The organism is Salinivibrio sp. IB868 (assembly GCF_001995655.1).
GTDB lineage: Bacteria > Pseudomonadota > Gammaproteobacteria > Enterobacterales > Vibrionaceae > Salinivibrio > Salinivibrio siamensis.
Genome location: NZ_MUEW01000004.1, coordinates 57,672 through 173,014, shown reverse-complemented (window position 1 = coordinate 173,014; position 115,343 = coordinate 57,672). Strand labels below are relative to the sequence as shown.

100 protein-coding genes and 1 CRISPR repeat array (2 of these 101 cut by a window edge) are annotated in these 115,343 nt (G+C 50.0%); of the genes, 54 read left to right on the top strand and 46 right to left on the bottom strand.

Annotated features, from left to right (window positions below; translation table 11 throughout):
* On the bottom strand, positions 1-913 hold the beginning of the coding sequence (locus BZG20_RS06290) for a TonB-dependent receptor (RefSeq protein ID WP_077578466.1). Its footprint begins 1,262 nt before the window's first position; only the first 913 of its 2,175 coding nucleotides appear in the window; the start codon lies at positions 911-913; its stop codon lies off the left edge, out of view.
* 150 nt (positions 914-1,063) lie between these two features.
* Between BZG20_RS06290 and BZG20_RS06285 the strand changes: the two genes are divergently transcribed.
* The 4 genes from BZG20_RS06285 (at position 1,064) to glpD (ending at position 6,407) form a co-directional block, all read left to right on the top strand.
* Positions 1,064-1,762: a riboflavin synthase subunit alpha gene (locus tag BZG20_RS06285; RefSeq protein WP_077578465.1), complete on the top strand. Its 699-nt coding sequence runs from the start codon at positions 1,064-1,066 to the stop codon at positions 1,760-1,762.
* 281 nt (positions 1,763-2,043) lie between these two features.
* Positions 2,044-2,907: an MIP/aquaporin family protein gene (locus tag BZG20_RS06280; RefSeq protein ID WP_077578464.1), complete on the top strand. Its 864-nt coding sequence runs from the start codon at positions 2,044-2,046 to the stop codon at positions 2,905-2,907.
* Between the two features lie 129 nt (positions 2,908-3,036).
* Positions 3,037-4,560 carry a glycerol kinase GlpK gene (gene glpK, locus BZG20_RS06275; protein ID WP_077578463.1) on the top strand — a complete coding sequence of 508 codons (1,524 nt, stop codon included), beginning with the start codon at positions 3,037-3,039 and terminating at the stop codon, positions 4,558-4,560.
* Positions 4,561-4,865: 305 nt separating this feature from the next.
* A complete protein-coding gene (glpD, locus tag BZG20_RS06270; protein WP_077578462.1) occupies positions 4,866-6,407 on the top strand; it encodes a glycerol-3-phosphate dehydrogenase in 1,542 nt (513 codons plus the stop codon).
* Positions 6,408-6,491: 84 nt separating this feature from the next.
* Here the strand turns inward: glpD and BZG20_RS06265 are convergent, their stop codons facing one another.
* The 3 genes from BZG20_RS06265 to BZG20_RS06255 form a co-directional block, all read right to left on the bottom strand.
* Positions 6,492-7,343, bottom strand: a complete 852-nt coding sequence (locus tag BZG20_RS06265) for a DMT family transporter (protein WP_077578461.1) — start codon at positions 7,341-7,343, stop codon at positions 6,492-6,494.
* Between the two features lie 115 nt (positions 7,344-7,458).
* The gene (locus tag BZG20_RS06260; RefSeq protein ID WP_077578460.1) at positions 7,459-7,740 is read right to left on the bottom strand and encodes a hypothetical protein; all 282 of its coding nucleotides are present in this window, start codon (positions 7,738-7,740) and stop codon (positions 7,459-7,461) included.
* 81 nt (positions 7,741-7,821) lie between these two features.
* Complete coding sequence (locus BZG20_RS06255) at positions 7,822-8,400, bottom strand: BON domain-containing protein (RefSeq protein ID WP_046075680.1); 579 nt, start codon at positions 8,398-8,400, stop codon at positions 7,822-7,824.
* Positions 8,401-8,636: 236 nt separating this feature from the next.
* Between BZG20_RS06255 and BZG20_RS06250 the strand changes: the two genes are divergently transcribed.
* Positions 8,637-10,031 carry a sigma-54 dependent transcriptional regulator gene (locus BZG20_RS06250; RefSeq protein WP_198531459.1) on the top strand — a complete coding sequence of 465 codons (1,395 nt, stop codon included), beginning with the start codon at positions 8,637-8,639 and terminating at the stop codon, positions 10,029-10,031.
* On the opposite strand, the gene BZG20_RS06245 is transcribed toward BZG20_RS06250, so the two are convergent.
* Both BZG20_RS06245 and BZG20_RS06240 read right to left on the bottom strand, forming a co-directional pair.
* A complete protein-coding gene (locus BZG20_RS06245; protein WP_158010022.1) occupies positions 10,010-11,662 on the bottom strand; it encodes a diacylglycerol kinase family protein in 1,653 nt (550 codons plus the stop codon). The genes BZG20_RS06250 and BZG20_RS06245 overlap by 22 nt on opposite strands.
* Before the next feature lie 121 nt (positions 11,663-11,783).
* Positions 11,784-12,764 (bottom strand): rhodanese-related sulfurtransferase, encoded by a 981-nt coding sequence (locus BZG20_RS06240; RefSeq protein WP_046075682.1) that lies wholly within the window; start codon positions 12,762-12,764, stop codon positions 11,784-11,786.
* A gap of 405 nt (positions 12,765-13,169) precedes the next feature.
* On the opposite strand from BZG20_RS06240, the gene BZG20_RS06235 reads away from it, so the two are divergent.
* Entirely contained in the window at positions 13,170-14,552 is a 1,383-nt protein-coding gene (locus BZG20_RS06235; RefSeq protein WP_198531458.1) for an amino acid carrier protein, read from the top strand.
* A gap of 110 nt (positions 14,553-14,662) precedes the next feature.
* Here BZG20_RS06235 and BZG20_RS06230 read toward each other — a convergent pair whose 3' ends face one another.
* From BZG20_RS06230 to BZG20_RS06215, 4 genes are all read right to left on the bottom strand, one after another.
* Positions 14,663-15,658 carry a chemotaxis protein gene (locus tag BZG20_RS06230; RefSeq protein WP_077578456.1) on the bottom strand — a complete coding sequence of 332 codons (996 nt, stop codon included), beginning with the start codon at positions 15,656-15,658 and terminating at the stop codon, positions 14,663-14,665.
* 227 nt (positions 15,659-15,885) lie between these two features.
* Entirely contained in the window at positions 15,886-17,142 is a 1,257-nt protein-coding gene (locus tag BZG20_RS06225; RefSeq protein WP_077578455.1) for an FAD-dependent oxidoreductase, read from the bottom strand.
* Positions 17,139-18,518: an FAD/NAD(P)-binding oxidoreductase gene (locus tag BZG20_RS06220; RefSeq protein WP_077578454.1), complete on the bottom strand. Its 1,380-nt coding sequence runs from the start codon at positions 18,516-18,518 to the stop codon at positions 17,139-17,141. Before BZG20_RS06220 ends, BZG20_RS06225 begins: the two co-directional genes overlap by 4 nt.
* Positions 18,511-18,852 carry a (2Fe-2S)-binding protein gene (locus tag BZG20_RS06215; RefSeq protein WP_077578453.1) on the bottom strand — a complete coding sequence of 114 codons (342 nt, stop codon included), beginning with the start codon at positions 18,850-18,852 and terminating at the stop codon, positions 18,511-18,513. The genes BZG20_RS06220 and BZG20_RS06215 overlap by 8 nt, the downstream gene beginning before the upstream one ends.
* Before the next feature lie 266 nt (positions 18,853-19,118).
* Here BZG20_RS06215 and BZG20_RS06210 point away from each other — a divergent pair, with 266 nt between their 5' ends.
* The 5 genes from BZG20_RS06210 (at position 19,119) to BZG20_RS06190 (ending at position 24,997) form a co-directional block, all read left to right on the top strand.
* Positions 19,119-20,630 carry a coniferyl aldehyde dehydrogenase gene (locus tag BZG20_RS06210; RefSeq protein ID WP_241829522.1) on the top strand — a complete coding sequence of 504 codons (1,512 nt, stop codon included), beginning with the start codon at positions 19,119-19,121 and terminating at the stop codon, positions 20,628-20,630.
* A 109-nt stretch (positions 20,631-20,739) separates the two neighbouring features.
* Positions 20,740-22,059 (top strand): FAD/NAD(P)-binding oxidoreductase, encoded by a 1,320-nt coding sequence (locus tag BZG20_RS06205; protein WP_077578451.1) that lies wholly within the window; start codon positions 20,740-20,742, stop codon positions 22,057-22,059.
* A gap of 11 nt (positions 22,060-22,070) precedes the next feature.
* Positions 22,071-22,409 carry a hypothetical protein gene (locus tag BZG20_RS06200; protein ID WP_131825346.1) on the top strand — a complete coding sequence of 113 codons (339 nt, stop codon included), beginning with the start codon at positions 22,071-22,073 and terminating at the stop codon, positions 22,407-22,409.
* A 129-nt stretch (positions 22,410-22,538) separates the two neighbouring features.
* Positions 22,539-23,042 carry a hypothetical protein gene (locus BZG20_RS06195; protein ID WP_077578449.1) on the top strand — a complete coding sequence of 168 codons (504 nt, stop codon included), beginning with the start codon at positions 22,539-22,541 and terminating at the stop codon, positions 23,040-23,042.
* A 371-nt stretch (positions 23,043-23,413) separates the two neighbouring features.
* Entirely contained in the window at positions 23,414-24,997 is a 1,584-nt protein-coding gene (locus tag BZG20_RS06190) for a S8 family peptidase (protein WP_077578448.1), read from the top strand.
* Between the two features lie 86 nt (positions 24,998-25,083).
* Here BZG20_RS06190 and rihA read toward each other — a convergent pair whose 3' ends face one another.
* Complete coding sequence (gene rihA, locus BZG20_RS06185; protein WP_077578506.1) at positions 25,084-26,019, bottom strand: pyrimidine-specific ribonucleoside hydrolase RihA; 936 nt, start codon at positions 26,017-26,019, stop codon at positions 25,084-25,086.
* A 425-nt stretch (positions 26,020-26,444) separates the two neighbouring features.
* On the opposite strand from rihA, the gene BZG20_RS06180 reads away from it, so the two are divergent.
* Positions 26,445-27,692 (top strand): aromatic amino acid transport family protein, encoded by a 1,248-nt coding sequence (locus tag BZG20_RS06180; RefSeq protein ID WP_046075692.1) that lies wholly within the window; start codon positions 26,445-26,447, stop codon positions 27,690-27,692.
* 73 nt (positions 27,693-27,765) lie between these two features.
* On the opposite strand, the gene BZG20_RS06175 is transcribed toward BZG20_RS06180, so the two are convergent.
* The 4 genes from BZG20_RS06175 to BZG20_RS06160 all read right to left on the bottom strand — a co-directional run bounded on the left by BZG20_RS06175 (position 27,766) and on the right by BZG20_RS06160 (position 33,502).
* Positions 27,766-29,196, bottom strand: coding sequence for a sensor domain-containing diguanylate cyclase (locus BZG20_RS06175; protein WP_077578447.1), 1,431 nt, complete (start codon positions 29,194-29,196; stop codon positions 27,766-27,768).
* A gap of 225 nt (positions 29,197-29,421) precedes the next feature.
* Positions 29,422-31,347, bottom strand: a complete 1,926-nt coding sequence (locus tag BZG20_RS06170; protein WP_077578446.1) for a RecQ family ATP-dependent DNA helicase — start codon at positions 31,345-31,347, stop codon at positions 29,422-29,424.
* A gap of 156 nt (positions 31,348-31,503) precedes the next feature.
* Positions 31,504-32,112: a bifunctional 4-hydroxy-2-oxoglutarate aldolase/2-dehydro-3-deoxy-phosphogluconate aldolase gene (locus tag BZG20_RS06165; protein ID WP_077578445.1), complete on the bottom strand. Its 609-nt coding sequence runs from the start codon at positions 32,110-32,112 to the stop codon at positions 31,504-31,506.
* A gap of 10 nt (positions 32,113-32,122) precedes the next feature.
* Complete coding sequence (locus tag BZG20_RS06160; protein ID WP_077578444.1) at positions 32,123-33,502, bottom strand: GntP family permease; 1,380 nt, start codon at positions 33,500-33,502, stop codon at positions 32,123-32,125.
* Positions 33,503-33,655: 153 nt separating this feature from the next.
* Here BZG20_RS06160 and BZG20_RS06155 point away from each other — a divergent pair, with 153 nt between their 5' ends.
* Positions 33,656-34,177, top strand: a complete 522-nt coding sequence (locus BZG20_RS06155; RefSeq protein WP_046075696.1) for a gluconokinase — start codon at positions 33,656-33,658, stop codon at positions 34,175-34,177.
* Complete coding sequence (gene edd / locus BZG20_RS06150) at positions 34,177-35,982, top strand: phosphogluconate dehydratase (RefSeq protein WP_077578443.1); 1,806 nt, start codon at positions 34,177-34,179, stop codon at positions 35,980-35,982. Before BZG20_RS06155 ends, edd begins: the two co-directional genes overlap by 1 nt.
* Positions 35,983-36,143: 161 nt before the next feature.
* Here the strand turns inward: edd and arfB are convergent, their stop codons facing one another.
* The 5 genes from arfB to hmpA form a co-directional block, all read right to left on the bottom strand.
* Positions 36,144-36,557, bottom strand: coding sequence for an alternative ribosome rescue aminoacyl-tRNA hydrolase ArfB (gene arfB / locus BZG20_RS06145; RefSeq protein ID WP_077520596.1), 414 nt, complete (start codon positions 36,555-36,557; stop codon positions 36,144-36,146).
* Between the two features lie 94 nt (positions 36,558-36,651).
* Positions 36,652-37,347 (bottom strand): pirin family protein, encoded by a 696-nt coding sequence (locus tag BZG20_RS06140; RefSeq protein ID WP_077578442.1) that lies wholly within the window; start codon positions 37,345-37,347, stop codon positions 36,652-36,654.
* 152 nt (positions 37,348-37,499) lie between these two features.
* Complete coding sequence (locus BZG20_RS06135) at positions 37,500-39,368, bottom strand: DUF4105 domain-containing protein (protein WP_077578441.1); 1,869 nt, start codon at positions 39,366-39,368, stop codon at positions 37,500-37,502.
* A gap of 104 nt (positions 39,369-39,472) precedes the next feature.
* Positions 39,473-39,955 carry a DUF3015 domain-containing protein gene (locus tag BZG20_RS06130; protein ID WP_077578440.1) on the bottom strand — a complete coding sequence of 161 codons (483 nt, stop codon included), beginning with the start codon at positions 39,953-39,955 and terminating at the stop codon, positions 39,473-39,475.
* A 183-nt stretch (positions 39,956-40,138) separates the two neighbouring features.
* Positions 40,139-41,323, bottom strand: a complete 1,185-nt coding sequence (gene hmpA, locus BZG20_RS06125; protein ID WP_077578439.1) for an NO-inducible flavohemoprotein — start codon at positions 41,321-41,323, stop codon at positions 40,139-40,141.
* A 108-nt stretch (positions 41,324-41,431) separates the two neighbouring features.
* Between hmpA and nsrR the strand changes: the two genes are divergently transcribed.
* Both nsrR and BZG20_RS06115 read left to right on the top strand, forming a co-directional pair.
* Entirely contained in the window at positions 41,432-41,857 is a 426-nt protein-coding gene (gene nsrR / locus BZG20_RS06120) for a nitric oxide-sensing transcriptional repressor NsrR (RefSeq protein WP_069360987.1), read from the top strand.
* 29 nt (positions 41,858-41,886) lie between these two features.
* Positions 41,887-43,698, top strand: coding sequence for an ABC transporter transmembrane domain-containing protein (locus BZG20_RS06115; protein WP_077578438.1), 1,812 nt, complete (start codon positions 41,887-41,889; stop codon positions 43,696-43,698).
* On the opposite strand, the gene BZG20_RS15910 is transcribed toward BZG20_RS06115, so the two are convergent.
* The 6 genes from BZG20_RS15910 to BZG20_RS06090 all read right to left on the bottom strand — a co-directional run bounded on the left by BZG20_RS15910 (position 43,695) and on the right by BZG20_RS06090 (position 51,120).
* Positions 43,695-43,868 carry a DUF6435 family protein gene (locus tag BZG20_RS15910; protein WP_106406577.1) on the bottom strand — a complete coding sequence of 58 codons (174 nt, stop codon included), beginning with the start codon at positions 43,866-43,868 and terminating at the stop codon, positions 43,695-43,697. The genes BZG20_RS06115 and BZG20_RS15910 overlap by 4 nt on opposite strands.
* 126 nt (positions 43,869-43,994) lie before the next feature.
* On the bottom strand, positions 43,995-44,771 hold the full coding sequence (locus tag BZG20_RS06110) for a transporter substrate-binding domain-containing protein (protein WP_131825345.1): 777 nt from the start codon (positions 44,769-44,771) through the stop codon (positions 43,995-43,997).
* A gap of 199 nt (positions 44,772-44,970) precedes the next feature.
* A complete protein-coding gene (gene gcvP / locus BZG20_RS06105; protein ID WP_077578436.1) occupies positions 44,971-47,835 on the bottom strand; it encodes an aminomethyl-transferring glycine dehydrogenase in 2,865 nt (954 codons plus the stop codon).
* Positions 47,836-47,850: 15 nt separating this feature from the next.
* Positions 47,851-48,228 carry a glycine cleavage system protein GcvH gene (gene gcvH, locus BZG20_RS06100; protein ID WP_074214574.1) on the bottom strand — a complete coding sequence of 126 codons (378 nt, stop codon included), beginning with the start codon at positions 48,226-48,228 and terminating at the stop codon, positions 47,851-47,853.
* 166 nt (positions 48,229-48,394) lie between these two features.
* The gene (locus BZG20_RS06095; RefSeq protein ID WP_077578435.1) at positions 48,395-49,693 is read right to left on the bottom strand and encodes a serine hydroxymethyltransferase; all 1,299 of its coding nucleotides are present in this window, start codon (positions 49,691-49,693) and stop codon (positions 48,395-48,397) included.
* Positions 49,694-49,719: 26 nt separating this feature from the next.
* Positions 49,720-51,120, bottom strand: coding sequence for an L-serine ammonia-lyase (locus tag BZG20_RS06090; RefSeq protein ID WP_077578434.1), 1,401 nt, complete (start codon positions 51,118-51,120; stop codon positions 49,720-49,722).
* Between the two features lie 579 nt (positions 51,121-51,699).
* Between BZG20_RS06090 and BZG20_RS06085 the strand changes: the two genes are divergently transcribed.
* The 10 genes from BZG20_RS06085 to cas2e all read left to right on the top strand — a co-directional run bounded on the left by BZG20_RS06085 (position 51,700) and on the right by cas2e (position 62,274).
* Positions 51,700-52,302 carry an XRE family transcriptional regulator gene (locus BZG20_RS06085; RefSeq protein WP_074214577.1) on the top strand — a complete coding sequence of 201 codons (603 nt, stop codon included), beginning with the start codon at positions 51,700-51,702 and terminating at the stop codon, positions 52,300-52,302.
* Positions 52,303-52,366: 64 nt separating this feature from the next.
* Complete coding sequence (gene gcvT, locus BZG20_RS06080) at positions 52,367-53,482, top strand: glycine cleavage system aminomethyltransferase GcvT (protein WP_077578433.1); 1,116 nt, start codon at positions 52,367-52,369, stop codon at positions 53,480-53,482.
* A 197-nt stretch (positions 53,483-53,679) separates the two neighbouring features.
* Entirely contained in the window at positions 53,680-56,409 is a 2,730-nt protein-coding gene (locus BZG20_RS06075; protein ID WP_077578432.1) for a CRISPR-associated helicase/endonuclease Cas3, read from the top strand.
* The gene (casA, locus tag BZG20_RS06070) at positions 56,406-58,001 is read left to right on the top strand and encodes a type I-E CRISPR-associated protein Cse1/CasA (protein ID WP_077578431.1); all 1,596 of its coding nucleotides are present in this window, start codon (positions 56,406-56,408) and stop codon (positions 57,999-58,001) included. Before BZG20_RS06075 ends, casA begins: the two co-directional genes overlap by 4 nt.
* Positions 58,001-58,558: a type I-E CRISPR-associated protein Cse2/CasB gene (gene casB / locus BZG20_RS06065; RefSeq protein ID WP_077578430.1), complete on the top strand. Its 558-nt coding sequence runs from the start codon at positions 58,001-58,003 to the stop codon at positions 58,556-58,558. The genes casA and casB overlap by 1 nt, the downstream gene beginning before the upstream one ends.
* 16 nt (positions 58,559-58,574) lie before the next feature.
* Positions 58,575-59,609 carry a type I-E CRISPR-associated protein Cas7/Cse4/CasC gene (cas7e, locus tag BZG20_RS06060; RefSeq protein WP_077578429.1) on the top strand — a complete coding sequence of 345 codons (1,035 nt, stop codon included), beginning with the start codon at positions 58,575-58,577 and terminating at the stop codon, positions 59,607-59,609.
* Between the two features lie 12 nt (positions 59,610-59,621).
* Positions 59,622-60,371 (top strand): type I-E CRISPR-associated protein Cas5/CasD, encoded by a 750-nt coding sequence (gene cas5e / locus BZG20_RS06055; RefSeq protein ID WP_069361016.1) that lies wholly within the window; start codon positions 59,622-59,624, stop codon positions 60,369-60,371.
* A complete protein-coding gene (cas6e, locus tag BZG20_RS06050) occupies positions 60,358-61,026 on the top strand; it encodes a type I-E CRISPR-associated protein Cas6/Cse3/CasE (protein ID WP_077578428.1) in 669 nt (222 codons plus the stop codon). The genes cas5e and cas6e overlap by 14 nt, the downstream gene beginning before the upstream one ends.
* Before the next feature lie 27 nt (positions 61,027-61,053).
* Positions 61,054-61,974 carry a type I-E CRISPR-associated endonuclease Cas1e gene (gene cas1e / locus BZG20_RS06045; RefSeq protein WP_077578427.1) on the top strand — a complete coding sequence of 307 codons (921 nt, stop codon included), beginning with the start codon at positions 61,054-61,056 and terminating at the stop codon, positions 61,972-61,974.
* 3 nt (positions 61,975-61,977) lie between these two features.
* The gene (gene cas2e, locus BZG20_RS06040) at positions 61,978-62,274 is read left to right on the top strand and encodes a type I-E CRISPR-associated endoribonuclease Cas2e (protein WP_069589326.1); all 297 of its coding nucleotides are present in this window, start codon (positions 61,978-61,980) and stop codon (positions 62,272-62,274) included.
* A 76-nt stretch (positions 62,275-62,350) separates the two neighbouring features.
* A CRISPR array of direct repeats spans positions 62,351-63,844; the repeat unit is 29 nt; unit sequence GTGTTCCCCGTGCCCACGGGGATGAACCG.
* 200 nt (positions 63,845-64,044) lie between these two features.
* Here cas2e and BZG20_RS06035 read toward each other — a convergent pair.
* Positions 64,045-64,392, bottom strand: coding sequence for a carboxymuconolactone decarboxylase family protein (locus BZG20_RS06035; protein WP_046075710.1), 348 nt, complete (start codon positions 64,390-64,392; stop codon positions 64,045-64,047).
* Between the two features lie 241 nt (positions 64,393-64,633).
* Here BZG20_RS06035 and BZG20_RS06030 point away from each other — a divergent pair, with 241 nt between their 5' ends.
* Positions 64,634-66,589: a methyl-accepting chemotaxis protein gene (locus tag BZG20_RS06030; RefSeq protein WP_077578426.1), complete on the top strand. Its 1,956-nt coding sequence runs from the start codon at positions 64,634-64,636 to the stop codon at positions 66,587-66,589.
* A 79-nt stretch (positions 66,590-66,668) separates the two neighbouring features.
* On the opposite strand, the gene BZG20_RS06025 is transcribed toward BZG20_RS06030, so the two are convergent.
* Together BZG20_RS06025 and BZG20_RS06020 are read right to left on the bottom strand one after the other, a co-directional pair.
* Positions 66,669-68,069: a multicopper oxidase family protein gene (locus tag BZG20_RS06025; protein ID WP_077578425.1), complete on the bottom strand. Its 1,401-nt coding sequence runs from the start codon at positions 68,067-68,069 to the stop codon at positions 66,669-66,671.
* A gap of 128 nt (positions 68,070-68,197) precedes the next feature.
* Positions 68,198-68,971 carry an EAL domain-containing protein gene (locus BZG20_RS06020; protein WP_077578424.1) on the bottom strand — a complete coding sequence of 258 codons (774 nt, stop codon included), beginning with the start codon at positions 68,969-68,971 and terminating at the stop codon, positions 68,198-68,200.
* Between the two features lie 397 nt (positions 68,972-69,368).
* On the opposite strand from BZG20_RS06020, the gene BZG20_RS06015 reads away from it, so the two are divergent.
* Complete coding sequence (locus BZG20_RS06015) at positions 69,369-69,983, top strand: DNA-J related domain-containing protein (RefSeq protein ID WP_046075714.1); 615 nt, start codon at positions 69,369-69,371, stop codon at positions 69,981-69,983.
* A gap of 84 nt (positions 69,984-70,067) precedes the next feature.
* Here BZG20_RS06015 and BZG20_RS06010 read toward each other — a convergent pair whose 3' ends face one another.
* Together BZG20_RS06010 and BZG20_RS06005 are read right to left on the bottom strand one after the other, a co-directional pair.
* Complete coding sequence (locus BZG20_RS06010) at positions 70,068-70,364, bottom strand: DUF406 family protein (protein ID WP_077578423.1); 297 nt, start codon at positions 70,362-70,364, stop codon at positions 70,068-70,070.
* 232 nt (positions 70,365-70,596) lie between these two features.
* A complete protein-coding gene (locus BZG20_RS06005; RefSeq protein WP_077578422.1) occupies positions 70,597-72,252 on the bottom strand; it encodes an AMP-binding protein in 1,656 nt (551 codons plus the stop codon).
* Positions 72,253-72,615: 363 nt separating this feature from the next.
* On the opposite strand from BZG20_RS06005, the gene BZG20_RS06000 reads away from it, so the two are divergent.
* From BZG20_RS06000 to BZG20_RS05990, 3 genes are all read left to right on the top strand, one after another.
* Positions 72,616-73,098 carry a TetR/AcrR family transcriptional regulator gene (locus BZG20_RS06000; RefSeq protein ID WP_046075717.1) on the top strand — a complete coding sequence of 161 codons (483 nt, stop codon included), beginning with the start codon at positions 72,616-72,618 and terminating at the stop codon, positions 73,096-73,098.
* A gap of 323 nt (positions 73,099-73,421) precedes the next feature.
* Positions 73,422-73,802 carry a hypothetical protein gene (locus BZG20_RS05995; RefSeq protein ID WP_077578420.1) on the top strand — a complete coding sequence of 127 codons (381 nt, stop codon included), beginning with the start codon at positions 73,422-73,424 and terminating at the stop codon, positions 73,800-73,802.
* Between the two features lie 146 nt (positions 73,803-73,948).
* A complete protein-coding gene (locus BZG20_RS05990) occupies positions 73,949-75,136 on the top strand; it encodes an acetate kinase (protein WP_077578419.1) in 1,188 nt (395 codons plus the stop codon).
* 77 nt (positions 75,137-75,213) lie between these two features.
* Here the strand turns inward: BZG20_RS05990 and BZG20_RS05985 are convergent, their stop codons facing one another.
* The gene (locus BZG20_RS05985) at positions 75,214-77,154 is read right to left on the bottom strand and encodes an LTA synthase family protein (protein ID WP_077578418.1); all 1,941 of its coding nucleotides are present in this window, start codon (positions 77,152-77,154) and stop codon (positions 75,214-75,216) included.
* An 11-nt stretch (positions 77,155-77,165) separates the two neighbouring features.
* Positions 77,166-77,675 (bottom strand): cytochrome b/b6 domain-containing protein, encoded by a 510-nt coding sequence (locus tag BZG20_RS05980; protein ID WP_077578417.1) that lies wholly within the window; start codon positions 77,673-77,675, stop codon positions 77,166-77,168.
* A gap of 209 nt (positions 77,676-77,884) precedes the next feature.
* Here BZG20_RS05980 and BZG20_RS05975 point away from each other — a divergent pair, with 209 nt between their 5' ends.
* The 7 genes from BZG20_RS05975 to BZG20_RS05945 all read left to right on the top strand — a co-directional run bounded on the left by BZG20_RS05975 (position 77,885) and on the right by BZG20_RS05945 (position 84,230).
* Positions 77,885-78,502, top strand: a complete 618-nt coding sequence (locus BZG20_RS05975; protein WP_077578416.1) for a thermostable hemolysin — start codon at positions 77,885-77,887, stop codon at positions 78,500-78,502.
* Positions 78,486-79,991 (top strand): AMP-binding protein, encoded by a 1,506-nt coding sequence (locus BZG20_RS05970; protein ID WP_077578415.1) that lies wholly within the window; start codon positions 78,486-78,488, stop codon positions 79,989-79,991. The genes BZG20_RS05975 and BZG20_RS05970 overlap by 17 nt, the downstream gene beginning before the upstream one ends.
* Before the next feature lie 8 nt (positions 79,992-79,999).
* Positions 80,000-80,692, top strand: a complete 693-nt coding sequence (locus BZG20_RS05965) for an iron-containing redox enzyme family protein (RefSeq protein ID WP_077578414.1) — start codon at positions 80,000-80,002, stop codon at positions 80,690-80,692.
* Positions 80,693-80,701: 9 nt separating this feature from the next.
* The gene (locus BZG20_RS05960; RefSeq protein ID WP_077578413.1) at positions 80,702-81,538 is read left to right on the top strand and encodes an SDR family oxidoreductase; all 837 of its coding nucleotides are present in this window, start codon (positions 80,702-80,704) and stop codon (positions 81,536-81,538) included.
* A complete protein-coding gene (locus tag BZG20_RS05955) occupies positions 81,525-82,169 on the top strand; it encodes a tetratricopeptide repeat protein (protein WP_321166654.1) in 645 nt (214 codons plus the stop codon). The genes BZG20_RS05960 and BZG20_RS05955 overlap by 14 nt, the downstream gene beginning before the upstream one ends.
* Positions 82,166-82,822: a response regulator gene (locus BZG20_RS05950; RefSeq protein WP_077578412.1), complete on the top strand. Its 657-nt coding sequence runs from the start codon at positions 82,166-82,168 to the stop codon at positions 82,820-82,822. The genes BZG20_RS05955 and BZG20_RS05950 overlap by 4 nt, the downstream gene beginning before the upstream one ends.
* 64 nt (positions 82,823-82,886) lie before the next feature.
* Positions 82,887-84,230 (top strand): ATP-binding protein, encoded by a 1,344-nt coding sequence (locus BZG20_RS05945; RefSeq protein WP_241829521.1) that lies wholly within the window; start codon positions 82,887-82,889, stop codon positions 84,228-84,230.
* A 20-nt stretch (positions 84,231-84,250) separates the two neighbouring features.
* Here the strand turns inward: BZG20_RS05945 and BZG20_RS05940 are convergent, their stop codons facing one another.
* Positions 84,251-85,135, bottom strand: coding sequence for a LysR family transcriptional regulator (locus BZG20_RS05940; RefSeq protein ID WP_077578505.1), 885 nt, complete (start codon positions 85,133-85,135; stop codon positions 84,251-84,253).
* A gap of 118 nt (positions 85,136-85,253) precedes the next feature.
* On the opposite strand from BZG20_RS05940, the gene BZG20_RS05935 reads away from it, so the two are divergent.
* Both BZG20_RS05935 and BZG20_RS05930 read left to right on the top strand, forming a co-directional pair.
* Positions 85,254-86,360, top strand: a complete 1,107-nt coding sequence (locus BZG20_RS05935) for an alkene reductase (RefSeq protein WP_077578410.1) — start codon at positions 85,254-85,256, stop codon at positions 86,358-86,360.
* Positions 86,361-86,397: 37 nt separating this feature from the next.
* The gene (locus BZG20_RS05930) at positions 86,398-87,402 is read left to right on the top strand and encodes a zinc-binding alcohol dehydrogenase family protein (protein WP_077578504.1); all 1,005 of its coding nucleotides are present in this window, start codon (positions 86,398-86,400) and stop codon (positions 87,400-87,402) included.
* 247 nt (positions 87,403-87,649) lie between these two features.
* Here BZG20_RS05930 and BZG20_RS05925 read toward each other — a convergent pair whose 3' ends face one another.
* From BZG20_RS05925 to BZG20_RS05910, 4 genes are all read right to left on the bottom strand, one after another.
* Positions 87,650-88,180 carry an MltR family transcriptional regulator gene (locus BZG20_RS05925; protein ID WP_046075720.1) on the bottom strand — a complete coding sequence of 177 codons (531 nt, stop codon included), beginning with the start codon at positions 88,178-88,180 and terminating at the stop codon, positions 87,650-87,652.
* A gap of 61 nt (positions 88,181-88,241) precedes the next feature.
* Positions 88,242-89,390, bottom strand: a complete 1,149-nt coding sequence (locus BZG20_RS05920) for a mannitol-1-phosphate 5-dehydrogenase (RefSeq protein ID WP_046075721.1) — start codon at positions 89,388-89,390, stop codon at positions 88,242-88,244.
* 67 nt (positions 89,391-89,457) lie between these two features.
* Positions 89,458-91,428: a PTS mannitol transporter subunit IICBA gene (locus BZG20_RS05915; RefSeq protein WP_077578409.1), complete on the bottom strand. Its 1,971-nt coding sequence runs from the start codon at positions 91,426-91,428 to the stop codon at positions 89,458-89,460.
* A gap of 508 nt (positions 91,429-91,936) precedes the next feature.
* Positions 91,937-92,437, bottom strand: coding sequence for a lactoylglutathione lyase family protein (locus BZG20_RS05910; RefSeq protein ID WP_074214596.1), 501 nt, complete (start codon positions 92,435-92,437; stop codon positions 91,937-91,939).
* A 102-nt stretch (positions 92,438-92,539) separates the two neighbouring features.
* Here BZG20_RS05910 and BZG20_RS05905 point away from each other — a divergent pair, with 102 nt between their 5' ends.
* Positions 92,540-93,439 carry a LysR family transcriptional regulator gene (locus tag BZG20_RS05905; RefSeq protein WP_077578408.1) on the top strand — a complete coding sequence of 300 codons (900 nt, stop codon included), beginning with the start codon at positions 92,540-92,542 and terminating at the stop codon, positions 93,437-93,439.
* 133 nt (positions 93,440-93,572) lie between these two features.
* A complete protein-coding gene (locus BZG20_RS05900; RefSeq protein WP_046075725.1) occupies positions 93,573-94,238 on the top strand; it encodes a transporter substrate-binding domain-containing protein in 666 nt (221 codons plus the stop codon).
* On the opposite strand, the gene clcA is transcribed toward BZG20_RS05900, so the two are convergent.
* Together clcA and BZG20_RS05890 are read right to left on the bottom strand one after the other, a co-directional pair.
* On the bottom strand, positions 94,232-95,626 hold the full coding sequence (clcA, locus tag BZG20_RS05895; protein WP_077578407.1) for a H(+)/Cl(-) exchange transporter ClcA: 1,395 nt from the start codon (positions 95,624-95,626) through the stop codon (positions 94,232-94,234). The genes BZG20_RS05900 and clcA overlap by 7 nt on opposite strands.
* A gap of 414 nt (positions 95,627-96,040) precedes the next feature.
* Positions 96,041-97,333, bottom strand: a complete 1,293-nt coding sequence (locus tag BZG20_RS05890) for an alpha/beta fold hydrolase (RefSeq protein ID WP_077578406.1) — start codon at positions 97,331-97,333, stop codon at positions 96,041-96,043.
* A 203-nt stretch (positions 97,334-97,536) separates the two neighbouring features.
* Between BZG20_RS05890 and BZG20_RS05885 the strand changes: the two genes are divergently transcribed.
* The 4 genes from BZG20_RS05885 (at position 97,537) to BZG20_RS05870 (ending at position 101,915) form a co-directional block, all read left to right on the top strand.
* A complete protein-coding gene (locus BZG20_RS05885) occupies positions 97,537-98,013 on the top strand; it encodes a MarR family transcriptional regulator (protein WP_046075728.1) in 477 nt (158 codons plus the stop codon).
* Positions 98,014-98,035: 22 nt separating this feature from the next.
* Positions 98,036-99,094, top strand: a complete 1,059-nt coding sequence (locus tag BZG20_RS05880) for an HlyD family secretion protein (RefSeq protein ID WP_077578405.1) — start codon at positions 98,036-98,038, stop codon at positions 99,092-99,094.
* 12 nt (positions 99,095-99,106) lie between these two features.
* Complete coding sequence (locus BZG20_RS05875) at positions 99,107-100,144, top strand: DUF2955 domain-containing protein (RefSeq protein ID WP_046076038.1); 1,038 nt, start codon at positions 99,107-99,109, stop codon at positions 100,142-100,144.
* 166 nt (positions 100,145-100,310) lie between these two features.
* Entirely contained in the window at positions 100,311-101,915 is a 1,605-nt protein-coding gene (locus BZG20_RS05870; protein ID WP_077578404.1) for a methyl-accepting chemotaxis protein, read from the top strand.
* Positions 101,916-101,997: 82 nt separating this feature from the next.
* Here BZG20_RS05870 and BZG20_RS05865 read toward each other — a convergent pair whose 3' ends face one another.
* Complete coding sequence (locus BZG20_RS05865; protein WP_077578403.1) at positions 101,998-102,894, bottom strand: LysR family transcriptional regulator; 897 nt, start codon at positions 102,892-102,894, stop codon at positions 101,998-102,000.
* A 142-nt stretch (positions 102,895-103,036) separates the two neighbouring features.
* Here BZG20_RS05865 and BZG20_RS05860 point away from each other — a divergent pair, with 142 nt between their 5' ends.
* From BZG20_RS05860 to BZG20_RS05835, 6 genes are all read left to right on the top strand, one after another.
* A complete protein-coding gene (locus BZG20_RS05860; protein WP_077578402.1) occupies positions 103,037-104,185 on the top strand; it encodes an S-(hydroxymethyl)glutathione dehydrogenase/class III alcohol dehydrogenase in 1,149 nt (382 codons plus the stop codon).
* A gap of 38 nt (positions 104,186-104,223) precedes the next feature.
* Positions 104,224-105,060: an S-formylglutathione hydrolase gene (fghA, locus tag BZG20_RS05855; protein ID WP_077578401.1), complete on the top strand. Its 837-nt coding sequence runs from the start codon at positions 104,224-104,226 to the stop codon at positions 105,058-105,060.
* Positions 105,061-105,477: 417 nt separating this feature from the next.
* The gene (locus BZG20_RS05850) at positions 105,478-105,681 is read left to right on the top strand and encodes a hypothetical protein (protein WP_077578400.1); all 204 of its coding nucleotides are present in this window, start codon (positions 105,478-105,480) and stop codon (positions 105,679-105,681) included.
* Complete coding sequence (locus tag BZG20_RS05845; RefSeq protein WP_077578399.1) at positions 105,678-106,610, top strand: hypothetical protein; 933 nt, start codon at positions 105,678-105,680, stop codon at positions 106,608-106,610. The genes BZG20_RS05850 and BZG20_RS05845 overlap by 4 nt, the downstream gene beginning before the upstream one ends.
* 5 nt (positions 106,611-106,615) lie before the next feature.
* Entirely contained in the window at positions 106,616-107,341 is a 726-nt protein-coding gene (locus BZG20_RS05840) for a hypothetical protein (protein ID WP_077578398.1), read from the top strand.
* A 31-nt stretch (positions 107,342-107,372) separates the two neighbouring features.
* Complete coding sequence (locus BZG20_RS05835; protein ID WP_077578397.1) at positions 107,373-107,966, top strand: hypothetical protein; 594 nt, start codon at positions 107,373-107,375, stop codon at positions 107,964-107,966.
* A 705-nt stretch (positions 107,967-108,671) separates the two neighbouring features.
* On the opposite strand, the gene BZG20_RS05830 is transcribed toward BZG20_RS05835, so the two are convergent.
* Positions 108,672-109,700, bottom strand: coding sequence for an IS110 family transposase (locus BZG20_RS05830; RefSeq protein WP_077578396.1), 1,029 nt, complete (start codon positions 109,698-109,700; stop codon positions 108,672-108,674).
* 615 nt (positions 109,701-110,315) lie between these two features.
* On the opposite strand from BZG20_RS05830, the gene BZG20_RS15960 reads away from it, so the two are divergent.
* Complete coding sequence (locus BZG20_RS15960; RefSeq protein WP_131825343.1) at positions 110,316-111,104, top strand: hypothetical protein; 789 nt, start codon at positions 110,316-110,318, stop codon at positions 111,102-111,104.
* 216 nt (positions 111,105-111,320) lie between these two features.
* Positions 111,321-111,917, top strand: coding sequence for a hypothetical protein (locus tag BZG20_RS05820; RefSeq protein WP_077578394.1), 597 nt, complete (start codon positions 111,321-111,323; stop codon positions 111,915-111,917).
* Between the two features lie 403 nt (positions 111,918-112,320).
* Here BZG20_RS05820 and BZG20_RS05815 read toward each other — a convergent pair whose 3' ends face one another.
* The 4 genes in view from BZG20_RS05815 to BZG20_RS05800 are tightly spaced (each overlapping or abutting the next) and all read right to left on the bottom strand, a layout consistent with a single transcriptional unit that may run on beyond the window.
* Positions 112,321-113,400 carry an ABC transporter permease gene (locus BZG20_RS05815; protein WP_077578393.1) on the bottom strand — a complete coding sequence of 360 codons (1,080 nt, stop codon included), beginning with the start codon at positions 113,398-113,400 and terminating at the stop codon, positions 112,321-112,323.
* On the bottom strand, positions 113,390-114,346 hold the full coding sequence (locus BZG20_RS05810; RefSeq protein ID WP_198531457.1) for an ABC transporter ATP-binding protein: 957 nt from the start codon (positions 114,344-114,346) through the stop codon (positions 113,390-113,392). Before BZG20_RS05810 ends, BZG20_RS05815 begins: the two co-directional genes overlap by 11 nt.
* A complete protein-coding gene (locus tag BZG20_RS05805) occupies positions 114,339-115,319 on the bottom strand; it encodes a biotin/lipoyl-binding protein (RefSeq protein ID WP_077578392.1) in 981 nt (326 codons plus the stop codon). The genes BZG20_RS05810 and BZG20_RS05805 overlap by 8 nt, the downstream gene beginning before the upstream one ends.
* Positions 115,316-115,343, bottom strand: partial view of a TetR/AcrR family transcriptional regulator gene (locus BZG20_RS05800; protein ID WP_077520691.1) — the 3' portion only. It continues 629 nt past the right edge of the window; 28 of the gene's 657 nt are visible here — the last part of the coding sequence; its start codon lies off the right edge, out of view; the stop codon is at positions 115,316-115,318. Before BZG20_RS05800 ends, BZG20_RS05805 begins: the two co-directional genes overlap by 4 nt.

Below are 115,343 nucleotides of genomic sequence, written 5' to 3'. Positions count from 1 at the left end.
GTTGATAGTGATAATTCAACGTACTGGTATATTCGCGATAGTGATTATCTACTGAGGTGGCGAATAATGCGGCTTCGTAGCTACCATATTTATTGATTTTGTAATCACTAATTGAAGGCATGGTGCCGCGACGATTCGCCCACGGCTTTCTCCCTTGGTCGTCATAGCGGGTGTGGCTGAGCATCATATTGTGCGCGTTTGACTGGTAGCGAATCTTACCCAGCAAACTGTGTTGACGGTAGCCAGAGAACGTAAAGACATCACCGTTGCCCAGTTCGATATCATCGGCATCACGTCGAGAGCCGTGCAACAGCACTGACCAACCAGCGTCAGAAGCACCATAAGTGGTCACACTGCGCTTCCATTGTTGGTTCACACTGTTGAAGCCGGCTTGAGCCATCGCGCCAATCGACGAATCAGGGTCAAGAAAGTCAGCCGCTTCTTTGGTTTCCATGATAAAGCTGCCACCAAAAGCCCCCACACTGGCACGCACATTATGATCGCCTCTTACTACGCGCACGGATCGTAGTAACTGAGGATCGATGAAAAAGCTACCATAGCGATACTGTTGAAAGCCGACGGGGGCACCATCGACCCGAACAGACAGTGCCGAGGGATGCGAAAAGCCCCACACATTGATACGTTCACTGCCTGGACGTGCGCCAGCGTCGAGTGAGACGCCAGGCATCTTCATTACCAATTCTCCGATATTATGCGCCTGTTCGCGTTGGATATCGTCTAGCTCTAACGTCGACTTTCCGGGTGAGGTGAGGGTGATAGGGTGGTTTAATTGCTCACCTTGTATCTCGATAGTTTCAATGTGGCTAGAAGAGGAGTTTGTGGTCGCACTGGCGGTTTGGGCACTAACGGCAAAGGCTGCCAAAATGGAAAAACGTAGAGAGCGATATGGCATATTGATACTACTTCACTGACGTATAAAAGCGCGCACTATACGCCAGCTCTGGGTAACTAGCAATGCTAATGAGATTGATTATCAGTTATGCATTGGTTATTTTTGTTGCCAAGTAGTATGATACTGGGAAATGCTCAATAGGATATGCCCATGTTTACCGGAATTATTCAAGCGGTGGCACATATTGAAGTTTGCCGCGATCATCAAGGTATTCGAACATTCGATATTCGTTTCCCGGATGGTTTTTGTGAGGGGTTAGCGGTGGGAGCCAGTGTCGCCATCGATGGCGTGTGCTTGACAGTGACTGAGCAGCTTGAGCAGACGCTGGTTCGCTTCGATGTGATGGTACAAAGTCTCGCGATTACGACGCTAAACAGCATCAAAGCTGGGGATACGGTGAATGCTGAACGTGCCGCGAAAGATGGCGCTGAAATTGGCGGACATCCGTTATCGGGACACGTCGATTGCCGTGCGACCTTATCCGATGTGCTGGTACAAGAAGAAAATTATCGTTTGCGCTTTTCGGTACAGCCTGAATGGATGCGCTATGTTTTTTCCAAAGGCTATATTGCCATCAATGGTGCGAGTTTGACCATCGCAGAGGTGAACAAAGACCAAGGCTGGTTTGATGTTTGGCTTATTCCTGAAACACGTCGAATGACAACGTTCGAGCGAAAGGCAGAAGGGGATCAAGTGAATATCGAAATCGAGCGCCAGACGCAAGTCATGGTCGACACGGTGCGCGAGACGCTCAATGAGCAATTGGGTCCTTTACTTCCCGTACTCGAATCGCTTGCGAAAGAGCAGGGGATTGATCTAGATACCATCGGTATCGCTAAGCAACCATGAATTAACAAATAGCAAACATTCTCTCCAGCCGGCTAATGCCGCAACAGGCGGGGCGAGCGACGCGCCGCCTGCCTTCCAAGCTGCCCAAGCTCCACTTGTTCACTTTGTGCGCGAACTTGCTCAAATGATGATGTGGTTAACAAAAATGTCAGTATTGAGACATAAAATTATGCTCGAACGCTCATTTTTGTTGTGAGTTTGTTTTCGAGATGCTGTGATTATGCAAAATGATAGTGTGGTTTTGAACGTGTAACCCTACTAACAGTGACAAGGATAATCATATGAAAAAGGCATCGTCGACTCTATTAGGAGAGTGCGTGTCCGAGTTTATCGGCACGGGCTTACTCATTTTTTTTGGTGTGGGCTGCGTGGCCGCTTTAGTGCTCACCGGCGCTGACTTTGGTCAGTGGGAAATCAGTATTGTATGGGGCTTTGGTGTCGCCATCGCCATTTACTGTACCGCAGGGGTGTCCGGCGCGCACATTAACCCCGCGGTCACCATTGCACTCGCCGCGTTCCACGGCTTTGATAAGAGTAAAGTTGTTCCATACATCATTTCACAAATGCTTGGCGCGTTTGCCTCGGCTGCGCTCGTCTATAGCCTTTATAGTAACCTTTTTGTCGAGTTTGAGCTGGCAAATAACATGGTGCGCAGTAGCCCTGAGGCCTTGTCGACGGCGGGGATCTTCTCGACCTATGCGCATCCTGCCTTGTCATTTACGGGCGCCATGGCGGTAGAGTTTGTGATCACTGCGGTACTGATGTTCGGTATTCTCGCACTGGGTGATGAAAACAATGGTGCGGCTCGTGGTCCAATGAATCCGCTGCTAATCGGTATTCTTATTGCCGTCATTGGTGGCTCTTTGGGTCCATTGACCGGGTTTGCGATGAACCCAGCGCGTGACTTTGGTCCGAAGCTGTTTGCTTACCTCGCTGGATGGGACTATGCCCTGACGGGCGCGCGTGATATCCCGTATTTCATTGTCCCTATTGTTGCCCCTATTTTGGGTGCCTGCTTTGGCGGTTGGTTGTATCCGAAAGCGATTGCCCCATATCTCCCCCAAGCAGGACATGGCTGTACGATCCCTAACCAATGTGACGACGATGAGCTGGCTGAAACGGAGACGCGAGAAGTCAACGCCTAACCTAGCACTGTGTCCAATGGCGCTCAGCATGAAATAAAGCAATGCGCGACATTGAGCAATGTGCAATGACACATGGCGCGAAATGTCGCAATACAGACTAAAATAAGAGAGATAGAAGGAAACCCTATTATGTCAGCGAACAAGTATATTGTTGCTCTCGACCAAGGCACCACCAGCTCACGTGCAGTGGTTATGGATCACGATGCCAATATCGTCGGTGTATCTCAGCGCGAGTTTACGCAAATTTATCCGCAAGCAGGTTGGGTTGAGCACGATCCAATGGAAATTTATGCCACCCAAAGCTCAACGCTGGTGGAAGTGCTGGGCAAAACCGGCATTCGTAGCGATGAGATTGCTGGGATCGGGATTACTAACCAACGTGAAACCACGGTTGTGTGGAACAAAGAAACCGGTAAACCGGTTTACAATGCCATCGTGTGGCAATGCCGCCGTACTGCTGACATCTGTCATGACTTGCGCGAGCGTGGATTGGCGTCTTATGTGCGTGATAATACTGGGTTAGTCCTTGACCCTTACTTCTCTGGCACCAAGGTGAAATGGATCTTGGACAACGTAGAAGGTGCGCGCGAAGACGCAGAAGCCGGTAAACTGCTATTCGGTACTGTGGATACCTGGTTGGTATGGAAGATGACTCAAGGGCGTGTGCATGTGACTGATTATACTAACGCATCACGCACCATGCTGTTTAATATCAATGATATGTGCTGGGATCAAAAAATGCTCGATGAGCTTGGGATCCCTGCTTCAATGCTCCCTGAAGTGCGCCGCTCTTCCGAAGTCTATGGACAAACGAACATCGGTGGTAAAGGCGGTACGCGTATTCCTATCGCGGGGATTGCGGGTGACCAACAAGCAGCCCTATTCGGACAAATGTGTGTTGAAGCCGGCCAAGCGAAAAACACCTATGGAACGGGCTGCTTTTTGCTAATGAACACCGGGCAAGAGAAGGTGACATCGAGCCATGGCCTGTTGACTACCATTGGTTGTGGCCCGCAGGGCGAACCATCCTATGCGCTTGAGGGCGCGGTCTTTATGGGTGGTGCCTCAATTCAATGGCTCCGTGACGAGCTAAAAGTGGTGGAAGACGCCCATGACTCTGAATACTTTGCCACCAAAGTTGATACATCGAATGGCGTGTATGTTGTCCCGGCGTTTACCGGTTTGGGAGCACCCTATTGGGATGCCTACGCTCGCGGTACCATTGTGGGGCTGACCCGTGGTGTGAACTCTAACCATATCATTCGCGCAACCCTAGAAAGCATTGCCTATCAAACGCGTGATGTATTGGATGCCATGCAGGCAGATTCAGGTATTAAGCTTGAAGCGTTACGTGTTGATGGCGGCGCCGTTGCCAATAACTTCTTGATGCAGTTCCAAGCCGATGTGCTCGACACCGACGTGCATCGTCCGGAAGTGACAGAAGTCACCGCGTTAGGCGCGGCGTACCTTGCGGGTATGGCGGTCGGTTTCTGGGATGGCCTGGATGAGCTAAAAGATAAAGCCAAACTGGACCGAAGCTTTGAACCACATCGAGACGAAGAAAAACGCAATCGCCGCTATCGTGGTTGGAAGCGAGCAGTAAAATGCGCACAAGCGTGGGCTGAGCTGCATAATGAAGAAGAAGATGTGTAAGCCTGATATCACTCTTTATAATGAAAGGCGCGTTTTCGCGCCTTTTTTCATATTGCCCTGTCGCCGGCCGATTGATCGTGTTCCTCTCTTTTACTGCGTTTTTTCTCCGCCTATAAAGGCATAGGGCTACTCGCCAGACGGTTTTTTAGTTCACATGAACGCCTTTTTCTTAACACTTCTTCTACACTTGTCACAGTCAATAATAATTTTTCGAACATATATAGTGACCGAAAACGAAAGTTGATATACAGTTATACTCATCAGTTAATGTTCGTTCGCTCATATTTGAACAAGGTCGGCTAAAAATGACTACGCATAATTCTCATCAAGACGCACTTCTCGACATCCTCGTGGTTGGGGGCGGGATTAATGGTGCCGGTATCGCTGCTGATGCGGCGGGTCGTGGACTCAATGTGGGTCTGTACGATGCCAAAGATTTCGCATCGGCCACTTCATCCGCGAGCTCGAAGCTTATTCATGGTGGATTGCGCTATCTCGAGCATTATGAGTTCCGTTTGGTCTCGGAAGCACTGGCCGAACGTGAGGTACTGATCAACAAGGCGCCCCATATTGCGTTTCCGATGCGTTTCCGTTTGCCGCATCGCTCGTATCTGCGCCCAGCCTGGATGATCCGTTGTGGATTATTTTTATATGACCACCTTGGTAAGCGCTCAACATTACCGAGCAGCCACAAGGTTGATTTGCGTAAAACTGGCTACATGAACAAGGACATGAAAGTCGGATTTGAGTACTCAGATGCTTGGGTGGATGATGCGCGCTTAACCTTACTCAATGCGCAATATACGCGTGAAAAAGGGGGAGAGGTGCGCAATTACTGCCAAGTGGTCGCGGCAGAGCGTGAAAACACGATTTGGCGAGTGACGCTAGAGGACGCACATACCGGTGAGCGCTTTGAGCGCAAAGCCAAGGCATTGGTGAACGCGACTGGCCCTTGGGTGAAGCAATTCTACGATGACAGTCTCCACGAAAAATCGCCGCGTGGGATCAAAATGATCAAAGGCTCTCATATTGTTGTGCCACGTATTCATCAAGACCCACAAGCGTATATTCTGCAGAATAATGATGGCCGTATCGTCTTCGTGATCCCATATCTCGACAAGTTCTCATTGATTGGTACCACGGATGTGGAGCATAAAGCCGATCCCCGAGAAGCAAAAATTGACGAGGCTGAGATTGATTACTTAGTTGATGTCGTCAATCAGCACTTTACTCACCAAATTCAGCCACAGGATGTCGTTTGGAGCTACAGTGGCGTGCGACCATTGTGTGATGATGAATCGGACTCGCCACAGGCGATGACACGCGACTACACCATAGAGTTGGAACAAAAAGGCAATCAAGCGCCGTTGGTTTCCATCTTTGGCGGTAAGCTCACGACTTATCGTAAGCTGGCGGAGTCTGCGATGCGCAAACTCGAGCCATTCTTTGACAAGATGGGTCAGCCTTGGACGGCTAACGGTGCGCTTCCCGGTGGTGATTTCAGCTGCACACGGGATGAGCTCGCCCTGTCGATTAAACAACGTTATCCGTGGTTAAGCCATCATACGGCGCAGCGATTTGTCGATACCTACGGTACCCGCACACATCAACTGATGAGAGGTTGTCACAGTGAAGCGGATATGGGTCATCGGTTTGCTGATGGGGTTTACCAGGTGGAAATTAACTATCTGGTGCAATATGAGTTTGTTCAGCATGCGGAAGATGCCTTATGGCGTCGCACCAAATTAGGCTTGTATCTGACTGAAGAACAGGCTGATGCGATTAGCCAATACATCGAGCAGCAGCGCGTTAAAGTACACGCACTGCCATTAAGCGAGGCAAGCTAGCACTCAAGTGAGTCCGTGTTGCTAACACGATGGGATGACAAAAAAGAGCGCCGATGGTCGGCGCTCTTTTCGGTCGACTGTCTTTTAACGCCGTTTGGCCGATAACGTGCTGCCTAGTGATGCGCTGATCACCATGCCAATCGCGAGCCATTGACGCAGGGCCAGTTGTTCATCGAGCACGAGTAGCCCAGCCATGGCGGCAACAGCAGGCTCTAAACTCATCATCACACTGAAGGTTTGTTTGGGCATGTTGCGTAACGCTATCATCTCCAGAGAATAAGGAATAGCACTGGAGACAAGGGCGACAGCGATCCCCAAGGGTATCAATTGCCATTGAAAAATCGCACCGTCAGTCGCAATGTAGCCCGCTGGTACGAGATAAAGGGCAGCAATGCTCATCCCCAGAGCAACCGTCCCGCCGCCTGGCGCTAAATTTCCTGCCTTTTGCCCAAATAGGATATAGCCCGCCCAGCAGCCGCCCGCCGCTAATGCGTAAGCCACCCCTTTTGGATCCAAGGCATCCACGCCTGACAAATCGGGTAGGAGGGTAATAACACCGCCAACGGCGAGCACGATCCAAAGACTGTCTCTGGCGCGACGAATAGAGATTAAAGCCACTAATAAAGGACCGGTAAACTCAAGTGCGACGGCAATCCCCAACGGAATAGTCTCGATAGACAAATAAAGCAGCATCATCATGCCACCAAGACAGCCACCATATACCGTTATCGCTCGCCAATGTCGCGCGCGTGGCCACTGACGCCAAGGGCGAAAGACGAGCCACAAAATGAGGGCAGAAAAGCCGACACGCAGGGCAGTGGTCCCAATAGGGCCCACCAGAGGGAAAAGCTGTTTGGCAAAGGATGCGCCAAATTGAATGGCGCACATGGCACCAAAAACACTCAATATCGCAACAAAAAGCGCACGAGCCTGCATAATCCCTCCTTTTCAGTAAAATAGAGCTATTACCTTAACATAGAGACAAAAAAAAGCCGCTCCGATGAGAGCGGCAAAGATTTTGGAGCGAATTGTCTCAATCCTATCGTATTCGCTAGAATTTTTGTCTAGCTGAGTCGTAGGCATCTTTGAGAGACGTCAGTGCCTGTTCGGCGCCTTGTTTAATGTCGTCCCACGCATCGTCACTGGCATGCTGCAGCTCATTAATGCGTGTTTTCGCTTGCTCTTTTCTTGCGCGCAAATGCTCAATTGACTCTCGGTACTCTGCTTTTGCATTCGCCGAAGCAACATTCGCTTTTTCTTCAAGTTTATCAATTTCTTGATTCCAGTCTTGCAAGCGATTATGTAACTTATCTATCATCTCTTGGCGTTGCATAATACCTCCTATTAAAAGGGCCTAAGTCTACGTACAGGCGATTAATCAGTGGCAAAACGCAGTGGCGAAACGCCTTATTATTTAGGCATTGCCTTCGACGTCGAGTTCATCAATGACTCGTTCAACGTCCTGCGCGTTCTCTGCCATTAATACGGCAAGATCGCGCGCGGCATCACTTTTCACTTCGCCTGATAGGGTTGCGACGCCATCGTTAACGGATACATCAATATTGGTTCCACTAATATCGGGATTCAGCAACAAGCTTGTTTTAAGCGCCGCGCTGACTTTGGTGTCAACGACGGCTTGGCCTAGGTCGGCTGACTGGCTCGCAGGTTGCGACACAGTGAGCTCGTTTTTTATCTCACTCACGCCATCAATCTGACGAACTAAGCCACTGGCCAAGCTTTTATCAAGCTCGGTATCGACTTTCCCGGTTAGAATGACCACGCCTTGCTCAACATCTGTGTTGATATCAAAGTTATTGAGGTTAGTGTTCACCATCAGCATGGACTCGGCTTTGCCATCAATCCAAGCGTCTTTGGCTTCATCTTGCCAGTCATTGGCGCTGCTCGCCGCAGAGACAGAAGAAGCGCCAAGCGCAAGCGCTAACCCTAATGATACAAATAAAGGATGAAATCGACCTTGCGGAGTCGTCTTCATTAAATCCTCCTTTTTCAATGAGTGTGAGCAACGTTGTGGCGCTGCTAGGCTTCCAAAAGCGAAATCTATGCCAATTTTAAAAAAATCTAAATATCAACAGCTTATCTAGTGGTTGATGATTTGATGGTTTTTCCTTTTAGGTAATTATTTCCTATGTGTTTGCAATTATTACTTAATAACTGGGGTTGGATATGGCAGTCTAGAACAAGAAAACGCTTGGAAGGAATGCGATGTATATGTCTTGCTTGTTCGCCTATTTACCTCAGTCGACAGATGTCTCTTTGCGTCAGATGTTAAAGGTGGCGCTTAACGCGCGAGCGACGAACGTGGTGTGGTTTGATACGTTAGCCGCACTGTTAGAAGCGTGTCAGGTTGATGACCCTGACTGGGTCGTAATAGATGTTGACACCAAGGATGGCGATATCGATGAGCTGCTCGCCATCATGACGCGTATTACCCACACGCAATGGGTGTTATTGACTGATGGCGCGCCCTTTCCTGCTTGGAATCACCACGCCCAAGACATGGCTGCGACGGTATTTCGTCGTCCTATCGATAAGCAGGCCTTCCAGCATCTCGTTATTGATCAGATGCGCGGTGAGGATCGTGGGCAATCACAGGGTACCCCCGTTATTACTAGTCAGGCAGATCAATACGGCTATTTATTGGGCTCATCAAGCCCGATGCTGGCCCTGTACCGCCAGCTTCAACGACTAGGTCCAACGAAAGCGAATGTGTTTATCATCGGTGAGAGTGGGGTGGGCAAGGAGCATGTCGCAAAAACACTCCATGGCTTGGGTCGACCGACTGGTATAGGCGGGATGGAGAGGCGAAGCCAAGGGGGGGATGCCCCTTTTATGGCGGTCAACTGTGGGGCGCTGAGCCCAGAACTGATCGAAAGTGAGTTGTTTGGTCATGTCAAAGGGGCGTTCACTGGCGCGCATCAGGATCACCAAGGGATTTTTTACCAAGCCGAAGGGGGAACGGTGTTTCTCGATGAAATAACGGAAATGCCCCAGTCGCTGCAAGTGAAATTATTGAGGGTGCTGGAGTCAGGGGAATACCGCCCAGTTGGTTCGACACGCAATCAAAAAGCGAATGTGCGTCTTTTGGCCGCCACCAATCGCGACGCGCAAGAGGCGATTCAGCAAGGCAAGCTTCGTGAGGATATTTATTATCGCTTGGCACAATTTGTGGTGACGGTGCCGCCATTAAGGGCACGAGGAGATGACATTCATGCACTGACCACGCATTTCCTCGCTGAATTGAATTTTAATCATCAGACAACCGTGAGCATTAGCGATAACGCGCTCGAGCACGTCCAGCACTACCACTGGCCAGGGAATGTACGTGAACTCAAACATGCTATTGAGCATGGCTTTCTATTGAGTAATGGGTGCATTGAAGTCACGGACCTACCCACTAACGTGATGGCTGATGATCCGTCAACAGCGGTTGAGGCGCTTTCGCTGCCAGAGGGAATCAGACTTGATGAACTCGAAAAAGCAGCGATTTTACAAACACTCGCGCGCTGTCAAGGAAACCGTCAGCGTACGGCTAAGGCGCTTGGGATCAGCCCTAAAACCTTATACAACAAACTCCAGCAATATCATGCATTATCGTCTGATTGAGCGGTATCAGGAAGAGGCGGAGACAGGATCGCGAGTGATTGAGGCTGCGCGTCAATCGTTAGTTTTCGGTCGCGATAAAGCTCGCCGTCAATGACATAGTCAATGACTGATGTAGCACGTATCGAGACGCGTGTGACTTGTTGATAGTGAGTAAAGCGGCCTAATCGTGTTTCAAACAGACTCGCGAATGCTAATTCCATGAGGGACAACGCGGTATCTGTTTTGGTAGAACTCGCGGTGAGCCAAGTGACATCGAGTTTGCCGTCGGCATAATTTGGTTGGCCTTGCCCTTGGGCTAATAAGGTTGTCATTGGTGCGGCATTGGCGACCACCATACTGGTTGTGCGGATCAACTGAGGCGCTTGGTGATCGAATTGAACGGTGAGATCGATGGCTTGATTTTGACTGGCAGCCCCGAGTAGACCCTGCAAATACGCCCACTGGCCTAATTGATTTTTCTGCTCCCGAGCGGCGTGGCGAATCATTTGTTGTTCAAAGCCAACGCCCACGACTAACAACGCCACTTTGCCGTTACAGCGTGCGGTGTCGATGGTTCGTGGCGTCCCATCTAAAATGACATCGCAAGCGGCATCAATATTTAAAAATTTGGTCTTTATCCCCCACAATGCATGGCATAAGGCGTTTGCGGTGCCAAGCGGTAATACGCCTAAAGGGATTGCGGTGTTAATCAGTGCTCGCGCAACGGCGTTCACAGTGCCGTCCCCACCGGCGGCGATCACCACATCAGCCTGTTGTGACACAGCGCGGCAAGCGAGTTGATAACTACGACGATTATGGCGTGTCTGATGGACGACTAACCGATACCCGTCACCTAAATAGGCCTGAATATAGTCGCGGTGCTTACGCCATTTCTTTCCACCTGCAGCAGGGTTAGCAATGATCCAGGCAATGGGACGCGCCAACCGCAACGCACCGCTTTGCTGAAAACGCACTAAAGCGCGGCGCTGGCGCTGATTCAAGTGTGCTTTGGGGCGTACCATTTTGATGTCACCAAGCACATCCTCGAGCGAATGGTGGGGAGAAAGTGCCCAAAGATAGGCGGCAACAACCATCACGGACCGTCCGCGTCCTAGTGCACAATGCACCACCACCTTGTGTCCGGCTTGTCGCTGTTGATGCAGCCATTGTAACGCGCGCATCAGTTGGCTACGCGAGGGATAGGCATGATCCAATACGGGCACCGAGAGATAGGCGACAGCCTGTGATTGTGTGAAACGGTCGACGCTCTCGAATTCAGCGGTAACATCTAATATTCCATCAATACCTTGCGCTTGCAGATCGGGGATGTCTTTGTAGGTCAGACGAGCACCGACATAGAGCCCAGGGGCGACTTGCTGGACGGGCGGTGCAACATCGCGTTTTCTTGCCCAACGATTGTACAGGTGGGTAAAGGTGAAAAATGGCGCAAACACCCACTGGCTGATGCGAGGCAACTGCCCGGACTGGCGTTTGCGAAAAAGGCGAGGCTGATTGCGCCAATAAGCGATACTAACGGCGAAAAATGCTGCCGCACACCATGACAAAAGCAAGGTAAGAAGGACGTTAGGTATCCACCAGCTGATCGTGAATAAACACGCGGCGACCAAGCTATAAAAGGGACCTATAAACACGCTTATTCACTCCTTTTTATTCAGCACAGACGCCATCGGTAAAACAATCCAGCTTTTACTATACGTTAGCCCTGCCCAATATCATAAAAAACGGCACGTCTAGCGTGCCGTTTTTGTATTATTATTTATCTTGATTTTGATGTTGGCGCCGGAATTTTTTCATTGCGCGACGTTGTTCAATGATCTTTCTCGCCTCACCGCCGACGTGCTGTTCACCGCGTTCTCGTGCAAGACGGACTTGGTACTCTCGCTCTCGAAACGCTGCCTTTTGGGCGTCGGTGTGTTTGTCGATGCATTTAGGGCAAGAGACGCCTTGCTCATAGTGTTCGCTTTCCATGTCCGCTTGCGTGATGGGAAGGCGACAGGCATTACACATTGCGTAAGACCCTCGCTCCAAATCGTGATTAACGGCAACACGGCTGTCGAAGACATAACACTCTCCGTTCCACAAGCTTTCACTCTCAGGCACTTCTTCGAGGTACTTAAGGATCCCGCCTTCTAGGTGATACACCTCATCAAAGCCTTTTTCTTTCAAAAAAGCGGTCGATTTTTCACAGCGGATCCCGCCGGTACAAAACATGGCGACTTTTTTGTGCGTGCTAGGGTCAAGCTGCTGTTCAACATAGTCTGGGAATTCACGGAAGCTATCTGTATGCGGATTAACGGCTCGTTCAAAGGTACCAATCTCGATTTCGTAATCATTACGCGTATCGATCACTAACACATCTGGATCGCTGATTAATTGATTCCACTCTGTTGGTTTGACATAAGTGCCCACGCTTTGGCGCGGATCGATGCCTTCAACCCCCATGGTCACAATTTCTTTTTTGAGTTTTACCTTGGTGCGACTAAATGGCTGGCTGTCTTCGAACGACTCTTTATAGTCAATATCCGCTAGGCGTGGGTCATTTCTAAACCACGCAAACAGCGCATCCATATTTTCTCTTGTCGCTGCTACTGTGCCATTTATGCCTTCCTGGGCGAGAAGGAGCGTGCCGCCTATTTGGTTGGCTTCCATTACTTCAAGCAATGGTGCTTGCAAAGACTGGTAGTCGTCGAGTGTGACAAATTTATATAAGGCACAAATGACATATTTAGACATGTTGTTTCCTCTTGCTGGCTGGAGCGTAAATCCAGTGCATGGGTGGTGTATGTATACGTGAGCGCGGAGTATAGCGAATGCTACTGACGCAAAACACCGGATAAAAGTAAGGTTAAATATCGAGCGCTCTGATAGCGACGAAGGCGATGCACTCTACTTTGTGTTCAAATCAAATTGTATTGTTAGTTATTCAATAACGTCTGGTTTTTATGAGATCAACATCACGTATGAACGGAGTTTCTATCGCCTGAAAGCGTGTTTGGACTTAGTTTGAATGGGTTTTTAGTCACGCCAGAATGGTTTTATTGCTTTATGGTCTAATTATTTTGTTGGTTGGCGTGCATCGGCTAGACAGTGGTCTAGTAAGCAAAGTAATTAGCCAAGCATCAAGAAAGGATGCAAAACATGATTGAAGAATGGATTAACGCATTTGTCGGGTTTATCTGGGGTAAGCCGATGCTGATCTTATTGGTTGGTGGCGGGGTTTTCTTTACCCTTTATGGCAAACTCACGCCGTTTCGGTATATGGCACACAGTATCAAGCTGTTAACCGGTAAGGTGGACGATGGCAGTGGCCATGGTGATTTATCTCATCGCAAGGCGCTCGCCGCCGCTCTCTCCGGCACTTTGGGCCTTGGTAATATTGCCGGCGTGGCACTGGCGCTCAGCGCAGGTGGACCCGGTGCGGTGTTTTGGATGTGGTTAACGGCATTACTAGGAGTCTCAACCAAGTTTTATACCTGTACATTGGGGGTCATGTATCGTCACGAAGATGCGAACGGCAATGTCCACGGTGGCCCCATGTATACGGTTCGGCACGGTTTAGGGCCAAAATTTAAATGGTTAGCGGTGATGTTTGCCATTGCCGGCTTGATGGGATTTGTGCCGTCTTTCCAAATTAACCAGCTTGGTGCCGTGGTGCAAACTCAGCTATTTCCGGGGATCGCTTGGCTAGAGAGTAGTGCGTTCTCTTGGGCACTGGGCATTGTACTGGCGGTCTTCGTCGGTATGGTGATCTGGGGTGGCTTGCAGCGTGTGGCTGATGTTGCTGGTGCGCTAGTGCCTTTGATGGCGGGCAGCTATATGGTGATGGCGATCGCCGCTTTGGCACTTAATGCCGAGCGCGTGCCTGGCGTGTTTCAGTCGATTTTCGCCAGTGCTTTTTCACCGGATGCGATGTTCGGTGGCCTGATCAGTGTGATTATTGTGGGGGTGAGTCGTGGTGCTTTCTCTAATGAAGCCGGGATTGGCACCGAGGTCATGGCACACAGCGCGGCAAAAACCAATGAGCCAGTCCGAGAAGGATTGGTCGCTAGCCTAGGTCCTATCATTGATACCTTAATTGTCTGTAGTTGCACTGCGCTAGTGATCTTGGTGACCGGTGTGCTTGATCAAGCCGAGGGCATGCAAGGTGTTAGTCTGACCATGGCGGCATTTAAAGCGGCCTTTGGCGCGCCAGGGGCGTGGTTATTGGCGGCACAGGTGTTAGTTTTGTCTTTCACCACGGTATTTACATTTTGGTATTACGGCTATAAATGCTTTGTGTATCTATTTGGCGAGCAGGCGGGTCAGTATTATAAGTACCTATACTTATCGCTTGTGGTGCTGGGAGCGGTATTATCGCTGGATGTGGTGTTCTTATTCCTCATTGGGGCGTATGGGCTGATGGCAGTGCCCACCATGGTCTCCGCGTTGCTGTTGGCGCCTAAGGTAAACCAAGCTGCTAAACGTTATTTTGCCAGTCACCGTTACCGTGAAAGTCACCGCTCACAGGTAACCAACAGTTAATGAGCCGATAGTTAATGGCTTGACTGACAACTTTGTTGTCACGCTAAAACGAACAAAGGCTGCCAATGTGCAGCCTTTGTTTTGTTCACTATGTTGGCCTTTATCGTTGATTAATCATCAAGTGGTGCGCCAAATACATAGGTATCAGCCAGGCTAACCATGCGACCGATTTCGGGTTTGGTGATGGTATCATTGGCGCCCAATTGCAGAGCCTTAGCGCGGTTATCTTCGCTCATGATCGACGAGAACATGATAATAGGCATGGTTTTATAGGTATCCATCTCTCTGAGGCGTTTGACTAAGTGCATACCGTCCATTCGTGGCATCTCTACGTCTGACACAATCGCATCCACAAACTCATTGATCGACACACCTTCTTCTTTGGAAATGCGTTCGAATTCGGTGAGTTTGTCAAAGGCCTCGCCACCATCTTTGGCCGATATAATGTTAAAGCCAGCTGAGCGTAGCGTGTTCTCAATCAAGCTACGGATGAAGGCGGAATCGTCCACCACTAAAATCGTTTTTGCTTCGCGTTTTTTCGCGCTGGATTCGGAAATGTTGACGTTTCTGTCCTGAGTGACATCGTATTTTTCCATACTCAACTCAGGGTTAATATCGGCAATGATTTTCTCAAAATCCAGGATCATAATCAGGTTGTTGTCTTTGCGGACAACGGCGACCACACAATCTTGCTCGCCTGCTTCTAAAAATTGGCTTGGGGACTCAACCGCTTCCCAGGAAATACGATGGATACGACTAATACTGTCAATCAAAAACCCATTAGTCATGTTGTTAAAGTCGGTGACAATCACAAACTTATTGTCTTTCTCTGGACGCGTCGGGACGCCTAACCAGCCTGCGAGATCAATCAGTGGCGTTAGCTTGTCGCGTGACGAAAACACCCCAATCATGTGCGCTTGGGCGTTTGGATAGTCAGTGGTTTCCGGAACTTGGATAACTTCGCGAACCTTGGCAACGTTGATACCGTAATAGCAGGTTTTGGTACTGCCGTCAGGAAGTTGCTTGATTAAGTGAAACTCAATGATTTCTAGCTCATTCGTACCACTTTCCGTCAGTATTTCGTTTTTTGATGGCTCGTCGTTCATGCCTACCACATTTCCTTTCGATATCAGCGAATAAAGCTGGCGTTAAACTGAGTTTGTTCCAGTATAAGCCTGAGATCAATAAAGCGACAATCTTTGCTCGATAATCGTGCTGCTTTTCTGTGGGCTATCGCGCTAAATTGATCGCGAAAGTCATCGATAAGTTACAGCTTAATAACAAAAAAGCCTGCGGCGAGCAGGCTTTGAAGACCGTTAGGGCCGTTTGGCAGTTAAGGTAAGGCCACGTCTAAGTGGTAATTCCCGATCATTTTTCCTTGGCTGTCCAAAAAGCGTGTATAGGAGAACGGCGCGAGATCAATGGTGGTTGGCAGACCACGTACCACTTCATTCATCACCTTTCCGGTGATGGCAGAGGTCAACATACCGGTACGGAAATGCCCACATGCATTGAGGTAACCGTCAATACCCGGCACTGCACCAAGAATCGGCAGCTCATCCGGTGAGCCCGGACGCAAGCCTGCCCAGCAGCGCTTGATATTCATCTTCTTCAGCTCGGGGATAGACTTCATGGCGCCTTGTGCCAGCTGTTTGATGTACTTCATGTCTGTGGTGGTGTCAAAACCACGCTCTTCGGTGGTTGAGCCAATCAAGACTTCGCCGTTATCTTTTTGGGCGATATAACAATCACTGGTGGTTAAACAGCCATTTAAAAGCTTAGGTAGCTTCTCGGAGACGATCACTTGGCCTTTGACTGGGAAGACAGGCATTGGCATCCCCGTTGCCCACAAGCTGAGTTTTTCCGCCCATGCGCCACCCGCATTGATCATGGTGCCACAACCTAGCTTGCCGTTTTCTGTTTCAACCGCGACAACGCGGTTACCTTGTCTCACCACACCCGTGACTTTGGTATTGAGGTATAGCTCGACACCGTTCTGCCGTGCTGCTTCCAAATAGGCCTCGTTAAGGCGATAGGGATTGATTTGGTGATCACCCTCAAACTCCATCGCACCAATTGCCGCACGCGACACGTTAGGCTCTTGTGCGTGAAGATCTTCTTGAGACACCCAACGGACATGCTCTTGGCGATCAGGAATGGCGGCCGCAATATGTTCGGCATAGAGTTTGTCGTACTTATCAAACATGACAAACTTCAAACCAGTACGCTCAAACTTAAAGTCCACACCGTGATGCGTCAGCAAATCATCATACAATGCCGGATAGAGCTGGTTAGACAGCATCGCCATATCGAAGAACGGCTTGGGCATAATGTGCGGTTTGATCTCTGGTGATCCACCTTCGCCGCTTTCTTGCATCTGCTTAGAAAGGGTCTTAAACAGGATAACGCCGCAGCCAAGGCCGGTTGACTCGCCCATCGCCCATAGACCACCGGCTGACGCACGCGAGGCGTTTCCGGGGTATTTATAGTCCACAACGGCGATGGATAAGTCGCGCTCGCGGCTTAAATGATAAGCCACCGATGCGCCGATCACGCCGCCGCCACAAATTACGATGTCGTACTGTTTCATGCGTCATCCTCCAACGCAGCAAAAGGAATAGGGTCGAGTGGGAATCGAGGGCGAATCAAAGGCTGAGGCGACGTCGTGCTCTCATTGAGTCGGTCGTAGCAGTAGTGCGCACAGGTTTTTCCTTGGCAGTCACCCATGGTAACGCGGGTACGCATTTTCAACGTAATCACATCCTTGACGCCTTGATTGATGGCGTTATCAATGTCCGCCTTTTTCACTTGCTCGCAGCGACAGATCACTGTGTCTTTTCCCGGCAAACTGAGCAGGCCTGGACGACGGTAGCCTGCCGTATCAAAGCCTTTACGGAAACGGTAGCTCTTTTCGAGCTGATGACGCAGAGCCTTAAACTCATTGTCAAGATTAGGCATTGAAATATTGCGTGCCTTCAGTGCGGAGTACGCCGCAATCTTTCCTTCCAACATGGCGGCTTCTGCGCCGGCAAATTTCACGGTATCACCGGCGCAGTAAACATTGTCGACACTGGCTCGTTGCCACTCGTCCACCACGGGGATCGCCCCGCTCATGTGATCGTACTGCATATCTAGTCCCATTAGTTGCGCAAGCTGAGAGCGTGCCGCAAAGCCGTAACCCACACCAAGCAAATCAGCATTTATGGTTTCGGCACGGCTAACATCTGGGTGCCAGTCTTCACTGTAGGGGGCTACCGTGACGTGCTCGACTTGAGGGTCACCTGAGGCTTTGACTACGCCCCAACCGTAATGCATCGGGATATGGTGGCGTTTGAGATACATCATCATGGAGAGGCCATCTAGCGCGAGCTGTGGACGGTTGAGGAGGGCGAGCGTTTCACGTGCCAAGTCTTTAAACGGCGCCGCTTCATAGATACCGGCGATATCACAACCGGCTTTGTGAAGCTGACAAGCAACCAGTACAAGCAAAGGCCCTGTGCCGGTGATCACGCAGCGGTGCCCGGGACGAACCAAGCCGCTTTTTATTTGCAGTTGGATCCCCCCAAGAAGCATCACCCCTGGCAGATCCCAGCCAGGAAAGGGAATGCTGCGCTCTTGGCAACCGGTGGCGAGGATCAACTGCTCATAGTCAATCGTTGATAGCGTATCTTCATGAGCAGTGAGGAGATGTTGATCCGCCATTGGCCCCAGTACCCGCGTCAAACTGCGTAGGTCAATCAAATCCTGATGCTGGTGATATTGTTCGCGCAGGGTTTGTGAGGTGGCCTTCCATTTGTCATCCAAATGGGGCAGCGCGTTAGTCTCTCGCCACGGGCCACGATAGACGACGCCACCGGGTTTGGGGGCTTCATCAACAATAATACTGGCGACCTTGTGCTTGGCCAGTGTGACCGCTGCAGAGAGACCAGCAGGTCCAGCACCAACAATAACAACAGGCTTAGACATGGGTTTCTCCTTGCTCGACGGTGTGGCTTTCAAGATCCGTGTTCTCAACCACAATGTTGGCTTCAGTGCGGACATCCATATCCGGCTGAACGGCGACTTGGCACGCACGTTGTTTATGGCGGGCGTTGATTTCCAGCGTGCAGCAATGACACACGCCCATGCCGCAATAGGCACTCGCTAATCGGCCATAATCATTTTTAGATAGCGCACGGATATTGCTTGCGAGCAAAGTGCTTAGCACGCTTTCTCCAGCGATGGCGGGAACCGTCTCGCCATTGACATGGATCGAGAAGGTTTCGCCAACGGCATCGGTAATGTCTTGATTTCGTCTCATCGTTTTAATTTGCTCATTGGTATGTTGTTGGCACAGTGATGACGCCCACTCAGCCTGTTTAAGTGAGCGGAGTGTGTTGTCTTATTTATTAGGCGAGGAGTATACTAAACTTGCTTTGTGAATATGACGTTACTTTTTGTTTCGTATTTGTTATTCCTCGCAAAATGTATGGAAATAATGATGATGTTGTGAGCTTTATCATGATAACGATCAGGTTTGCGCGGAGAGGGGCCTGTGAACAGTGACGCTATATCGGTCAAGCGCTGTTGCGTAAACAAGGTGGCTATGTCATCAATGAAGAAGTGGTGTATCGCGATCTTGTATCGGCAGAGGAGGCAAGGATGACAGAGTCAGGCTCACAGTGGTTGGAAACGGTTAAAGAGATGCGAGAGACATTCGACGCGCAAAAAGAACAGGTGTCTCAGTGTCCTTTTTTAGAGTACAGCCATCGTCGCGACGCACTTCTGCGCTTGCGTCAGGCCATCAAGCAAAAATCGTCTGCGTTACAACAAGCCCTTAGCGACGATTACGGCTACCGTGCGCCCGTTGATACTGAAATTGCCGACATCTTGCCTTTGCTGCACCAAATTGATTACACCCGTCATCGATTAAAGCGATGGATGAAGCCGCAAAAACGGCGTCCTGGTATTACTTTGCTAGGCACCAAATTGGTCGTGCACTCCCAGCCAAAAGGCGTGGTTGGGATCATTGTGCCTTGGAACTTTCCGGTTATGCTGGCAGTGAGTCCGCTGATTTGCGCGTTGGCCGCGGGCAATCGGGTAATGCTTAAGCTTTCGGAGTTCACGCCCAACACCAACCAGGTATTACGCGCGTTAATCGCTGAGGTGTTTAGCCCAAACGAAGTGGCCGTGGTTGAAGGTGAAGTTGAAGTGTCGCGCCGCTTTACCGAGTTAGAGTTCGACCATCTCTTTTTCACCGGCTCAACCCAGGTCGGACGTCAAGTCATGCTGGCGGCGGCCGATAATTTGACCCCGGTGACCCTCGAACTTGGGGGTAAATCGCCGGTGATCATTGATGATCAAATTGATATGGACGTGGCTGTCTCACGGCTCATTTACGGGAAGTGCTTAAATGCTGGGCAGATATGTGTTGCCCCCGACTATGTGCTTTGCCCTGAACATCGGCAAGAAGCCTTTATACACGCCTATCAACGTGCATTTCGTGCTATGTATCCTGACTTTGAGGCCAATCAAGATTACAGCCAGATCGTTAATCAACCCCAAGCGACGCGGCTAGAAGAAACACTCCAAGATGCGCTCGATAAGGGTGCGCGTCGCTGGTGTGCACTCGACCAGCAAACCATGCCAACTGCGGCAAAACGACGCTGGCCAACTCAGCTACTGACCCAAGTCACCGATGATATGCGGGTGATGCAAGAAGAGATTTTTGGCCCGCTCCTGCCTGTGGTTACCTATCAAGATATCTCTGAGGCATTGCGTTATATTCAGGCGCGCCCGCGACCGCTCGCTTTGTATTTGATGAGCAATGACGCTGAGATACGCGCGCAGGTCACCACGCAGCTTCACGCTGGCGGTATGGGGATTAATGAAACCTTGTTCCATGTCGCTGCCGAAGATGCGCCTTTTGGCGGCATTGGTGACTCTGGCATGGGGCATTACCACGGTATTGAAGGCTTTTATACCTTTAGCCACCGTAAAACCGTCCTCACCCGTGATAAATGGGACACCAGCTTTTTAGTCAAACCCCCGTACAACCGCTGGTACAAACGCTTAATGCGCTGGTGGTTAATGCGGTAATGACTCTTGATTGAATTGTGAATAAAGCCACAAAAGCTATCTAATGATGTTGCGCTTATTTTGATTCGAAACTACTAATTAAGTGATATCTTAATTAGCGAGGGTGGTCATGTCGTATCAAAATTCGAATCTAGAACGACGCCGATTTTTAAAACTACTGGCAGGCGCAGGCGCGATAAGCTTGATGCCGGCAAGCTTACCCTCACGCGCTCAGACGCGCGCCAAGGTCGTTATTGTCGGGAATGGCGCTGCCGGTATCTCGTTGGCTAATCGCCTTGTGCAACACCTTTCCGCTGATCAGATAGTATTAGTGGGTGCACGTAAGCGTCACCTGTATCAGCCTGGACAAACTTTGGTGGCATCTGGGTTATGGAAAGCATCTCAAGTCTTATCAACTACAGAGCAATGGCTGCCTCCCGGCATAACCTGGCATGAACAAAATGCCAGTGCGTTTTTACCTGAACAACAAAAAGTTGTACTTGAGAATGGAACGACGCTCAGCTATGACGTACTCGTTGTTGCCATGGGCACCCAACTTAATTACACCCACATTGAGGGAATGGATGAACGTCTTATCGGTCAGCATGGTATTGGTAGTGTTTATCCGGGGCCAGAAGGTGCACTGGCAACGGATACGGCGTTTAAACAGTTTATGAATAAAGGCGAGGGCAAAGCTATATTTACTCTTGCTGAAACTCCCATCAAGTGCGCAGGTGCGCCACTTAAAATGACCTTTACCTCTCTCGCCCGTCTTGAGCAAACTGGCCGGCGTCATGCATTTGATGTGAGCTTCGCCACGCCGTTTAAAGATCGATTGTTTTCGATTCCCGTTTATAACGACTTTGTCATGGCGCGCTTTGGTGACCAAGGGGTAGACATTGCTGATCAGAAAACGTTGATTGGCATCGATCCGACCAACAAAAAAGCACGCTTCTCACTCACCGCAACGGGAAAGACACTAGTCGAAGCGTATGATTATATCCACGTCGTGCCTCCAATGAGTGCGCCCGATGTGATCAAGCATAGTGATCTGGTTTGGAATCAAGGTCCTCATAAGGGCGAATGGATGGCGGCAGACCAATATACGCTACAACATCCCAATTTCCCCAATGTATTTGGCATTGGTGATGTGACCGGTATTCCGCTATCGAAAACGGCTGCAAGTGTAAAAAAACAAGTTCCCATCGTTGAGGCAAACCTCTTAAGTTATCTGAACGACAAGCCTTTAGAGGCTGAGTTCAATGGATATACCTCTTGCCCATTGATCACTGGGTTCGGCAAAGCGATTCTGGCTGAGTTCGGTTACGGTGGCAAATTACTCCCTTCTTTCCCGTTTATTAGTCCAACAGAAGAAACTTGGATGGCTTGGGTAATGAAAGAACAAATGTTGTTACCAGCCTATCAAGCGATGTTGGATGGAAAAATTTAATGGAGGCGGACATGACTCTTGACGCAATTTTTACCGTACTACTGTACTCAGCCGCTCCTTACTGGGGATGGTTATTATTTTTAGTGGGTTTGCCTGTAGTGTCGTTAGTGATTTTTCGTCGCTTTTCTTTGCGCAGCGCCAAGCGCGCTTTTGTGTTCAGTATTGTAGTCGGCCTTGTCTGTGCTCTATCAGCGCCACCGTTAACGGGCTCCTCACTTGCGATGCTTAATGGTGCCGCAGACTGGGTGATGTTAATCATGGTTGCGATAGGTACGACACTCTACACTATGCTCGTGGCTGCGATCGTTTTGAAGCCACAATCAACGTCGTTGTTCGACCAACGGGCATGATGATCGTATCGAGCGGTTCATCAACATATTGTGCAATTAAATCACTAAACTTTTCCGAAAAATTGATCTATATCTTTGGTTGTTACATAACTGTTAAAAGTGGTGCGAAGCAACCAAAGGAGCGACACAATGGCGTTTTCAGTACAACCCGATTCCATGTTGCCAGACATTGGCGATCATGAGCGCGCGATGGTTGAGCAAGAGGTAAAGCTCGCGGTCACCGATGCCAATGGCAAATCACTGGGGTATTTAGCGATGGTGCCAGATGCACAGCGCTTTATTACCTTAACCCAAGATAACGCAGAGGCGTTGAGTTTTATCAAAACCCCTTGCAGCGTCAATGCGGGTTATTATCAGTGGTCGTTTTTTTATGACGACATTGAGTATGGCCTGGACTGTTTAATTGAACCTGACAGAAACAAGTGTCGGCTATATGCCAATGATCATTCGGCAGCCGCGCCATCGTGGAAGCTTGTTGATGAAGGGGAGCGTGGCTCTTTGATGATGGCAGCCCCTATCTCAGCGATTGGGCCGGGCACGCGTATTGCTGTTACCTCTGATGAAGCCGACGTTCCGAATGTATTAGTTGGGGCGCTTGAAGGCGGCGTGTTGGTGCATGAGCAGCCAAGTTAATAGGTTGAACACCGAGTATCTTACCGGCCAGTGCTCTGTCACTGGCTTTTTTATGCCAATCAATCTCACTCTCTAACTGCATGTGTTAATTCACTTTCATTTTAGCTGTGAGCAGCATCAAAGAACTGTTCATCAATCATTTTTAGTAAAAAAGTGTTAAGTGCTCACAGATGGCCTACATAAACACTTTGTAAACAAAAAGTTAAAATTGATGCTGCTGATGCAATAGTAAATAATGCTGGTAGGTTGGATAAATAAAGCGATTTTCTCTGCGGAAAAAACTGCTGTTGATGCATAGCTTTATAAACGTGCTTGTTGTTATTTGTAGGCAATTAATTTTTGATACGTTTAACCATTGTAAGGAATACAATATGTTAAAGCATGTACTTAGCTGCTGTATTGCATCAGCATTAGTCGCTGCATCGCCTGCAGCGCTCGCAAAACAGGAAGAGGGTAAACAAGCGATCTCTCAGCAGCAAACGCTAGCGCCACTCGTTGTCGCGTCAGACAAGCAGGGGATTGAAGACCAATACATTGTGGTATTCAAACAACCGATGACGCTCAGCGACGATCCACAAGCGCTACAAACCTTCACTCTGCAGACCGTTTCAAGCATGGTCAACCAACACGCGGTTAAAGTTGAGAAAGTGTTTGATCGCTCGCTGAGTGGCTTTGTAGCCAAATTGACGCCAGAGCAACTGCGCGCGTTGCGTATGGACGAGCAAGTGGACTTTATCGAGCAAGATAAGACGATTTCCTTGGACCCGGTAATCACCCCAAACGCCAACCAGAGTAATCCAGTTTGGGGGTTGGATCGCATTGACCAACGTAACCTGCCTTTGGATAACAATTACAGTACCAGTTTTGATGGCACAGGTGTGACGGCGTACGTCATTGATACAGGTGTGACAACGTCACACGTAGAGTTTGGTGGTCGTGCTCGCTCTGGCTATGACTTTGTTGATAACGATAATGACGCGTCAGACTGTAACGGTCACGGCACCCATGTGGCCGGCACTATCGGTGGTAGCCAATATGGCGTCGCTAAAAATGTCGACATTGTTGGGGTGAGAGTGCTGAGCTGTAGTGGTTCGGGCTCAACGTCCGGTGTGATTGGCGGGGTTGATTGGGTGGCTGCCAATGCCAGTGGACCATCGGTGGCAAACATGAGCTTAGGTGGTGGTGTGTCTACAGCACTGGATCGTGCGGTTGCCAGTGCGGTGCAATCGGGTGTGAGCTTTATGCTGGCGGCTGGCAATTCCAATGCCGATGCGTGTAACAGCTCGCCGGCCCGTGAGCCAAGTGGCGTCACCGTGGGTTCAACAACAAGCAGCGATAGCCGCTCAAGTTTCTCCAACTGGGGCAGCTGTCTTGATGTATTTGCACCAGGCTCGCAAATCAAATCTGCCTGGTATGACGGTGGTTATCGCACCATCAGTGGCACGTCAATGGCGACACCTCATGTTGCCGGTGTTGCGGCCTTGTATTTACAAGAAAACAATAGCCTATCGCCAGCACAAGTCGAGAGCTTAATTAGCAACCGTGCTAGCGTAAATAAAATCAGTGATCCTCGTGGTTCGGTTAACAAACTGCTCTATAGCCAAGCGGATAGCAGTTGTGAGCCTGATTGTGACCCAACGCCAGGGCCAAAAAATGAGCTCAAAAATGGCCAGCCAGTCACGGGTATTGCTGGGGCACAAGGTACGCAGCGCTTCTTTTACGTTGATGTTGACGCGGGGCAGCGTCTAACGGTCAATATCAGCGGGGGCTCAGGCGATGCAGATTTGTACCTACGTTATGGGGCGAAACCAACTTTAAATAGCTGGGAATGCCGTCCATACAACTACGGCAATAGTGAAGTGTGTACGGTACAAAGCACACAAAACGGTCGCTATCACGTGATGCTTAATGGTTACACTGTTTTTAACGGTGTCAGCGTGACAGCGCGATACTAATGCACTGTCGCTAAGGCGGTCGCGTTATGACCGAAACCGTTTTATGACCCAAGATGACGATAAAGCGCGGCACAAAGCCGCGCTTTTTAGTGGTATTGGCGCAAGCAATCGTATAGCAAGTTGATAAAGCCCTTTCGATCGACGGCCATTGCCACCTCGGTATTGGTGAGATTGCCCGTGACGTGATAGCGGTCGACGACCGTCATTCCAGTGGTTAACGTCCCTTGTGTCTCGACACCCACCCATAGTGATTCACACTCGAAGAGCTCGGGCATCACCAGCCACGCGATGGTGCAGGGATCGTGCAGCGGTGAGCCGTCTAAGCGCCACTTGGGATCGCGGTGATAGCGCATAAAGAAATCAAGCCAACCCGCAACTGTCTGTGCCACGGGATTATCGATGCCACGGATGGAAGCCACATCTTCATCTTTGACTAACGCTTGGTGGGTAACATCTAATCCAAACATGGTGATTGGGATCCCAGCGCGAAACACGCGATCAGCGGCTTCTGGGTCGACATAAATATTAAACTCGGCTGCTGGTGTCCAATTGCCCAAGGTCACACCGCCTCCCATCAGCACAATCTGCTTAATCCGGTTGGTTAAATCCGGGTAGGCGGCCAGGAGTAAAGCCACGTTGGTTAAAGGGCCAGTCGCGACCAAGGTAATAGGCTGGTCAGCGTCTTGAAGTACACTGGCCATTAGGTTAACGGCATTATCAGGATGGGCGTCCATCGTGGGCTCTGGCAGCGCAGGACCATCCAAGCCCGACTCACCGTGAACATTATCAGCAATAATGAGCTCACGGGTGAGTGGTTTATGTGCGCCACCCGCGATAGGGATGTGTGTTTGTTGCAACAAAGTCAAAATGCGTCTGGCGTTGTAAAGGGTTTTATCTGGGGTTTGATTTCCGGCACTGGTGGTGACTGCTTTGATATCAAGCTGGGGGAGTGCACAAGCCATCACCAGTGCAATGGCATCGTCATGGCCGGGATCGCAGTCGATAATAATGGGTTCACGCATAAGCTGGCCTATCGCGGAGTTGGAGAACACGTCGGTCAGCACAGGATAAACGCCTTGCCACTTGCAGCGTGTGATCGTCCTCGCTAATTGCTCACGCGAGCGAAATGTAACAGGTGAATAATTTATCATCAAAAACTGAGAGATGAGTTGTTACACATTGTCAACATGTTGCGAACGAAAATGTGGTTGTTGCATTATTTTGCAAACAATTCAATCAATCTGTCTTTGCTTGATAATTTGGAGGTTTATGTTGTCAATTTAGGGTATTAATAGAGTTATAAACTGCTTTTTAGATTTTAACCTAGATTATGTGACAAGTATTTAACAAAACAATTAGGACATATATCTATTACATTTATGTGATACTTTAAGTTGAACTCGCTACTATGCAACCGCACAAAATATTATAACTAAGAGAGTTTGACGTGAACCAGACTATAGATATCTCCTCAAAAAGTGTATCGCACCGCTGGACCCAACATGATACCCATTGGGCACTCAGCTTGTTCGGTACAGCGGTGGGGGCCGGGATCCTGTTCCTTCCCATTAATCTCGGGATGGGGGGCTTTTGGCCACTCATGATTATGGCCGTACTGGCGTTTCCGATGACGTTTATGGCTCACCGAGGCTTAGCGCGCTTTGTGTTGTCGTCTCGCCACAAAGATGCCGATTTCACCGATGTGGTTGCCGAACACTTCGGCAGCCATGCAGGCCGTTTGATCTCCGTGCTGTATTTTCTTTCTATTTTCCCCATTTTGTTGATATATGGCGTTGGGCTGACTAATACAGTTGATAGCTTTTTGGTTAATCAACTCGGGTGGGCGTCGCCAAACCGTGTCATGCTGTCTGGTGTGCTAGTCGCAGGTATGATTGCGATCATGATGGGGGGCGAGCGCCTGATGCTGCGTGCATTTGCGGCGATGGTTTATCCGCTGGTTGCTATCTTGGCGTTTTTGTCTTTTTACCTAATACCATCATGGCAAGCACCGAACCTCGCTATGCCCGGGATGGGAGAACTGGGCATGAATCTATGGCTCGCCGTGCCAGTAGTGATTTTCTCGTTCAGCCATGCGGCGGCGATTTCTAGCTTTGCCAACATTCAGCGCCGTCACTATGGTGATGATGCCCAAGGCAAGTCAGAGCAAATTCTTAAACGCGCGGGCGTGATGTTAGTTGCCTTTGTACTCCTGTTTGTTTTCTCGTGCGTGTTGACGCTCACCCCGGCACAAATGGCGGAAGCGAAGGCGCAAAATGTGTCTGTGCTCTCATACCTTGCTAATGTCACCCAAAATCCATTTATTGGCACCTTAGGGCCTTTGGTCGCCTTTATTGCTATCACATCATCGTTCTTGGGGCATTTCCTCGGTGCACGCGAAAGTCTGAACGGCCTGGTCACCAAACATAGCAAACTCACTTATAAAAAGGCCGATAAGCTCGGCGTGGTGGTGATGTTTTTTGCTATTTGGTGGTGTGCGGTGATTAACCCCAGCATCCTCGATATGATGGGCGCATTGTCTGGGCCTGTGATTGCGATGATCTTATTTATTATGCCAACGGTTGCGGCCTACAAAGTCAAAGCGCTGTCGCAGTATCGCGGCAAAGCGGGTACTTACTTTATCTTTGTGACAGGTATGCTGGCGATTTCAGCGTTGCTTTATAACCTGATGGGTTAAGTAAACAATATCATCTTGCATGAAAGCGCCCTCGCGGCGCTTTTTTGTATGTTGCAATGTCGTAAGCCCGCTCTCACTGGCTTATCTCGTGCAAAACGGCGCAGTTCTTACCCTGCTTTTTAGCTTGATACATGGCTTTATCGGCATCAACAATTTCACTGTGAGGCATACCATTTGGGTAGTAAGCCACGCCCAAACTCACTGTGACGGGCATAGATGGATGATTAAATAGTGCAAGGCTTTGTCTTGATATCTCGTTGCACAGCAGTTTGCCTTGCGCCACGGCACGCTCAGCGGTAGAAAAATACTGCAGCACGGCAAACTCCTCTCCCCCGATCCTTGCCACCACGGCGTCATTGGGTAATAGACTCCGCGCTGTTTGAGCGACAAAGCAAAGCACTTCGTCGCCATGTGCGTGGCCGAACCCATCGTTAAAGGCTTTGAAGTCATCAATATCGAACACCATCAGGGTTATTCCCTTGACTTCGCGCATTTGGCTATATAGGCACTGATAGAAATAACGTCGGTTGTGAAGATGAGTGAGAGAGTCAGTAATCGCTTGCGCTTGCAGTAAGTCATTGGCTGCTTGCAGCGCATGCGTCTTCTGTTTAACCGTTCTTTTCAGTAAAAAGATATAGCTGATGCCCACTATCACACCAAAGGCGATTAGCGTTGGTAACAAATACGCGGGATAGACGGTCTCGACATCGTAATATACCCAGCGATTTAATAGCCGCCGCTTGGTTTCATCGTCGAGCCAAGCAAATTTATTATCAACTTGATTGAGTAATGCCGTCTTCCCTTTCGCAAAACCGGCATATAACATTTCTGTATAGAGGTGCCTGACGGGTATAAACAAATTTTGGTTAGTGGTGGTATAAAGGTGATAATTGGCGACTTGCAGATCGGCGACGAATGCTTGGATGTCTGCAGATAACGCTGCATCAAGCATGGCTTGGTTATTCGGGAAGAGCTGTAGCGTTACGTCTGGAAATTCGGTTCTCATAAACTCTTCTTCGTACCCGCCTTGCACAACACCGACTGCGTGGTCGGTGTCGCCCGCTAACACATAATCTGCCGATACGCCCGTGAGAGTTTGGCTGAAGAACACTTGCGTATCGATGCTAAAAAGTGGGGTGCCGAAATCCATAAACGCTAACCGTTCTGGTGAGCGAAGTAAGCCTGCGTGAACATCGGCTTGACCGCTTCGCACAGCATCAATCGATTGTTGCCAATCAGTTAGCACAAATTCAATTTGATAGCCGTTACGTTTGCCAAATTCTTTCCAAAAATCAATTAGGATCCCTTTTGGCTCTTGATTGCGGTCAAGATAGGAAAATGGTCGCCAAGCATGCGAGTTCGCCACTTTTAAAACAGGGCTTTGTGGCTTGGACTGTTGGTTTTGCTCAGCGTCAACACTCAGCGTGATGGTCAAGAGGACGCCAATGCTCAGAACCACAACGATGATACGAGTCACCACATATAACACCCCAGAATGCCGCATAAACAACCCTTGAATCTGGCAATGGCTAGAAATGATGGCGCGCAATGCATGCGACCATTACTACCAGTATATGAACAAAACATTGGCAGCTGGGGATAAATGTCACTTTTTCCGCAAAACTGAGAGGGTAGTGCGTTCGTGATGATACACCCGATTGTGGCAATGCCAGCGGCATGAGGTGGCGCTCCGAGCGTTGCTAAGCTGGATGCGCCACATTGTTATCCGTTATTGTTTGGCACCGTGCTCAGCGAGCACGCGAGCGTTGACCGTTTGAAACGGATACGACGCAAGTGCGCCAAAACCGGGTATTGTCTTCGCCTTGATTTTGGTATGAAGCGGTGAAGACAGCCCGAGTAAAAAACGTGTCGTTGCCGCGTGACTTGGCGTTGCATCGCAAGCGGCGGCGAAGTGCTGGCACCATGATGATAATGCCTGCACATCGATCGCGGGTAATTCAGGGCGTGGGGGTAGCTGAGCAATATGTCCTTGGCATACCGAACAATGGCCACAAGTGGTTGGGGCCGCGTGATCGCCAAAGTAGTCGGCAAGGCGCTGGCTAATACAGGTTGAAGAGGCCAATAAAGCCAGTAATTGGTTGATGCGGGCCAGTTCGCTCTCTTCCTTTTTAGCAAAAAGGTTATGTAATTGTTCAGCCTGCACTTGAACATCAATCTCATGGGGACTGACCGAAAAGACTTGCGTGGCCTGTTGGGTGGCAAGTGATATCCAACCTTGCTCGTGAAAATAGTCCAGTGCCGCTAACGCGCGCTTTCTCTCTGCCCCAAAGCGTTGCCACAGTTGTTGGAAATCCATCTTGTACCAGGTTTTAGCTTTGACCGCGCACGTAAATAGTTGGGCGACAAATTCGCGCCGCTCACCCTGAAATTTAGCCGTAATGGTTTCTGGTGACTCAACGCATTGGAACTTCACATCGGCAAAATAACTGTATTGGCTGGTGATTACACCGGCCATTTCTAAATAAACCAGCAAGGTTTTAAGCGGCAAAAGCCGTATATTATACGTCCGTGACAGACTGTTTAGCATGACTTCCCATTGTTGACCGGCTTGTTTTATTTCTTCCAGTAGCCCCTGGATCGCCGTTTTGTCTGGCGTATCGCCGTAGATAAAATTTTCCAGTACATTCAGGCTCGATTGGTTGGCGAGCACAGTGCACGTTGCCTGGTGGCCATCTCGTCCCGCGCGGCCAATCTCTTGGCTATAGTTCTCGATCGATTTAGGCAAATCAAAATGGATGACACGCCGGATATCAGCCTTGTCGACCCCCATACCAAAGGCGATGGTCGCGACAATACATGGTGATCGGCCCGCCATAAAGGCTTCTTGTATTGATACACGCGTATCGTGACTCATACCGGCATGGTAAGCCGTCGCGGGGATATGCTGGGTTTGTAGCCACTGGGCGACATCCTCGGCGGTTTGCTGCTGGGTGACATAAATGACAGTTGGTAAGTGGGGAGCAGGCTGCAACTGCTCAACCAGCGCTTGCCGTTTTTGATCCTCTTCCACGGCGACCACATTCAGGTAAAGGTTGGAGCGATAAAACCCGGTTAATGTCGTGTTACTTGCTGGGATCGCGAATTTTTTTTGCATGTCCTCGACAACCGCGGGTGTTGCAGTAGCGGTGAGAAGCAATACCTGAGGAATATTTAATTGCTGTCGATAAGCGGGGAGTTTGAGGTAATCGGGGCGAAAATTATGTCCCCACTCAGAGATACAATGTGCTTCATCTATGACCAATAAAGAGATGGGGATAGGGGCAATAAATTGGCGAAAGCGTTCGTTGTTTAACCGCTCGACCGAAATCATCAGGACTTTGATATCACCGCAGCGGATTTGCTCCATCACTTGTTTAGTTTGCTCGGGAGTCTGTGTGGAATCAATGGTAGCGGCGGCAATACCTTTACGGCGCATAAATGCGATTTGATCATGCATTAATGCTAGCAAAGGTGAAATCACTAGGGTTAAGTGGGGCAGTTGCGTGGCTGGTAGTTGATAGCACAATGACTTACCCGCACCGGTAGGAAAAATCGCACAGGCCGACTCCCCTTGCATTATCTGAGAAATCACCGACTCTTGTCCTGCACGAAATGATGAAAACCCAAAAACGTGCTCAAGTGCCTTGGTCAACATACCGCCTCTCCCCGTTTTTAACCCAGCGTCTTTTATAAATCGAGAAGAGACGGTATCGGTGACGCGTTGACGTTGCAAGCACAAGCGATGACGAGTGCGAGCGACTCCAGCATCTTTTTCAAGCGGAAAAGATGTCCTTGCTTGAGGTGACAACCATTACAACGCCTTAACTAATGCTGCGATGTGATCCCAGTTGCGCGCGTCAATCAACTTGGCAGGGACCATCCAAGTGCCACCACATGCAAGCACCGAAGGCAATGCGAGATAATCGCTTACGTTCGCCTCACTCACGCCGCCGGTTGGCATGAAACTCACGGGATACACGGCAGATAATGCTTTTAACATCGCAATGCCGCCTGAAGCTTCGGCAGGAAAAAACTTCAATGTATCCAGCCCCAGTTCCATGGCTTGTTCGACTAAGCTGGGGTTGTTGATCCCGGGGATGATAGGAATGCCGCATTGCTGGCAATGTTTCACTGTGGTTGGGTTAAGCCCAGGGCTGACAATAAAATCGGCGCCTGCGTCAATCGCAGCGTCGACTTGGGTTGCAGTGAGTACCGTGCCGGCACCAATCAGCATATCGGGATAGGCATCGCGCATGAGACGAATAGCACGGGCGGCCGCGTCAGTGCGAAAGGTAATTTCAGCGCACGGTAGGCCGTTATCGACCAAGGTTTTTGCTAGCGGCACAGCATCATCCGCATTATTAATCGCAATCACTGGCACGATGCGAATTGCCTTAAGGCGTTGATTCAGTTCAGTCATGGGGGTTCCCTTACAGTAAAACGCTTAATAGCGCTACGATAACAAACGCAATGGTCCCGAGCAGGGTTTCCATCACAGTCCAAGTTTTAAGTGTGGTTTTTTCATCCATTTCGAGTAGGCGCGATACCAACCAAAAGCCCGAGTCGTTGAAATGCGATAAAACGGTCGCCCCACCAGCAATCGCGATGACAATAAAGCATACATCCAGTTGGGATAAACCCACAGTATGCGATACGGTGGGCGCGATAAGTGCGGCCGTGGTGGTGAGAGCAACGGTGGCAGAGCCTTGTGCAACGCGCAAGCAGGTAGCAATAACAAATGCGGCCAATATTATCGGCATGCCCGTGTCTGACAGCATGGTGGCGAGTGCTTGACCGATACCGCTCGCGCGCAAGACGCCACCAAACATGCCGCCCGCGCCAGTGACCAAAATCACTGCACAAATTGGCGCTAACGAATCGGTACACAGTTTTTCCATTTTACTTTTGCCCAGTTTTTGGCCAAAGACCAACAAGCAAGTTAATAGGGTGATCAGCAGTGCGACCGGGGTTTTACCTAGCATACGCAAGAAGCCGACCCATTGATGTTCGCCATTGACCATGCCAGCCACACTGAGTGCGTTCAGACCCGTATCGAGGAAAATGAGCAGTACAGGGAGCAGTAAAATCATCAACACAGTTGAAAAGGCAGGGTAATCCTTTTTGTTTTTAAACATGACTTCAGTGTTTAAAAAAGCCTTTGCGAGCGGAATGTTGAATCTCTTGCCTGCATACAGTCCGAATAAGTAGCTACCCAAATACCAAGTAGGAAACGAAACCAGAAGCCCAACGACTAAGAGCAAGCCCATGTCTGCGCCGAGTAAATCTGAGGCTGCAACGGGACCGGGATGAGGGGGGACAAAGGTATGCATAACTGCAAACGCCCCCGCGACCGGCAAGGCGTATTTTATCGGTGAGCCACCCAAGCGTTTTGCGACGCTAAACATGATGGGCATCATTACAATCAGCCCCGCGTCGAAAAAGATAGGAAAGCCAAAGAGCAAAGAAGCAATACCGAGTGCTAACGGGGCACGCGCTTCGCCAAACCGAGCGATCAGCGTATCGGCCAAGACATTCGCTCCGCCGGTGACTTCGAGAATTTTGCCTATCATGGCACCCAGCCCGACGAGTAAGGCAACTGATGCGAGGGTATTGCCAAACCCTGTCATCATGGTTGGCACCACGTTATCGATCGGGATTCCGGTGGTGAGTGCAGTGGCCAAGCTGACCAACGTCAGCGATGCAAAAGCATGTACCTTAAGCTTCATTATTAGTAGTAATAACAACGCGATAGCGCCCAGTGCTATCAAGAGCAGGGTCGTTGGCTCAGGGCTTTGTGCGAGTAGTTCCATGGCTCACCTCTTCCGACTAAGATGTTTTGTGTCAAACGTCACAAAGTTAAAAGTTACCGGTAACATGTTACCGGTAACCACACTAAGATAAAGACAATTATTAAATGCATGACCAAAAATGAGATCTGGTTAAAATCTCGCTAAGGAGTTGGTATGGCAATTGGTAGTGTGATTGTGATGGGCGTGAGTGGTTCTGGAAAAAGTACGCTAGGCGTGAAATTGGCACAGCGCTTAGACGCCAAGTTTATCGATGGTGATGATTTACACCCACGCGCAAATATCGAGAAAATGGCATTGGGACAGCCTCTCAATGATAGAGATCGAGAGCCTTGGCTCGAACGGCTCCGTGATGTCGCGTTTAGTTTGGAGCAAAAAAACGAATTCGGTGTCATCGTTTGCTCTGCGCTTCGACGTCAATATCGAGATAGGCTTCGTGAGGGAAATAAGAGCGTCACTTTTCTTTTTCTAGATGGTAGCTATGAGTTAATTCTTGAACGTATGCGAGCGCGTAAAGGCCACTTCATGAGAACCGAAATGCTTGACAGTCAATTTGCCGCTTTAGAAAAACCGACGGGGATTGAATCAGACGTGATTTCTGTTGATATCAACCGAGACATCGAATCCTTAACAAAATACGCAGCGTGTCTCATTACTCGTCAGCAAGAGGTGGCTTGATGGTGCACTCTAACGTTGAAGCGGTGACTAAAGAGCTACGCCAACGCAGCAAGTCTGCGCGCACCGCGTTTTTACGCCAAAATCAGAGACAAGCCGATATGGGAAAGACGCGTGCAAGCTTGTCTTGTGGCAATATCGCACATGCGGTGGCCGCATCGTGCCAGCAAGATAAACAGCACATGCTGGATATGACCACCGCCAATGTGGCAATTATCAGCGCTTATAACGATATGCTTAGCGCGCATGCGCCCTATGCTGACTATCCCGATCAGATCAAAGCTGCTCTGCAGCCTTTGGGCCATACGGCGCAAGTGGCAGGCTGTGTGCCCGCGATGTGTGATGGGGTGACGCAAGGTCAGCCGGGGATGGAGATGTCGTTGTTTTCACGTGATGTGATTGCGCAGGCGACTGCGATATCGTTAAGCCATAATGTCTACGATGCCACACTGTTGCTTGGCGTATGCGATAAAATTGCACCGGGGCAACTGATGGGCGCGCTTGCCTATGCGCACTTACCGACTTTATTTGTGCCCTCTGGCCCGATGTCCACAGGTACAACCAACGAGGAAAAAGTGGCGGTACGTCAAGCGTATGCAGCCGGTGACGTCGGTAAAGAGGCATTATTTGCGATGGAATGTCAGGCCTATCACAGTCCGGGGACCTGCACCTTCTACGGCACGGCTAACACCAATCAACTGGTGCTTGAAGCTATGGGGTTAATCCTCCCCGGCGCCGCGTTTGTCGCTCCGAACTCGGCGTTGCGCCACGCGTTGACTTGTTATGCGGCGACAGCGTTAGCATCCCAGTGTGCGGGAAGTGCGACTTACCGACCACTCTGCGATGTGGTGACGGAAAAAAGCGTCATCAATGGTGTGGTCGCGTTGCTGGCTTCAGGCGGCAGCACCAACCATACCATCCATTTGGTGGCCATGGCGCGAGCAGCAGGGATCATCCTGACGTGGGAAGATATTGATACATTGTCCCATGTGGTTCCGTTATTGACTCGAATGTATCCTAACGGCCCGGCTGATATTAATGCTTTTGAAGCCGCTGGAGGCGTCCCAACGTTGATGGTGCACTTACATGCGCTTGGGTTATTACATGACGATACCTTACCTGCCGTCGGCCAATTTAGCGATCAATTGACCACACCACGATTAGACCAGGGGCAGCTTGTTTGGGAACCTGCCGCACCATCAACTGACACAGGGGTTATAGCGGCTTCCGGCTCGCATTTCAGCTCAACCAGTGGATTACGCATGCTCTCTGGCAATATGGGCAACGCGGTGATCAAAGTCTCCGCGGTGGCTCCCGCACATCGCGTGGTTTGCGCGCCTGCGCGAGTGTTTGACTGTCAGCACCAGGTTGAGCAGGCCTATCAAGGAGGGGAGTTCAACCAAGACGTGGTTGTGGTGGTACGTTTCAATGGCCCAGCCGCTAATGGCATGCCAGAGCTTCATAAACTCATGCCTATTCTTGGTAATGTGCAAAAGATGGGATATCAGGTTGCTCTAGTGACAGATGGACGGTTATCGGGGGCGTCAGGTAAGGTTCCTGCCGCTTTGCACGTCTGTCCAGAAGCCATGCATGGCGGTGCGCTGGCCGTTATTAAAGATGGCGATCTGATCACATTGGATGCCAATGCTGGCGTATTGACCTGTCATGCTGACTTATCCCTGCGTCCTGTGACAGAACCGCCCCAAGCGACCAATACATGGGGACGTGATTTGTTTGCTGCGGCGCGTCAGCAGGTGTCACGCGCTGATGAGGGGGCGACGTATTTATTTCCTTCACCGCGTGCATAAGCCATAGTGTGTCATCGCACGGTGTATTTCGTTGATGCGTTATGTCACATAAATGGGCTAATACTTGGCGAGATCATGAGGGCAGCACACTACCGGTTGTGATACAGCAAGCGAGATGATGGTTTCGTAAACGCCTGGACTTAGCCGTGGAATGTGAGGCGCTAAGGGGCGACCTTTCCACGCAGGGCTTTAGTTTGGCTCTTACGTTTTTTAGCATCCACGCGGCGTCGTTGTGAGGCCTTGGTAGGTTTGGTGGGTTTACGTTTTTTCTGCTCTACCATCGCGCCTTTGATCAACGCCTGTAAGCGCTCTAGCGCGTCTTCTCGGTTTAGCTCTTGGGTGCGGTAGTTTTGCGCTTTTATGACTACGACGCCCTCTTTGGAGATGCGCGAATCAGACAGAGCCATTAATCGGGCTTTGTACGCATCAGGCAGTGACGAGGCTTGGATGTCAAAGCGCAGATGAATGGCGCTCGATACTTTGTTGACGTTTTGCCCGCCTTTCCCTGCGGCGCGGATGGCCGTGAGCTCAATCTCATTGTCGGGAATTGCCACCTTATTCGATAGAGTGAGCATTCAACCTCTCATGCATGAAGAAAGGGCGCAGTGTACACAGACTAAGGCCTGCGGCGCAAATAGACCGGCAGGCCAGAGTGGCTGAATCTGCGCGTTAGGGGAGATCAAACACCAGTGCTTGGCTGGTTTCGTTGCCCTTATTGCTAAAGGTTACGTGATGGATATCTTCAATCTTTGCGCCATCGCCTGGAGCCAGAGATGTCGTTTCAACGTCGAGCGGGCCCGCGACTTGATGTACATAGGCATGGCGTCCTGCCTCCAAAGGCAAGGTAACCGATTCACTGGGCGGTAGAATCAGCTGTAGCAAACGCGCATCTTGTTTGATGCGTAAGGTGCCATTTTCTCCGGTTGGGGTCGCGATGACGGTAAAGCCAGCCTGCTTACCAAAATCTTTTTGCTGATAACCCGGCTCCCCGCCTTGCTCATTGGGCTCAATCCAAATTTGTAGAAAGCGCAAGGCTTGGGTTGATGAGGCATTATACTCGCTATGATAAATACCGCGCCCAGCCGACATCAGTTGGAACTCGCCAGCCGGTAGGGTTTGTCGGTTGCCTTGACTGTCTTTGTGCTCTATTTCCCCTTCCAGCACCAGACTGATGATTTCCATATCACGGTGTCCGTGGGTATCAAAGCCTGCGGCGGGCGAGACGATATCATCATTGATCACACGCAGTGCAGAGAAACCCATATGATGAGGATCGTAATAGCTACCAAATGAAAAAGTATGGCGGCTTTGTAGCCAGCCAAAGTTGGCCTGACCGCGATCGCTGGCATGACGGACGGTAATCATAATGCTTCTCCTCACTGATTCGATGTTGAACAGCGGTGACGCTGAACAATAGCTGCAGTGTAGAAACAAAAACGCCGTGCGAACACGGCGTATGATTGAGCATCTTGTTCTAAAAAATAGAACGACAATGAGGACAATGGTAAGCGATGAAGCTAGAAATAAAAGTAGTTAGTAATATGGCCACTCATCTCTTCGCTCTCCCAATGCTGATAGCGTGCTTTACTGCGGATAGACCAATCCGAAGTAACACGCCAGTTCCATGTCATATCCACTTGTGAATGTGACAGCGAATCACGATTAAGTAGGGGGAGAGATTGGGCTTGTAAACCGAGGCGGTGGTCATCAGCAAGCTGCCAAAGCAAGCCAGATTCAATCCCTGTTGCAATATTTAGCTGGTCATCACTGGCATCGCCATGTGAGAGTGCCGTGGACCACAGAGCGTAAGCATGGAGACCATCGGCCTCGCCCCAAGACTGACCGATGCCGCCTTGCGCAAACCAACGACTGGATGGCTCTCGCGCAGTAGGTAGGCGATCAAAGCCCGCGCGGATATTCCACGACAGGCTAGAAAAAACCGGCTTTTTCGGGGCGATTGTCATGGCATCGATCAGATAGAGCTTATCTATCTGTGTCTTGCCGTCTTCATCATGACTCATTGCCACATCGACAAAACTGATTTGTGCGCCGGGGACAAAGCCATCTTGAGGATCCAGTAAATCATGATAAGCCGCGCGCCATTCGAGTGTTAACGCATCTGGGCGATGCTTTGATGCCCTTGCGCCAATTCCTACGCGTGTAGAGCCGTGTCCTTTGTCCGGTGCGACACTGGTATTAGCGACGGGTTCAAATGGAGAGACGGCGCTAACTTGGCTCCGTAATGCAAGTAGCTTAGTGAGACGCTGTGCATAAGGGTCTCTAGGCAGCCCTTGATCATAGAAATCAAAATTGAGCCATTCGTACGCAAATTCATAAATAGCTGCCAGCTGCTCCGCACTATATTGTTTGTGGTCAGGAAAATCGCCATTTTTGGCTTTTTGTGCTGCTTCAAACACGATTGGAGACGTCTGCTGCGACATGTTTAACAACCGGGTGCCAAATGACGCCCGGAAGTTGGGCGTTTCAATCAAATCATTATTGGCGAGCGTTTTAACCGTATCTGAAGGAATCGCTTGAAAAGGAAAGTCACTGACTAATCGCAGCTCTTCGCGGGCCAGCTGTAGCAAGGCAAGTAGTTGGTATGAGCAGTTTTCATCGAGAAAGTAGTAATCGAATGTTGCGCGCTGCATTTCCCATAAGTGCAGGAGTACCCGGTTAACCTCTTGTTCGGAGAGGTTAAGGGCATACTCCCAAATATCGCGAGACTCAATGTCATTGTACTCTCGTACCTTACGGTAATAAGGCATGACGGTAAACTGTCCCGGATAGGCGCCAAACAGGCCTTTTGCGGCATACAAAGCAGCGTTATCACTTTCGTTTGGCTCGGCAGCAAAGTTGACGGCGAAGGCGACTAATTCTTTGTTTCTGGTCTGATCCTTGGCATCAATGCGTAGCAGGGTATGGCCGAACATGGATGACGGGTTATTCATAAATGCTGTCGGGAACACCAGCGTCATGGCTTCAGGATCAAGCACCTTTTTCCAGCGTTCAAGTTCGGGACAATCGAGTGTGGCAGTGCGCCCTGCTTGAGATTCGAGCCACGTATATCGTGCAGGATAACGGCACCGTGTAGCTTGTGCCACAGCAGTGTCGGCATGATAAAGCGCGTCAATGGTCGCCTTGAGCTCTTGTTTTGGCTCCGTTTTTCCGTGAGGAGAAAGGAAGAAGGTTTGAGAATCGATCGTACTCTCATAACCAGAAAATGTTTGAGGTAAATAGTGGCCAAGTTTAAGCCAATACGCGTGCTTAGCTAAATTAGGAATATCAAAGTCACTTTTCTCGGCAAAAGTAGGCGCGCTAAACAAACAGAGAATAATGAGACTAATAGGGGACGATAGAGAGGAGAAAGCGTTGAGAAGTCTCATATCAGTACAACGAGTTATATATGAAAACATGAAAGTGCCCGAGTAGGGCACTTTCGTACTCTATCCTAACCAAGCTGGAGAGGATGTTATTAGCGTTACATCACTTAGATTTTATACGCTGCAAGCTGCTCATTTTGAGCCACAACCGTGTTTAGGTTGGTAAGTACTTCCTGTGAAGTTACTTGCTCTGAGGTCACGATTGACGCAAAGTTTTGCTTTGCAACATCGTTAAATGCGGCTTTGTCTGCATCTTTGATGCCCCATACTTCAGAAAGCGTTGCCAAGGTTTCACCTTCACCACGTGCGATATCACGAGCTAGATTGTCCATATTTCCGTCGATGAACATAGCCAGTTTCTGCTGTGAATCAATGGTGCCTGTACCGTCACAGCCCAGAGTACCAAAGGTGATACCAAAGGTTTGGTTACCTGAAGTACCGTTAGTGGTGGCGCCGAGAACTTTGTAAACTTTGCCTTGTTGGCCATCAAATACCATTGTACCCAGACCACAACCGATATCAGAGTCTGCCATTGCAGCGCCTGATAGAGGAAGAGTTGCAAGAGCAGCGATTGCAATTAGTTTTTTCATGGTAATCCTTTTGATTAAAAATGTTGGCATTCGGCGTTTCTTCCCCATCTTTTTCTCAACTGTGAGAATATTAGACAGAGCGATGCCAAAAACTTGGTCTGACGATTCTATTGACTGTTTTGTATAATTTCAACTACACCCTATTAAACTTGGGGTTAGTCACCCAAAAACAGAAAATGAAAGCTACAAGGCCTTGTGTGGCCCAAAGCACTCATAGTGGAACTGTTCGTCAGGAACGCCAAGTTCGCGAAGTTGCGCTTGGATATGGCGCATAAAGCCAACTGGGCCGCAGAGATATACCTGCACCGTGGCGGGACTGAACGTATCGCTAACCGCAGTGAGATCCATCCATCCAGTATGATCAAAGTCTTGTCCAAGCGTATCTGCGGGTTGAGGTTGGTTATACCAAACGTGCGTCTGAATATGCGCGTGCTGACACGCAAGAGTGCGAACAGGATGATTGAAAGCATGCAGTTTGCTGTTCTCGGTAGCATGCAGCCAAGTGACGGGCGCGTCATGTTCAGTCAGGCTTTCTAGCATCGCCAACATTGGCGTTATGCCCACCCCGCCAGAAATTAATACCACGGGCGTATTCGGATCCACGTTCAGTTTGAGATCGCCCGCCGGTGGGGTGAGCATCACAGTACCACCAACGGCTAACTCATCATGTAAGTAATTAGAGACCTGACCTTGTGGCTCCCGTTTCACCGAGATCTGATAATGCTGGCCGTTCGGCGCGTGTGACAAACTGTATTGGCGAATTTCTTGGTGTTCAAAGCCAGAATGATTGACCACGATGCCAATGTATTGCCCGGCCGTAAAAGGCGCGACGGGCTGACCGTCTTGAGGGGCAAATACAAAACTGGTGACCTGCTCACTTTCAGGACGTTTTTCAATCAAAGTAAATGCTCGCTGCCCTTGCCAGCCACCAATTTGGGCGTGGCTATCTTCATAAAGCTGCCGCTCTTTGGCGATAAATACATCCGCGAGCACTTGATAGGCCTCAGCCCATGCATCAAGCACGGCTTGTCCCGGTGAAAGTAGTTCATCAATGGTAGCCAATAAATGCTGACCGACAATTGGATAGTGCTCGGCTTGGACTAGCAAGCTAGTATGTTTGTGAGCAATTTTCTCTACCGCACCCAGTAAAGCGGGCAAGTTGTCGATGTTCTGTGCATAGGCACAGATTGCGTTAAACAGTGCTTCCCGCTGATCGCCATTTTGCTGGTGGCGCAGATTAAAAATGTCTTTTAGTTCAGGGTGATGGTGGAATAGCCTTTGGTAAAAGTGGCTTGTCAGCTTCGGGCCAGTTTCGGCGAGTACAGGAGCAGTTGATTTCACAATATCAATGGTTTGTTGGCTTAACATCAGCGTTTCTCTAAACATGTATATTTAATGCATGTTTTAAGTTGTATCTCAAATATATCTTTTGATCAATAGAAGACTTACAATTTGGCGGGGCAGCAAGAGGCGCACATGCAACTAACCAGCTTTACAGATTACGGACTTCGCACCTTGATTTTTCTGGCGTCCTTGCCAGAGGGTGAGCTCACCAACATTACCGAGGTGACACGCTTGTTTGGTGTGTCGCGCAATCATATGGTGAAAGTCATCAACCGTTTAGGGCAGTTGGGGTATATTCAAACGGTGCGCGGGAAGAACGGGGGGATTCGTCTACTGCAAGCGCCGACCGCGATTACGGTGGGGCAAGTGGTGCGCGATCTTGAACCGTTGGAGCTCGTCAATTGCTCGGTTGAGTTTTGTCATATCACCCCAGCGTGCCGTTTAAAAGAGCGTTTAGCGAAAGCCAAGCAAGCCTTTTTAGAGGAGTTAGATGCATGCACCATCGATGCGCTTATCAACGACAATCGCGAGTTAATGATACTGCTCACTCGCCCCTAAATGTGCAAGGACAGCACTAAGTAGAGCTTATGGCTAATTCCGCTTTAACGCGCGCCGCCTCGACGCCATCTGCTTCAAGTCGCAACAGTAAAAATCTGACGGTTCTGTGGGAGCTGATTGCGTTTATTCGCCCTTACCGCTGGCAAGTGAGCGCGGCATTGCTGGCCTTAGTGTTTACCGCGTCATTGACGCTCTCGGTCGGACACGGCGTTCGCCTTTTGATCGACCAAGGCTTTGCACAGCAATCACTGGTTGAGCTGGGGAATGCGGTAAAGTTTATTTTGCTGATCACGGTATTGATCGCGATCGGTACCTTTTTCCGGTTCTATCTGGTGTCATCGGTGGGTGAACGGGTCAGTGCCGATATTCGCCAAGCGGTGTTTGATCATGTGATTAGCCTACATCCGAGCTATTTTGAAACCCACGGCAGTGGCGAAATCATGTCGCGGATCACCACAGATACCAGCTTGCTGCAAAACATCATCGGCTCCTCCTTCTCCATGGCGATGCGCAGTGCACTGATGTGTGTGGGCGCCATCATCATGCTGTTTGCCACCAATATTAAACTGACCTTGATTGTGCTCGCCTCCGTACCTTTTATTTTGGTGCCAATACTTATCTATGGTCGTCGTGTGCGGGCGTTATCGCGGCAAAGCCAAGATTCGATGGCGGATGTAGGCAGCTATGCCGGTGAAGCCATCACAAACATTAAAACCGTGCAAAGCTTCGCGGTAGAAGATCACGCCAAAGCCGCATTTGGTCAAGAGGTGGAGCGTGCCTATCAGATCGGACGCGAACGCGTCAAACAACGAGCCATTCTTATTTCCGGCGTGATCGTGATTGTGTTCAGCGCCATTACTGGCATGTTGTGGGTTGGCGGTCGCGATGTGATTCAAGGTACCATGTCAGCAGGGGACCTGGGCGCGTTTGTGTTTTTCGCCATCATGGTTGCCTCTTCGATGGCTACCTTGTCGGAAGTGATGGGGGAGTTGCAGCGCGCGGCAGGCGCGACGGAGCGCTTGGTGGAACTGTTGCACGTGCAAAGCCATATTCGAACTCCCGCCACCTCGCCGAGTGTCGATGCCCAATCATTAAGCAATGATATTCGCTTTGAAGCGGTACATTTTCATTATCCCACGCGTCCCCATCAAGCAGCGATTGATGCGTTGAACCTTGTGATTCGGCCCGGTGAAGTCGTCGCCTTAGTCGGACCGTCGGGGGCGGGAAAAACCACCGTATTTGAATTACTGCAACGCTTTTATGATCCGCAGTCAGGTGCGATTAGGCTGGGCGGGCAAGATATTCGTCGCTTATCCCCGCAAGCGTTGCGCCAACAAATGGCACTGGTGCCACAACAACCCGCTCTGTTTAGTGATGATGTAATAGGCAATATTCGCTACGGCAGGCCAGGCGCCAGTGAGCACGCCGTCAAAGAGGCGGCAATTCAAGCGCACGCCGATGAGTTTATTCAGCAATTACCGGACGGCTACAACAGCTTTTTGGGTGAGCGAGGCGTGCGGCTTTCGGGTGGGCAACGGCAGCGAGTCGCGATTGCCCGTGCGATTCTCAAGGACCCACGAATTTTATTGCTCGATGAAGCCACCAGCGCCCTTGATAGCGAAAGTGAGCATGCGGTTCAGCGAGGCTTGGCGGCTTTAATGCGGGATCGCACTACCTTGATTATCGCTCACCGCTTATCGACCATTCAGCATGCTGACCGCATTGTCGTGATGGATCAAGGCAAGCTTATTGATGTAGGCAGCCATACCGACCTGCTGGCGCGCTGCCCTCTGTATCAACGCTTGGTAAAACGGCAGTTTAGCCATGTCTCAAATAGCTAAGCGTTGTTTTCCAATTCTTTGATTTGTTGGTCAATCTTTTCTGCTTCTTCGGTGAGCAGTGAATAACCACGGATGTCGCCGTTGCGCTGCGCCTGAAAGGCTTGTTGCTGCTTAGCTTCGTACTGCTTTTTAAGCTTTTTAACCGGATTCGGCTTTAAAAATGAGAGCATGTCGTGTCCTTTGTTGATAACTGACATGCTCCATTACGGTGTAAGGGTGGGCTTGGATGATAAGCGGCCTTTGTTTAGCGGCTCAAAGTGAGTGCGCGATAAAACCTTGTGCAGGAATGTCAGCGATTAATCATTAAAAAAGTCATCAATGATCGCTTGGTACTCTCCGGTGGCTTTCATGTCTGCTAACGCTTGATCAAATTGGTCACGTAGGGCTGATAATTCTTGCGCTTTAGAAAAGGCAATGTAACTAGGGGTGTCTTCGATAGGATGGGGATTGATCTCGACAACATCCTTCATATCGAGCTGGTTAACCAGGGCGCGTGCGCCAAAATGGTTGCTGAGCCACAAGCGTGCTCGGCCACTTTCCAACATCCGAAGGCACTGTGGTGCGCGAGTCAGGCGGAAAACCTGATCGAATTGATTTTGCGCCAAGGCAGCATCCATCCGGCTGCCGTAACTGACTTGGTTGATCACACAGACGGAGTAAGCGCCAAAATTGAACGATTGAATCGCATCTTCAGAGAGACTGACATCGGGGCGATGAACAAAGCGGATCCCTTGTTGAAATAAAACCTGCTGAGAGTAATCGAGAAACGCTTCGCGCTCAGGTGTTTTGAAAATAGTGAATATGCCATCTGCTAAGCCAGTTCGGACTTGATAGAGTGCTCGCGCCCATGGCAGTACTTCAATTTCTACCTCATAACCGAGCTTGGCAAAAGTTTGGCGGACAACTCGTACCGCCACACCGTCGAGGGCACCATCGGCGGTTTGAATGTAAGGCGGGTATTCGAGCGTGACTAAACGCACAGTTGGCGCAGCCGCATGGACCAAGCCGGTCATTCCCAACAGCAGTATCAACAACAGCACGCGTACAACAGGGCGTCGACATGAACTCAGCAAGGCTTAATCACTCTCAGTGAAAAGGTTTATTGCCTTAAGTTTAGCCAGCAAGCAGTAAGACGGGAGAAAATTTCGCTAAGACTGGCTGTTGCGAAGAACGACATTAGCCGACAAAACGGGGCAATAAAAAAGGCGAACCGAGCGGCTCGCCTTTCGTTTATCAAGTTAGTTTTTAACTTGGTTATCTGTGACTAGTGGATTACTCATCCATATAGTTTTCAATGCTAGGGCAAGAACAAATCAAGTTACGGTCGCCGTAGACATTATCGACACGGTTGACTGATGGCCAGTATTTGCTTGCCTTGTTATGGGCGGATGGGAAGCAAGCCAGCTCACGGGAATAGGCGTGAGACCACTCGTCTGCCATCAGATCCGCTTGGGTGTGAGGCGCATTGACCAATGGGTTGTCTTCCAGCGTCCACTCACCGTCTTGCACCTTGGCAATTTCCTCGCGGATGGCAATCATGGCATCACAGAAGCGATCCAACTCTTCTTGGCTTTCACTTTCGGTCGGTTCAACCATCAGAGTACCCGCGACCGGGAATGACATGGTCGGCGCGTGGAAGCCATAATCCATCAAGCGTTTGGCGATGTCTTCTTCGCTGATGCCGGATGCCTCTTTGAGTGGGCGAATGTCGATAATACATTCGTGCGCAATGCGTCCGTTTTTACCGCGATAAAGCACGGGGTAGTAGGGACGCAAACGCTCCATCACATAGTTGGCACTGAGAATCGCTAACTCGGTCGCGCGCGTTAGGCCTTGTTCACCCATCATGGCAATGTACGCCCATGAAATAGGAAGAATCGAGGCACTGCCCATTGGTGCGGCCGACACGGCAAATTCATCACCTTGCTCCACATGACCGGGAAGGAAAGGCGCAAGGTGCGATTTTACCCCAATTGGCCCCATGCCCGGTCCGCCACCACCGTGGGGAATACAGAAGGTTTTGTGCAGGTTGAGGTGCGAAACGTCTGAGCCAATGTAGCCCGGTGTGGTCAGCCCCACTTGCGCATTCATGTTGGCGCCATCCAAGTAAACTTGGCCGCCAGCCTCGTGTACCAGCTCGCACACTTGCTGCACGGTTTCTTCGTACACACCATGTGTCGATGGATAGGTGATCATAATGCATGAGAGCGCATCGCGGTGTTTATCGATCTTGGCTTTCAGATCGTCAATGTCGATGTTGCCGTCATCATCACAGCCAACTACGACCACTTTCATCGAAACCATGGCCGCGGAGGCAGGGTTAGTGCCGTGCGCGGAGCTTGGGATCAAGCACACGTTGCGGTGACTGTCGCCACGGCTTTCATGGTAGCGCTGAATCGCGATTAAGCCCGCATACTCCCCTTGCGCACCTGAGTTCGGCTGCATGGAGATCTCATCGTAGCCGGTGATTTCACACAGCATGTCACGCAGTGATTTACCCAGTGTTTGATAGCCTTTGGCTTGCGCCAGCGGCACAAACGGGTGCAGGGCACCAAACTCTGGCCAGGTGACGGGGATCATCTCGGCCGCGGCATTCAGCTTCATGGTACAGCTGCCCAATGGGATCATACCGTGGGTAAGGGAGAAGTCTTTGTTTTCCAACGCCTTCATATACCGCATCAGCTTGGTTTCACTGTGATAGCGGTTAAAGACGGGGTGCGTTAGGTATGCACTGGTGCGGCGGCATGCGGCAGGGATCGCGGCAAATTCATTGGCTTCAATATCGCTCGCCACGCTTTCTGCATTGCCTTGACCGGTGAGCGCGGTAAGCAATTGGTTGACTTCTGCCAGCGTGCTCGCTTCATCGAAACTCACGCCCAGTTGGCCATCCAATTGACGCAGGTTAAAACCGGCGTCCTGCGCTTGTTGATACAAGGCGTCGGTTTGCTCGCCTGTGTTGAGTGTGACGGTATCAAAGAAGCTGTCGTGAGTAAGGCTCAATCCCGCCGCTTGTACCGATTTGGCGAACAGCGCGGTGAGATGATGTACTCGGCGGGCAATTTTCCTTAGCCCTTCAGGGCCGTGATACACCGCGTAAAAAGCGGCCATGTTAGCCAGCAGTGCTTGGGCGGTACAAATATTGGAGGTCGCTTTTTCACGGCGAATGTGTTGCTCGCGCGTTTGCATCGCCATGCGCAGGGCTTGGTTGCCTTTGCTATCGACCGATACGCCAATCACGCGGCCGGGCATGGTGCGCTTGAGCTTGTCGCGTGTCGCCATGAAGGCGGCGTGTGGGCCACCGTAACCCATGGGCACGCCAAAGCGTTGTGCCGACCCAATCACTACATCCGCGCCCATTTCACCCGGTGCTTTGAGCACAGTGAGTGAAAGCAGATCGGTGGCGACGGCGACCAAGGTCTTCTTGCTTTGCGCTTCCGCGATAAGCGCGCTGAGATCGTGCACTTCACCGGTGGTGCCCGGGTACTGGAGCAGGGCGCCAAATACATCGTGCTGGTTCAGTTTGTCGGTGTCATCAACAACGATGTCATAGCCGAGGAAGTTGGCGCGCGTTTTAATCACGTCCAGCGTTTGTGGGTGCACATCGCTGGCAACAAAAAAGGCGTTGCCTTTGTGCTTGCCGCCACGCTTACACAGCGTCATGGCTTCCGCGGCTGCGGTAGCTTCGTCGAGCAGTGACGCGTTAGCCAAATCCATCCCCGTTAGGTCCATCACCATCTGCTGGAAGTTCAGCAACGATTCGAGTCGGCCTTGTGAGATCTCGGGCTGATAAGGGGTATAAGCCGTGTACCAACCCGGGTTTTCTAGCACATTGCGTAAAATAGGCGGTGGGGTATGCGTGTGGTAGTAGCCTTGACCGATCAGGCTGCGCTTAATGGTATTTTGCGCGGCAATGTCACTTAGCTCAGCCAGCATCTGGGTTTCGCTTTTAGGAGCGCTGAGGTTAAGAGGCTGTGGCAAGCGGATATCGGCAGGGACAGTTTCTTCAATCACATGCTCGAGGCTGGTGGCATTGATCGCCGCCAGCATCGCGCTTTGTTGCTGAGTATCTGGGCCGTTGTGGCGAGCGATAAAGTCATTATCGGCCACCAGGCTATCGAGTAAACGAGTATGCGTCATGATAGTCGTCCTGAATTAGTCGTCGATGGCGGCGGTGTATGCGTCCGCGTCCATTAGATGATCCAAGTTGGTGTCGTCAGCGAGTTTAATTTTGGCAATCCAGCCTCCTTCAAAGGGCGCCTCGTTAACTAGCTCTGGGCTATCTTCAAGATCCTCATTGACGGCAATGACTTCGCCATCGACCGGGGCATAGATATCAGACGCTGCTTTCACCGACTCCACCAATGAGAAGCCTTCACCTTTTTCAGTACTGTCGCCAACCTCGGGCAGATCGACAAACACGACATCGCCCAGCAGGCCTTGGGCATGATCGGTGATCCCCATGGTCACCGTGCCATCGCCGTTGTCTTTGACCCACTCATGGCTTTCAGAAAACTTTAGTGTCGCGTCCATTTGTTACTCTCCTGCGTTTAATGCGAGCTGCTCAGTCGTTGAGCGATTTACAATGTAAAGTGAGGCGGTTTGTGGATAACGATACCGCCTCCTGTGTCTTAATAACGTACGTGTCAATGGTATTGGCTTAGTCGTTGCAAGACTGTTTATGGCTTCGCGCCGCCATTTATTGGCGATATAGCGGGAAGCGCGCGCACAGCTGTTGCACCTCTTTACGAATGCGTGCCTCGATATCGCCATTGCCCTCGGGTGCTTCGACTAAGGCATCCAGCACATCACCAATCCATTCTCCGATTTGGCGGAACTCCTCAGTGCCGAAGCCACGGCTAGTGCCGGCCGGTGTGCCAAGACGAACGCCTGAAGTGATCATGGGTTTTTCGGTATCGAAAGGGATGCCGTTCTTGTTACAGGTGATCCCAGCGCGCTCGAGCGCCTGCTCCGCTTGGTTGCCTTTTAGGCCTTTGGGGCGTAGGTCAACGAGCATCAAGTGGGTATCGGTGCCGCCGGTGACAATGTCACAGCCACGTGTTTGTAGTACTTCGGCCAAGACTTTGGCGTTAGCAACTACTTGATCAATGTACAATTTAAACTCAGGCTCTAGCGCCTCACCAAATGCGACGGCTTTAGCCGCAATCACGTGCATCAATGGACCGCCTTGTAGGCCGGGGAACACTGCCGAATTGATCTTTTTGTTGATGTCTTCGTGGTTGGTCAGGATCATGCCACCGCGCGGGCCACGCAGCGTTTTGTGGGTGGTGGTAGTGACCACATGCGCATGCGGCAATGGCGAGGGATGGGCGCCAGTGGCAACCAAGCCAGCGATATGCGCCATATCAACCATCAAATAGGCACCCACTTCATCGGCAATCGCGCGGAAACGGGCAAAATCAATCGGACGCGGGATCGCGCTGCCTCCGGCGATGATCATCTTCGGTTGATGTTCACGAGCCAGCACCGCGACTTCATCGTAATCAATTTCTAGGCTGTCTTTGCTCACGCCGTATTGCACAGCATTAAACCATTTACCGGATAGAGCAGGGCGCGCGCCGTGAGTGAGGTGGCCGCCAGCATCGAGTGACATACCTAAAATGGTGTCACCGGGTTGCAGTAGCGCCAGCATGACGGCGCCGTTGGCTTGTGCGCCCGAATGTGGCTGTACGTTGACATACTCACAGCTAAACAGCTGTTTGGCGCGGGCTTGGGCGATGGCTTCAACTTCATCAACGTGCTCGCAGCCGCCATAGTAGCGACGTCCCGGATAGCCTTCGGCGTACTTATTGGTTAAGCAGGTGCCTTGTGCTTGCATCACGGCTTGCGAGACGATGTTCTCCGAGGCGATCAGTTCGATTTGTTGTTGCTGACGTTTGTGTTCGGCCTGCACTGCCGACATCACAGCGCCATCGGATTCCGATAAGTTAGTGGAGAAAAACTGCTCCAATTCTACATTCGGGTAGCTCGGTTTCATTGCGCTTTCCTTGTTGGCGATGGTGGCTAACAGGCCACGACGTTAATCGGGATCACATTGGTGGCGAGGCCACCCTGTGAGGTTTCTTTATATTTACTCATCATGTCGAGCCCAGTCTCATGCATGGTTTTGATCACGCTATCAAGCGAGACGTGGTGCTCGCCGTCGCCACCCATGGCTAATCGGGTAGCGTTAATGGCTTTGACGGCGCCCATGGTATTGCGTTCTATACAGGGAACTTGCACCAAGCCATCGATGGGATCACAAGTGAGACCTAGGTTATGTTCCATACCAATCTCTGCGGCGTTTTCAATTTGTTGATTACTCGCTCCCATCGCCGCTGCTAAGCCGCCAGCTGCCATGGAGCACGCCACGCCAATTTCTCCCTGACAACCAACCTCTGCGGCCGAAATAGAGGCATTGGTCTTGTACAAAGAGCCAATAGCCGCAGAGGTGGCCATAAAGGTACGGATCCCGTCTGGGTTATTGGGCGACACAAATTTGTCGTAATACGCAAGCACGGCAGGGATCACGCCTGCCGCACCATTGGTTGGGGCGGTGACCACACGACCACCGGCGGCATTCTCTTCGTTGACCGCCATGGCAAATAGGTTGACCCAATCATTGGTATCTGTGGGTAAGCCATGGGCTTGTTTATCGTGAATGGCGTCGTACATGCCTTTGGCACGTCGCTTAATGTTTAAACCACCCGGCAACACGCCACCTTGTTTAATACCTCTATCGATGCACTCACGCATCACTTGCCAGATATGATCCAGTCCCTGGTTAACCGTGTCCCGTGTGGCGCCACTATCGTGATATCGCGCGCGTGCCACTTCGTTAGTAAACATCAGCTCACTGATGGTCATGCCCGTTTTTGCACATTGGTCAAGCAACTCCGCCGCACTATTAAACGGGTGAGGAGGGACAAAATCTGTTGCCAATGCATCGGTTTCGCCTTCTTCTACCACAAAGCCGCCGCCGACAGAAAAATAGGTCTTGCTGGCCAAACAGTTACCGGCTTTATCGTATGCACTGACTGTCATCCCGTTGGGGTGCTCGGGCAGTACTTGTTCATAGTGAAAGGCAATATTTGCCTGCCAATTGAATGGGATGTAGTGGCGTCCAGCAAAGGGGAGTTCGCCGCCGTTTTTGACCAGCTTGGTCATGGTATCGATTTCATCTGACTCTATGGTCGCGGGCATTTCGCCCATCAATCCCATCACACAGGCGACATCGGTGGCATGGCCTTTCCCGGTGAGCGCCAGTGAGCCGTATAAGTCCACTTTGACACGCTCGATGTCGGTCACTGAGAGCGTTTGTGCCGCGTATTGCGTAAAGCGTGCACAGGCCACCATCGGGCCTACGGTGTGGGAGCTTGAAGGCCCAACACCAACTTTGAACAGGTCAAACATGCTGTGACTCATGGCCTGTCTCCTCAATCAGTAAGGTACGTTTTTGTCATTATTCATGCTGTCCTACATCGAAGATGTCGACATTGCTTCACGTTGCACTCAACAGTCGCGATCGATGAATACGCGCACTGTTTATTTAAACATTTTGTTAACGTACCTAAGCGTTCACTTTTCCGCAAAATAAATTTCCAATAAGAAACCTATGTTGTGATCCTAGAGACAAAACCTTCCCTTTTGATACTATTGCACAGCCACGCAAACGATTGCCTTTTTATCTTAAGCGAGGGTAAATTGCAAATCAATGTCGGTGAATGCTCGGAGGGGACTCGTCGTTCATTGAATCATGGGTAAATAATAAAGTGTGTAATACTTTGTTTTTACGATAAATAGAGTGAGAGGGCTCAGTTTGGGGTGAGCGTGATAGGTTGCCTGCTTTCACCAATTCGCTGGTTACGTCACGTTTATGGTACCGGTATTTTCCGATAGGAAACTTTTTTGTTAAAAGTGTTAAAGCGTCAAACATAGCGGGACAACCGATAGAGGCGAAAGCAGGTGACAACAGACCAATCAACACAGGATGTGTATCCGTCGATGCAGGTTGAACGATCGCAACGTGAGGGTGAAACGCGCGAGCCCATTGCGCCATTGCGGCTGGGCCCGCGCTTAAAAGCAGTCAGGGTAAGACTTGGGCTTACGCTTGAAGAGGCAAGCCAACGGACTGGGTTGGCTCGCTCGACATTGTCCAAAATTGAAAATGAGCAGATATCCCCAACCTTCCAAGCGATGCAGAAGCTCGCGCACGGCTTGGATATCGATATTCCGCAACTGTTTGCGCCGCCAAAAAAACGGCAAGCAACAGGCCGGCGAGACGTGACGCTAGCGGGTCAGGGAAAAGCGCACCCTACCGGTACCTACGAACATGAGCTGTTGGCTACGCAGCTTAGCAACAAAAAAATGATGCCATTTAAATCGCGGGTCAGAGCGCGCGCGTTTGAAGACTATAGCGACTGGATCCGCCATGACGGCGAAGAATTTTTATTGGTGCTGGAAGGTAGCATCCAATTTTTTTCCGAATTTTACGAAGCGATCATCCTCAATGAGGGCGACAGTGTGTATTACGACGCTACCATGGGGCACATGTTGGCCTCTGTCAGTGATGCCGATGCACTGATCTTATGGGTGACCGCTTCCTAACCAACGACACAAATACATCGCTTAACGTGGGCAAGAGGCCCGCCGGCGCAATATGGAGTGAACAATGGCAGAGTTACTGACGACCCCGTTACACGGCTTGCATCTTGATATGGGCGCAAAAATGGTTCCATTCGCTGGTTATGATATGCCAGTGCAATATACGTTGGGCGTGCGCAAAGAGCACCTCCATTGTCGTGAGCATGCGGGCTTGTTTGATGTGTCCCACATGGGACAAATTCGTCTTCATGGCACGGATGCGGCGAAAGCATTAGAGGGATTAGTCCCGGTTGATGTACTGGATTTACCAGAAGGAAAGCAGCGCTATGCACTGTTCACTAACGAGCAAGGTGGCATTTTAGATGATCTGATGATTGCCAACTTAGGCGATCACCTTTTCTTAGTCGTGAATGCCGCCTGCAAAGCGCAGGATATTCAGCACCTGCGCGATAACTTGACAGGAGATGTGTCGGTCGAGGTCCTAGAAGATCGTGCTTTGCTGGCTCTACAAGGCCCCAAAGCGGCGCAAGTACTAGCGACATTCAACCCGAAGGTTAATGACATGGTGTTCATGGACATTCAACCTGTTGAGATCAATGGCATTCACTGTGTGGTGAGTCGTTCCGGTTACACTGGCGAAGACGGGTTTGAAATTTCTGTACCGGCTGAACATGCAGCATCACTCGCCAAAGCGCTGTTAGCTCACGACGAGGTAGAATGGATTGGGCTCGGCGCTCGTGACTCACTGCGCCTTGAGTGTGGCCTTTGCCTGTATGGGCACGATCTGGACACCACCACGACGCCAGTTGAAGCAACCTTGATCTGGGCAATCAGTAAAGTGCGTCGCGCCGATGGTGAGCGTGCGGGTGGCTTCCCAGGTGAGGCGAAAATCCTTGAACAAATTGCTAACAAAGCGGTGAGCCGCAAGCGCATTGGGCTGGTGGGCCAAAGCAAAGCCCCTGTCCGTGAAGGCAGCAAGCTGTTTGATGCAGACGATAATGAAATCGGCGTGGTGACCAGCGGCACCTTTGGCCCCACCAAAGGGATGCCCGTGGCGATGGGTTATCTCCCGCCTGAGTTTATTGCCCCCGGCACCGAGGTCTACGCGGAAGTGCGTGGCAAAAAACTGCCCATGACGGTCGAAAAAATGCCTTTTGTGCCGCAGCGGTATTATCGCGGGTAAATCAATATTACTGATTAAGATGGCACAGTTTACGCACTAAAAGTGATTAATTAGCGTGTGGTGTGCCATCGTCTTGGTAACGAGTTTATATCGCGATAGTTGCGAGCTGTTCCTAACTCACATAACTCTCATGGCTAAATTGCTGGCTGAGTTTGCCTATGTTAGCGTTCTAAAAACATGGGACGTGGACACGGTTTGTGGATAACGAAAAGCCTTATTTTTCCTATTGGGGAAAGGCCAGTGCTGATATAGGATGTGGGGATGCGTATCACCAGCTGGCCTATCATTGTTTGGATGTAGCGGCGGTTAGCTATCACCTCCTTCACGAACAACGACCGCTAACAAAAGCCATTGCGGAATTTCTTGAGCTCTCTCCAGAACAGCTACGAACCCTATGGTGTCTCACGATATCGCTTCATGACTTAGGCAAGTATGCGTCCGCATTTCAGGAACTGAACCTCAGTGTTTCCGCTGACTTACTCAACCCTCGAAGTAAGAAAGAATATGACGGGCGAGAATATCGACATGACAGGCTAGGCTATTATTTCTGGCAGCAGCATGAGACTGAGATAGTTCAAGCGATTTGTGGTCAGTCGGTCACTTCAATGGATGATGAAATAGCCGTCTATGAGACAGTTGACGTGCTGGCGCAATGTGTATTGGGACATCATGGTCAGCCAATCAATCGGCAAATGCCGCCATGGATTAAGTCTTTTACAGAAGTGCGTAACCATGATGCGGTGATAGCATTTATTGCCGATGTGAGTGAACTGTTTCAGCCGCAAATTAATATTGAGATATTGTCGTCTGCTGATTGGCGAACGCGACTTGAACAAGTGAGCTGGCAGCTAGCTGGACTGGCTGTGCTAGCGGATTGGATGGGTTCAGATACTCACTTTTTTCCCTATGTTTCTCAGTCTCAGCCGCTTGAACAGTATTGGCACTGTGCGTTGGCGTGTGCCGAACAAGCGCTGGGCCATACCGACTTATCTCGCACACCGACAGTAACACCTTTTAGTGCCTTTTCCGATATCTTCCCTTTTTCCCCAACACCTTTGCAGGCTTGGGCTACGTCGGTAGAAATCAACGATCAACCGCAGCTATTTATCTTAGAAGATATGACGGGGGCAGGGAAGACTGAAGCCGCGCTCACACTCACACATCGATTAATGGCTGCTGGTGCGGCCGATGGTTTTTATTTTGGCTTGCCGACCATGGCGACATCTAATGCCATGTTTGATCGAGTCGCCGATCACTATACGCAAATGGTGAAACTTGGTGAGGGGGAGCAAGCCAGTATTACGCTGGCACACGGTGCCCGAGATATGAATGACCGATTTCGAGAGATGGTGCACACCACAGGTACGGTAGATAGCAATTATCACCAGCGTGATGCAACCGTAACGGCACAATGTAATGCTTGGCTTGCGGATTCGCGCAAAAAAGCGTTATTAGCACCTGTCGGTGTGGGTACCATTGATCAAGCGTTGCTCGCTGTTCTGCCTCGACGACATCAATCTTTGCGCTTGCTGGGATTGAACCGAAAAGTCCTGATTTTTGACGAAATCCACGCCGCGGATGAATATATGCTCGCCTTACTGGAAAGCTTATTATCACTGCATTTGCATCAGGGTGGCTCGGTTATATTGCTAACTGCAACTTTGTCACAGAAGCAGCGGCAACGCCTGTGTCAGGTCTGGCAGCAAGCGGCCGGTTTGACACCTATCGTTCCGGTTAAGGAGCATTTCCCCTTAGCGACCCACGTGGCGATCGATAAAATGCCTGCATTGAAAGAAATCACTATTTCTCGGCAAGCCAAACAAAAACGTGCGGTCGCGGTGGATATGCTCACTCAGTTTGATGACTGTCTCGCGATGGTGTTGACCGCGGTCGCTAGAGGGCAATGCGTGGTTTGGATCAGGAATACTGTGGATGATGCACGCGAAGCGTATGAAACGTTACTGAGTCGGCTTGAACAACCAGACAGGTGTCATTTATTTCATAGCCGATTTGTTCTCGCCGATAGAAAAAATATTGAGAAAACCGTCCTCGATAATTTTGGTAAAAGTAGTTCGCAATCAGAGCGCCAAGGTCGTGTCTTAATTGCGACTCAAGTTTTCCAAGAGAGCTTAGATGCTGACGCGGATGTAATGATATCCGATCTTTGTCCGATTGATGACTTGATTCAACGCGCGGGACGTTTGCACCGTCATACAAGAAACAAACAAGGTGCCTATGTGACGCAAGGTGACGACGAACGCAATCCTCCCGTTCTCTATGTTCATGCTCCCTCGTGGGAAGACGAGCCGAAAGCCGACTGGCTAAGTCGTCACTTTCAATCCACGCAATTTGTTTATCGCTCACCTGGACGACTTTGGTTGGGGCTTAGAAAACTACGCCAATTAGGTGAAATCCGTATGCCAACCCATGCCCGCGAATTGGTTGAAGCCGTTTACAGTGATGAAGCACTGGCACAAATTCCAGCTGCGCTTCAACCTATGGAAGAAGAATATTTGGGGAAAACATACAGTATTGGCGCGAAAGCACAGTCTCAATGCATTGATTGGCAATATGGGTATTGTGATCGCAGTGCAGACTATTGGTTTGATGACGAAACAGACATTAGTACCCGCTACAACGACATAGAAACCGTGGATGTGTTGCTGGTCAACGAGCAAGCAGGTGAGCTTGTGCCAATAGCAAAAGACAATCGATTTTCAGTGGCGCTGAGCACGGTCAAGCTGTCAAAAAGAAAGTATGCCGAACAACTTGCGCCTTTACCCGATCGGCTTGAACCTGCGTTGATGAAGTTGATCGAGCAACACCCTCATCTGAAATATATGAAAATCTGGTTGCCCGAAAACGATTCTCGTTTTGCTTATAGCGAGGAAAAAGGATTTTACGAGCGGCCACAGGAGGCGACATGAATTTAATTCAAGACCCATGGTTGGATTATATCCATCGTAATGGCGATATTAAGAAACGGCCGATCAGTGCAATATGTGATCCCGACGTCGTAGATTTCTCACTACCAAGAGCAGATTTTTATGGCGCGGCGTATCAGTTTGCTATTGGCTTATTACAAACCGCGTTTGCGCCAAAAGATTTGTCACAATGGCACCATTACTTTAAAACGCCACCGGCCGATGTTGTTTTGGAAGAAGCTTTTAATCAGGTCAGTCACGCCTTTAATGTGGTTGGAGAAGGTCCCTTATTTATGCAGGATTTTGACTCCCTCGAGGATGCGCCATCGACCACGGTCTCAGGGCTATTGATAGAAGCGCCTGGCGCAAACGGCATAAAGAACAATACCGATCATTTTATCAAGCGGGGTATTGGCCAAGTGTTGTCCCTCGACATGGCAGCATTGGCTTTGTTTACTATGCAAATCAATGCGCCTGCTGGTGGGTCTGGACATCGTGTCGGTTTGCGTGGTGGCGGACCGCTAACAACGTTAGTGATGCCAGTAACAAGCGAGGCCAGTCTGTGGGAAAAGCTTTGGCTTAATATTATTAATAAAGATTTTTGGCGGTATCCACCGCCCAATTTTACAGATGGTTCCGTTTTCCCGTGGCTTGCTCCTACGCAGACAAGTGAGAAAAAGGGCAGTGAAGTTTATGCCAATGCTGTTCATCCGTTACATGTTTATTGGGCGATGCCAAGACGTATCCGCCTAGAAGTTGAACATCGTGACGCAGAGTGTCAATTACTAGGTCAACAGGTTGAGCAAGTCGTTAACTATTACCGGATGCAAAACTATGGGGCCAATTATGATGGAGAATGGTCTCATCCTCTAACACCATATCGGTTTAACCCCAAAAAGCCTGAAGAACCCCCTTTTTCGGTTAAAGCGCAACCTGGCGGTATCACCTATAAAATTTGGGACACGTTAACACTACGTAGTGACGTCCAAGGCTATAAATGTGCAAAAGTGATTTCTCACTATTACGCTCTAAGTCAAAGGCACGGAAAGTTATTAGGTTACAGTCCACGTCTCAAAGCTTTCGGTTATGACATGGATAATATGAAAGCGAGAGGATGGTATAACAGCGAATTGCCTTTATTTGCTTTTAGCGAAGAGCAGCAAGAGGATGTGCTAACAGCAGTAAACACACTGCAAGATTTATCGGTCAAAAGTCTTAAGCAGCTACGCGACCAAATTAAAAATGCGTGGTTTGATCGTCCAAAGGATGCGAAAGGCGATACATCTTTTATCGATCTCGCGTTCTGGCAGAAGACGGAGTCTGCTTTTTTTACTGCCGTGTCGCAGTTGATTGAAAATATAGAGCAAGAAGACGAGAGCTTAACCCCGGAACAAGCAAAAAAATGGCTCAACACATTACGCGCTGTATGTTTCGACTTATTTGATGGTTATGCCATGACTGAGCTGGGTAATGCGAGGAATATGGCGAGACGGATTAAAGCGAGACAGACTCTAAGCTGGTGGCTATTTAACAGTAAAGATATAAAAGCATTTATTCGTGAACACGATATTGCGATTGATAAGGAGATCGCCTAATGGATAGTACACTACAACATAGTGTTTTACGCTGGTGGCAAAGTATGTACTTATCACCGAATGAATTATACAAAAAAGGTATCACGCCAGCCCCAAACGCACAAAAAGCACAGCTAAAACGTTGTCGAGATCTTGACGCCGTTATGCTGACCCCGGGGTTTCGTGCCTTATGGCAAAGCTTGCCTGCTCCTATAACGGAGCATGCCACATCAAGTGACATGGAATGCTGGGCAGCTATTGCTGGTGCGCTAGTACATGTGAAGCATGATAGCGCACACAATCTGGCGACGGCGGCGGGGAGCAAAGCACAAAGTGATAAATCGAGAGTGAGTGAGCTGCGCTTTGCACAACTGCAAGATACCAAGACACCGGATGAATTTCTGCGCCGTTTAAGAAGGATCCTGCATCAGCTTGATCACAGTGTTTTGGTTTCATCTTTGGCGAGAGATATCTATCAATGGTTTGAGGAACACAGCCAATTTTATCCTCGTCAAGCAGATAAACGCATCACTGTTCAATGGGCAATGGACTATTACCGCGCAGCGGGAACTAAATAGAAAAAAGGAAAAGAGAATGAGCCAATTTATTCAACTACACCTACTGACTTCTTATGCGCCTTCTAACCTGAACCGTGACGATTTAGGTCGGCCCAAAACCGCAAAAATGGGCGGATTTGAGCGCTTGCGTGTGAGCTCGCAAAGTTTAAAACGCCATTGGCGGACATCAGAAGTCTTTGAAACGGCCTTGGCAGGTAAAATTGGGATTCGGACCAAACGTTTCGGCCGACAGTTATACAGTGAGCTTATCGAACAAGGTGTGACCGAAAAACCCGCCAAAGCATGGGCGGCAGAGATAGCAGGGGTTTTTGGTCAAATCAAGAAAGATCAACTAGATATCGAGCAACTTGTTCATATTAGCCCAGAAGAGCAAGATGCAGCACGCTCTTTGATCGCGATATTGGCAGAAGAAAATCGTGCGCCAAAAAAAGAAGAACTGGACTTATTAAAGGCAGATCATGCAGCAGCCGACATCGCCTTATTTGGCCGTATGCTAGCCTCTTCGCCATCGTTTAATGTGGAGGCCGCCTGCCAAGTTGCGCATGCATTGAGTGTTCATAGCGTGGTTGTGGAAGATGATTATTTTACCGCTGTGGATGATTTGAACAACAAAGAGGAAGATGCGGGCTCTGCTCACCTTGGTGAAGCGGGTTTTGCGGCCGCTTTATTCTATTCCTATATCTGCATCAACAAAACGCAGTTGATTGACAACTTACAGGGCGATGAGGCACTTGCTAATAGCGCGATCAAAGCCCTGACGGAAGCGGCGGTGAAAGTGGCGCCTTCAGGTAAACAAAATAGCTTTGCTTCACGTGCTTACGCGAGTTTTGTTTTAGCCGAGAAAGGCGAACACCAACCAAGACAATTGTCGGTAGCGTTTCTTAAACCTGTAAACGATCCCGATCAAGGTCAAGCGGCCGTAGCGGCGCTCAACGATCAAGTACAAAAATTCGATCAAGTATATGGTGAGTGTGCAGATAGCCGTTATGCATTAAATGTCTTTGAGGGTAGCGGCTCGTTTGATGAACTACTCAACTTCGTTACAGAATAAGTGGGAGTCAAGATGCGAGATTATCTTGTTTTTCGACTATATGGACCGCTAGCCAGTTGGGGGGATCCAGCCGTTGGTGGCGACAGACCCACCAGCGCGTATCCGTCGCGTTCAGCCGTACTTGGATTACTTGGGGCGGCACTTGGCATAAAGCGGGATGATGAGACGCAGCTTTTAAGCTTGCAACAAAGCGTATGTATCGGCATCAAGCAGTGTGTACCGGGTTCGCTTTTGCGTGACTACCATACCGCGCAGGTGCCGAGTCATGATAAAAAGCGCATACATCGCACGCGCCAAAGTGAATTAAAAACGGGAAAGAAACTACAAACTGTGCTCTCAAAACGTGATTATCGTTGTGACGGTTTGTGGGTCGTTGCAGTGTGGCTCTCGCCCTCGGCTACGATGTCATTAAACGAGCTAAAAAAGGCGTTATTAAAGCCTGTGTATCCCCTTTCTTTGGGAAGAAAAGCATGTCCACCGGCCTTACCGCTGCAGCCTACCTTGGTGGCCAATGCTGATTTAAAGTCAGCATTGGATATGGAGTTTCCAGCGATAACAGCATCGAACAAAAGCGATGCACTCTGGCTGGGAACGACACCTTATGCGACTTACTTTTGGGAAGGCGATGTGGGTGAAATTGATGATGAGCGCGTATTAACCACCCACCCTTGGGATGAGCCTATTAATCGCGGTCGTTGGCAATTTAAACAACGCGTTATGCATCAATTGACGGTAGAGGAGGCCAACGATGTACCTGTCTAAAGTCCGACTACTGTCATCCGCAGAAGCAGTTAAACTGATCTCAAAGTTTGGCCATAATGGTGCATACAGTGCGCACCAAATCATTTGGCAACTCTTTCGTCATGCGAGTGAACGACCGTTCATATATCGAGAGGAGCAAGATCAAGCCACCGGACGGCCGCTGTTTTATGTGCTTTCAACTATTTCACCACAAGATGACACCGGCGTGTTTGAACTCCAAACCAAGCCATTTTCGCCCCAGTTATACAATGGCCAGCGGCTTCATTTTCAGTTAAGAGTGAACCCGACGATTTGTGTGACAGATGCAAAAGGAAAGCGACAGCGGCACGATGTCCTTATGCATGCTAAAAAGCAGGCGGGGGAAGTGAGCGCTATCGCATTGCAGGAAACTATGGATCAGGCCGCGCAACAATGGCTTTATGATGAAAATCGATTGTCGCAGTGGGGTGTTACATTCGATAACGTACCAACGATTGAGGGATATACCCAACATCAAAGTCGGAAAAAGAATGGCGCGCATGTCCAGTTTTCGAGTGTGGATGCTCGCGGTACTTTAACGCTCCAAGACAGCGAACGCTTTTTGAAACAATACGCAAAAGGTTTTGGGCGCGCCAAAGCTATGGGTTGTGGGTTAATGCTGATTCGGCCTGCATAGATATCGGCCAATAAATATGGAGGCACCATGGGGTTCATTCCGTTAAAACCTATCCCGATAAAAGACAGGCGTTCGATGGTTTTTGTCGGGATGGGGCGCATTGATGTGCGTGATGGTGCCTTTGTTGTGATTGATGAGGTGAATGGTGAACGGATGCATATCCCAGTGGGCTCAGTGGTATGCATTATGTTGGAGCCGGGTACGCGCATCAGTCATGCTGCGGTTAAACTCGCGGCAACAACGGGTACATTATTGATTTGGGTCGGTGAATCAGGAGTGAGACTGTATTCTGTGGGGCAACCTGGCGGTGCGCGGTCTGATCGTCTTTTATACCAAGCGCAGCTTGCGCTTGACCCTGATTTACGTCTAAAAGTCGTGCGTAAAATGTTTGAGCGACGATTTGGTGAGCCGGCGCCTCAAAGACGTAGTGTTGAACAATTACGTGGGATTGAAGGGGCTCGAGTACGCAACAGCTACAAAATATTGGCCAAGCAATACGGCGTTGAATGGCATGGCCGCAACTATGATCCAAATGACTGGGATAAAGGCGATGTGACCAATCAATGTATTAGTGCGGCGACCAGTTGCCTTTATGGCGTGACTGAAGCGGCTATTTTAGCAGCGGGTTACGCGCCGGCGATTGGATTTATCCACTCGGGTAAACCACTTTCGTTTGTTTATGATATTGCAGACATTGTTAAATTTGACACGGTCGTACCACTCGCCTTCAAAGTTGCCGCCTCTTCACCCGCAGCACCTGACAGACAAGTACGCCTTGCTTGTCGTGAACTCTTTAGAACCAGCAAGTTATTGAAAAATATTATTCCGATGATCGAAGAGGTATTAGCGGCAGGTGATATTACACCGCCTGAACCGCCTCATGACGCCCAACCACCAGCTATACCTGAGCCAAAATCAATCGGTGATAGCGGACATAGGAGCGGCTAGATAATGAGTATGCTTGTTGTCGTCACCGAAGCCGTACCGCCAAGGTTACGTGGCCGACTTGCGGTCTGGTTGCTCGAAGTTCGCGCTGGTGTTTATGTGGGCGATGTAACACGTCGCGTGCGGGAAATGATTTGGGAGCAAATAACTGAACTCGCTGATGTCGGCAACGTGGTGATGTGTTGGGCGGTGAATAATGAATCAGGTTTTGACTTTCAAACTTATGGTGAAAACCGTCGGGAGCCTGTCGATTTAGATGGTTTAAGGTTGGTGGTATTTAAGCCGAGTGATGAGGATAAATAAGCCCAGTTTGCTCTTTAAAAAGTTGGTAGAAAAATGCAGGTCGATTTTTGTTATATAAAACAGTAATATCCGCTTAGTGTTCCCCGTGCCCACGGGGATGAACCGGCAAGGCGCTGCATTGGATTTGATGATAGCGAGTGTTCCCCGTGCCCACGGGGATGAACCGCTTATGCCCTAAATTAGGTATTGTCAACAATTGTGTTCCCCGTGCCCACGGGGATGAACCGAGACGTCCTGCGCCTGTAATTGCTGCTCTGTCGTGTTCCCCGTGCCCACGGGGATGAACCGCGTCACAACATCCAATATGGGCGAGTTGGTGAGTGTTCCCCGTGCCCACGGGGATGAACCGCTGGAAGCGCTGGAGTCTGAAATCACCATTTCGTGTTCCCCGTGCCCACGGGGATGAACCGGGCGTGCCTTGGTTGACTGATATGGTTAACCCGTGTTCCCCGTGCCCACGGGGATGAACCGTTTGGCAAGGAGGTTAGCGGCTCGGTCGTGGTGTGTTCCCCGTGCCCACGGGGATGAACCGGAAATTGAGGGTGGAGTGACGATTAATGACGAGTGTTCCCCGTGCCCACGGGGATGAACCGAGACCCCTATTGAGTTTGTCTAGTAGGGCTCGGTGTTCCCCGTGCCCACGGGGATGAACCGCCAACTGAGTTCACGTCTGTTCAGCCTGAAAAGTGTTCCCCGTGCCCACGGGGATGAACCGCAATGAAGCTGGATTGAAATATTACGAGGTCAGTGTTCCCCGTGCCCACGGGGATGAACCGTATTAGAAATTTAAAACGCATACGGGGCGGCAGTGTTCCCCGTGCCCACGGGGATGAACCGCGTTCATTTCGCTCGACTACATGGACTTCGTGGTGTTCCCCGTGCCCACGGGGATGAACCGGGGTTTTTATTGGTAGAAATGGTAAAAAGTATGTGTTCCCCGTGCCCACGGGGATGAACCGTCGCGTACAACGTCAGCCAGCAAACCGCAGCCGTGTTCCCCGTGCCCACGGGGATGAACCGTTCAAGGCAACGACCGACGAAGCAATCAAGGCGTGTTCCCCGTGCCCACGGGGATGAACCGCTAGATGGCATCGATGAGACAACGCAGCGCCGGTGTTCCCCGTGCCCACGGGGATGAACCGGACGGCGACGTTTTCTAGTTCGCATATGCACAGTGTTCCCCGTGCCCACGGGGATGAACCGTGCTGGCTATAACGTTGCACTTGATGACGCAAGTGTTCCCCGTGCCCACGGGGATGAACCGTGAAAACAGACAGCGTCGAGGTGGCAACCATGCGTGTTCCCCGTGCCCACGGGGATGAACCGCGTTTTTGGTGCGAGAAGTCACCAAACAACTTGTGTTCCCCGTGCCCACGGGGATGAACCGGTGGTGCGCAAGGGCGGCGTTGGAATCGAGAAGTGTTCCCCGTGCCCACGGGGATGAACCGGTTGCCAGGTGTTTTGTCGCGGCACTGATTTTGTGTTCCCCGTGCCCACGGGGATGAACCGGCCAGATAATCTGGCCTTTGGGTTTAACACACGTGTTCCCCGTGCCCACGGGGATGAACCGATTTTCGCTGAGATGGGTGGCTGGGAATGTTTGTGTTCTCTGTCCTCACGGGAGGTGAGATTGGAGAGAGTGTCGAACATGTTACGAGTAGGTGTTTTGGCAGCATATCGATACACTATTTGCGTTAGTAATAACAAGGGTCCTCGATAAGGCTGAGACCGTCTAATCTCAGCCTGATAATGTTGCCGAGTGCTAATAAGCTACGCCTCACTCAGTTGTTCGACCGCCTCCAGTGCTTGAGAGCCGTAAATCAATGACGGGCCGCCGCCCATTACGATCGCGACGTTAATGGTCTCTACGCATTCTTGTTTGGTTGCGCCATGTTTGAGCGCGGCGGCTACGTGTGCACCAATACAGCCATCGCAGCGTGCGGCAATACCAATCCCTAGTGCAATTAACTCTTTGGTTTTTACGTCAAGATCGCCCTCTGCCATGGCTGCCCGATGAAGCTGTCCAAATGCGGACAGAGTATCACTGCTGTGAGCTTTAAATTGTTTATTGAGCGCCAATTGTTGCTGATTGATTTCCTGATAGTTTTTCTTCGTCATAAGGCCTGCCTTTTAGTTTAGATTTGTCTAATTTAAAGGGTTTTGCGTGTTGATGCAATCTGTGCCTGCCGAGTCGTTGCATTTGTCTAAAAAGGCGAGCAGCACAAGTCGGCCTTTTAGGAAAAATAGGGATAAATGCGTTATTTATTAGATTGTCATTAACAGTTGTTCTAATTTAAAACAACACGCTTCACCTTTTAACTAGATATGCTTCTATGTGCAGCCACTGACGGAGGTCAGTATGAGTATTAAAAAACGATTACTCGTCGTAGTCCTGACAGGCGTTATCCTGCCCACGCTTATTATCGCCATTGTGTCACTCTATCAGTTCCGAACGAGTACGTTGCAAAGCTATGAGCAGAGCTCGTACAAAGAGATGCAGCACATAGGCAATGCGTTTAAATTCTACCTGGAGGGGTTGGCCGCAAATGCCAAAATGCTGGGTAACAGCGAAGCCCTTCAACGGTTAGACAGCTCCGTCACCAAATACATGGGCGCAACCAAAACCATGACCTCCAAGCAAAATAGCCCCGCTGAAGCACGGGCATATGGGTTGCTTGAGGCGATGGGTGAATCACGAGAAGATTTTGCGTATGTGTTTCTTGGTCTAAGCGATGGTGGTTACATTCAATGGCCGCAAGGCGATTTGGGTGATTATGACCCGAGACCGCGCCCTTGGTATCAGACGGGACAGGGAAGCGGCAATAATCCTGTCAGGGTGCCTGCCTATCAAGACGTGAATACCGGGGCCCCCCTCCTTGATTATGTGATGGAGTTCCAGGCCCAAGAGGGGCTGAGCGGCGTGATTGGTGTCGATGTTACCTTAGAAGCACTGACAAACATGCTGGGCGACGTCACTCTCGGCGAGTCAGGTTACATTGTGCTGGTGGAAGACACAGGGACAGTACTGGCTGATCCTAACAATCCGGATAACAACTTTGAGTCTGCGCGGAATGTCGAAAGTGTTTACAGCGGCGGCAATTTTAGCGAGTCACTTACCGCCGTGTCTTTTGACGGTAAAGATTATTTTGTTAACCAATACAAAGCACCGGAGAGTGGCTGGCGTTTGATTGGGATTGTGCCGCAGCAAGAAGTCCTGGGTCAGGTCACCCAGCTGCAAACGGTTATCTTATCCATCAGCCTCATCCTTGTTATCGCGTTTGGTGTACTTGGCTACTTTATGATTCAACGTATATCGGCATCTATCATTGCTGTCAGTGATGGGCTGAGTGATGCGGCAAGCGGTGATGGTGATTTGACCAAGCGTTTACCGGTTCGCAGCCAGGATGAGTTGGGTAAAACGGCGGGGGCGTTTAATCAGTTCGTGGATGTGATTCAAGAGCTGATCATTGGTATTAAGGACAGATCGACCAAGCTGTCGTCTCATGCCGATCAAACCACCCAATTTGCGGAGCAGCTGGATGGTGCTAGTCATCAGCAGCGCTCAGGGCTAGAGCAAATTGCCACCGCGTTCCACCAAATGGTGGCCACGGCCAATGAGGTATCGCAAAACTGTAATCAAACGGCGGACTCCGCCCAGCAGTGCCAGTCAGAAGTGGACCGAGGCATGGCATTGATGAATAACACGCGTGCAGCGGTGCAAGAAATGGCCACCACGCTCAACGAAGCAGATAGTGCGATGGCGGAGCTCACCAAAGAGAACGACAATATCACCGCCATGCTAGATACCATTCGAGGTATTGCCGAGCAAACCAATTTGCTTGCGCTTAATGCGGCGATTGAGTCAGCACGCGCCGGGGAGCATGGACGAGGCTTTGCGGTGGTCGCAGACGAGGTGCGGGTGCTATCGCAAAAAACCACCAAATCAACCGAAGAGATCGATGAACTGTTGCAGGCCTTAACCCAACGCACCAACCAGCTCTCTGAAAAGCTGCAAGGCAGTGTTGAGCATTCACAAACCACCACTGAAGCGACGGAAGAGGCCTTGAGTGTCTTTGACACCATCCAAAGTTTGGTAGGACAAATTCACGACATGGCGGCACAAATTGCCACGGCGACAGAAGAGCAACACTCGGTATCGGAAGATATTAATCAGAATGTGACCAGTGTTTTGGAAGGTGCCAACAGTGCAGCATCAACGGCAGAGCAAACCAATGCAACAGCCGCCGAGCTGCGTATGGTGGCCTCAGAGCTATCAGAGTTAGTTAATCGCTTTAAAACGGAAAAGGACAGTTAATCGCAGCGGGTGAAAACCGAGTGACGGCATAAAGCGGCGAGCCAAGTGCTCGCCGTTTTTTATAGGCGTGATTTGGCCGCTATGCGACCTCGACAAACCCCATCAGGCCGGTTTTCATGTGCTCAATAACATGGCAATGGTACATCCATCGGCCCGGATTATCGGCCACAAACGCTGCCTTGGCGTGGCCATTTTTACCCAACAGCACGGTGTCAGTGTGGAATGGCGTGACAGGTTTGCCATCCATTTCCAGCACAGTAAAGGTGTGACCGTGCAGGTGAATAGGGTGATGGTATTGCGTGACGTTTTTTAAATCGAAGATATAGGTCTTCCCACGTTCCAGTTTGGCGATCGGCTCAGGAATATTACCTTTACTCATTCCCTCCCAAGCGCGTTTATTCATCAGCCAGAACTCGTGTTTCCCTTTGCCTTGTTTATCGGCCGGTGTGATCGCCCCTGCCCACTCAAACACAAAGTGGCGGGTTTCGGCGTTGGCTAAATCGATCGGCGTGACGGGATTGAGCGGCAAAGCGGGCAATGGCTTTTCTTCAAGATGAGAAGGCGTCGAGGTAAAGCTGGCGAGTAAGAAAGGAAAGTCACCTTTCATATGCATCACCTCGATTTTTTCGCCAGCGTTTGGTGCAATCAGGCCAATATCTAGCCGCATCCCTGGTGCTATCTTGTGCTCCTCTAGTCGGCGTGGTGTGGCAATCGGGTTACCATCGATGGCGATTATCCAGGCTTCTGCGCCGCGCACTTGAATCGGATAGGTGAGCGTATTGTCCACATTGGCTAAGCGCAGCCGTGTGGTCGCCTTTTCTTGCAGTGTGTATTCAGGGTGATGAATACCATTCACGGTGCCCCATTCACCGGGTGTCCCCATGCGCGCGCTGTAGCGTGGAATGGCGAGATCTTTCCAATGGCCTTGTCGGTCGAGATGCCAGTGCTTAAGTGTCAGAGTGTGCTCCTCATCGAACACGACAGGCGTGGCTTCCTCGACCACAATCGCGCCGACCAGCCCTTTACCCAACTGCACGACAGAGTTCATATGCGGGTGGTACCAAAAGGTGCCGGCATCCGGTGGGGTAAAACGATAGGTAAAGGTTTCACCGGGCTGAATAGGCGCTTGGGATAAGAAAGGAACACCGTCCATTTCAATGGGGATACGTAACCCATGCCAGTGAATGGTGGTGGGTTCGTTGAGGTTATTGGTAAAGTGAATCGTCACTGGCTCGCCTTGGCGGCAGCGGAGCGTTGGCGCTGGGATGTCGCCATTAAAGGCCAGGACGTCGGTCTGATGACCGGGAACCAACGCGGCCTGACTGGGCTCGGCGCTGAGATGGTATTCCCATTGCTCGTTTTCTCGGGACGCTGAGACTAATGAGCAAGCGGGTAGGGTGGAAAGGGCTGCCACCGCTGCAGTTGTTTGTAAGAATTGACGCCGGGAGAGGCCACGTGCGTTCAGCGATTCACCATTCATTCTTTACACCTGTTCAACGCGGTAATTGCGCAACAGTATACCTTGAAAGTTGATAGCTGAGAAAGATTATCAATTGTGATTGTGAGGGAGTTAAAACAGCGAGTGCTAAGACTCGCTGAGTCGTCATCTTATTGACGGTGGAAGGCTTCTAATCCAGGTGCTTGATTGATAGGTGGTAAACACTCGAACCCGGGTTTAGCGATGTAATACCCTTGAAAGAAGTCGACGCCCAAGCCAACCAGGCACTGAAGCTCGCCTTCTGTTTCAACGCCTTCGGCAATAATTTGACGTCCCAGTTCATGACACATAGCGACACTGTGGCGCACAATGGTTTGCTTGGTAACGTCAGTGTCAATATTCCGTATCAGTGCCATATCCAGCTTAATCATATGCGTGTTAATGCTGGACAGCGCGGTAAGACCGGAATAGCCGGCACCGAAATCATCGATTGCGGTTAAAAAACCTTGTGAACGGTAATAGCGAATAATGCGCTGAATATGGCTGTAATCAAGGACTTCTTCCCCTTCGGTGAACTCAAATAAGATCCGGTTGAGCGGAAAGTTATAGTCATTCGCCGCTTTCAGCGTGGTGCGGATACAGCGCTCTGGCTCGTACACCGCATTAGGCATAAAGTTAATGCTGAGGTAACAAGGGATAGATAGTTCGGCCGCGAGTTTGACCGCCTTGATCCGGCAGGTTTGGTCAAATTGATACTGATTCTCTTTGTTGACATGCTGAAACACACTGCCCGCACCGCTACCGTCTTTGCCACGGGCAAGTGCCTCGTAGGCATAAATGGAATGCGTAGAGAGCTGAATAATGGGCTGGAATGCCATGGTAAAATCGAATGCGAGTGGCTGCGCATCCCTGCAGGCCTCACATTGTGTTGAAGATGCTGTCATAGAAAAGCGGTTGTTTAGTATGTCCTTGTAAAAAGGTTAATGGAGTTCTGGGCACAATGCGAATTAGATGACAAAAATTATGGGGTTTGCACGGTTTAAGGTGAATGCCTTGTGATGTCGACTCGACATAAACAGACAAGACTTGGTTTTAATATGCCAAAACGGTCTCTTTTTCATCATAAGTTGGCACTGGATATGCTTAATATTTAATCGGCAACGTTGGGAGTGTCATTATGATGGCGGCGAACGCGGTTATATAGGCGTGCCTCGAAAATGGATTTCCCGATATTTGCTACAAAATAGCCAGAATTGGTTTATACCTTAATAAGGTGGCTTTACAACCAACCCCAAGAGATGCCGGTTCAAGGTAGCTGGCCAGTGACAGAGGATGAACGTCATGCTTGCTGAAAAACGGGATGAAATAGACAACCCCCTGATTTGGCCAATACTCAGTATTCTAGAATCAACGCGACAAAGCTGGAAAGTGCACCACCTACTCGGTGAGCTGCAAAAAGACACCATGATGGCCCAGCTCGATGCTGACCCCCACCTTGATTTATTCAAACGCAATTTCTTGATAATGAATGCCTTGTATCAACTACAAGAAATGTTGTTGCCACAGCAATGGTTGCAGGTTGAGTCAATGGATATCCAGCTGCAATGGCGGGTTGGTAACAGTGGCTTTGTGGCCAAAGAAATTGATTATCAGGACCCATTGCGTGATTACTACATGGACTGGAATAACTATGACGCCAGCCAAGATGACGTGAAAGAGCTGCTGTCGTCGTTTTGGAAGCACTACCAGCGTCATATTGGCAATGAGGCGCCGGGTGAGGCCATGTTGGAGCGCAATAAGGCGTTAAAAGTGTTGGGGTTGGATGAGAATGCCAGTGAGCATGAAATCCGTCGTCAGTGGCGTAAAATGGCACTGAAGTGGCATCCAGATCGGCCCGAGGGAGATGCAACCACCTTCCGAGAGATGTGCGAGGCTTGGCAAAGTTTGCGCTTATAAACAGTGTTCAGCAAGCAACAACAGGGTGTGAGATAACACCCTGTTGCTTGAACCACTGAAACGCATGGTGTTTTCGCGTGATATTTACGCGTTATTGAGCCCGCGGCTGCGTAATTCAAAAATCAGCTTTTCGGCACTGCATTCAAACTGTAGCTTGATGTGTGCGCGATGGCCATCGAGCTGTTGCGGATCAAAGTCATGCTTAACGGCAGGATTAATGCCTTCTGCAAGGGCTAGGTATTGCTCGAAGCGTGCTTGCACCGCGTCGTTGCTGTCGCCGTGAATGGTCACTTCTGCCACTTCGTCGCCCTCAGAAATGATGTAACCTATTTCAGCGCTGACACCACATGCATCACAGGTGTCGGTTTGATTCTCTTTCATGGTCTTTCCCTACGTTAAAAGCAGCAGGCATAAAAAGTGTGTGAGTGGGCCTGCTGTAAGTCGATACGACGATCTTTAGCAAAGTCTTGGTTGTGGCACATTGAGGCAGGTCAGGTTTTACGATGTTTGAAGCACGGCTTATCGATATCAGCCAGGTATGGAGAAAAACATCACCCACTATGCGCGTCTATGCCAATAGTGGGTGAGTGTTATCAGGCGATGAGTGAAAGGATCAGCCCCAATCTTCTTCCCATTGCACTAAGGTGCCTTTTGGCCAGTGAGTACCGATATCATGATACTCTTGCTCCAGCTTGTGGCGGCGAATTTTCAGCGTCGGCGTGAGTTTGCCGTTTTCAATACTCCAAGGTTCTTTAATCATCAACACGCCTTTGATTTGCTGGTGCGACTCCAGCTCCCCATTGATGGTATCAATCACCTTCTTCACCCGGCGCTCATAACGCGCGCGGTCAAAATGTGGAAAATGGTGTGGCAGCGCGAGCAGAATAGGCGCTGGCATGCCTGAACCGATCACACAGAGCATCTCGGCATTAGAGAGCTCGAACAAACGCTTTTCAATCGGCACGGGCGCGACAAACTTACCTTTGGCGGTTTTAAAGGTGTCGTTTTTACGCCCCGAAATACTGAGATACCCCTCACTGTCTAGTTCACCGAGATCACCCGTATGTAACCAGCCATCCACCAAGGTCTCGGCTGTGGCCTCTTCGTTTTTGTAGTATCCACTGAACAGGCCTTCGCTTTTTACCAGGATTTCTTGGTCATCGGCAATTTTTATCTCAACCCCAGGCCCAGCATTACCGACTGTGCCAATCTTATCGGCTCTAAAGGGGTAGTTGAGAGTACTGTAGGCATAGCTCTCTGTCATGCCCCACGCCTCGGTAATGTGTAATCCTAGCTTTTCATACCATTGCAGTAATGCGGGCGAGACAGGGGCTGAGCCGCAGCCCAACACGCGTGCCTGATCCAACCCAAGGTTTTTAGCGATTTTGCCTTTAATCAGGTTATTGACCAAGGGGATGCGAAGGAGAAGGTTAAGCTTTCCGTCTGGAAGCTTCTCTTGAATCCGTTGCTGGAACAGCGTCCATAAGCGAGGAACAGAGATAAATAGCGTCGGACGATGCATTTTGACATCTTCGATAAAGGTATCAAGCGATTCAGGGAAAGCGGTTGGGATCCCGCCCATGATCGCCGAGCCCATGATGTAAACCCGCTCGGTAATATGCGCCAGTGGTAGATAAGAGAACAGGCGGTCATCAGGCTCAATGCCAATATGGTCAATTAACCGCTGAGCTGACCAGCAGTAGCCGCCATAACTTAAAATCGCCCCTTTAGGTAATCCCGACGTGCCGGAAGTATACACTAAAGACATCACATCACTGTCTTGATGCACAGGGCGCTCATCTGATGCTTCATGGTTGGCGATCAAATCATGCCATTCGTAATGGCAGCTAATCGTGGGATAAGGAAAGGCAATGGTCTTTAAGCCTGGCATGTTTTCCAGTGAGGCGCTCAGGGCTTTACTGTCATCAAGCTTGCCTACAAACATGGCTTTCGATTCGCTGTGGGTCACCACATGGTCAATGGTGTCTGTCCCGGCCGTGGGAAATATCGGCACGCTGATATAACTGCCCATCATCATCGCTAAATCGGCAATAAACCATTCCGCGCAGTTTTTAGAGATGAGCGCGACCTTATCACCGGGCTTCAGTCCCATGTCACGCAGAGCGGTGACCATGCGCAATGCTTGGTCGGCCACATCCGCAAAGGTGTAGTCATGAAAGCGGCGGCCGTGAATCTGGCGCAGAAAAACATGGCTTGGACGTTCATCGGCCCACCGTAGGATCTGATCGTTCGGTTTGATATGTGACATTGGACTTCCTCATTGTCGCAACGTAAGAATACGTTTAAACGTTATAATAATGTTAATTTAGTGATCAGGAGCGAGGAGAAGCAAGATAATCATTTAAACACGTGTTCAAATTATGACTGATGGCACTATTTGCAGTGATTTGCCACGGATTTTTCAGTTTTTTCATATTCTTCTCAATAAGGTTTTTGGAAGTTTGATCCGCTTCAGCGTCTTGGTAAAGCGTTAGTGTCAGGCTGAGTGGGTCAGTCTGTACTATTTTAAAAGGGGCGGGACTTTTTCGTGAGTTAGCCTGACCGCGAGCCGAGTGGCGCGCGTGTCATCACAGCGCCAATGACGGCGATTGACGGGGAGAACAGATTACGCATGCCAAAACGCAGTAAAGCCCAAACACAGCAAACCATTGAGACTATCTTGGCAGAGGCGAAGCGGCAGCTGTTGGCGCTTGGTTATGAAGGAATGTCTTATACCACGCTCAGTGAAGCGACAGGCGTATCGCGCACCGGGATCAGCCACCACTTTCCCCGCAAGCAAGATTTTATGGTCGCATTAGAGCCTTTTTTGGTGGAGAGCCTGCGTACGCCCCTCGATACTCGCAGTACCATCAATGCGTTTATGAAAAGCTGGATGCAAGCGATGCATGCCGAGGGTGAGTTTAAAGCAACGCTAAAGCTTTGTTTTTATGTGTTAATCAGCGGCAAAGCCGATAATGGTGCCGCATTTAGATGTTTAAAAACACTACAGCAAGAGTGCGAACAACAAATGCAAACCGATTTAACGGTCGCTTTTTCGCAACTGTTGGGCGCCAGTGTGTTGTTATGTCGTCAGCGAGCTGAAACGAAATCCTAATGTCATGGCTATTATTGATCGGGCTATGGGGTGAGAGATGACCTTCCGTTGACAGACAGTCCCTGCGTTTTTTGTTATAGTTATCATGCTTTCTAAGCAACACATGTATTTGGAGATAACCATGAACAATACCGACCATCCTCCGAGTCTTAACGGAGAAAAATAGCGACTGTTGGTATTGCTACATTTCATTGTTACCGACTGTCGTTGATAGTTGGCCCCGCCTGCTTTGTTTTTCTCCTCTCGCTGTTATTACATCACTCTGCCCTGCTGGGCACTATGTTGTTGATGGTCGTTACCTGCTGCCAATCGGGAGATTCGCCATGACGGTAATGAACAACGCTTTTACTGAATCGACCACTTTTTCAACGTCAGAAATCGTGGCTGCTCGCAATGCCTTTTTGCAATATGAGCTCAACAAGCAAGTTGAATTGCTCACGGTCATGCCCCATGAGGAGTGTATGGCTGTGCTGGGTCACTGCTCAGTGGCGCATGTCCACCAGCTGCTTGAGCGGTTATATGCGCAAGGCCACCAACGTCTAGCTCATCAATATGCTCTCAGCCTAGGGATGACGGGTCCACATCGCAGCATACTCGCGGGCGTGGGGACTTGGATCCGTCGGAGACGTGCCCTGGTTACTTATTTTTCATTAGTGTTGGCTGTCGCTGCCGTGAGCTATCTATCGGTTTTATTTTTTGCCTAGTCTGTGCGCACTTAGCTTGATCTTAAGCAGTAAATTGTTGCGCAATTATGCTATTACTATAACGACAGTTGAATTATTCAAAAATATTTTAATAATGGGGTGACGGTAGTGAGCCGTGACCCTAATTCTGCCAATAAGGTAACCCTATGAGTGATGCACTGGTACTCGTTATTAATTCAGGTAGCTCGTCATTAAAATTCGCACTGATGGATGCGCAAACTGGCGATGCTGTGATTTCCGGCGCTGGAGAATGCTTTGGGCGCGATGATGCGCGGATGAGCTGGAAAGTCGACGGTGAAAAAACCGAGAAAACCTTAAGTGCAGGAAGCAACCACCACCAAGAGGCCATGGACATCATTGTGGGCCTTATCGAAAGCAACCAGTTGAGTGACAAACTGCAGGCCGTTGGCCACCGAGTGGTACACGGCGGTGAAACCTTCAGTCAAGCCACCTTGATAGACGATGCCGTACTGGCGCAAATCGATGCGCTAAAAGCCTTGGCGCCATTGCATAATCCCGCGCATGTAGTGGGCATCAAAGCGGCACGCAAAGCCTTCCCAAGCTTGCCGCAAGTCGCGGTTTTCGATACCGCATTCCATCAAACCATGCCGGAAAAAGCGTATCACTACGCGATCTCGCGTCAGCTCTATAATGATTATGGCATTCGTCGTTACGGCTTCCACGGTACCAGCCATTATTATGTGAGTCGTGAAGCCGCTAAATGGCTTAACCAAGCACCTGAGCAAACCAACGTAATCACCGTACACCTTGGCAACGGTGCCTCTTTGTGTGCGGTGAAAGATGGCCAAAGTGTCGATACCAGCATGGGTTTCACGCCATTGGCGGGATTGATGATGGGCACACGCTGTGGTGATATCGACCCATCCATTTTAGAGTTTCTCTCCAAAAAAGGCCTGAGTACCGATGAGATCCATCATGAACTGCTCGACAAAGCAGGTTTATTGGGTGTTTCGGAATTGACGAACGATTGTCGAGGCTTGGTCGAGGCGGCAGAGCAGAGCCACAAAGGCGCACAATTGGCGCTAGAAATGTTCGCTTATCGCGTAGCAAAATACATCGCAAGTTACATGGTGCCTTTATCTCGCCTGGATGCGATTGTTTTCACAGGCGGAATTGGCGAGAACTCACTGCCAGTGCGTGAGATGATCCTCAAAGAGCTGGCCATTTTTGGCTATCAAGCGGATGCCGATGCCAACGCCGCCGCGCGTTTTGGTGCCGCAGGGAAAATCACCACCCAATCGTCACCACTTGCATTGGTGATCCCAACCAACGAAGAGCTGGTGATCGCGCAACAAGCCATGGCAATGGCCTGAATCTTAGCCTTCTCTGAATAGAAACAGCGAGTGTTATTACTCGCTGTTCCTCTATTTGCTCGCGGTATGTTACTGAGTCAGCGCGGATTGTTTATTCCTGATGGATATAATCCTTGCCTGTATAGCTTCCCGCCCATCAGTGCATGTGCTTTTGCGCGCACTATCGCTTCTTGGTTTAATTTGATCGGACTGAGTGCCTGTTTTACAAAATTATATTGATAGGCGACAGGGTCTTTTTTGGGCTGAAGCACTACCAGTGACTCACGTGTTAAATAACCAAAGTTTTTATCGAACTGCATCATTGCACGTTGATAGTCAGATGGTACGGCGCGGTTTAAATCATGACCTATCATAGGTGTTGTCGCATCAATACCGATCAATGAAAGTAATGTCGGTGGCATATCTAAACTACTGACTAAACGGGTATCTTTATGTTTAGGAATATCTTTGCCAATAATTAACGCTGGGATATGAAAACGGCTAACGGGAACCGGATCATCGCCATAAGCACGAGAATCATGATCCGCAATGATCAAAAAGACGGTATTTTGCCAATAGTCTGACTGTTTCGCCTTTTTAAAAAAATCACCGAGTGCATGATCCGAGTACTTTACCGTATTCAGGCGTGTATTTTTTCCCTTAGTGTAAGGTGTAATTTGTCCTTCTGGGTACTCATAGGGCGAATGGTTTGAATTAGTAAAAATAAGACTAAAAAAAGGCTCTCCTTTTTGATGAAGCGAACGAAACTGTTTGTCAGCCATGTTATATAAATCTTGATCTGAAACACCCCATGAACCGACAAACTGTGGGTGTTCGAACTGAGAAAAGTCGACAATATCTTGAAAACCATTGCCGAGGAAAAACGACTTCATATTATCAAAATGACTCTCACCGCCATAAATAAATTGTGTTGTATAGCCTTGTTGTTTCAGTACATCAGCGATAGTAAAAAATCCAGTTTGGCTTTTTGATAGCTTTACTACTGCACGAGAGGGTGTTGGTGTGAAACCTGTTGTGACTGCCTCTATACCACGTACCGACCGTGTTCCCGTTGCATAAGCTTGAGTAAAATTCCAGCCTTGCTTCATGAGATTATCTAAGTTGGGTGTAAGCGGTAGCCCACCTAACGCGCCAACAAACTGCGCGCCTAGACTTTCTTGCAGTAAGATGACCAAATTTTTCTTATCCTTACCGACCGCTTGCTTCGTATTTAACGTTGGGTATGCGGAATTAACGAGATAATGTGTGCTTGATGGCGAATAAGCTTTAATTGTTGAAATGATTTCTTCCAGCGGCATATCGCCATAGTATTCTTCAGCATTACGCTCGGACGCCATGGATTTGGCGGCAAAGACCAACGAATAAGAAGAGTTGAGTACTAAATCATTTAATAGCGGATTAGTTGAAAAGGCGACAAGTGCTGGGTTCAGTGGACGGTGTTGCAGAGTTGAACGCGCTCCCATGATACCGAAAGCAACCACACAAACCGCAAGAATAGGCCGTGTCCACCAGCGTGGCTGGTTTCCCGTTTGAGTAAGCTTACCGCTTAATCGCCAGCTATAAAAACCCACCAATGTCGCTCCTGCAAGTCCTAAGAATAATGGTAACTTATAGCCTTTCCAAAGCATGGAAAAAACTTCTTTAGGGTAAACTAAATACTCTATAAATAGCCGATTTGGTCTTAGGTTATACTCCAAAATAAACGAAGGCGTAGCAAGCTCCATATAAGCTAATACGACTAACCCACAGACCAGCCAACTCCGCAAGACAAAAACAAACCCACGACCAAATTTTCCAGAGGTTGGCAGCAGTGCCAATAAGAAAGCCGGTAAGGTATATAGCCAGCATAAAGTGGCAATATCGACACGTAACCCTTGGAGTAAGATATAGAAGATATCTTGCCATTGGCTCAACTGCTTATGTTGCCAGACAAGCAAGCTGACTCTCGATAGGCTAAGCAGGACGAGCGCAAGAGAAAAGAAAACGAGAATAGGTCTGAAATTGCGAAGGCTTGTCATCTTTGCACCACTTAACGCAGCATGGATTCAATGTAGTTACGCTTACCAAATCGACTCATCAAAATGGCGGCGCTAACATGGATAGTGACGAGGATCAGGGTTGCGTTGGCAGCAAACTCATGGACTTCTTCTAACCATTCGAGCTCTTTACCTGACTGCGTCATTGTCCAGCCAGTCAAAATGGTGACGAGGAGCAATCCCCAAAGACTCCAAATCATAAGTGCCGCGGCAGGGTTATGACCTGAGCTTGTATGATCACACCCGCGTATAAGGTTGCTGAAGTGAGCACGAGCGGCAGAAAGCGAGGGAATAAAACGGGTTAGTCGTGCTTCTGAATGCGTGAGCATTCCCCAAATCAGACGTAAGACAATGGCCCCAAGGATCACGTACCCAAACCAGCGATGAATGCCACTGCCTTCTTCCGTGACGCTCATGTTGGCAAAGAATAATGCAGCAATCAGCCAATGGCTCAACCGGACAACTCTGTCCCATTTAAATGGTCGTGGGGTGTTAGCGGTCATGGTAATTTCCTCTCATGTGGTTATGTCTTCACTCTATGAGAGGAAACTTAAGAATCACTTAAGAGGGGCGAAAAAATAAAAAAGTTATATTTTACAATTAGATAAATTTTTTAGGTGCATTTTTTATCGGCAGGAGGAGATTCTTAAGCTTTTCTTAAGTATCGCGCCGTAAGCTCAGTGACAATCAGCCAATAAAGGATGTCACCGCTATGGTCAATTCAGCGAGTCGATTTGAAATTGTTACACCAGACTCAGCGAATCGCGCTGAAATAGAGGCGTATATTGCTGAACGCTATCAACAAGCCTTCAACGCGACAATTACCACCTTCATGCCTTATTTGTCCTGCCTGAGAGGACAAGACGATCGCTTATTGTCGGTGTGCGGTTATCGCCCTGCTGCGTATCAGCCGCTTTTTCTCGAACAATACCTTACCGATGATGTTGCCGACGCACTTAGCGCTCACTATCAGCAAGTGATTACGCGTTCCTCGGTGATTGAGTTTGGGCAACTGGCCTCATTCTCTTCGGGGACGTTACTACCACATTTCCACGCTTTAGCGAATGGGCTGCTATCCCACGGATACATGTGGTGTGTGTTTACCGCGACAGGGCCGCTATATGCACTCATGCGTCGATTTGGCCTTGCTCCCCATCTTCTGACCAATGCGGATGCGAGTCGCTTACAACCCACTACTGACCAATGGGGCAACTACTACACGCGGATGCCTCGTGTCTGTACCGGTAACCTTGCTCAAGGTGCCGAGCAGTTGGAGCGGATTGTGTCTAAACACCGCCATACGGAGAATGCCAATGCGCGTCTTATTTGAACGTTTGGCTGAATATGCCTACGCCCAACCTGATCAGGTTGCCATTCAAGGGGCGGATGCATCTGGCGACTGCCTGATATTGACCTATCAAGCGCTTTGGGGGCGGATCAGGGCGTTGAGTGAAACGCTATTGGCGCTCGATACACAGATGATTGGGCTTGCCGGTGATAACAGTGTTAGTTGGGTACTGATCGATCTTGCCGCTGCCTATGCAGGTATTTCAATTGTGCCGATCCCGCCCTTTTTTACGGCTGAACAACAACATCATGTCTTGGATACGGCAGGGGTAGATTGGGTGATCGGCTCGCCACATCCTGATGTCGCATTAAGCCATGCATCTGTGACTACATTGGCGGGGTTACCATGCCATGCACGAGACGTAGACGCACCGCCAGCTTTGCCTCCGGCCGTAAAGGTCACGTTTACTTCCGGTTCGACCGGTTCTCCCAAGGGCGTGGTATTGAGCGCAGCTACGCTAGAGAGCGTTAGTGTATCGCTTGCCAATACTGTCTCTACCACTGCGGTACCTTCCTGTCATTTAGTCGTCCTTCCCCTGTCCACACTACTGGAGAATATTACGGGTGTTTACGTGCCCCTGTTGCTTGGTGTGACGACAGTGATCCCATCCAGCTATGACTTGGGACTGGTCGGCTCAAGCCAGTTAAACCTGAATCAATTGATGAGCGGACTGATTCGTTATCGCCCGCAAAGCTTGGTACTTACTCCTGCGTTATTGCGAGCCGTCATCCATCTTGGTGAACAGCATCCTGGCGCGGTTGCCGACCTCAAGCACGTTGCTGTCGGAGGCGCAAAGGTGCCACCGGGCTTATTGCGCGCAGCAAGTCGGCTTGGCTTATCGGTTTTTGAGGGTTATGGCTTATCGGAGTGCGGATCAGTGGTGAGTTTGAATACCTCCGAGCACTATTGTGTTGGCAGTGTGGGTAAACCGTTACCTCACCATCGTGTTTTTCTCGCACCAGACGGTGAAATCATGGTAGCAGGCGCGACATTCTCAGGTTATCTGGATCGCGACTTTCACCCTCACCAAGGCGCCGTTGCGACGGGAGATATCGGTGAGTTTGATGATGACGGCTTTTTGTATGTAAAAGGTCGCAAAAAAAATCAACTCATTACGGCTTTTGGCCGCAACATCCATCCAGAGTGGATTGAGGCGGAAGCCATGGCCTATTCGGCGCTTAGCAACATGGTGGTATTAGGAGAGGGGAAGGACTACCTGACTGCCATTATTGGTAGCGACTCTCCTGATCAAGCAAAGCAGCAGTTGATGCAGCTTAACCACCAACTGCCCGACTATGCGCAACTCCGAGCGGTGATATTTACTGCTCCTTTTCATCAGCAACCCCATTTAATTACGGCAAATGGCCGCCCTAAACGCGATGTCTTTTGCCAACAATTTGAGCCGCAACTTAACACGTCGGCCCAACCATTACTGACTGACGAAACCCTGCCACTCACGGCACATTCCTAGGAGGATTTATGGATAATCAAGGTTTTTTCCATGTACTAGATAAAGAAACCGCTCAGGCGAGAGCCTCAATGCTGAGTGTGCCTGTGATTGAGGCTTGCGACTATAAGGCGATCACGCTGCAAACCTACACGGCCTTTCTTGTTCAGGCTTATCATCATGTGAAGCATACCGTTCCATTACTGATGGCCTGTGGTTCTCGGTTGCCGGAGCACTATGAATGGTTACGCCAAGCGCTCGGCGCATATATTGAGGAAGAGAAAGGTCACCATGAATGGATCTTGGATGACTTGCGCGCATGTGGCTTTGATGCCGAACTAGCGAGGGCTAACTGCGGTGAGGGCCAAGTCGGGTTAGGGATTGAGATGATGGTGGCGTATTTATATCACCAAATTGATCGCAAAAATCCAATGGCTCTATTTGGCATGGTTTGGGTGCTGGAAGGTACGAGCGTCTCAATCGGCGGCTCGATGGCCGCACTGATCCAGCAAACGCTTTCTCTACCCGATACAGCGATGCGGTATTTAACGTCACACAGCACCTTGGACGTAGAGCATATTGGCTATTTTGCCGATTTGATGAACAAGGTAACGGATCCCGCGGACCAACAAGCCATCATTGATAGTGCGAACCGTGTTTATGCGCTGTATGAATCAATGCTGCGAGCGCTTCCTATGGCCACGACGCAGACCCAAGTGGCGTAGGAGGCGGTAATGAAAAACACAATTATATTGCTAACAGGTGCGACAGGAGGCATTGGCCGCGCACTGGCTGATGTACTGGCAAAAAAAGGCGCAATACTTGTGCTCGTCGGCCGCCATCTCACTGCGTTGCATGATATCAATAACCAGCTTATGAATGGCGAGCATCATCAGATCATCGAAGCAGACATTGGTACAGCAGAAGGCAGAGACAAGGTGAATCAGCATGCACGATGGCTGGGTCAGCAAGGTACGCCAATAGAAATACTGATCAATAATGCGGGGGTAAATTGTTTTAATTATCTATCCATGCGCGCAGATGACAGTATTGAACATGAAATTGCCATCAATCTAACTGCCCCCATTTTGCTTTGCAAACATGCACTCACGTGGCTCGCACCGACAGGTCTCATTGCCAACATTGGCTCAACCTTTGCTGGTATCGGTTTTCCCGGATATGCCAATTACGGTGCGACTAAATCAGGCCTGTATCGCTTTACCGAAGCGTTAAATCGGGAGTTATATGACAGTCAGCAGTGTGCCATTTATATCGCGCCTCGAGCCACCAAAACGGCGTTAAATGATGCACGTGCAACGGCGATGAATAAGCAATTGCGAAATCATGTGGACTCACCTGAGTGGGTAGCGAATCACATTGTTCGCGCCATCGAAAAGCGTTGCTTTGCGGTGTGGCTCGGGTGGCCCGAAAAACTGTTTGTTCGTCTGAACCAACTTTTTCCATCGTTAGTGGGTCATGGAATCGCAAAACAAAAAGACATCATTGATTTTCACGCTAATACGCCGCAAGGCTTGCCAGTTGTAGAGGAGTCACACCATGACTATTCGTAAATCATTTTATATTACCGTATGGGCACTCAGTTGTTCTTTGATTAGTGCGACAGTGCTGGCCGACCCTATCTTGGCTAAGATCCAGACGCGCTGGGCACAATGTAACTACACTATCGAAAGCAGTGACGACAAAGTGGCGTGTTTCGACCGTTTAATCGATGATACGCAAATTTCACTTCTTGCCCAACCAGCGCGTCATGATCTGAAAATATGGCTTGCTATCAATAAGAGCTCGTTAGCCGGGGTTGATGGTGGCATGGGAGCATTAGGCTTGGTCAAGGATGCAAAAATTCTACTCGAAGATGTGATAACACAGGCGCCGGAAACGCTGGACGGTTCGGCCCTAACGAGCCTCGCGACGTTGTACCACAAAGTGCCGGGCTGGCCACTCGCATTTGGTGATGACGATAAGGCTGCTGAGCTGTTTAAAAAAGCACTCGCGATCAACCCAGACGGCATCGATTCGAACTATTTTTATGGCGAATTTCTAGCGGATACCGGAAAAACAAATCTCGCTGTGGCATTCTTGAAGCATGCACAGCAAGCCCCTTCGCGGCCAGACCGGCCTCTCGCTGACCAAGGACGCCAACAAGAAATTATCCAAAAACTGAAGGAGCTTAATCAGCAATGAGGCTGTTACTCGTCGAAGATGATTGCATGCTAGGGGAGTCCATGGTGGCGTCGCTGCAGCGTCACGGCTATACCGTTGATTGGTTGCAGCGAGGAGGTGGTGTGGATGCGTTGTTAAATACCGAAAGTTTTACCGCTATCATTCTAGACTTAACCTTGCCAGACACTGATGGGCTTCATGTGTTGCGTAAAATTCGCCGCAAACATAGCGATATCCCTGTGATGATTTTGACAGCACGCGATGACATTGATGACCGTGTGAAAGGGTTAGATGGTGGAGCCGATGACTACATGATCAAACCTTTTGCGCTCGAAGAGCTATTGGCGCGTCTGCGCGTCATGATTCGGCGTATTTCCGGTTATGCCGATACCACGATGTCATGCCATGGCGTGACCTTGTCGATGGCAACGGGTGAAGTGGAGATGAAGGGTGCACCTATTCGGTTAACTCCTAACGAGTTCAAACTGTTATCCACACTGATGGCACATGCTGGCCGAGTAATGAGCAAAGATCAACTTCAACAAGCGCTTCATGGTATGGATGAGGGAATTAGTCCGAATGCCATTGAAGTCCATATTCACAATTTACGCAAAAAAACGGGTGGAACCTTGATTCAAAACATTCGTGGGGTTGGTTATATCATTGAGAAATAAACAGCGCCCACATTCAATAAAACGGCATCTTACATTCAGCACTGTGTGTGTGGTGGGGGTGTTAATGTTTGTCTCTTGGCTGCTGGTGTATAGCGAAGCTCGTCATGAAATTAATGAAGTCTATGACGCGCGATTGGGGCAATCGGCAAAAACGTTGGCGCTGTCGGTAATGAGCTGGGGAGATCAGCCGCCAGATAACTTTACACAAAGCTATACCCATTGGTTAAACGCGATCACTGCCAACGCAAAAGATGACGATACGACCACACCATTTGGTCACCCCTATGAAGATAATTTGTTTTTTCAGTACCGTGTTAACGATGCATTAGTTGCCAAAAGTCCGAACGCACCGGCGCAATGGATAGGGACATCGGACAACCCCGGATTTGATATGGTTACCGCAGCAGGTGAACAGTGGCGCACCTTCCTATTAGTATTCACACTGCCGGACAAACGGCAAGCGAGTCTGCTGGTGGCGGAAAAAGAGGCGATTCGCCAAGAGTTGATGACAGAAGTCTCGTTGACCATTGGCTTACCCCAGCTCCTATTGATCCCACTTTTAGCGGTTATTGTTGTGGTGTTAGTTAGCCGCGCATTTAGGCCGCTAGGCGAATTAAAAGAGACGATCGCTGCGCGCAGTGTTGATAATCTCGATCATATTCATGTATCACAACCCACCGTTGAACTCTCACCACTCGTCAAGCAGATCAATTATTTGTTTTCTCAGTTGAATAATGCCTGGGTGCGTGAAAAGCGTTTGGTCAGCACTGCGGCACACGAGTTAAAAACCCCCCTCGCGGTACTGCGACTCAATGCAGAAAACGCCTTGTCTGCGACCACAGACGCGGAGCGTGATAATGACTTGACCAATATTCTGACTGGCATCGATCGAACTGATCGCGTTATCCAGCAGTTGCTCATGCTTTCGCGGGTGGAGCAGCAAAAAAATACCGAAGTCACGCAGGTAGATATTGTTCCATTGTTGCGAGAACAAATCGCCGCGCTCGCACCGATGGCATTGACGCAACAACAGTCAATAGAGCTTGAAGGGCGAGAGAGCCTGTGGGTCAAAGGTCATCCTATAATGTTGTCAGTGTTATTTACTAACCTGATTGATAATGCAATTCGCTATGCAGGAAAAGGCGCATCTATCAGCGTGATCATCAGCCACTCAGCCAATACCGTCGTGGTGGAAGTGATTGATTCTGGCGACGCGATATCGGACGAAATTAAGAGCCGTATTTTTGATAAATTTTTCCGCGGTCATACCGAGAAAGGTGATGGGGCGGGGTTGGGAATGTCGATTGTCAAAGACATTGTGGAACAGCATCACGCGAGTATTATGATTCAAAGCCCGTACTTTTCTGACTATGGCAATGGTTTTACGGTGACTTTTCCAATGGTCTAAGCATGTGAGCATTCATAACCTTACGCCAACTGGTCGCGCAAGAAGCGGTGTAACGCCTTGACTGCGGGGGTGAGTTGTTGGCGCGACGGACATAATAGGTGGAGTGGAGCGAGCTCGCCTTGCCAATCGGTGCACAAGGGCACTAGCCGTCCTGCATTCAGATCCGCTTTGACATCGAGCGCCGATTTATAAGCGATCCCTTTTCCTGATAATGCCCATTGCCTTACCACGCCGCCATCATTGCTGGCGCGCCGCCCTGTCACACTGACTGCAATGTCTTCCTCTTGTCGATGAAACTGCCAACGGTTATAGCGCACTTCATTTAGCTCGTAGAACAGGCATTCATGGTGTTTCAAATCCAAAGGATGCGCGGGCGTTTTATGCTGGGCTAAATACTCGGGGGAGGCCACGAGCACCCGACGATTATCTTTAACCAACGGCATTGCGATCATACTGGAATCGCCCAACACACCATAACGAATCGCGATATCAATAGGCTGGGAAAATAACTTGGCTTGCTCGTCGGATAACGACAGGCGGGTACTGATGTTGGGGTAAAGCGACATAAACGCATCAAGCAGCGGAAGGATCACGTCACGGCCCAAATCAGACGGCGCGGAAATAAGCAGCGAACCTTGGATCTTATCGGCGTTTTGTAGTTGTTGTTGACCTTGTTGTAGCAAGTCTAACGCTTGTTCGCTGTAGCGCAGAAACTGTTCGCCTTGTTGAGTGAGTCGCAAACTGCGTGTTGAGCGCACAAAAAGCGGGCTGCCTAACTCAGTTTCTAACCGTTTTATGGCGGCACTGGCAACGGCGGGAGACACATCTAATTGTCTGGCCGCGCCAGTTAAGCTGCCGTGTTTGGCCGCTTCGACGAAGATAGCCAGATCTTGAAGTGCTTTCATTATCAAAAAAATGTTGAAAGAGATGTCTCTGTAGCATGGTTTTTCTTTGTGGTGATTGTCAATAGGCTGATAGCCACTTACTAACACTATCACGCTCGACCACCACAAGGAGATCAGCATGTCTTTGTTTGATGATTACCAACAGTCTGGACTGTCGCTCGCTAACCGCATTGTCATGGCACCAATGACGCGCGCTCGCACCGACCAGCCAGGCAATATTCCTAATGCGATGATGGCTGACTATTATCGCCAACGCGCTAGCGCAGGGCTTATCGTGACGGAAGCGACGCAAATTTCTCCACAAGGGCAGGGATATAGCTTTACGCCAGGCATTCATAGCGACGCCCAGATCGCGGGCTGGCGTCATGTCACGGATGCCGTACATGCTGAGGGAGGTAAAATCTTTTTGCAGCTGTGGCATGTGGGTCGTATGTCGCATCCCATTTTTCACGAAGACGGTTTGCCTGTCGCACCGTCGGCGTTATCTCCTGAAGCGAGTGTATGGATAGCTGACGAAAATGGCGGAAGCATGCGTCCGTGTCCTATCCCGCGTGCATTGGAAACCGACGAAATCCCACGCATTGTCGATGATTACCGGCAAGCCGCCTTGAATGCCGTAGAAGCGGGCTTTGATGGTGTCGAAATTCACGCCGCCAATGGCTACCTCATCGACCAGTTTCTACGCTCGACCTCCAATCATCGCGATGATCAATACGGCGGCAGTCGTGAAAACCGGATGCGCTTTTTGGTGGAGATCATGACAGCGATTAGTGAGGCGATTGGTGCGTCACGCACTGGGATCCGTCTGGCTCCTTTTATCACTGCGCGTGGAATGAACTGCCCTGACATTATTCCCACCATTCTTGAGGTGGCAAGCCATGCCAATCAACTGGGGCTTGCCTATTTGCATCTTGCCGAAGCGGACTGGGATGATGCGCCGCAAGTTGATGATGATTTCCGCCATCAGCTGCGCGCGCGGTTCGACAACGCGATCATTGTGGCCGGAAAATACGACCAACCCAAAGCAGAGAGCCTGATTGCTCGCGAGTTGGTGGATTTAGTGGCATTTGGTCGTCCTTTTATTGCCAACCCAGATTATGTCGCCCGTCTCCAACATGGCTGGCCACTGGCTGAATTTAACCCTCAGACCCTGTTTGGCGGCAATGAAGCAGGCTATGTCGACTATCCCAGCTATTCCGTCTCCCCCAGCTATCACACAGAATGAGGACAGCATCATGACAATACAAACGTTACCGACAGAGATGCATGCGGTTGGTTATCGCTTTGCGCACCCGATAGAAAAGGCCACATTGGCTGACATCATTTTACCCACGCCGATTCCTAACGATGATGACTTGCTGGTGGAAGTGAAGGCGGTTTCTGTTAATCCTGTGGATGTCAAAATCCGCGGCAACGTCGATGCACCTGAGGGACAGCATAAAGTGCTGGGGTGGGATGCGGCGGGCATAGTGCGTCAAGTTGGTCGCCATGTGACGGGGTTTCAGCCCGGCGATAGGGTGTGGTATGCCGGCGCGCTCGATCGGCCCGGATCGAATGGTCAATTCCAATGTGTGAATGCAAAAATAGCGAGTGCCATGCCTAAAACGCTGTCATTTGCCGATGCCGCCGCTATGCCACTGACTGCACTTACGGCGTGGGAGTTACTGTTTGATCGCTTAAAGGCCGGACTTGAGCCGGAGTCGAGCACTTTACTGATTGTGGGCGCAGCAGGTGGGGTGGGATCGGTGTTAACTCAGCTTGCGAAACAACTGACGTCGTTGACGGTGATCGGTACCGCGTCGCGACCAGAGAGCCAAGCGTCGGTGAAAAAAATGGGCGCCGATCATGTCATTGACCATGCTAAGCCCTTACAGCCGCAGCTTGATGCGTTGGGAGTAGAAGCGGTAACCCATGTCGCGAGTCTTAATCATACCGAGGCGCATTTGGAGCAGCTGGTAGATTGTCTGATCCCTCAAGGCAAACTGGCGTTGATTGACGACCCGGAACAGCTCGATATTCGAAAGTTAAAGAGTAAGTCGATTTCGTTGCACTGGGAGTTCATGTTCACCCGCAGTTTGTACTCGACGACTGACATGTACCAACAACATGTGATCTTGGCGAATGTGGCTAAATTGGTTGATCAAGGCGTGCTCAAGTCCACGGCCTCTCATCAACTAACCGGGCTTAATGCGGCGAATTTAACTCTTGCGCATCAAGCCGTAGAAAGTGGCCGAACAATCGGGAAATACGTCATCGCTGAACACTAACCTTCCTTGCTTGCATGAAGCCTTATGTGATCCGTCATAAGGCTTTTTGTATATAATGGTAGACAAAGTGCATCGATTTTTGATTTGATGCTCGAAAGATAAAAAAAGATTGGTTAGGTATGAAATTGTATAACGTGATTAAGGCTTACTTACTGGAAGCCATGATTCTCGGAGGCGCGTTCGCGCTAGGCGTGTGGCTAACCCTTTCAGGCTATTTGCTTCATTAGTGATGGTGAACGTTGGCACATTAAAAAGGGCTTTCTTTGCTTAATTCATTGCAGATTTCCACGATGGCGAGTGACAACCCTGAGCGGATCACCTGCTGTTGGCGCTGCAGTTGCAGCTGATAGAATTCGATATCTACGTCATCTTCCGGCGGGCCAATATCGAGCGAAAGCATGCCCATCGTATTCGCTTTGCGCAGCTTTTTGACGGCATCGAGTACCTTAGGATCGGTAAATTGGTAATCGTCGGCATCGTTACTCAGTTGGTTTTTAAGTTTAATGATCTGTTCAATATCGTGATAAGCGTCATCTGATAACACGCCTAGACCAAACAAGAGTTTTAATCGCACAGAAAGATCACCCAGCGGCCCAGTGTCGTGCAGTAAAGGCCCCACCACTGATTCCACCGCAAAGTTATCTTTGCGAAAAACCCGCTTGATTAAGCCATCAATAGCTGTCTCAAACGTATCCACCGCGGCAACAAAAAAGCCACGCACGGTTGGCGCTTGGTTTAATCGTTCAATGATGTCTGTTTCGTCGAAATTTTCTGCCATAGACTCAATACTGCTTATTGTTATAACGGGGGAGCTAAACTCCCCCTGTAAAATGCGCGGTTTACAATTGCTGGTACAGGGTGTTAATTGCCTCAACTTCAGGGCTTTCCTCTGCCAAGCCGGTGTATGTCGCTAGCGTCTTTCTTACGCCCACCTCAGCCAATGAAGCTTGAAGCTCTTCAGCTTGTGGATCGGTGTGATTGGTGTATTTCAATGCTGCGGCAATCCCTTTTAATAGGGCTCGGTTATCTGTGCCGTACTCTATTGTACCCAGTAATGGCTTGATAAGCCTATCGTTCTGACTTAGCTTTCGGATAGGCTGGCGACCAACACGATCGACCTCATCAACCAAATAGGGGTTTGAGAAACGCCCCAAAATTTTCTCGATGTACGCTTGGTGAGCGGCGCGGTCAAATCCGTAGCGTTGGATAAGCACTTCGCCGCTTTCTTGCATCGCTGTTTTCACCAAATCACGGATTTTCGGATCGGTAATGGCTTCACGAATGGTGCGGTGGCCGCTCAAGCAACCCAAATACGCCGTGATGCAATGGCCCGTGTTTAAGGTGAAAAGCTTACGCTCGACGAAGGCCATGAGGTTTTGTGTCTTCTCCATCCCTGCAATATCTGGGATTTCGCCTTTGAACTGTTGTTCATCCACAATCCACTCACTGAAGCTTTCTACCGTGACTTCTAAGGGATCATCGTTCGCCGCTTCCGCCGGCGGCACAATGCGATCAACTGCGGAGTCGACGAAACCAATCAGTGCGTCTGCTTTCTCATGTAATGCGGGGTCAAGGTGCTTATAGACTTCGCCTTTGAGATGCGACGTACCACGAATCATGTTTTCGCAGGCAATAATGTTTAGTGGGGCCTCATTGCCGGATGCGAAACGTTTTTCAATGCCAGTGGCAATGGTCTTGGCAATAATATCAAGCACATTAGGGCCAACAGCCGTGGTCACTAAATCCGTTTTTACGATTTTATCGATAACATCATCACTTGCCGAATTGACTGCCGTGATATGAGAAACCGTGTCGATATGGCAGTCGTTACCTACCACTTTGACGTTGTAGCTTTGTTTGTGACTGAGTTGGTCAATGAGGGGCGCATCGACATCGGCAAAGGTGACCTCGACATTGGCATCTGCGAGCAATTTTCCGATAAAGCCGCGGCCGATATTGCCGGCACCAAAATGAACAGCATTTTTCATAATATTTACCTCAAACTAAAAACGTTGGTGATGAGAGGCCACCGAGGTGACCTGCTTATTGGGTTGATTAATGGGATGACGTCATAAAGGTGACGCTTTCATCACTCAATAGATTGAGGATCTCGTCAATACTGTCAGTACTGGTGAGAATATCTATTGCATCAGGCTCATCTAACGCATTAGTAATGGCGGTAATTACTTGAATATGTTCATCGTTTTTGGCGGCAATGCCAATCACCAACTTAGCGATATCCTCTTTGTCGTCGGTGAACTGCACACCCGATGGATACTGACATACCACAATGCCGGTTTGCTTGACCCCGTCTTTTGCTTTAACGGTGCCATGAGGAACGGCGATCGACTCCCCGAGGTAAGTGGGGGTTAATGCCTCACGCTCAAACATCGCGTCGACATAGCTAGGCGCTACGTAGCCAAGTTTGACAAGTTGCTCACCGGCAAATCGAATCGCTTCATCCTTGTTTGTGGCCGTTAAGCCAAGATGAATGTTTTTACGCTGAAGTTGAAAAGCAGGTGCCGGGGTTGGCTCGAAACTGTCGTCATTTGCCGCCGTCGTCGGAACTTGAAGCACTTGCGGATCGTTGGCAGCGGGATACTGTGCGGCGAGAATTTGGGTAACCAACTGGCCGTAAACATCGCCGTCTAAAAAGTTATTGAGTGAAATATGGTGTGCGGTTGGCGCGTGAGTGCGCGCACGCTCGGTCAGATCTTTATGCGTGATCACAATCTGCGCATCCTCAGGCAGGCTATTGACCGCAATATTCGTGACACCAATATCTAAGCCTGCATTTTGCACCTTTTTGCGCAGCAAGCTGGCACCCATGGCACTAGAGCCCATGCCAGCATCACAGGCAACTAAAATATGCTTTACGTCAGCAAAGTTAACTGTGGCTTTAGGCGCAGAAGAGGGGGCGGAGGTGCTTGCTTTAGCGCCTGATTTCATGTCTTTCATTTTGGCGGTCGCCTCATCAAGTGAGGCCTCGTCACCTTCACCCTCTGTGCTTTTCTGTGTTTTCATCAGTAAAGCGGCGACCACAAATGACACGCTGGCTGCGGCAATAATTGAAGCCAAGACGCCGACAATTGAGCCTTTTTGCGTCATTAACAGCACAGCAAAAATAGAGCCTGGCGAAGCGGGCGACACAATACCTGCATCAAACATAGTGAGAACGAACACACCTGTCATACCACCCGCAATTGCGGCCAGAATAAGGCGTGGATTCATCAGAATGTAAGGGAAGTAGATTTCGTGAATACCACCGAAGAAGTGAATAATGGAGGCACCGCCCGCGGTTTGACGTGCGGTGCCTTTGCCAAACACCATGTAGGCAAGCAAGATGCCTAGACCAGGACCTGGGTTTGCCTCAATGAGGAAGAAAATAGACTGGCCAGCCTCTGAGGCTTGCTGGATCCCAAGTGGTGAGAAAATACCGTGGTTGATCGCATTGTTGAGGAAAAGAATCTTAGCGGGCTCAACAAAGATAGAGGTCAGTGGTAACAGGTGTGCTGAGACCAAAAACTCCACACCTGCCGCAAGGCCACTGGATAAGAGTTTTACGAACGGGCCGATAAGGAAGAATGCGATAATCGCGCAAAGCATACCGATAATGCCGGCGGAGAAGTTATTTACTAACATCTCAAACCCGCTTCTCACTTTGCCATCGACATAAGCATCGAATTTTTTGATCGCCCAGCCGCCGAATGGACCAACCATCATCGCGCCCATAAACATGGGAATGTCAGTGCCGACAATCACCCCCATGGTGGTAATCGCACCGACAACCGCACCGCGTTCGCCGCCAACAAGTTTACCGCCGGTATAGCCGATCAGCAGTGGTAGTAGGTAGGTAATCATGGGGCCGACCATGGCCGCCAATGTCTCATTAGGGACCCAACCGGTCGGAATGAATAGTGCAGTAATAATCCCCCACGCGATGAATGCGCCGATATTGGGCATTACCATATTCGAGAGGAAGCGACCAAAATTCTGTATCTTGATCTTGGTGTCAGATGATATCATAACAATACCCCGTTTGATGTTCTCATTGAACGTGTGTGGTAGAACGGTTCGCCAAAACCGTCTGGCTAGTAAGTACCCAGTCAATTTACCACATATTTTTTCGAGAGAACTGATAACGGGGATTTATTGACTCAACTCTCACTATTCACTTCGCAACTATATGTTAGTCCAACATCTGTCACAAAAATAACATGTAAATTTAGCACAAAAAGCAAAAAACAAAATTGTCAATAAAAACTATATCGATATATATCACATTTGTGATTTTTTGGTTTATAAAATAAATAGTGATGTAGATCACTATTTATTTTTTTAGAATAGTGAAATAAAAAACTAGAGTGATAAATATCACACTACTAGTCTGGTCAATAATGATTCATAAAGTGATAAAGATCACACTTGTATTTTTATTACGAATAAGGTCGGTGTCGTGTGAGGTAGAAACCAAGCTCAATCGCGTTGAGCCTGGTGAGTTAAAATGCCAAGGTAGCCATTACAGACAAGAGAGTTAATACGCTCCTGCGCTGTAGATAAGCTCGTAACTGTGGCTGTAGATCTCCAAGATATTGCCAAATGGGTCTTCCATATAGATCATGCGATAGGGCTTCTCTCCAGGATAGTAATAGCGTGGTTTCTCCATGCGTTTCTTACCACCCGCCTCAACAATACGTTCAGCCAGTGCTTCAACGTTAGGATCTTGCACGCAGAAGTGAAAGACGCCCGTTTTCCAGTACTCGAAATTGTTGTCAGGGTTTTGCTGATCTTTGAATTCAAATAGCTCGACACCCACTCGGTCACCGGTCGATAAATGGGCAATACGAAAGCGCTCCCAACCTTGACCAAACACATCGGTACACATCGCTCCAATTGCACTATTGTCTTCGACAATCTCGGTAGGTGTCATAATGAGATACCAGCCAAGCACTTGCGTGTAAAATTGAACGGCTTTGTCCAAATCAGGTACCGAAATACCAATGTGTGAAAATGTACGTGGATAAGGGGTTGGCATGCGTTGCTCCTTCTAAGATGACATTGTCAGTGGTTGCAAGCATGAGGTATCACAAACATAATGTTAAATTATGGTTTGCAATAGTTATGATGACAATTTGTTATGGTTAACCCTGTTTGGCTGAAAACCTTTTGCACCCTGGTAGATGTTGGCAGTTTTACCAAAGCCGCTGATAAGTGTTTTATGACCCAATCAGGCGTCAGTCAGCACGTGCGAAAGCTCGAAGATGCTTTATCGACCACCTTACTGATTCGGAGTAAAAAGGGTATTGTCACGACGGAGGCTGGAGAGCAACTCTATCGTCAAGGCAAAGATGTACTACAAACACTCGATAACCTAGCCGTTAACATCAGCCAGGATCCCGGTTATGAAGGGGAGGTGCGTCTTATGTCGCCGGGAAGTGTTGGTCTCTATTTATACCCTCATTTGCTCGATCTCCAGGTGACGTATCCGACACTTACGATTAACTATCGCTTTGCGCCAAATGGCGATATTCATAATGCCATCTTGAACAACACCATTGATATTGGCCTGACAACCGCATGTCCCGTTAATCCAAATATTCAGTCTGAACCCATCGGGGAAGAGCCGTTGTTGCTGGTGACACCGCGCCATGTTAAATCCCCGACTTGGGAAACACTCTGCCAACTAGGATTCATTGATCATCCAGATGCGAGGCATCACGCCGAGTTATTACTTGGAGCGAACTTCGAGCAATACCAAACGGCACAGTTGCGTCCCATCAAGCAATCTGGCTTTTCTAATCAAATTGGTCTTATCTTACTACCCGTTGCACGCGGACTCGGCTTTACCGTGTTACCCGCCAATGCCGTCGCCGCTTTTGCTCAACAAGCGGCCATCAAAGCTCACCATTTACCGACACCGGTCAGTGAAACTTTATATCTCTGCGCTTTTGCCGGACGCCAGCTGCCCCAGCGCGCGATCAATATTTCAAACGTTATTAAAGAGCAGGTCAGTGATTCAATTGGCATGCATACATAATAAATGCGAAGAGTGACTTCATAACTAAGTGACAGTGTCACGTGCTGCGCGTGGACGACGCTTCTCCTGTCTTCTAATCTCTAAGAGTGCAAAGATAATCTGAGGTGGCAATGTGACGAGATGGTGGATATTAATGGTTTGCTGGTTGCCGTTGAGTGCGCTGGCAAACACACTGACTGTTGCATACCGCGATCATACGGGCGCGATGTCATCCGCGACCAAAACGATCGTCGAGCAGGTTTTTAACGCCGTTGACTCAAACATCGAACTATCTTGGATAGAAATGCCGCTAGCGCGAGCGGAGAATGCACTCGCTAAAGGGATCATTGATATTGACTTTGGTCGCACGCGATTGGTCTACCAAGACACGCCTCAGGTGCTTTATCCCACAGAATCACTGTTCTCCGTTGACTATTATTTGTTTGGGCACACGTATGTGCTTAATCCTGAAGATTATCAACGTGTGGTGGGGGTGATTGGTGATCAATTGGCGCTGATGATTGCGGATAGATATCAGTGGGATATGGTGCCCGTAAGAACTGAACGGGCTGCGTTAAACATGGTGAATAGTAATCGTGCACAGGCGATGGTGGGCTATGTGGGCATCGCAAGTATGCTCGAAAAAGAGCAACTGACGACCGTACGCATGGCAGACAGTCCTGTCGAATCCATTCCCATTTATTTGGCGATTCATCAGCGGCATCAAGCTCTTATTGAGCCACTGAACGCTAGTATACGCAAAATGAAAAAGAGCGGAGAAATAACCGCTCTACTCGAAAAACACGGCATCCCTCATTGAGATGCATTTTCTATCCGAAGTTTCTGCTCGCGTACTTTACGACGCAATAGCTCCGTATAAATTGGTTGTCCACCAAGCAACTGTGCGACCAAGGTGGCACCGAGGGTGGTGATGATTAACGGCAAAATCAGATAATAGTTGTTGGTCATTTCAATCACCAGCAAAATACCGGTAATCGGCGCGCGCACGGTCGCGGCGAACAGAGCGCCCATGCCCGCAATCGCAAACATACCCGGCTCTATTCCCATATCAGGGTACATATTGGCAACCACTAACCCATACACTGTGCCTAACAAGGTCCCTAGCGCCAGCATGGGCGCAAAAATGCCCCCAGGCGCACCCGAGCTAAAGCAAATCACTGTCAGTAATGTGCGTGCCATAAAGATAAACAGCAGGGCACTGATTGAATAATTGAGGGTGACGAAATCTGGCACTAAATTAATGCCACCATGGGTCAGCTCAGGCGCATAGATAAGTAGCAAGCCAAAAAAGCCGCCTAACGTGGCACCCACTAACCAGATCCGTTTTTGGCTTTTCTGATAAAAGCGTTGGAAAAAATCCTGAAAGCGCATAATCAGAAAATTAAACAGTACGCCAAATACCCCAAAACAGCAGCCCAGAACGAGAAAGAACCACAGCGAAATAAGTGGCGGCGTTTCGTATTGTGGTAATACAATTACCGCCTCTTGGCCATTGATATAGCGAAAGACGATATCGGCCATAATCGCAGCAATGATCACCGCTTTAATTGAAATTAAGGTATAGCGAAATTGTGGTCGCATTTCCTCAACCACAAACATGATAGCCGCCAATGGAGCATTAAAAGCCGCCGCCAGCCCCGCTGCAGCACCGGAGGCGAGCAAGGTTTGGTTACTGTTTCTGTCTTTGATGCGGCAGGTATCGGTGACCATTCGGCCAATATTGGCACCAATTTGCACGCTTGGGCCTTCGCGGCCGAGAATCATGCCAGAGCCTAACGCGCCTAAACCGCCAAAAAACTTCACTGGAATAACTCGCCACCATCGAGAGGGACGGATGCCTTCCATCGCGCCCTCAACCTCTGGGATCCCCGAACCTGCCGCTTCAGGGGCAAAACGATGAACAAGCCAATAGCCGAGTAAGGCGAGCCCCGCGCTAATAAGAAACGCGAGCACACCCAATGGAATCATCGAGTTGATGTTACTGTCTAACCATTCGGTTCTGGACTGAGACAGTGAGTGGATGGCGAGCTCGAAAAGGGTGACTACCACGCCGCCTAAAAAGCCAATGACTACCGCGAGTAAAAGGATAGAAACGGGCGTTTTGTCGCGAGACCATAATTTATCAAAGAAAACACTAGATTTGTAAAAGATGGCTCTCTTCTTGCCTGTTTTACTTACAATTTTCATCTGTGTGAACGCAAAGTGTGAAAAGAAAAGTGACGATGTACGGTGGCACAACTTCCTACGCCAACATCGTGCTGGGAACGTCCTATTCCCTGAGAGAACGCATTTATACTACGCCAATTAATGGAACATGCAAGCGCTCGACAGATACTTCATTGTCCAGTGATAAAGACAAAACCCGCGGGAGTAAGCGATACACTAACGAGGCAGCCGTAAGCGAACATTTTTATACGTTTTATCGGTGTGCACCGTATTGTCAGCCAGCGTACCACCTTTGTCAGCGCCAATAATTGATTTGAATTAGATCACAGTTTGTTGCGCTGAAAATGTCCGCAGCCGTGATATCGGATGGGTAACCGCGGTGTGGCCATGCCAGAGCAGCAAAGGCATGGCCATCGTCATTGGTTTAGCGGGGCGTCATTGGCCTTGAATAGCGGCAAGGCTATCGCCGATCGCTATCAGGCGCTCCAAAATACGCTCACCATCGACGCCGATGCCGTTGTGTTCGTACTCGTTGGTCATCCACGCTTGGCTGTTGGCAATCTTCGCCAAGGTTTGGCGGGAGTAATCAAACTCAACAAACATGTCATCCACATAGGTGGCACAGGCAAGCGGTACCGTGTTGTGCTTGAGCACCTCGAGATCATAAAGCGCCGGCCAATCGGTTTTTTCCGCCAACAACATCGCGGCCTCTCTGAGTGGTTTGAGCGTGGCAAGTTGATCAAACATCCACGGATAGACCATTTCGCCGGTAAACCGGAACGGTTGATCGGGCTGATAGTGGAACTGCGGGAACTGATCGCGTATTCGATGGGCTGACCACTGCGAGGCCTCCTGCTGGCAGTAAATCGATTCATGCAAAATAGCGTAGAAAGGGTTGGTTAAATACCCTTGTTCTGCCTGCATTGCATCAAGGAATGGATAGCTCAGCACACGCTCGCCATTCACCTCAATAAAGGCTCGTTCCAATAAATAATAAAGCGGCAGCCCCGCATGACCGCGGCCGAGATTTAGGCCAATGGTCTGGAACTGCTCCACCGTAAACGGCTGACCGTTTGGCAGCGTCACCGCATTGTTTTGCAAATACTGGGCAATCTCGTGGCAGCGGGCTTGTGCATCGGGGAACTGAGCGAAAAACTGCTGGTTCTTATCTTCCACGCGCTGATAGGTTTTTTGGTACACCCTATCGGTATGCCCTTCAATCGGCGGAATACCGCCGGTGACAAACGCGCGCGATAGCGATTGCGGAAAGAAAGATAAATAGGTGAGCGCACAGAACCCACCAAAGCTTTGACCGAGGATCGCCCATTGCTTGATACCTAACGTCTCACGCAAACACTCGGCGTCTTTCACGATGCTATCGGCACGAAAATGGCTCAGATAGTCCGCTTGCTCCGCAGGCGTAAGATGGGCAAGCGTTTGGTGATTCACCGGCGAGCTTAAGCCCGTGCCGCGTTGGTCGAGCAACAACACGCGGTAATCGTCTAATGCCCGTTTTAACCAACCGCTCGCGCCATTAGGGCGAGGCGATTCCATGCCAGGTCCACCTTGAAAATACACTAGCCAGGGTAACGCTTGCTCATTTTTACGCGTATCGACGATTTCGCGGGCGAAAATCGAGAGCGAGGGGCTGTTAGCGTCATTATGATCCAGCGGCACATCAACATGATGGCTGCGATAACGGAGATGGCGATCCCACAGATCTTGCATGGTAATTCCTTTATAAACAAAAAGATGACGCGAGATAGATTACCAGAGATGGTGATGAGCAGCGAGCGCGTTTCATCCAAGCAACGCGCTATATTTTTGTGATGCTCGTCACCTTTCTATTTACTTAGCCTGCTAACTATTTTATAGTGTCTGCCTGGTATTACTTAGCCTGCTAAGTATTTTCACGATGGAAGGAAAACTCGATGACATCGCCCAATCCCGAACACATGTCTATCGCTGAGCACTTAGGGCGCACGGCGCGATTATGGCGCCGTGTGGCGAATTCAGAGCTTGAGCCTCTGGGGCTGAGCTATCCACGTTGGAGTGCGCTTTGGATGTTGCGCCGATTGGGGGATGGCATCAGCCAAAGTGAATTGGCACAGGCGCTGGAAATTGAACTGGGCTCTTTGATGCGCACGTTGAAGCATTTAGAAGCGCAGGGGCTGATCACACGGCGCTGCTCGCCCGAGGACAAGCGCACCCGTACGGTGCATGTCACCGACAGTGGTAGTGACTTAATGTCGCGCATCGAAGCGCGGGTATTGCGGGTGCGCAAGCATTTGCTCTCTGGTATTGCGGCTGAAGATTTTGACGCCTTGGAGCGGGTGTTGGTCACCATTAATCAAAATGCAATGGACTATACCGCCACCACCGAAGACGACTGCGGCACAGAAGAATAGGTAATAGAGGTAAGAAGTACGAATGACACCGGATGAAAAATTTGCACGTTGGGTAAAAGTGGCCGCCCTCAGTTTTGTTTTGATTTTTGGCTACTTTTTGGTCGCCGATAACTTGATGCCGCTGACGCCTCACGCGATGGTCACGCGCACGGTGACTAAAGTGGCCCCGCAAGTCAGTGGGCCGGTCAGTGCGCTGGCGGTAGAAAACAACCAACGGGTTCACCAAGGCGATATTCTGTTTCGGATTGAAAGTGCGCCTTATCGCATTGCGGTCGACCAAGCCAAACTCGCCCTTGCCCAGGCAAGACAGACTAACGCTCAATTGGATGCTTCACTGATGGCCGCGCGGCAAGACGTCTCAGCATTGGCATCGGTCTTGGCACAAAAAGCGCGTGAAGCAAAACGCTTAAAAGCTTTGTTCGCTAAAAATGGTGTCTCGCAGCAGCAACGTGATGATGCGATCAGTGCGGCTAATACTGCCCGTGCTAAATGGGAAGCCGCGAAAGCGCGCGTCAGTGCCCTTCAAATTCAACGTGGCGGTGACGGTGCCAGCAATATCGCCGAACAAGTGGCGCTGAGTAAACTAAAAAAAGCCCAGCTTAACCAATCCTACACCACTGTTAGAGCCAGCCATGATGGGGTGGTAACCAACTTGCAGCTGGATGTAGGGGTTTATGCCAGTGCGGGTAAACCGCTGATGGCCTTGGTGTCTGAACGCGCCGATGTGATTGCCGACTTTCGCGAAAAAAGCGTACGCGATGTGCACACCGGCACGCCAGTGAATGTCACTTTTGATAGCGAGCCGGGCAAACTTTACGCGGGACACGTGAGCAGTGTCGATGCTGGGGTCAGTGCCGGACAAATCGACGCCAATGGTCAACTGGCGTCACCGTCTAACTCCAACCGTTGGGTGCGTGATGCGCAGCGAATGCGCCTGCACATTCAGCTCGACGAATGGCCTGGCCACTCGTTGCCAACCGGGGCTCGCGCCACGGTACAGTTAATGCCTGAAAGCGCAGTAACGCAGTGGCTGGCCCGTGCGCAAGTTGGCTTTTTGAGTATGCTGCATTACATCTACTAAGGGGAGCTGATGATGAGGTTATGGCATCACCCCTTAAGTGATAACGATGTGCGCCAGTGCGCGCGCATTGCCACCGGTGCCACGCTCGGATTTGCGGTGTGTAAGTTTTTCGGTTTTAGCTTCGGGGTGTTTTTTACTGTCACGCCGATGTTGTTGCTTGGACTTGTACCCGTGATTAACGGTCGTGCCGCGCGTCAATTGCTCGCCTCCGCGGTGATCAGTGGGATAGAAGTCGGGCTGCTAGGCGGATTGTTTGGCGCGCACCCTGGATTAATGACACCGCTGGTGTTCTTGCTTTTCACCTATAAGTTTGCCTGTATGTCCAAAGGGCGCTTCTTTCTTTTTGGCGCCAACAGTGTGTTAAGCCTGAGCATTATGCTGCACTTTGCCAGCTATCCCGATTTACCGATTAACACCTTAATCTTCGGTAACCTGGGCGCGAATGTGTTATCGGTCGCGGTGGCGTATTTAGTGACCTGGTTAATTCCCGATGTCACGCCACGTCAGCCGCCCGCCGCGCCCGCAGGAGGAAAACAATCGCACCGGATGCGACACGAAGCGCTGATGGGCGCAACCTTGGCCACGGTCTCGTTTTTCATCTTCCAGTTGTTTGACTTGCGCGATTCGATTTCAGCGCAAGCCACCACTGTGTTGCTACTGTTCCCGATGCATTGGAACGGATCGCTCAGCTATGCACGAAAGCGGGCGATAGGCACTGTACTGGGCGTCGCTTATGGGATTGGTTGCCAAGTCATTTTATATGATTGGTTTAATGTGCTGATCTTAGTGATCCCGCTGCTATGGATAGGCACCATGCTGTTTGCCAACGCCCACTTAAAGGAGGCCGGGGGATCAGGCGTGGGGTTTGGTGCCATGGCTACGCTTGGGATCTTATTCGGGCAATACTTAAGCCCTAATCAAGACTTTATGTATGATGCCTTATACAGAGTGAGTAGCAACCTGGTGGCTATCGTGCTCACCTTGATGTTGTGTTTTATGGTGCACAAGCTGCTTAACTGTTTTTCCGCGACTCGGTTTGGTGCCGCGTAAGCGTTTGAACCAACAAAGTTATTCCTCGCTTTAGTCAATCGATAATGGTTATTTTTGCGGTAAACATCCCATCCTAATTTGACTTTTGCGAGGTATCGCTTGTTTCTCCTCCGACCTGTCGCTATGCTCCATGGCAGTTATGATGCACAGATAGGAAGTCAGCGAAGTGAAAAAACTCATCCTGATCGTGGTATGCGCCATGTTTGCCGTTGCGGCGATTGCCAGTATCACCGCAACCACCTTTATCTCGCATGACGAGATAGACAACATTATTCTCAAGCGTTCGCAAGCACAGGCTGAGCTCCTGGCCGATCGTGCTGAATACATTTTAGAAAACTCTTCCACCCCCACCGCCGATTTACAAGACATGGTGTCGGATCTTAAAGGTCGCGACGACATCAGCTATGCGGTAATGATTGATAAAAACATCAAAGCCATTGCCCACAGCGACACCCAAAAGCTGGGCAAGGTGTATAGCGATAACTATACCGTCGCGGGTGCTGGCCAAGGCCAACCGCAGCATTCTCGCTGGTATGCCGATGTGCAAGATGTGTGGGTGTACGACATCATGATGCCGGTTTATGTCGATGGCCGCCTGTGGGGCGCGTTTGATGTTGGTATCCCGATTACGGAAGTCGACGCGGCTGCCAACGGTATCGCTATTGCCCAGCTCACCGCGATTGGCTTGATTTTTATCGGCTGTACTCTGGTGTTGGTATGGCTGTTGGGCCGTTTATTCGCGCCACTAAAAGGCCTAGAGCATGCGCTGGCGGATATCTCCAAAGGCGACGGTGATTTAACGGTGCGCTTGCCGGTGACGGGCAACAACGAAATTACCCACATCTCAGAGGCGTTTAACACCTTTGTGGAAAAAATCGACCAAATCATCGCCAACGTGGTGGAAACTGGTGAAGAGCTGGGGCGTTCGGCTGAATCGCTACGTGATAAAGCGGCGCACTCGCTGAAACGTGGCGAGTCGCAAAGCGAGCAAGCCTTGCTGGTGGTCACCTCAATGAACGAAATGATCGCCACCATTAACGAGATCTCACAAAGCGCCTCGAATGCGGCAGATTCAGCTTCGTCGGCCAACAGTGAAACCGAAGCCGGTAAGCAAACCTTGAGCGAAGCAACCGCGACGATTAACCAGCTCGACACTGAGATGGACAATATGTCGACGGTGATCACCTCGTTGGCCGAACGCACCCAATCGATTGTGTCGATTCTGGATGTGATCCGGGGGATCTCCGAGCAAACGAACTTGCTTGCCTTGAACGCAGCGATTGAAGCGGCGCGTGCCGGCGAAGCGGGACGTGGCTTTGCGGTGGTGGCTGACGAAGTGCGCAGCCTGGCGACCAAAACGTCGCAATCGACCGAAGAAATTCAATCGACCATTGATCAGCTTCAGCAAGAAGCGAAAAATGCGGTTGATGCCATGGATACCAGCAAAGCGCTGACCACCGAGGGCAACCGTGCCACCGAGCAAGCGTTAACCGCTTTAGAAAGTATTGCCATGCAAGTCAGCACCATCTTGGACATGAACACCCATGTGGCGACGGCGACCGAAGAGCAATCGAGCGTGGCCAATGAAATCAACGTTAATATGGATACGGTCAACCAAGCGGCGCAAGCAGGGCTGGATGATAGCCACAGCCTTGAGGCCAGCAGCCAAGACTTGGCCGGTTTGGCGCGCACCTTGGACCACCATGTCGGCGCATTCAAAATCTCGGCCATTAAACCCTCCGGGAGCACATTGCGGGCGGCACGCGACTAATTCAGCGTGTACCTAAAGCAAGATAAATCGCTAGCCCTGTGCTGGCGATTTTTTTGCTTCATCATCAAAAAAGCAGAAGTTACTAAACACCTGCTCGTAGCTGCTGGGCGGGTAAATGCTCGGCCAGAAATGCCAACCACGCTGAGACCTTAGGCTGTAATTGACGTCCACTCGGATACAGCGCCCAAATGCCTTCATCATCTACCCGATAATCGGTTAACACTTCTTCCAACTCGCCGCTTGCCAACGCGGGTTGCACGTAATAATGCGGCAGCTGCGCCAATCCTAAACCGTGCTTGGCCGCATTGAGCAGCGCCACGCCTGAATTGCAGCGCAACCGGCCTGACACGGTTAACGTGCGCACCTTGCCGCCGCTTTGGTAGTGCCAATGCTCGTTCGACCCCACTAAGCAGCTGTGATGACTGAGCGCACTGGGCGACTCGGGGCGGCCATGTAAAGCCAAATAGTCCGGACTGGCGCAGATGGTTAATTGCCGCGACCCGAGTCGCTTGGCTTTCAGGCTTGAATCGGGCAAGTGGCCAATGCGGATCGCGACATCGGTGCCGGTATCTGTCATATCTACTCGCCGATTGGTTAGATGTAAATCCACCGCCACTTGCGGATAGGTCACCATAAATGGCGCGAGCAGCGGGGCGATATACTGTTCACCAAAGTTAACCGGTGCGGTGACACGAATAGGCCCGGCAGGTAACGACTGAGCTTGAGTAATGGTTTGTTCGGCATCCACCAACGCCGCGATCAGCGGTCGGCAGCGTTGATAATAGAGCTCACCCTCATCGGTTAACGACACCTTCCGCGTAGTACGATGAAACAGCTTCACTCCTAAATACGCCTCGAGCGCAGCCACCCGGCGACTGACTGACACCACTGTGGTATCGAGTTTATTGGCCGCTTGGGTGAAGCTACCATGCTCGGCGACCGATAAAAATTCGTTAAGTCCTTCCCAATGGGGCGCCATTGCTGTCTATCCTGTCATTATTCACCCATATACATTATTACGTGAGTGAAATAATAATTTTCAAATTTGCAGGATTATAACTAAATCTAACTTGGTTAGCATAGTCAGGTACGCAATTGACAAGCACAGAAAGGAACCTTCAATGGCACTCTCAATCCAGCCAGGACAAACACATATCAAATCCAAAGCCGCCGTCGCATGGGGACCAGGCCAACCACTGAAAATGGAAGAGGTCGACGTTGAATTGCCTAAGCCGGGTGAGGTGTTGGTCAGAATCGTCGCTACCGGTGTGTGCCATACCGATGCGTTCACCTTATCGGGCGACGATCCTGAAGGCGTCTTCCCCTCGATTCTTGGCCACGAAGGCGGCGGAATTGTGGAAATGGTCGGCGAGGGCGTCACCAGCGTAGAAGTGGGCGACCATGTGATCCCGCTTTACACCGCGGAATGTGGTGAGTGTAAATTCTGCCAATCTGGCAAAACCAACCTATGTGGCGCGGTACGTGAAACTCAAGGAAAAGGCCTGATGCCAGACGGCACTTCGCGCTTTTCGATTAACGGCGAGACCATTTTCCACTACATGGGCTGCTCGACCTTCTCGGAATACACCGTATTGCCAGAGATCTCACTGGCGAAAGTGAGCAAAGCTGCACCGCTCGAAGAAGTTTGCTTGCTTGGCTGTGGCGTGACGACCGGCATGGGCGCAGTCATGAACACTGCCAAAGTAGAAAAAGGCGACACGGTGGCGATTTTCGGTTTGGGTGGCATTGGCCTATCTGCTGTGATTGGCGCGCGTATGGCTGGCGCGAGTCGCATCATTGGCATTGATATTAATGAAAGTAAATTCACCCTTGCCAAGCAACTGGGTGCCACCGATGTGATTAACCCGCAAGACTACGATCAGCCAATTCAACAAGTGATTGTGGAGATGACCGACGGCGGCGTTGATTATTCGTTTGAATGTATCGGTAATGTCGATGTGATGCGCCAAGCGCTGGAATGCTGCCACAAAGGCTGGGGCGAATCAGTGATCATTGGGGTTGCTGGCGCAGGCCAAGAGATTTCGACCCGTCCGTTCCAGCTGGTGACAGGGCGCGTCTGGAAAGGCTCGGCATTTGGTGGCGTTAAAGGCCGCTCGGAGCTGCCCGGTATTGTCGAGCGCTACCTCGATGGTGAGTTTGGCTTGCAAGAATTTATTAGCTACACCATGGGCCTTGATGAAGTAAACCGCGCCTTTGAACTGATGCACGAAGGCAAAAGCATTCGCAGCGTGATCCACATGGACCAATAACAGGACGGCCGCCGTGGCAACGCGGCGGTAAAATAACCATGCAACTAGAAAAAATAAGCGAAAGTAAAGTCGCAGGCGGTTGGCACCAACGTTGGCAGCATGACTCAAGCACCACCAACGGCAAAATGACCTTTGCGATCTTTGTGCCAGAGAAAGCGAAAGAACAACCTGTGCCGGTGCTTTATTGGCTCTCGGGCCTGACCTGCACCGACGAAAACTTTATGCAAAAGGCCGGCGCGTTTAAACAAGCCGCCACCTTGGGCATGGCGATTGTGGCACCGGACACCAGCCCGCGCGGTGAGGGTGTGGCGGACGCCAACCAATACGATCTCGGCCAAGGGGCGGGGTTTTATGTGAATGCCACCCAAGCGCCGTGGCAGTCGCACTACCAGATGTATGACTACGTTGCTTACGAACTGCCGGAGCTGATTGAATCGCACTTTGCGGTCAACAACCAGCGCGCGATTGCTGGACACAGCATGGGCGGCCACGGCGCGTTAGTGATTGGTTTGCGTAACCCCTCACGCTACAGCAGCATTTCCGCGTTCAGCCCGATTTGTCATCCCACCGAGTGCCCGTGGGGCAAACAGGCCTTTAGCGCCTATTTAGGCGATGACGAACAAACATGGCAAGCCTACGATGCCACCGTATTACTCGCCCAAGGCCCCACCGCCATGCCGATGCTGGTGGACCAAGGCGATAAAGACGGCTTTTTGGCCGAGCAACTAAACCCGCAAGCCCTGAAAAAAGCGGCCGAGAAACACAACTCCCCGCTCACCTTGCGCATGCAATCCGGCTACGACCACAGCTACTTTTTCATCAGTACCTTTATTGATGAACACCTCGCCTTCCATGCCACTCGCTTTGCGCGGTAAGGCACAAACCACGTCGAGACCCAAGCGGCCACCCAGGCCGCTTATTTTTGCACCCATTTCACAAAACATGGCTTGGCTAACACTTTGGACAATAGCGCACGAAAAGCAAAACAACGCTTGATACACTAGTGCGAAAAGTAGCCAATAAATGGCGTGTTAGGTGCCGACAACTGATCGGCGGTAGCGTGGTGAGTGGATGGGTGGTTACAGCTTAACGCTTGGGGATAGTGTGAACACTCGAGTGGAGATAGGCAGTGTGCGCACTATCTCGGAAAAGAGATATGCATGATATGCAATAAATTCTCTTTATAACAGTCAGTTAGTAAGGTAAGAGTGCGTATAATGATTTTGGGTAATCGCTTATGCGCACTAATACAATGTTACATTTTAAACTAAGCACACTATAAGGATATCGTTATGTCAAACCATGTATTAATTGCCTTAGCAAAGAGAAAGCCATTCGCAGCCACTCCTGAAATGCCGGAGGGATGTCGCTACGATTACGGCAGAGGTCTTTGGACGAAAGCAAATGATGTTTTGGTATCGCATGGCTCTGAATTCGGTGTGCAGGTCACCAAGAAATGCGACGTCGAAACTGGCGAGGATCAAAAAGGAGAATGAGTAAGTTCTGTTTGGTTCTTTGTAGCAAGTATGATTTTTCCGTTGATCTTGTGATCCAAGAGTTAGAGAAAATCGGTGCCGATTATATCCGTCTGAATAAGGAGGAACTGTCTGACTATTTCATAAATATTGACCCCGTAAAGAGAGTTTTAACGGTGAAGGGGCATGGGATAAATAGAGAGGTATCTAATGTTACCTCAGTATGGTTTAGACAGCCAGTTTTTATAAGAAATACTCCTGCACACGCGCTTGCGTTAGAGGAGCAACTTTCTCGATCTCAGTGGGCAGCATTTTTAAGAGGCCTCATTGTATTCGAAGATGCTATATGGATGAATTGGCCAGCCAGTACTTATTCTGCTGAATCTAAACCATATCAGTTGATGTTGGCCTCAAAAATCGGTTTCAAAGTACCAGGAACAATGATTGGTAATGATTCAAACTATTTCGATAAATTCGATGCCGATATAATCGTAAAGTCTCTAGACACTGTGCTTTTGCGTGAGGGCGAAGACTGTTTGTTTACATATACATCGAGTATTACAAGCAAAGAGTTGAACGAAGACAATACAAAAATAGCTCCATTGACGGTACAGGAATTCGTTTACCCGAAAACTGATATCAGGGTGACTGTTATCGGGGAAAAAGTACATGCAGTCAAAATAACATCGTCTGGAAGTGGTATCGATGAAGACTGGAGGCTACTAAAAAAAGAAGAGATTGAGTATACGGATATCAAATTACCACCTGCTATCGTTGGTTATTGTAAAGGGATCGTCAATGAAATGGGTTTGAGATTTGGAGCGATCGACCTGATTGAAAGCAATGAAATCTACTATTTCATCGAAATTAATCCTACAGGTGAGTGGGGGTGGCTTTCGACTGATAATCGGCCAATTGAAAAAGATATTGCAAATATGTTAGCTGGATAGATCTAATGAGTTTTATTCATCTACTCCAAGAAGCATTTCCGTTCTTTCATTTAAAAGGAATATATGAGAGAAAGCTACAGGACGCAGGTAAGGTATTGAATCAAAGATATTCCTATTACTTTAAGCTTGAAGAAGAAACTGTATCTGATCGCCTCAAAGAAGAGCATCAGAGGTCACAAAAAATAGACGATAAAACCTCCAAATTCACATTGGGATTGAGTGTCTGCCTAACCGTCCTGGGTGTTGCGGCAACGGTGGTAGCGAGGCTGCTACCGGCACATGATTTAAAACCGCTCGTTGTTATATTTCTCAGTATATGTTCACTATATATGTTGGCCGGAGGTATTGTCTCTTTGGGAGCATTCAAGCTAATGCCAACTTATGGTTATGGAACTCTTTACGAGTATCGGAAAGCAAATAATGGCCCATCTGAAATAGTTAAGGCACTAATTGGCCAAGAGAATATAAACTTGGTTAAGCAAGTTAGGAATCAAGTTGCCTACCTGTGCATTAGAAATGGATTTGTAATGCTTTTGTTTTCGTTACTCATGATTTCAGCGATATTAACTCATAATGCCTATTTGAATATGTATCCGACAAAAGAAACAGCAGAAGCTATTTCGAATGACAAGGGGGTCGGCGTGATAATCAAATGTAACAAGTCGATGCATTTCGTTCCGCACCTTCGGGGCTGCACCGGACTGTCGCTGCGTTGCAGCGCCAGCCGATGATCGAGGTGTTAAGTTTCCCCCGGGATCGACTATGGACGACAAAGTGAGAGCATCGTGGGAAAGAACTCTTCACCCTGAGACGCTCAAAACCAACATCATCACAGCGTCAATATTTTCGATGGCGTTTGAAATGCTCAAAAGCAGCATTGTCGAAAAGATCGAGGGCTTCTTCACGAATGGCTTTGATCAGAATGGACCGATAGTGAGCCCCGAATACAAAGACAAGGTTCTTTCCCTTAATCGGAGCCCTCTGTACGCCTCACTAAGGTGGCTGCAAGATATAGGAGCCATCGATGACGACGATATGGAAAAGTTCGAGCACATCAAAAGGTGTCGCAACACGCTGACTCACGAGATGTTTGCTTTCGCGTCCTCTGGTGTCGATTTTGATGTTGCTGAAGTATTTGACGAAATGGTGAGTCTTTTACGAAAAATCGAGCTCTGGTGGTTTGAGAACTTTGAAATGGCAATCGATCCTGAGTCCTATCCGGAAGATTTGGATGTAAAGCAAGTGGTTCCTGGGCCGGTCTGGAGTCTCCAAATGCTCATAGATGTTGCGCTAGGGCCAGAGGAAGAAGCTCGGAAGTACTATGATCAATTCGTGGCAGGCGCGGAAAAAACTTAACAATCACAGGCACGGGGACGTCTGCTACATTGCGGCTTCGCCTCCATTTCGCAGCCGTGCGTGCTGTTGGCGTTAGGCGAACAGAGTAATCAATGAACATTCAACTGGTATAATACAGAACTGCTTTCCGCGAAATTTGGTCAAAGAACATTAACAATAAAGGATTGGTAAAATGACAATGCGCACCTATACAAAGCTACAATGTTCATGCGGGCAAGTCGGAGAAATTGTTGAGAGCGAAAACGATCAACCTTTTTCAAAAGAGTGGTCTAAAACAAGTCTGAGAAATTTGGGTTCCAAAGGTAGTTATCAAGGAAGTCACCATTTAATTGCGAAAATGCATCCTTCATGTCTCAAGTGCGGCAGTAGTTTAAGTCCAGAGCATATCGTTGAATGATTCGCCTAACAATAAAAATTAAGGGTGATTCACAACGCTAGGCACTCTCACTTCAAGCAAGTTTAGTGTTTATGGCACAATGCTTTAGGTAGGTGGTTAGCGTTGTTCACACCTTAACTTGGCTACATGGATTCCCCCGTTCGTCAAGCATCCGCGAAGCGTATTGAGTTTGGTTTGGACTGCCGCTCTACATTCGGCCTTTTACTGACTCACGTCATGGCCCTGATGACATTGCGCGGTTGCAGTGCCTAATTCGTTAGAAGGCATCAAGGTGCCCGCCGCATTAACAGGCTCTCTGCAAATGGTCTTCACCGATACTCATCAACTTGCGTGTGCAATGACCCGGTTGGTGTATTTCTCCTTATGACAGCGACGATTTTGGCCGCGAGAGAGACAATGGCGCGGTTCATGCCACGTCGCTCAAGGACGTTTCGCCCCCAAACACTGAGTCTATCTTGCTTATCGCCTAGGTTCGTGATGATGGCTCTCGCACCATGCACTAAGAGCGTTCTGAGGTATTTATCTCCTCGTTTACTAATACGACCCAATCGTGGCTTTCCTCCGGTTGAGTACTGTTTGGGAACTAATCCAAGCCAAGCCGCAAAGTCTCTACCGGAATCAAACTGCTCGCCTTTTCCGATAGTGGCGATAATCGCCGTTGCTGTTTGTGGGCCAATGGCGCGAACATTAAGAATACGCTGGGCATTAGGACTGGCCTTGGTAACCATATCGAAACACTGCTCGGTATCGGCGATACGCTGATTAAGTGTTTGTAGGTGGTCAAAGCAATCTGCCACGACAGCACGAGCAATATCAGGCAGGCCATTTTCTGCTGCCTCGAGAATGAGTGGTACTTGACGGTGAACGGCGGCCCGTCCTGTTGGAATAATAATGCCGAACTCTGGCAGTAATGCACGAATACGATTAATGAGGGCGGTACGTTCATTGACCCAATGTTCACGTACACGATGTATGGCGAGAATCGCTTGGCGTTCGGGTGATTTAACAGGAATGAACCGGCTGTTTGGACGCTGAACAGCGTCACAAATGGCAACGGCATCGTTCAGGTCATTTTTTCCTTTTGTGCGATAAGGACCGACGTACTTTGCGGCCATGATACGGGTATCGTGACCGAGCTTGTTGAATTCTCTGGCCCAATAATGTGCCCCACTGCAGGCCTCAATGCCTATGCACATCGTAGGCATATTTGCTAATGTAGCCAGTAGTTTAGCGCGTGAAACAGATTTATGGAGAATGACTTTTCCGTGGTCATCCACCGCGTGAAGAGAAAAGTGGTGCTTGGCGAGATCAACGCCACAAAAGAATGGAGTAGACATGGTTACCTCCGGTATTAAAGGCCGCACCTAAGTGTGGCAGATCTTCAAGAGGGGGAATCCATGTCATTCGTTAGATGAAAAATATAAGAGTCTAAATTGTCTAGTTTTTTCTTCCCGTACATAGCATTTCTATACGGTGCAGCGTATAGCGTTCAACAGATCTTAGAGGGGATTGGGCTAACGTCGTCCAACTTTTTGGAGCGGAATGAGAGGGGGCTCATTGTTGGAAGTTACTGGTCTCCTGCAGAGGCAGTAACACCCATTTTGGGTCTCCTTCTACTTTATTCGATAATTCTTTTTTTTGCGGTTTTAGCCGCTGGATTTGTGATTGCTCGGTGGCGTGGCGTTGTCCTTGTCTTTACCCTACTAGCTGTTCCTGGACTTATGAGCGTCGCTGGATTATGGCCTCAAATAAATTACCTTCCGGATTCGTTTTACATTGGAGGTGGTTCCTTGGGAAGTCCGTTGGGCTTCGTCCCTCTCTTAATCCTCAGCTTGCTAACGGGGTGGTGTATAACTGTCATTGTTTACGACTCCCTCAACCTAACTGATAGATTTCGCGGCTACTATGATCATTTATGGTACGCGACGGCGCTTCTAGCTGGGATATTTTTCGTGGCAGACTCTGTTGGGACACGCCAAGCGTCAAATCTTGCCGAAGAAAATAGAATAAGCCGAGCAGCGAGCTCGTATTTATTGAACCAAGTCCGGACCTATGAGCAGTTTTGTAAAATGCAAGATCTAGCTGAGATGTCTTCTTGTGTATGGGCTTCTGATGTACAACAAACATTGAATGAGTATGCAGCCTATGGGGTGGACACTTTCTACCTATTTGGTCCTGCTAAGAGCGTCGAAATCTACTCTGGCGTCCGAAAGTCGGTGCCAAAAAAAGAAGTCATCCAAATCCGTAAAGAGATCGAACGCTACAATCGCACGGTTTGCCCCGTAGAAGACTTTGGAAATGGGGTTCGGCAACAGGCCAGACCATCAGGTGTTTGCCAAAGAACCCCCTCGGCATTCTGCAGAGCTTTCCCTGATGGTCCGGAAGGGTTGGTAGACAAATATATTATGGCAAGATCTGTTGCACTCGCTAGCGAATGTATTATCCCGACTCTGGTTGCTTCCAAGGCTACACAACAAGATTTAAATGAGGCTATCGAGCACAAACAGAAAGAACGATACCAGCGGTGGTGGTTGTTTATAGCACTAGCTGCCGTCGTTGGGGGCAAAGTAGCAAATTCGACAACAAAGGTTGCCAAACTGGACCAGCGTGATTCCGCTGAAAGGCGGCGCTTAATTCGACCATCCCTTCGGAGTTTGTCGCGCGTCATCAAGAGATTAGTGTTAATTGGTAAAACCATTGCTCAACGGCTTAAGCGCTGGCGATCACATAGAAAGTTGTGAGCGTCACTTTGCTAGAGCGGCATTAAAGTAAGGCCGGGCGAGAACCAGGGTCATCTAACAATCGGCTGTACAACGACCGAGTTTCCGCCGCTTCGCGGCTCCAAACCGACGCGTGAGCCGGGTGTTATATTCCATTGATAGCTACGAAGTCATGTTTGTATGAACAGGTGTTTTTGTATACAGTATTCGTATGAGTACTCTGCAAGGAACTTTGACATGAAAAATGCTATAAAATTTACTTTGGTATGTCTGTTATCCGCCTCCAGTTTTCCCTCAATTGCTTCGAGTCAAAAAGTAAACATGGCTATAGATGCTGCGCAAGCTTTATGTTCAACACCGCATCAATTCGGAAGTGGCTCTAGTTTAAAGCTTTCTGCTCAAGCGAAAGCTGATGTAGGGAAAATTATACGTAAGTTGGCGAGTGCTAATGGTAATGTTAACGCTGAGTATATTGAAAATGAATGGTTAGGTGTAAGGCAGGAAGAACTGGCTAAAGCTATGAAAGATAGCAACAGCTGCAAAAGCAATATTTTCACACTAGTAATGCAAGATTTTGGTGGGCAGGGTTGGTCAAAAAGCTTTCAAACAAGCAAGAAGATACCTTATATTAGCCATCCAAATGGGACCGCTCCAATAACGCCGACTCCAACCTATACTGACCTTCAAGGGGCTTGTTGGGCAGAGACAGGATCTGACGTACAGCTTCTTGCGCAGAAGAAAATTGATTTCGGTAATTTTGTTAAAGTCCGAGTTCTAAATGGCACTTGTAAAGGGGCTGTAGGTTGGATCAGCAAGGAATTCTATAGAATATAATAAAGCAGTCAATGTGATACGTTACTCTCGGCATTTTTGGTATGAAGTTCAGTGTTCTTTCTCGTTCCCACGCTCCCGCGTGGGAATGCATATCTAGTTATCATTCAGACACTAAATGTTCCATAAGCTAAGTAAAATCACGCCGCGTAGAGTATTGAACCGGCTTGTTCGTTAAAGGTAGTGACGCTGTCCGCAAGTGTTAGAACAAAGGTTTGGGACAGCTCGGTGATCTTGTGGCGGATTGTGCCCATGATTCAAAATCCATATGCATTCCCACGGTCCCGCGAGGGAACGATTTAAAGAGTATCTCGCGACCGGGCTGGGAACCCTTTCATAAACGCGGATGTTCATGCGTTTCCCGTGGGTCATGCGGCTAATTAGGTCACGCTCAGCCACATGCCTACTAGTCAAGCTGCTTGTTGAAGCGCAGTGTCGCCAACACTAGGAATACCCCGAAGAAGGCTAGCAGCGGCCAGATTTCGGAATGCAGTTGGGACAAGTCGGCGCCACGAAGCAGAATTCCGCGCGACAGTCGTATGTAATGGGTCAGTGGAATCACTTCGCCGATCCACTGCGCCAGCCTCGGCATACCGTCGAACGGGAACATGAAGCCCGACAGCAATATGGATGGCAGGAAGGTGAAGATCGTCAGCTGGGTCGCCTGGAATTGGGTCTTCGCGAGGGTGGAGACGAAAAGACCGAGCGCCAGCGTGGCTAGGATGAAAATGACCGAAGCCAGGTAGAGATCGATGACGCGCCCGCGTACGGGCACGTCGAAGAGGTACTGGCTGACCCAGAGGATCAGCGTGACCTGGATGAGCCCGATCAGTACGTAGGGAACGATCTTTCCGAGCATCAATTCTGCGGACTTCACCGGCGTGGTGATCAGCAACTCGAGGTTGCCGCGTTCGCGTTCCCGCACGATGGCGATGGCGGTGAAGAGCACCATGGTCAGGTGCAAGATCACACCGATCAGCGCCGGCACGATATTGACCGGTGAGCGGCCCTCGGGGTTGTAGTAGGTACGCGACTCGAATAGGTTGGGCGGTTGTCGCTGCCCCGGCAGGGGCATGCTGCCCAACCTTCGGACGATGCCCTCTACGGTCGGGTCCGAGCCATTGATTAAAAGCTGTCCGGCCGGGCGATTACCATCGATCAGTCGTCGCTCGAAATCGTGCGGAATATAGATCCCGACATCGATCTCGCCGGCATCCAGCAGCGCTTCGAGTTCCTCCGGGCCGGCGGCCGATTGCGTGATTTTCACGATCTGGCTGGCCTCGGTGGCGGCAATGACTTGCCTCGACAGACTTGTGTTGGCGTGATCGGACACGGCAGCATTGACGTTGCGCACGTCGAGGTCGATGGCAAAGCCGAACAACAGGATCTGCAGCAACGGCACGCCGATGATCATGCCGAAGGTCAGGCGGTCGCGCCTGAGCTGGCGCACTTCCTTGCTGGCGATGGCGAAAAGTCTACTCAGCATCGGCCTTGCCCCTCTTGTGACCGTTCAAGCGCGTGGAGGCGACGAAGACGTCCTCCAGGTTGGCGACGACGTTCTCGACGTCTCCGGCGATCTCCGCATTGGCGAGCGTATCCCGGATCAGCCCGGCCGGATCGACGATTCGCATGTCGGTCAGCGCGTGCAGCCGCGTCCCGAGCTGGGCGACACTTTGGACACCGTCGGTGCCTTCCAGGCACTCGCGGACGCGCTGGGGGGTATCGGTCTCGATTTCGACGACACCGGCGGCGATGTCGCGGATCAGGTCGCGTGGCCGGCCTTGGGCGACGAGACGGCCCTGATCCAGGATGGCGAGATTGTGGCAGCGCTCGGCCTCGTCCATATAGTGCGTGGACACCAGTACGGTCGTGCCTTGGTCGACCAGGTCGAACAGGATGTCCCAGAAATCGCGACGGCTTTGCGGATCCACCGCTGAGGTCGGTTCGTCGAGGATCAGCAGGCGCGGTCGATGTAGTGTCGCGCCGGCCAGCGCCAGACGCTGCTTCTGCCCGCCGCTCATGGTGCCGGCGAACTGCTTGCGTCGGTCGCTCAGCCAATACCGTTCTAGCGCACCGTCAATGCGTTGCTTGAGATCGCGGCGCGGCAGGTTGTAGATGGCGGCCAGGAAGCGTAGGTTCTCTTCCACGGTCAGGTCTTCGTAGAGCGAAAACGTCTGCGTCATGTAGCCGATGTGCAGCTTCACCTCCTCGGCCTGGCCGGGGACACGAAAACCGAGCACTTCGACCTCCCCCGATGTGGGCGTCAATAACCCGCAGAGCATGCGAATAATGGTCGACTTGCCCGACCCGTTGGGCCCGAGGAAGCCATAGATTGCCGCCTCGGGGATCTGCAGGTTGACGTCGTCGACCGCTGTCAGCGCACCGAAGCGCTTAGTCAGCCCCTTGGCATCGATGGCGATAACATCATTCATCGCCGACTCCGCTTGGATTAGCGGGCGCGACGGCGCGCACCGGAATGCCGCTAGGAAGCTCTGCTGCGTTCTCCAGGTCGATTTCGGCCAGATAGCTCAGGCGGCCGGCATCGTGTTCGGTCAAGGCGTAGTAAGGCGTATAGGCCGCATCCGTGGCCAGATAGCGGACTTTTCCGGTCCGCTCACCGTGGCCGTCGATTCGCACCCGCACCGTCTCGCCTGGGCTGAACCGGCCATGCAGTTCGGCGGGGACATAAACACGTGCGTAGGGCGGCTGGTCGATGGCGCGAAGCAGAGCCAGGGATTCACCCACGCGCGGCGTCTCCCCCAGTTCGAAAGGTAGGGCTTCCACGCGCGCCTTGCGCGGCGCGGTTACGGAGAGTCGTTCGAGGTTGAAATGCTGGCGCTGTACCGCGGCTTCGGCCTCGCGCACCGCGGCGCGGGCCTGATCGAGTTCCTCTATCGTGGTGCCTTCGACTAGGGTCGCCAGCGCGGCTCGTGTGGCATCGTATTCTCCCTGGGCCTGGTCGCGGGCGTTTGTCGCGCTGTCGAGCTGGCTCCCGCTGGCCAGGTTTTGTGCCGCTAGGCGCTGGACACGCTGCAATTCCTGTCGGGCCGTAGCTAGGCCGGACTCGGCGGCGGTGAGGCGCGCCCGAGCCTCTTCAATGGTTTCCTGTCGCGGGCCGCGCAGCAGTTCGTCGAGCCGGCGGCGGTTTCGGTCAGCAGCGGCCTCCAGTTGCGCTAGTTCGGCTCGGGCCCGATGCGGATCGAGCTCGACCAGAACCGTCCCGGCGTCCACCTGCTGGCCTTCGCGCACGTGAATCTTGACCAAGGGCTCGGCCATCTCCGCGGCCAGGGCGATGCGGTCGCGCTCGAGCGTGCCAACCACAGGGTAGGCAGGGTCGCCATTGCAGCCGGTCAACACCAGCAGCATCAGCACGGCCTGAGCACAGGTCTTGGATACCAGAGTCATGTGCTTGCTCCCTTGTAGAAGAGA

Coding starts and splice junctions, on each gene's coding strand:
- BZG20_RS06035 (WP_046075710.1), bottom strand. CDS start 64,392: ATGACGAAGAAAAACTATCAGGAAATCAATCAGCAACAATTGGCGCTC.
- BZG20_RS06135 (WP_077578441.1), bottom strand. CDS start 39,368: ATGAGACTTCTCAACGCTTTCTCCTCTCTATCGTCCCCTATTAGTCTC.
- BZG20_RS06165 (WP_077578445.1), bottom strand. CDS start 32,112: ATGACTGAACTGAATCAACGCCTTAAGGCAATTCGCATCGTGCCAGTG.
- BZG20_RS06230 (WP_077578456.1), bottom strand. CDS start 15,658: ATGAACGACGAGCCATCAAAAAACGAAATACTGACGGAAAGTGGTACG.
- BZG20_RS06205 (WP_077578451.1), top strand. CDS start 20,740: ATGTCGTATCAAAATTCGAATCTAGAACGACGCCGATTTTTAAAACTA.
- BZG20_RS05990 (WP_077578419.1), top strand. CDS start 73,949: ATGAGTGATGCACTGGTACTCGTTATTAATTCAGGTAGCTCGTCATTA.
- BZG20_RS05835 (WP_077578397.1), top strand. CDS start 107,373: ATGGACGACAAAGTGAGAGCATCGTGGGAAAGAACTCTTCACCCTGAG.
- BZG20_RS06225 (WP_077578455.1), bottom strand. CDS start 17,142: ATGAAACAGTACGACATCGTAATTTGTGGCGGCGGCGTGATCGGCGCA.
- BZG20_RS06005 (WP_077578422.1), bottom strand. CDS start 72,252: ATGTCACATATCAAACCGAACGATCAGATCCTACGGTGGGCCGATGAA.
- BZG20_RS06030 (WP_077578426.1), top strand. CDS start 64,634: ATGAGTATTAAAAAACGATTACTCGTCGTAGTCCTGACAGGCGTTATC.
- BZG20_RS05820 (WP_077578394.1), top strand. CDS start 111,321: ATGAAAAATGCTATAAAATTTACTTTGGTATGTCTGTTATCCGCCTCC.
- BZG20_RS06240 (WP_046075682.1), bottom strand. CDS start 12,764: ATGTCTAAATATGTCATTTGTGCCTTATATAAATTTGTCACACTCGAC.
- BZG20_RS05995 (WP_077578420.1), top strand. CDS start 73,422: ATGACGGTAATGAACAACGCTTTTACTGAATCGACCACTTTTTCAACG.
- BZG20_RS05960 (WP_077578413.1), top strand. CDS start 80,702: ATGAAAAACACAATTATATTGCTAACAGGTGCGACAGGAGGCATTGGC.
- gcvT (WP_077578433.1), top strand. CDS start 52,367: ATGGCAGAGTTACTGACGACCCCGTTACACGGCTTGCATCTTGATATG.
- BZG20_RS05840 (WP_077578398.1), top strand. CDS start 106,616: ATGAGTTTTATTCATCTACTCCAAGAAGCATTTCCGTTCTTTCATTTA.
- BZG20_RS05850 (WP_077578400.1), top strand. CDS start 105,478: ATGTCAAACCATGTATTAATTGCCTTAGCAAAGAGAAAGCCATTCGCA.
- BZG20_RS05875 (WP_046076038.1), top strand. CDS start 99,107: ATGAGGTTATGGCATCACCCCTTAAGTGATAACGATGTGCGCCAGTGC.
- BZG20_RS06000 (WP_046075717.1), top strand. CDS start 72,616: ATGCCAAAACGCAGTAAAGCCCAAACACAGCAAACCATTGAGACTATC.
- rihA (WP_077578506.1), bottom strand. CDS start 26,019: ATGCGTGAACCCATTATTATCGACTGCGATCCCGGCCATGACGATGCC.
- BZG20_RS05805 (WP_077578392.1), bottom strand. CDS start 115,319: ATGACTCTGGTATCCAAGACCTGTGCTCAGGCCGTGCTGATGCTGCTG.
- cas7e (WP_077578429.1), top strand. CDS start 58,575: ATGAGCCAATTTATTCAACTACACCTACTGACTTCTTATGCGCCTTCT.
- BZG20_RS05880 (WP_077578405.1), top strand. CDS start 98,036: ATGACACCGGATGAAAAATTTGCACGTTGGGTAAAAGTGGCCGCCCTC.
- arfB (WP_077520596.1), bottom strand. CDS start 36,557: ATGCTCACTCTATCGAATAAGGTGGCAATTCCCGACAATGAGATTGAG.
- cas5e (WP_069361016.1), top strand. CDS start 59,622: ATGCGAGATTATCTTGTTTTTCGACTATATGGACCGCTAGCCAGTTGG.
- BZG20_RS05985 (WP_077578418.1), bottom strand. CDS start 77,154: ATGACAAGCCTTCGCAATTTCAGACCTATTCTCGTTTTCTTTTCTCTT.
- BZG20_RS06195 (WP_077578449.1), top strand. CDS start 22,539: ATGGCGTTTTCAGTACAACCCGATTCCATGTTGCCAGACATTGGCGAT.
- BZG20_RS06140 (WP_077578442.1), bottom strand. CDS start 37,347: ATGATTACCGTCCGTCATGCCAGCGATCGCGGTCAGGCCAACTTTGGC.
- gcvH (WP_074214574.1), bottom strand. CDS start 48,228: ATGGACGCGACACTAAAGTTTTCTGAAAGCCATGAGTGGGTCAAAGAC.
- BZG20_RS15910 (WP_106406577.1), bottom strand. CDS start 43,868: ATGCTCTCATTTTTAAAGCCGAATCCGGTTAAAAAGCTTAAAAAGCAG.
- BZG20_RS05815 (WP_077578393.1), bottom strand. CDS start 113,400: ATGCTGAGTAGACTTTTCGCCATCGCCAGCAAGGAAGTGCGCCAGCTC.
- BZG20_RS05915 (WP_077578409.1), bottom strand. CDS start 91,428: ATGATATCATCTGACACCAAGATCAAGATACAGAATTTTGGTCGCTTC.
- BZG20_RS06190 (WP_077578448.1), top strand. CDS start 23,414: ATGTTAAAGCATGTACTTAGCTGCTGTATTGCATCAGCATTAGTCGCT.
- BZG20_RS05925 (WP_046075720.1), bottom strand. CDS start 88,180: ATGGCAGAAAATTTCGACGAAACAGACATCATTGAACGATTAAACCAA.
- BZG20_RS06025 (WP_077578425.1), bottom strand. CDS start 68,069: ATGAATGGTGAATCGCTGAACGCACGTGGCCTCTCCCGGCGTCAATTC.
- BZG20_RS06260 (WP_077578460.1), bottom strand. CDS start 7,740: ATGCAACGCCAAGAGATGATAGATAAGTTACATAATCGCTTGCAAGAC.
- BZG20_RS05975 (WP_077578416.1), top strand. CDS start 77,885: ATGGTCAATTCAGCGAGTCGATTTGAAATTGTTACACCAGACTCAGCG.
- BZG20_RS05940 (WP_077578505.1), bottom strand. CDS start 85,135: ATGAAAGCACTTCAAGATCTGGCTATCTTCGTCGAAGCGGCCAAACAC.
- BZG20_RS05905 (WP_077578408.1), top strand. CDS start 92,540: ATGGTTAACCCTGTTTGGCTGAAAACCTTTTGCACCCTGGTAGATGTT.
- glpD (WP_077578462.1), top strand. CDS start 4,866: ATGACTACGCATAATTCTCATCAAGACGCACTTCTCGACATCCTCGTG.
- BZG20_RS06090 (WP_077578434.1), bottom strand. CDS start 51,120: ATGAGTCACAGCATGTTTGACCTGTTCAAAGTTGGTGTTGGGCCTTCA.
- BZG20_RS06170 (WP_077578446.1), bottom strand. CDS start 31,347: ATGTTGACCAAGGCACTTGAGCACGTTTTTGGGTTTTCATCATTTCGT.
- BZG20_RS05935 (WP_077578410.1), top strand. CDS start 85,254: ATGTCTTTGTTTGATGATTACCAACAGTCTGGACTGTCGCTCGCTAAC.
- BZG20_RS05965 (WP_077578414.1), top strand. CDS start 80,000: ATGGATAATCAAGGTTTTTTCCATGTACTAGATAAAGAAACCGCTCAG.
- hmpA (WP_077578439.1), bottom strand. CDS start 41,323: ATGTTAAGCCAACAAACCATTGATATTGTGAAATCAACTGCTCCTGTA.
- edd (WP_077578443.1), top strand. CDS start 34,177: ATGGTGCACTCTAACGTTGAAGCGGTGACTAAAGAGCTACGCCAACGC.
- BZG20_RS06130 (WP_077578440.1), bottom strand. CDS start 39,955: ATGAAAAAACTAATTGCAATCGCTGCTCTTGCAACTCTTCCTCTATCA.
- BZG20_RS05980 (WP_077578417.1), bottom strand. CDS start 77,675: ATGACCGCTAACACCCCACGACCATTTAAATGGGACAGAGTTGTCCGG.
- gcvP (WP_077578436.1), bottom strand. CDS start 47,835: ATGACGCATACTCGTTTACTCGATAGCCTGGTGGCCGATAATGACTTT.
- glpK (WP_077578463.1), top strand. CDS start 3,037: ATGTCAGCGAACAAGTATATTGTTGCTCTCGACCAAGGCACCACCAGC.
- BZG20_RS05950 (WP_077578412.1), top strand. CDS start 82,166: ATGAGGCTGTTACTCGTCGAAGATGATTGCATGCTAGGGGAGTCCATG.
- BZG20_RS06020 (WP_077578424.1), bottom strand. CDS start 68,971: ATGACAGCATCTTCAACACAATGTGAGGCCTGCAGGGATGCGCAGCCA.
- cas6e (WP_077578428.1), top strand. CDS start 60,358: ATGTACCTGTCTAAAGTCCGACTACTGTCATCCGCAGAAGCAGTTAAA.
- BZG20_RS05890 (WP_077578406.1), bottom strand. CDS start 97,333: ATGCAAGATCTGTGGGATCGCCATCTCCGTTATCGCAGCCATCATGTT.
- BZG20_RS06200 (WP_131825346.1), top strand. CDS start 22,071: ATGACTCTTGACGCAATTTTTACCGTACTACTGTACTCAGCCGCTCCT.
- BZG20_RS06250 (WP_198531459.1), top strand. CDS start 8,637: ATGTCTTGCTTGTTCGCCTATTTACCTCAGTCGACAGATGTCTCTTTG.
- fghA (WP_077578401.1), top strand. CDS start 104,224: ATGCAACTAGAAAAAATAAGCGAAAGTAAAGTCGCAGGCGGTTGGCAC.
- BZG20_RS06115 (WP_077578438.1), top strand. CDS start 41,887: ATGGCTAATTCCGCTTTAACGCGCGCCGCCTCGACGCCATCTGCTTCA.
- BZG20_RS06085 (WP_074214577.1), top strand. CDS start 51,700: ATGCAGGTTGAACGATCGCAACGTGAGGGTGAAACGCGCGAGCCCATT.
- BZG20_RS05845 (WP_077578399.1), top strand. CDS start 105,678: ATGAGTAAGTTCTGTTTGGTTCTTTGTAGCAAGTATGATTTTTCCGTT.
- BZG20_RS05920 (WP_046075721.1), bottom strand. CDS start 89,390: ATGAAAAATGCTGTTCATTTTGGTGCCGGCAATATCGGCCGCGGCTTT.
- BZG20_RS06175 (WP_077578447.1), bottom strand. CDS start 29,196: ATGCGGCATTCTGGGGTGTTATATGTGGTGACTCGTATCATCGTTGTG.
- BZG20_RS05885 (WP_046075728.1), top strand. CDS start 97,537: ATGACATCGCCCAATCCCGAACACATGTCTATCGCTGAGCACTTAGGG.
- BZG20_RS05930 (WP_077578504.1), top strand. CDS start 86,398: ATGCATGCGGTTGGTTATCGCTTTGCGCACCCGATAGAAAAGGCCACA.
- nsrR (WP_069360987.1), top strand. CDS start 41,432: ATGCAACTAACCAGCTTTACAGATTACGGACTTCGCACCTTGATTTTT.
- BZG20_RS05955 (WP_321166654.1), top strand. CDS start 81,525: ATGACTATTCGTAAATCATTTTATATTACCGTATGGGCACTCAGTTGT.
- BZG20_RS06010 (WP_077578423.1), bottom strand. CDS start 70,364: ATGAAAGAGAATCAAACCGACACCTGTGATGCATGTGGTGTCAGCGCT.
- BZG20_RS05970 (WP_077578415.1), top strand. CDS start 78,486: ATGCGCGTCTTATTTGAACGTTTGGCTGAATATGCCTACGCCCAACCT.
- cas1e (WP_077578427.1), top strand. CDS start 61,054: ATGGGGTTCATTCCGTTAAAACCTATCCCGATAAAAGACAGGCGTTCG.
- casA (WP_077578431.1), top strand. CDS start 56,406: ATGAATTTAATTCAAGACCCATGGTTGGATTATATCCATCGTAATGGC.
- BZG20_RS06235 (WP_198531458.1), top strand. CDS start 13,170: ATGATTGAAGAATGGATTAACGCATTTGTCGGGTTTATCTGGGGTAAG.
- BZG20_RS06220 (WP_077578454.1), bottom strand. CDS start 18,518: ATGTCTAAGCCTGTTGTTATTGTTGGTGCTGGACCTGCTGGTCTCTCT.
- cas2e (WP_069589326.1), top strand. CDS start 61,978: ATGAGTATGCTTGTTGTCGTCACCGAAGCCGTACCGCCAAGGTTACGT.
- BZG20_RS06095 (WP_077578435.1), bottom strand. CDS start 49,693: ATGAAACCGAGCTACCCGAATGTAGAATTGGAGCAGTTTTTCTCCACT.
- BZG20_RS05830 (WP_077578396.1), bottom strand. CDS start 109,700: ATGTCTACTCCATTCTTTTGTGGCGTTGATCTCGCCAAGCACCACTTT.
- BZG20_RS05865 (WP_077578403.1), bottom strand. CDS start 102,894: ATGGCGCCCCATTGGGAAGGACTTAACGAATTTTTATCGGTCGCCGAG.
- BZG20_RS05810 (WP_198531457.1), bottom strand. CDS start 114,346: ATGAATGATGTTATCGCCATCGATGCCAAGGGGCTGACTAAGCGCTTC.
- BZG20_RS05945 (WP_241829521.1), top strand. CDS start 82,887: ATGTTTGTCTCTTGGCTGCTGGTGTATAGCGAAGCTCGTCATGAAATT.
- BZG20_RS06265 (WP_077578461.1), bottom strand. CDS start 7,343: ATGCAGGCTCGTGCGCTTTTTGTTGCGATATTGAGTGTTTTTGGTGCC.
- BZG20_RS06285 (WP_077578465.1), top strand. CDS start 1,064: ATGTTTACCGGAATTATTCAAGCGGTGGCACATATTGAAGTTTGCCGC.
- clcA (WP_077578407.1), bottom strand. CDS start 95,626: ATGAAAATTGTAAGTAAAACAGGCAAGAAGAGAGCCATCTTTTACAAA.
- BZG20_RS05860 (WP_077578402.1), top strand. CDS start 103,037: ATGGCACTCTCAATCCAGCCAGGACAAACACATATCAAATCCAAAGCC.
- BZG20_RS06160 (WP_077578444.1), bottom strand. CDS start 33,502: ATGGAACTACTCGCACAAAGCCCTGAGCCAACGACCCTGCTCTTGATA.
- BZG20_RS06155 (WP_046075696.1), top strand. CDS start 33,656: ATGGCAATTGGTAGTGTGATTGTGATGGGCGTGAGTGGTTCTGGAAAA.
- casB (WP_077578430.1), top strand. CDS start 58,001: ATGGATAGTACACTACAACATAGTGTTTTACGCTGGTGGCAAAGTATG.
- BZG20_RS06280 (WP_077578464.1), top strand. CDS start 2,044: ATGAAAAAGGCATCGTCGACTCTATTAGGAGAGTGCGTGTCCGAGTTT.
- BZG20_RS05910 (WP_074214596.1), bottom strand. CDS start 92,437: ATGCCAACCCCTTATCCACGTACATTTTCACACATTGGTATTTCGGTA.
- BZG20_RS06215 (WP_077578453.1), bottom strand. CDS start 18,852: ATGAGACGAAATCAAGACATTACCGATGCCGTTGGCGAAACCTTCTCG.
- BZG20_RS06015 (WP_046075714.1), top strand. CDS start 69,369: ATGCTTGCTGAAAAACGGGATGAAATAGACAACCCCCTGATTTGGCCA.
- BZG20_RS06255 (WP_046075680.1), bottom strand. CDS start 8,400: ATGAAGACGACTCCGCAAGGTCGATTTCATCCTTTATTTGTATCATTA.
- BZG20_RS05900 (WP_046075725.1), top strand. CDS start 93,573: ATGGTTTGCTGGTTGCCGTTGAGTGCGCTGGCAAACACACTGACTGTT.